The sequence below is a fragment of the Agaribacterium haliotis genome (assembly GCF_002312815.1).
Lineage (GTDB): Bacteria > Pseudomonadota > Gammaproteobacteria > Pseudomonadales > Cellvibrionaceae > Agaribacterium > Agaribacterium haliotis.
Map to the genome: position 1 here is coordinate 57,672 of NZ_NKQJ01000007.1, position 115,343 is coordinate 173,014.

91 protein-coding genes (1 of these 91 only partly in view) are annotated in these 115,343 nt (G+C 50.1%); 55 read left to right on the top strand and 36 right to left on the bottom strand.

Annotated elements, in window-relative coordinates:
• Nucleotides 1-173 precede the first annotated feature (173 nt).
• From CFK45_RS09500 to CFK45_RS09510, 3 genes are read left to right on the top strand one after another with little or no spacing between them, the layout of a single operon-like run.
• Nucleotides 174-2,741 carry a glycoside hydrolase family 88/105 protein gene (locus CFK45_RS09500; protein WP_158224661.1) on the top strand — a complete coding sequence of 856 codons (2,568 nt, stop codon included), beginning with the start codon at nt 174-176 and terminating at the stop codon, nt 2,739-2,741.
• Complete coding sequence (locus CFK45_RS09505) at nt 2,741-4,132, top strand: BNR-4 repeat-containing protein (RefSeq protein ID WP_096086218.1); 1,392 nt, start codon at nt 2,741-2,743, stop codon at nt 4,130-4,132. The genes CFK45_RS09500 and CFK45_RS09505 overlap by 1 nt, the downstream gene beginning before the upstream one ends.
• 38 nt (nt 4,133-4,170) lie before the next feature.
• Entirely contained in the window at nt 4,171-5,103 is a 933-nt protein-coding gene (locus CFK45_RS09510) for a DUF4861 family protein (protein ID WP_143247543.1), read from the top strand.
• Between the two features lie 74 nt (nt 5,104-5,177).
• Here the strand turns inward: CFK45_RS09510 and CFK45_RS09515 are convergent, their stop codons facing one another.
• The gene (locus CFK45_RS09515; RefSeq protein WP_096086220.1) at nt 5,178-5,795 is read right to left on the bottom strand and encodes a redoxin domain-containing protein; all 618 of its coding nucleotides are present in this window, start codon (nt 5,793-5,795) and stop codon (nt 5,178-5,180) included.
• A 1-nt stretch (nt 5,796) separates the two neighbouring features.
• Nucleotides 5,797-6,756, bottom strand: coding sequence for a protein-disulfide reductase DsbD domain-containing protein (locus tag CFK45_RS09520; RefSeq protein WP_158224662.1), 960 nt, complete (start codon nt 6,754-6,756; stop codon nt 5,797-5,799).
• Between the two features lie 572 nt (nt 6,757-7,328).
• Between CFK45_RS09520 and CFK45_RS09525 the strand changes: the two genes are divergently transcribed.
• Both CFK45_RS09525 and CFK45_RS09530 read left to right on the top strand, forming a co-directional pair.
• Complete coding sequence (locus CFK45_RS09525; RefSeq protein WP_096086222.1) at nt 7,329-10,859, top strand: malectin domain-containing carbohydrate-binding protein; 3,531 nt, start codon at nt 7,329-7,331, stop codon at nt 10,857-10,859.
• On the top strand, nt 10,859-12,346 hold the full coding sequence (locus CFK45_RS09530) for a DUF1552 domain-containing protein (RefSeq protein ID WP_158224663.1): 1,488 nt from the start codon (nt 10,859-10,861) through the stop codon (nt 12,344-12,346). Before CFK45_RS09525 ends, CFK45_RS09530 begins: the two co-directional genes overlap by 1 nt.
• Nucleotides 12,347-12,453: 107 nt before the next feature.
• Here CFK45_RS09530 and CFK45_RS09535 read toward each other — a convergent pair whose 3' ends face one another.
• Complete coding sequence (locus CFK45_RS09535; protein ID WP_239923628.1) at nt 12,454-13,257, bottom strand: NUDIX hydrolase; 804 nt, start codon at nt 13,255-13,257, stop codon at nt 12,454-12,456.
• 210 nt (nt 13,258-13,467) lie between these two features.
• Here CFK45_RS09535 and CFK45_RS09540 point away from each other — a divergent pair, with 210 nt between their 5' ends.
• From CFK45_RS09540 to CFK45_RS09550, 3 genes are all read left to right on the top strand, one after another.
• On the top strand, nt 13,468-14,979 hold the full coding sequence (locus CFK45_RS09540; RefSeq protein ID WP_096086224.1) for a xylulokinase: 1,512 nt from the start codon (nt 13,468-13,470) through the stop codon (nt 14,977-14,979).
• A 12-nt stretch (nt 14,980-14,991) separates the two neighbouring features.
• The gene (xylA, locus tag CFK45_RS09545; protein ID WP_096086225.1) at nt 14,992-16,323 is read left to right on the top strand and encodes a xylose isomerase; all 1,332 of its coding nucleotides are present in this window, start codon (nt 14,992-14,994) and stop codon (nt 16,321-16,323) included.
• Nucleotides 16,324-16,631: 308 nt separating this feature from the next.
• Nucleotides 16,632-18,104, top strand: coding sequence for a sugar porter family MFS transporter (locus tag CFK45_RS09550; protein ID WP_096086226.1), 1,473 nt, complete (start codon nt 16,632-16,634; stop codon nt 18,102-18,104).
• A gap of 116 nt (nt 18,105-18,220) precedes the next feature.
• On the opposite strand, the gene CFK45_RS09555 is transcribed toward CFK45_RS09550, so the two are convergent.
• Nucleotides 18,221-18,547, bottom strand: a complete 327-nt coding sequence (locus CFK45_RS09555) for a zinc ribbon domain-containing protein YjdM (protein WP_096086227.1) — start codon at nt 18,545-18,547, stop codon at nt 18,221-18,223.
• A gap of 73 nt (nt 18,548-18,620) precedes the next feature.
• Complete coding sequence (locus CFK45_RS09560) at nt 18,621-19,850, bottom strand: sugar efflux transporter (protein WP_158224664.1); 1,230 nt, start codon at nt 19,848-19,850, stop codon at nt 18,621-18,623.
• A gap of 331 nt (nt 19,851-20,181) precedes the next feature.
• Here CFK45_RS09560 and CFK45_RS09565 point away from each other — a divergent pair, with 331 nt between their 5' ends.
• The 6 genes from CFK45_RS09565 to CFK45_RS09595 all read left to right on the top strand — a co-directional run bounded on the left by CFK45_RS09565 (nt 20,182) and on the right by CFK45_RS09595 (nt 29,153).
• Entirely contained in the window at nt 20,182-20,808 is a 627-nt protein-coding gene (locus tag CFK45_RS09565; protein WP_096086229.1) for an isochorismatase family protein, read from the top strand.
• A gap of 668 nt (nt 20,809-21,476) precedes the next feature.
• Nucleotides 21,477-21,911 (top strand): hypothetical protein, encoded by a 435-nt coding sequence (locus CFK45_RS09570; RefSeq protein WP_143247544.1) that lies wholly within the window; start codon nt 21,477-21,479, stop codon nt 21,909-21,911.
• Between the two features lie 420 nt (nt 21,912-22,331).
• Nucleotides 22,332-23,672 carry a dihydroorotase gene (locus tag CFK45_RS09580; RefSeq protein ID WP_096086231.1) on the top strand — a complete coding sequence of 447 codons (1,341 nt, stop codon included), beginning with the start codon at nt 22,332-22,334 and terminating at the stop codon, nt 23,670-23,672.
• Nucleotides 23,673-23,690: 18 nt separating this feature from the next.
• Nucleotides 23,691-24,587 (top strand): GTP cyclohydrolase FolE2, encoded by an 897-nt coding sequence (folE2, locus tag CFK45_RS09585; protein WP_192870751.1) that lies wholly within the window; start codon nt 23,691-23,693, stop codon nt 24,585-24,587.
• 7 nt (nt 24,588-24,594) lie between these two features.
• Entirely contained in the window at nt 24,595-26,592 is a 1,998-nt protein-coding gene (thrS, locus tag CFK45_RS09590; protein ID WP_096086232.1) for a threonine--tRNA ligase, read from the top strand.
• Nucleotides 26,593-27,239: 647 nt separating this feature from the next.
• Nucleotides 27,240-29,153, top strand: a complete 1,914-nt coding sequence (locus CFK45_RS09595) for a PhoX family protein (RefSeq protein WP_096086360.1) — start codon at nt 27,240-27,242, stop codon at nt 29,151-29,153.
• Nucleotides 29,154-29,228: 75 nt separating this feature from the next.
• Here the strand turns inward: CFK45_RS09595 and CFK45_RS09600 are convergent, their stop codons facing one another.
• Together CFK45_RS09600 and CFK45_RS09605 are read right to left on the bottom strand one after the other, a co-directional pair.
• A complete protein-coding gene (locus CFK45_RS09600; protein WP_096086233.1) occupies nt 29,229-29,987 on the bottom strand; it encodes an isochorismatase family protein in 759 nt (252 codons plus the stop codon).
• A 117-nt stretch (nt 29,988-30,104) separates the two neighbouring features.
• Nucleotides 30,105-31,007, bottom strand: coding sequence for a LysR family transcriptional regulator (locus tag CFK45_RS09605; RefSeq protein WP_096086234.1), 903 nt, complete (start codon nt 31,005-31,007; stop codon nt 30,105-30,107).
• 136 nt (nt 31,008-31,143) lie between these two features.
• Between CFK45_RS09605 and CFK45_RS09610 the strand changes: the two genes are divergently transcribed.
• Nucleotides 31,144-32,358, top strand: coding sequence for a multidrug effflux MFS transporter (locus CFK45_RS09610; protein WP_204378444.1), 1,215 nt, complete (start codon nt 31,144-31,146; stop codon nt 32,356-32,358).
• Nucleotides 32,355-33,236, top strand: a complete 882-nt coding sequence (locus tag CFK45_RS09615) for a pirin family protein (protein ID WP_096086235.1) — start codon at nt 32,355-32,357, stop codon at nt 33,234-33,236. Before CFK45_RS09610 ends, CFK45_RS09615 begins: the two co-directional genes overlap by 4 nt.
• 39 nt (nt 33,237-33,275) lie before the next feature.
• Here the strand turns inward: CFK45_RS09615 and CFK45_RS09620 are convergent, their stop codons facing one another.
• Complete coding sequence (locus CFK45_RS09620; RefSeq protein ID WP_096086236.1) at nt 33,276-34,262, bottom strand: SDR family oxidoreductase; 987 nt, start codon at nt 34,260-34,262, stop codon at nt 33,276-33,278.
• 192 nt (nt 34,263-34,454) lie between these two features.
• Here CFK45_RS09620 and CFK45_RS09625 point away from each other — a divergent pair, with 192 nt between their 5' ends.
• Nucleotides 34,455-35,054, top strand: a complete 600-nt coding sequence (locus CFK45_RS09625; protein ID WP_204378445.1) for a LysR substrate-binding domain-containing protein — start codon at nt 34,455-34,457, stop codon at nt 35,052-35,054.
• A 96-nt stretch (nt 35,055-35,150) separates the two neighbouring features.
• Here the strand turns inward: CFK45_RS09625 and CFK45_RS09630 are convergent, their stop codons facing one another.
• The 5 genes from CFK45_RS09630 to CFK45_RS09655 form a co-directional block, all read right to left on the bottom strand.
• Nucleotides 35,151-36,413, bottom strand: coding sequence for a DUF3526 domain-containing protein (locus CFK45_RS09630; RefSeq protein ID WP_096086238.1), 1,263 nt, complete (start codon nt 36,411-36,413; stop codon nt 35,151-35,153).
• Nucleotides 36,410-37,846: a DUF3526 domain-containing protein gene (locus CFK45_RS09635; RefSeq protein WP_096086239.1), complete on the bottom strand. Its 1,437-nt coding sequence runs from the start codon at nt 37,844-37,846 to the stop codon at nt 36,410-36,412. Before CFK45_RS09635 ends, CFK45_RS09630 begins: the two co-directional genes overlap by 4 nt.
• Nucleotides 37,843-38,586, bottom strand: coding sequence for an ABC transporter ATP-binding protein (locus CFK45_RS09640; RefSeq protein ID WP_096086240.1), 744 nt, complete (start codon nt 38,584-38,586; stop codon nt 37,843-37,845). The genes CFK45_RS09635 and CFK45_RS09640 overlap by 4 nt, the downstream gene beginning before the upstream one ends.
• Nucleotides 38,587-38,590: 4 nt before the next feature.
• A complete protein-coding gene (locus tag CFK45_RS09645) occupies nt 38,591-40,711 on the bottom strand; it encodes a TonB-dependent siderophore receptor (RefSeq protein WP_096086241.1) in 2,121 nt (706 codons plus the stop codon).
• A gap of 357 nt (nt 40,712-41,068) precedes the next feature.
• Nucleotides 41,069-42,040 (bottom strand): endonuclease/exonuclease/phosphatase family protein, encoded by a 972-nt coding sequence (locus tag CFK45_RS09655; protein WP_096086243.1) that lies wholly within the window; start codon nt 42,038-42,040, stop codon nt 41,069-41,071.
• A gap of 322 nt (nt 42,041-42,362) precedes the next feature.
• On the opposite strand from CFK45_RS09655, the gene CFK45_RS09660 reads away from it, so the two are divergent.
• Nucleotides 42,363-44,057 (top strand): amidohydrolase family protein, encoded by a 1,695-nt coding sequence (locus CFK45_RS09660; protein ID WP_096086244.1) that lies wholly within the window; start codon nt 42,363-42,365, stop codon nt 44,055-44,057.
• Nucleotides 44,058-44,149: 92 nt separating this feature from the next.
• Here the strand turns inward: CFK45_RS09660 and CFK45_RS09665 are convergent, their stop codons facing one another.
• The 4 genes from CFK45_RS09665 to CFK45_RS09680 form a co-directional block, all read right to left on the bottom strand.
• Entirely contained in the window at nt 44,150-44,839 is a 690-nt protein-coding gene (locus tag CFK45_RS09665) for a cupin domain-containing protein (protein ID WP_096086245.1), read from the bottom strand.
• A gap of 509 nt (nt 44,840-45,348) precedes the next feature.
• Nucleotides 45,349-46,761 (bottom strand): hypothetical protein, encoded by a 1,413-nt coding sequence (locus CFK45_RS09670; protein ID WP_096086246.1) that lies wholly within the window; start codon nt 46,759-46,761, stop codon nt 45,349-45,351.
• Between the two features lie 232 nt (nt 46,762-46,993).
• Nucleotides 46,994-49,177: a TonB-dependent receptor plug domain-containing protein gene (locus tag CFK45_RS09675; RefSeq protein WP_096086247.1), complete on the bottom strand. Its 2,184-nt coding sequence runs from the start codon at nt 49,175-49,177 to the stop codon at nt 46,994-46,996.
• A 748-nt stretch (nt 49,178-49,925) separates the two neighbouring features.
• The gene (locus CFK45_RS09680; protein ID WP_143247545.1) at nt 49,926-50,291 is read right to left on the bottom strand and encodes a peptidase inhibitor family I36 protein; all 366 of its coding nucleotides are present in this window, start codon (nt 50,289-50,291) and stop codon (nt 49,926-49,928) included.
• A gap of 208 nt (nt 50,292-50,499) precedes the next feature.
• Between CFK45_RS09680 and CFK45_RS09685 the strand changes: the two genes are divergently transcribed.
• The 3 genes from CFK45_RS09685 to CFK45_RS09695 are packed head-to-tail and all read left to right on the top strand — an operon-like array spanning nt 50,500 to nt 53,774.
• Entirely contained in the window at nt 50,500-51,411 is a 912-nt protein-coding gene (locus tag CFK45_RS09685) for a hypothetical protein (protein ID WP_096086249.1), read from the top strand.
• A gap of 60 nt (nt 51,412-51,471) precedes the next feature.
• Nucleotides 51,472-53,076 (top strand): sensor histidine kinase, encoded by a 1,605-nt coding sequence (locus tag CFK45_RS09690; RefSeq protein ID WP_096086250.1) that lies wholly within the window; start codon nt 51,472-51,474, stop codon nt 53,074-53,076.
• Nucleotides 53,073-53,774, top strand: a complete 702-nt coding sequence (locus CFK45_RS09695) for a response regulator (protein WP_204378446.1) — start codon at nt 53,073-53,075, stop codon at nt 53,772-53,774. The genes CFK45_RS09690 and CFK45_RS09695 overlap by 4 nt, the downstream gene beginning before the upstream one ends.
• Nucleotides 53,775-53,855: 81 nt before the next feature.
• Here CFK45_RS09695 and CFK45_RS09700 read toward each other — a convergent pair whose 3' ends face one another.
• Complete coding sequence (locus CFK45_RS09700; RefSeq protein ID WP_158224666.1) at nt 53,856-54,554, bottom strand: substrate-binding periplasmic protein; 699 nt, start codon at nt 54,552-54,554, stop codon at nt 53,856-53,858.
• A 436-nt stretch (nt 54,555-54,990) separates the two neighbouring features.
• Here CFK45_RS09700 and CFK45_RS09705 point away from each other — a divergent pair, with 436 nt between their 5' ends.
• Nucleotides 54,991-55,530, top strand: a complete 540-nt coding sequence (locus CFK45_RS09705; RefSeq protein ID WP_158224667.1) for a DUF4124 domain-containing protein — start codon at nt 54,991-54,993, stop codon at nt 55,528-55,530.
• A gap of 45 nt (nt 55,531-55,575) precedes the next feature.
• Here CFK45_RS09705 and CFK45_RS09710 read toward each other — a convergent pair whose 3' ends face one another.
• On the bottom strand, nt 55,576-57,093 hold the full coding sequence (locus CFK45_RS09710; RefSeq protein WP_096086253.1) for a phospholipase D family protein: 1,518 nt from the start codon (nt 57,091-57,093) through the stop codon (nt 55,576-55,578).
• A 169-nt stretch (nt 57,094-57,262) separates the two neighbouring features.
• On the opposite strand from CFK45_RS09710, the gene CFK45_RS09715 reads away from it, so the two are divergent.
• Both CFK45_RS09715 and CFK45_RS09720 read left to right on the top strand, forming a co-directional pair.
• The gene (locus tag CFK45_RS09715; protein WP_096086254.1) at nt 57,263-58,984 is read left to right on the top strand and encodes an amidohydrolase; all 1,722 of its coding nucleotides are present in this window, start codon (nt 57,263-57,265) and stop codon (nt 58,982-58,984) included.
• A 56-nt stretch (nt 58,985-59,040) separates the two neighbouring features.
• On the top strand, nt 59,041-59,679 hold the full coding sequence (locus tag CFK45_RS09720; RefSeq protein WP_204378447.1) for a hypothetical protein: 639 nt from the start codon (nt 59,041-59,043) through the stop codon (nt 59,677-59,679).
• 6 nt (nt 59,680-59,685) lie between these two features.
• Here CFK45_RS09720 and CFK45_RS09725 read toward each other — a convergent pair whose 3' ends face one another.
• Nucleotides 59,686-60,603 (bottom strand): cation efflux transmembrane domain-containing protein, encoded by a 918-nt coding sequence (locus CFK45_RS09725; protein ID WP_096086256.1) that lies wholly within the window; start codon nt 60,601-60,603, stop codon nt 59,686-59,688.
• A gap of 227 nt (nt 60,604-60,830) precedes the next feature.
• Between CFK45_RS09725 and CFK45_RS09730 the strand changes: the two genes are divergently transcribed.
• Nucleotides 60,831-62,750: an amidohydrolase gene (locus tag CFK45_RS09730; RefSeq protein ID WP_096086257.1), complete on the top strand. Its 1,920-nt coding sequence runs from the start codon at nt 60,831-60,833 to the stop codon at nt 62,748-62,750.
• A gap of 661 nt (nt 62,751-63,411) precedes the next feature.
• Here the strand turns inward: CFK45_RS09730 and CFK45_RS09735 are convergent.
• Nucleotides 63,412-64,575 (bottom strand): C45 family autoproteolytic acyltransferase/hydrolase, encoded by a 1,164-nt coding sequence (locus tag CFK45_RS09735; RefSeq protein WP_096086258.1) that lies wholly within the window; start codon nt 64,573-64,575, stop codon nt 63,412-63,414.
• A 313-nt stretch (nt 64,576-64,888) separates the two neighbouring features.
• Between CFK45_RS09735 and CFK45_RS09740 the strand changes: the two genes are divergently transcribed.
• On the top strand, nt 64,889-67,954 hold the full coding sequence (locus CFK45_RS09740) for an efflux RND transporter permease subunit (protein WP_096086259.1): 3,066 nt from the start codon (nt 64,889-64,891) through the stop codon (nt 67,952-67,954).
• 296 nt (nt 67,955-68,250) lie between these two features.
• Here the strand turns inward: CFK45_RS09740 and gcvP are convergent, their stop codons facing one another.
• On the bottom strand, nt 68,251-71,142 hold the full coding sequence (gene gcvP, locus CFK45_RS09745) for an aminomethyl-transferring glycine dehydrogenase (protein ID WP_096086260.1): 2,892 nt from the start codon (nt 71,140-71,142) through the stop codon (nt 68,251-68,253).
• Nucleotides 71,143-71,403: 261 nt separating this feature from the next.
• Between gcvP and CFK45_RS09750 the strand changes: the two genes are divergently transcribed.
• Together CFK45_RS09750 and CFK45_RS09755 are read left to right on the top strand one after the other, a co-directional pair.
• Complete coding sequence (locus CFK45_RS09750; protein ID WP_096086261.1) at nt 71,404-72,549, top strand: CvpA family protein; 1,146 nt, start codon at nt 71,404-71,406, stop codon at nt 72,547-72,549.
• Between the two features lie 107 nt (nt 72,550-72,656).
• Nucleotides 72,657-73,223 carry an NUDIX domain-containing protein gene (locus tag CFK45_RS09755; protein WP_096086262.1) on the top strand — a complete coding sequence of 189 codons (567 nt, stop codon included), beginning with the start codon at nt 72,657-72,659 and terminating at the stop codon, nt 73,221-73,223.
• Between the two features lie 49 nt (nt 73,224-73,272).
• Here the strand turns inward: CFK45_RS09755 and CFK45_RS09760 are convergent, their stop codons facing one another.
• From CFK45_RS09760 to CFK45_RS09770, 3 genes are all read right to left on the bottom strand, one after another.
• Nucleotides 73,273-73,833 (bottom strand): hypothetical protein, encoded by a 561-nt coding sequence (locus CFK45_RS09760; RefSeq protein WP_096086263.1) that lies wholly within the window; start codon nt 73,831-73,833, stop codon nt 73,273-73,275.
• Nucleotides 73,834-74,075: 242 nt separating this feature from the next.
• Nucleotides 74,076-74,513, bottom strand: coding sequence for a BLUF domain-containing protein (locus tag CFK45_RS09765; RefSeq protein ID WP_096086264.1), 438 nt, complete (start codon nt 74,511-74,513; stop codon nt 74,076-74,078).
• Nucleotides 74,514-74,679: 166 nt separating this feature from the next.
• Nucleotides 74,680-75,678 carry a hypothetical protein gene (locus CFK45_RS09770; RefSeq protein ID WP_096086265.1) on the bottom strand — a complete coding sequence of 333 codons (999 nt, stop codon included), beginning with the start codon at nt 75,676-75,678 and terminating at the stop codon, nt 74,680-74,682.
• A 255-nt stretch (nt 75,679-75,933) separates the two neighbouring features.
• Between CFK45_RS09770 and dbpA the strand changes: the two genes are divergently transcribed.
• The 3 genes from dbpA to CFK45_RS09790 all read left to right on the top strand — a co-directional run bounded on the left by dbpA (nt 75,934) and on the right by CFK45_RS09790 (nt 78,209).
• Nucleotides 75,934-77,349 carry an ATP-dependent RNA helicase DbpA gene (gene dbpA / locus CFK45_RS09775; protein ID WP_096086362.1) on the top strand — a complete coding sequence of 472 codons (1,416 nt, stop codon included), beginning with the start codon at nt 75,934-75,936 and terminating at the stop codon, nt 77,347-77,349.
• 6 nt (nt 77,350-77,355) lie between these two features.
• Nucleotides 77,356-77,775 (top strand): alternative ribosome rescue aminoacyl-tRNA hydrolase ArfB, encoded by a 420-nt coding sequence (gene arfB, locus CFK45_RS09780; RefSeq protein ID WP_096086266.1) that lies wholly within the window; start codon nt 77,356-77,358, stop codon nt 77,773-77,775.
• A 224-nt stretch (nt 77,776-77,999) separates the two neighbouring features.
• Nucleotides 78,000-78,209 (top strand): cold-shock protein, encoded by a 210-nt coding sequence (locus CFK45_RS09790; RefSeq protein WP_096086268.1) that lies wholly within the window; start codon nt 78,000-78,002, stop codon nt 78,207-78,209.
• A 75-nt stretch (nt 78,210-78,284) separates the two neighbouring features.
• Here the strand turns inward: CFK45_RS09790 and pfkA are convergent, their stop codons facing one another.
• Nucleotides 78,285-79,247 carry a 6-phosphofructokinase gene (gene pfkA / locus CFK45_RS09795; protein WP_096086269.1) on the bottom strand — a complete coding sequence of 321 codons (963 nt, stop codon included), beginning with the start codon at nt 79,245-79,247 and terminating at the stop codon, nt 78,285-78,287.
• Nucleotides 79,248-80,211: 964 nt separating this feature from the next.
• Between pfkA and CFK45_RS09800 the strand changes: the two genes are divergently transcribed.
• Together CFK45_RS09800 and CFK45_RS09805 are read left to right on the top strand one after the other, a co-directional pair.
• Nucleotides 80,212-80,814 (top strand): peroxiredoxin, encoded by a 603-nt coding sequence (locus CFK45_RS09800; RefSeq protein ID WP_096086363.1) that lies wholly within the window; start codon nt 80,212-80,214, stop codon nt 80,812-80,814.
• Nucleotides 80,815-80,932: 118 nt separating this feature from the next.
• Nucleotides 80,933-81,880 carry a sensor domain-containing diguanylate cyclase gene (locus tag CFK45_RS09805; RefSeq protein WP_096086270.1) on the top strand — a complete coding sequence of 316 codons (948 nt, stop codon included), beginning with the start codon at nt 80,933-80,935 and terminating at the stop codon, nt 81,878-81,880.
• Nucleotides 81,881-81,887: 7 nt separating this feature from the next.
• On the opposite strand, the gene rnt is transcribed toward CFK45_RS09805, so the two are convergent.
• Both rnt and pyrC read right to left on the bottom strand, forming a co-directional pair.
• A complete protein-coding gene (rnt, locus tag CFK45_RS09810) occupies nt 81,888-82,544 on the bottom strand; it encodes a ribonuclease T (RefSeq protein ID WP_239923633.1) in 657 nt (218 codons plus the stop codon).
• Nucleotides 82,545-82,552: 8 nt separating this feature from the next.
• Nucleotides 82,553-83,599: a dihydroorotase gene (gene pyrC / locus CFK45_RS09815; RefSeq protein WP_096086271.1), complete on the bottom strand. Its 1,047-nt coding sequence runs from the start codon at nt 83,597-83,599 to the stop codon at nt 82,553-82,555.
• A gap of 261 nt (nt 83,600-83,860) precedes the next feature.
• Here pyrC and CFK45_RS09820 point away from each other — a divergent pair, with 261 nt between their 5' ends.
• On the top strand, nt 83,861-84,775 hold the full coding sequence (locus CFK45_RS09820) for a flagellar protein MotY (protein WP_239923634.1): 915 nt from the start codon (nt 83,861-83,863) through the stop codon (nt 84,773-84,775).
• 20 nt (nt 84,776-84,795) lie between these two features.
• Here the strand turns inward: CFK45_RS09820 and CFK45_RS09825 are convergent, their stop codons facing one another.
• Both CFK45_RS09825 and CFK45_RS09830 read right to left on the bottom strand, forming a co-directional pair.
• The gene (locus CFK45_RS09825; protein WP_143247546.1) at nt 84,796-86,199 is read right to left on the bottom strand and encodes a tetratricopeptide repeat protein; all 1,404 of its coding nucleotides are present in this window, start codon (nt 86,197-86,199) and stop codon (nt 84,796-84,798) included.
• Nucleotides 86,200-86,273: 74 nt separating this feature from the next.
• Nucleotides 86,274-88,478, bottom strand: coding sequence for a transglutaminase family protein (locus CFK45_RS09830; protein ID WP_096086273.1), 2,205 nt, complete (start codon nt 88,476-88,478; stop codon nt 86,274-86,276).
• Between the two features lie 286 nt (nt 88,479-88,764).
• On the opposite strand from CFK45_RS09830, the gene CFK45_RS09835 reads away from it, so the two are divergent.
• The 12 genes from CFK45_RS09835 to CFK45_RS09890 all read left to right on the top strand — a co-directional run bounded on the left by CFK45_RS09835 (nt 88,765) and on the right by CFK45_RS09890 (nt 100,195).
• On the top strand, nt 88,765-89,994 hold the full coding sequence (locus CFK45_RS09835) for an argininosuccinate synthase (RefSeq protein ID WP_096086366.1): 1,230 nt from the start codon (nt 88,765-88,767) through the stop codon (nt 89,992-89,994).
• Nucleotides 89,995-90,246: 252 nt separating this feature from the next.
• Nucleotides 90,247-91,689 (top strand): cytochrome-c oxidase, cbb3-type subunit I, encoded by a 1,443-nt coding sequence (gene ccoN / locus CFK45_RS09840; RefSeq protein WP_096086274.1) that lies wholly within the window; start codon nt 90,247-90,249, stop codon nt 91,687-91,689.
• A 16-nt stretch (nt 91,690-91,705) separates the two neighbouring features.
• Nucleotides 91,706-92,317 (top strand): cytochrome-c oxidase, cbb3-type subunit II, encoded by a 612-nt coding sequence (gene ccoO, locus CFK45_RS09845; RefSeq protein WP_096086275.1) that lies wholly within the window; start codon nt 91,706-91,708, stop codon nt 92,315-92,317.
• A 2-nt stretch (nt 92,318-92,319) separates the two neighbouring features.
• On the top strand, nt 92,320-92,508 hold the full coding sequence (locus CFK45_RS09850; protein ID WP_096086276.1) for a cbb3-type cytochrome oxidase subunit 3: 189 nt from the start codon (nt 92,320-92,322) through the stop codon (nt 92,506-92,508).
• Between the two features lie 2 nt (nt 92,509-92,510).
• A complete protein-coding gene (gene ccoP, locus CFK45_RS09855; RefSeq protein WP_192870753.1) occupies nt 92,511-93,404 on the top strand; it encodes a cytochrome-c oxidase, cbb3-type subunit III in 894 nt (297 codons plus the stop codon).
• A gap of 164 nt (nt 93,405-93,568) precedes the next feature.
• On the top strand, nt 93,569-95,008 hold the full coding sequence (gene ccoG / locus CFK45_RS09860; protein WP_096086277.1) for a cytochrome c oxidase accessory protein CcoG: 1,440 nt from the start codon (nt 93,569-93,571) through the stop codon (nt 95,006-95,008).
• A 21-nt stretch (nt 95,009-95,029) separates the two neighbouring features.
• Complete coding sequence (locus CFK45_RS09865) at nt 95,030-95,536, top strand: FixH family protein (protein ID WP_096086278.1); 507 nt, start codon at nt 95,030-95,032, stop codon at nt 95,534-95,536.
• A gap of 8 nt (nt 95,537-95,544) precedes the next feature.
• Nucleotides 95,545-97,950 (top strand): heavy metal translocating P-type ATPase, encoded by a 2,406-nt coding sequence (locus CFK45_RS09870; RefSeq protein WP_096086279.1) that lies wholly within the window; start codon nt 95,545-95,547, stop codon nt 97,948-97,950.
• Nucleotides 97,951-98,136: 186 nt separating this feature from the next.
• Nucleotides 98,137-98,298 carry a cbb3-type cytochrome oxidase assembly protein CcoS gene (ccoS, locus tag CFK45_RS09875; protein ID WP_096086280.1) on the top strand — a complete coding sequence of 54 codons (162 nt, stop codon included), beginning with the start codon at nt 98,137-98,139 and terminating at the stop codon, nt 98,296-98,298.
• The gene (locus tag CFK45_RS09880) at nt 98,295-99,146 is read left to right on the top strand and encodes a sulfite exporter TauE/SafE family protein (protein ID WP_096086281.1); all 852 of its coding nucleotides are present in this window, start codon (nt 98,295-98,297) and stop codon (nt 99,144-99,146) included. Before ccoS ends, CFK45_RS09880 begins: the two co-directional genes overlap by 4 nt.
• Nucleotides 99,147-99,155: 9 nt before the next feature.
• Nucleotides 99,156-99,542: a lactoylglutathione lyase gene (gene gloA / locus CFK45_RS09885; RefSeq protein WP_096086282.1), complete on the top strand. Its 387-nt coding sequence runs from the start codon at nt 99,156-99,158 to the stop codon at nt 99,540-99,542.
• A 35-nt stretch (nt 99,543-99,577) separates the two neighbouring features.
• Nucleotides 99,578-100,195, top strand: a complete 618-nt coding sequence (locus tag CFK45_RS09890; protein ID WP_096086283.1) for a ParA family protein — start codon at nt 99,578-99,580, stop codon at nt 100,193-100,195.
• Nucleotides 100,196-100,312: 117 nt separating this feature from the next.
• Here CFK45_RS09890 and CFK45_RS09895 read toward each other — a convergent pair whose 3' ends face one another.
• From CFK45_RS09895 to CFK45_RS09920, 5 genes are all read right to left on the bottom strand, one after another.
• Complete coding sequence (locus tag CFK45_RS09895) at nt 100,313-100,639, bottom strand: type II toxin-antitoxin system HicB family antitoxin (protein WP_096086284.1); 327 nt, start codon at nt 100,637-100,639, stop codon at nt 100,313-100,315.
• 384 nt (nt 100,640-101,023) lie between these two features.
• Nucleotides 101,024-101,719, bottom strand: a complete 696-nt coding sequence (locus CFK45_RS09905) for an MBL fold metallo-hydrolase (RefSeq protein ID WP_096086286.1) — start codon at nt 101,717-101,719, stop codon at nt 101,024-101,026.
• A gap of 25 nt (nt 101,720-101,744) precedes the next feature.
• The gene (locus CFK45_RS09910; RefSeq protein WP_096086287.1) at nt 101,745-102,566 is read right to left on the bottom strand and encodes a sulfite exporter TauE/SafE family protein; all 822 of its coding nucleotides are present in this window, start codon (nt 102,564-102,566) and stop codon (nt 101,745-101,747) included.
• A gap of 33 nt (nt 102,567-102,599) precedes the next feature.
• Nucleotides 102,600-103,172, bottom strand: coding sequence for a rhodanese-like domain-containing protein (locus CFK45_RS09915; protein WP_096086288.1), 573 nt, complete (start codon nt 103,170-103,172; stop codon nt 102,600-102,602).
• Nucleotides 103,173-103,271: 99 nt separating this feature from the next.
• A complete protein-coding gene (locus CFK45_RS09920; protein WP_096086289.1) occupies nt 103,272-103,619 on the bottom strand; it encodes an ArsR/SmtB family transcription factor in 348 nt (115 codons plus the stop codon).
• A gap of 254 nt (nt 103,620-103,873) precedes the next feature.
• Here CFK45_RS09920 and CFK45_RS09925 point away from each other — a divergent pair, with 254 nt between their 5' ends.
• The 9 genes from CFK45_RS09925 to CFK45_RS09965 all read left to right on the top strand — a co-directional run bounded on the left by CFK45_RS09925 (nt 103,874) and on the right by CFK45_RS09965 (nt 113,517).
• Nucleotides 103,874-104,821 carry an OmpA family protein gene (locus CFK45_RS09925; protein WP_158224668.1) on the top strand — a complete coding sequence of 316 codons (948 nt, stop codon included), beginning with the start codon at nt 103,874-103,876 and terminating at the stop codon, nt 104,819-104,821.
• Nucleotides 104,822-104,837: 16 nt separating this feature from the next.
• Nucleotides 104,838-108,299 (top strand): PKD domain-containing protein, encoded by a 3,462-nt coding sequence (locus tag CFK45_RS09930; RefSeq protein ID WP_143247548.1) that lies wholly within the window; start codon nt 104,838-104,840, stop codon nt 108,297-108,299.
• 255 nt (nt 108,300-108,554) lie between these two features.
• Nucleotides 108,555-109,247, top strand: coding sequence for a hypothetical protein (locus tag CFK45_RS09935; RefSeq protein WP_096086292.1), 693 nt, complete (start codon nt 108,555-108,557; stop codon nt 109,245-109,247).
• A gap of 273 nt (nt 109,248-109,520) precedes the next feature.
• On the top strand, nt 109,521-110,108 hold the full coding sequence (locus CFK45_RS09940; RefSeq protein ID WP_096086293.1) for a hypothetical protein: 588 nt from the start codon (nt 109,521-109,523) through the stop codon (nt 110,106-110,108).
• Nucleotides 110,109-110,638: 530 nt separating this feature from the next.
• Nucleotides 110,639-111,157, top strand: coding sequence for a carboxymuconolactone decarboxylase family protein (locus CFK45_RS09945; protein ID WP_096086294.1), 519 nt, complete (start codon nt 110,639-110,641; stop codon nt 111,155-111,157).
• 78 nt (nt 111,158-111,235) lie between these two features.
• Nucleotides 111,236-112,126 carry an RNA polymerase sigma factor SigJ gene (gene sigJ, locus CFK45_RS09950; protein WP_096086295.1) on the top strand — a complete coding sequence of 297 codons (891 nt, stop codon included), beginning with the start codon at nt 111,236-111,238 and terminating at the stop codon, nt 112,124-112,126.
• A gap of 36 nt (nt 112,127-112,162) precedes the next feature.
• A complete protein-coding gene (locus tag CFK45_RS09955; RefSeq protein ID WP_096086296.1) occupies nt 112,163-112,525 on the top strand; it encodes a nuclear transport factor 2 family protein in 363 nt (120 codons plus the stop codon).
• Nucleotides 112,526-112,584: 59 nt separating this feature from the next.
• A complete protein-coding gene (locus tag CFK45_RS09960; RefSeq protein ID WP_096086297.1) occupies nt 112,585-113,091 on the top strand; it encodes a lipocalin family protein in 507 nt (168 codons plus the stop codon).
• A 180-nt stretch (nt 113,092-113,271) separates the two neighbouring features.
• Nucleotides 113,272-113,517 carry a VF530 family protein gene (locus CFK45_RS09965; protein ID WP_096086298.1) on the top strand — a complete coding sequence of 82 codons (246 nt, stop codon included), beginning with the start codon at nt 113,272-113,274 and terminating at the stop codon, nt 113,515-113,517.
• A 122-nt stretch (nt 113,518-113,639) separates the two neighbouring features.
• On the opposite strand, the gene CFK45_RS09970 is transcribed toward CFK45_RS09965, so the two are convergent.
• A protein-coding gene (locus CFK45_RS09970; protein ID WP_096086299.1) for a bifunctional protein-serine/threonine kinase/phosphatase crosses the window boundary here: on the bottom strand, nt 113,640-115,343 show its 3' portion. It continues 12 nt past the right edge of the window; 1,704 of the gene's 1,716 nt are visible here — the last part of the coding sequence; its start codon lies off the right edge, out of view; it ends in the stop codon at nt 113,640-113,642.

The window sequence follows — 115,343 nt, forward strand, 5'->3', positions numbered from 1 at the left end:
AGTATCAGGCCCGTATGAACCGTGTTTTTATTGCCCTTAAGCGGTCGCAAAAACGCTTATCGGCAAAGCCCTTATTTTATTCTTCTTGGCGCAGTTGGCACCGCATTTGTGTGTGCGTGTTGTTGGGCCTGTTTGTGCTAGCGAGCGCCTACAGCCAAGCTAGTGCCTACAGTTTGGCAGATGCTAACAGCCCGGTTGAGATTTATAGCAGCGCAACAACACAGGCCGACAACAGCTCAGATTCACCGCCGCCTATGGTGGTTGCCGCCGCCACGGATTTATCGTCACCGCCGTTACTTACGCCATTTAATCAGCTCGATGCCTGGGCTGTGCGCCAGGACAGCATTGCAATGCTGATGCGCCGTGTTGCCGAGTACCAATTGCAGGCCTATGGTGAACTGCCCGGGCCGGGCTGGACAACCGGTACTTTTTTCTCAAGTTTTATTGCCGCATATCGCGCCACAGGTGAGCGCTGGTATTTAAAAAAAATGCAGGCCTGGGCCGGGCACCTCGACTGGGCGATTAACAACCCCGTGCACGCCGATGAACTGTGCCCGGCGCAGAGTTATCTCGACCTGCATTTTATTAAAAAAGATAGGGCAGCGCTTGCCGAGCTCGATCAGCGCTTGAGCCAGGCTTATTTTGACCGGCGGGAAATTAAGCCCGGCGAGCTGCACGACTGGGATCAAAACACCTATCCGTTTGACGGCGCCCATTTGTGGTCGTGGGCCGATGCTCTGTACATGGCGCCGCCGGTGCTTGCGCGCATGGGTAAAGCAACCGGCGATGCGCGCTATTACCAGACTTTGCACAAGCTGTACTGGCCGGCAGTTGCCAAACTCTACGATGCCGATGCACAACTGCTGTTTCGCGATCAGTTGCCGAAGTCGGCGCAGCTGCGAAGCCCAAGTGGGCAAAAAATATTCTGGGGGCGCGGCATGGGCTGGGTCATGGCTGGCCTTGCCCGAACCATCGACTATCTCGACGACAAGGACCCCGAGAAAAAGCGCTATTTGGCGCTGTTTCAGCAGTTAAGTTTCAGCTTGTTGCACTATCAGCAAAATGACGGCCTGTGGCGCAGTGCGCTTACCGAGCCGGGTTGGTATACAACAAAAGAAACCAGTGCCAGCGCCTTTTTTACTTACGCGCTGGCAAAAGGGGTGAACGAAGGCTGGTTGCCGAGGCAGTATTTTTTACCGAGCCTGCTTAAAGCGTGGTCTGGTTTGGCGGCCAGCATAGAGCCGAGCGGTAAACTCGGTTACAGCCAAATTGTTGCCGGCTCACCCCATGAAGTCAGGGCGCGGGACAGTGTTGATTACGCCGCCGGCGCGCTGATACTCGCCGGTGCGCAAATGCTAAAGCTCAATGCCCACAAAAGTTTGCTGGATTTAAGTTCGGCGCCGTTTCAACCGCGCTTTGTTGCCGCCAATGCCCAGTGGCCGGCGAGCAGCTCGCAGCCAGTTATTAAACAACAAGCCGTGTTTTTTGCTTTGCACAATACACTTAAAAAACACGAGCCGGCACAGCATGAGCCAGAAAGCGAGCTGCCGCAAACACAAGCCGCAATTAGCGCATTTACCGGCGGGCAGTGGCCAAATGTCAGCGCCTATGCACGTAAACAAAAAATATTAAATCAAGCTGCGGCCATGGATTCGGCTGCACTGCTTTCGACAGAGGATCAACAATTATTGGCTTTGTACAATGTGTCTTCAGGCAGTGGGGCTTCAGGGCAACTTTTACAGCGAAAAATCAAGTTGCCGACCTGGAGCCCGATGGTGCTGCAGGCCGAACAAGTTAGTGCCCGTGAAAGCCGGCGCTGGTTGCAGCTTCACTCGCTAAAAACGCATGCCGGTGAGCCTTTAACGCTGCAGTTTTTTATCGATGAGCAGGCTTCGTTAAGATCGAGCCAATCAACCGATGCTGGTGCAAGTTGGTCGAAAGGCGCCGCGTTAATACATACGGGGGCAAGCTCGGCGGAAAACGTTCAGTTAAACAGTGTTAGTCAGGGCGATATTCTTCACCTGTTACTAAGTGTTTACGATGGGCCGAACACGGGTATTTATTATTTGCGTTTGGCTGATGCACAGTTTGCCAGCGCCGATGGCACGCCGCTGGCAAATTTAAAGCTGCCAGCAGTAATAAATGAGCTAGCGCCGGCGGCCGTGCCGTATTTGGGCCAAAATAGCGTATCTTCTTTTAAGCTTGAGGATATGGAGCTTTATAATGGCAGGCCGCTTATTGCATTGGCACTAAGCTCTGCGAGCAGCCATCAATGGCAACTGCTTAGCTTAAACGAAACAGGCGCCTGGCAAACGGAAAAATTATTGGAGTTTGATGCAAAGCGGTTGGCAGAGAAAATTAATGCCAAAAACTTAGATGTAAAAGCCTTAGACCAAAACAGCTCAGACGGAAAAAAGGCAGCTGCTGAACAAACAGCGATGTTAATTAACGGTTTGAGTTTAGTGCCCGATTCTAACTCTACGCTGCTTGTATCGAGCCGCGTGCAGCTTGATTCACGCTCGCCCACCTATGGGCAAGCGCTTGCGCAAGATTTATATCAATTGTTTAAAGGCCAATTTAAGCAGGGGCGCTGGCACTGGCAGCAGCTGAGCTTTGACCCGCTTGCACATCAAGTCAAACCTCACATTGTTCGCGGGGATCAGCATGCTTTGTTTTGGCAGTGCAACCGTGTGCACAACAAAAAAATAATTCCGTCTTTACGCATGAGTGACCAGTTTTAATGAATATACATCTACCTTCTTGTTTGGCTGGCGCGTTTAGCGGCTGTTTATTGTTTTTGACGGCCTGCAGCTCTCGGCAAGCGCTGCACGACGTACCCGCCAATACAGGCCCTTATCCGCAAATGGATTTGATGCAAACAAGCTTTGTTGAGGATCTTGGCTGGTGTTGGTACCAAGACCCAAGAGTCATCATTCACAACGGCAAGTTAATTATCGGGGGCATCAGTGGTCAAAGCGGCGATATCCGTGTGGGTGTCTTTGATCTTGCCGGTGGCAAACTCGATGGTGTCGCCGTGCTTGATGCGGCGTTTGAAATAGACGATCACAACGGCCCGGTTTTTCACGTGCGCGATGACGGCAGTTTAGTTGCCGTGTGGGCCGAACACGGCAAAGAAGACAAGCACTATTACGCTATCTCGTCAAAAGATAATTACCTGAGCTGGTCAGAGCGCAAAGTTATGCAGCACGACTTTGTTAAAGACCCGGATAATTACTGGGGCGGGGTGACTTATATGAATTTATACAGCATAAAAAAGCAACACAGGTTGTATAACTTCTTTCGTATGGGCTCAGATTTAAATCCGTATTTTGTTTATTCTGAAGACGACGGCGCTACATGGGGGCATCGCAGTCACTTTGTTGCCGATGAGTTTGATGTACACCAGCGCCCTTATATGCGCTACAACCAGGTAAATGACAATCTTATTGGTTTGTTTTTTTCCGATGCTCACCCGCGCCAGTACGGCAACAGTGTTTATTACGCAGGTTTTGATGGAGAGGCGTTTTACAAAGCCGATGGCAGCTTGATCAACTACTTTAGTGACGGCCCTTTAGTTGCATCTGATACCGACAAAATCTATCAAGGCAGCGAGACAACAGTAAAACCCGAAGGTTTTGGCAGTGTGCCCAATGCTGCTTGGTCGACGGATGTGGAGTCGGACAAAAATGAACACCCGCACGTCGCATATAGCTTGTATTTGTCTAACAGTGATCAGCGCTTTCGCATGGCGCGCTGGACAGGCAGCGCGTGGCACGACAGAGAAGTAGCCTATGCCGGCCCGTCGCTGTATGAGATGGAGGCAAGTTATACCGGTTTAATTGCTCTTGACCCCGAGGACCCTGAAAATGTGGTGATTTCAACCAATGTTCATCCGAATACGGGTGATTTTTTATCTGAGCAGTACGAAATTTATATCGCTAAGGTCAAAGAGGCCGATGATGTGAGCAGTATTGACTGGCAGAGCCTTACCCAAAATTCTAGCGAGAAAAATTTCAGGCCAATCATTGTTAGCGCGGAAGGTTGGAAAGTTGTTTTGTGGATGCAAGGCGAGTTCCCGCACTTTGAAGATTTTAATACCCGCATCGTTGGCCATATTCTTGAGCGCCCTTAAACGGCTGTTTTAACGTGTTAAATAAATTAGGTAAGTTTATGTGGCTCTTAAGCGCGCTGCTTCTTATTGTTGTATCACTACACGCTTGTTCGTTCAAAGCCGCGAGCGTATCGGCTAGCGACAAGGCGCCGGTGCAAGAAAAAAGCGCAGGCTCAAATAAAAAGCAGCAATTAAGCTCGCCGATGTTTGCCCGTTTTGTGAGTGAGCGCGCCGATGACTTTGCGTGGGAAAATGACAAAGTGGCCTTTCGTGTCTATGGGCCGGCACTTCGCAACTCGCTGGAAAATGCCGGTGTGGATTGTTGGCTCAAGCGCGTGCCGTACCCGATTATTAATCGCTGGTACGATTTGGCCTTAAACCAGGGTCTGAGTTATCACCAAGATAGAGGTGAGGGGCTCGACAACTACAAGGTCGGGGATTCGCTCGGCTGCGGTTCGACGGCGCTGTGGATAGAGGGCCGCGCTTACGGCTTAAATACCTTTGTGAGCTGGAATGAGCCTGAGATAAGCAGCACACAGCTGCAGTTTTCACTTAGTTATGAACAGCGAATTAAAGGCGATCTCTACCGCGAAGAGAAAACCATCTCGTTAAAAAAAGGCCAGCGCTTATTTCATGTGAAATCGCGTTTTTATAAAAACGGCCAAGCCGCGGCCAACCTGCCCATCGCTGTTGGTTTAAGTGCTCACAGCCACGGTAAAATCAGCTTTTCTGACGATAAGCAACAAGCCAGCGTCTGGGAAAAATTAGACGATTCGTATTTGGGCACAGCGCTGATATTGCCTGATCGCTGGCCGGCAGAGCCCCTGATTAGTACACAGGTGAATACCAGCGCCGATAAGCACGCCTTACTTATTAGCCGGACGGATCAGTCTGCAGAAATTGAATATTGGGCCGGTTACGCTTGGCAAAAGGCCGGGGAAATTACTAGCCAGTCGCAGTGGTTGGCTTATCTTCAGGCCTTTAATCACTAGTATTAACAGGCCCTAGTCTAGATACGGCGATAAATATAATCGGGGCCTAGCGCTTCAGGCCCCGCAGTTGTTGTTTATTTATATTTTACCGAACAGCCATAGGGGCGGGTGATTGCAGGTTTCGGTAATTGCCCTTTGTCGAGTGCAGCCATGGCGCTGTCAACATAGTTCTGCGCTTTGGCGATATCGGCCGGGTTGGCAGACGGAATGCTGTCGATTGCGCCGTTATAACGCAAGATACCTTGTTTATCGATAATTGCGATCTGAGGCGTGGTTTTAGCGCCATAGAGTTTGCCAACCTCGCCGCTTGGGTCAAACAACACATGGCTGGGCTCGGCATCGCGTGAGGCTGTTAATTCGTTGGCCGTTTTGTTGTCAACATAACCTTGTTTGCCCGGCGCTGAAGAAATAATCGACAACCATACAACACCTTGTTGGCGGTAGTGTTTTTGCAGTTTTTGCATATTGCCGCTGTCGTAGTGTTTTTTTACAAAGGGGCATTCGTTATTGGTCCATTCAAGAATAACGGTAGAGCCCTTAAATTGGCTTAAGTTTACGGTATTGCTGTTGCTGTCTGTTAATTCAAATTCTGGCGCAGCTTCATTGATTTTCGCAGCGGCCAAACTGTTCGCACCCAAGGCTAATAATAAAAGTGCGGTGAACAAACGATAAGCGTGTTGATGTATCTTCATATTAGTTGTTGAACTCCGTTTTAAGGTTGATGGCAAATTCGAAGGCCTGCTGCTGGTCTAGTACCAGCACTGCGTGAATACGGTCCGGGGCGCTTTGATAATAATCGTTTAAAGTTGTGCTCCAGCGCAAAACATTGTGCTCTGCGTGTACGTCGGCGGAGGCACTGTAGTTCACCAGATCGAGCTCTTTGATAAATAACTCAATATCGCTTTTTGTGTGTGCGTTTCTGGCTGCGTTGGAGAACAGCGCCTGCTTAAAATAAACGTCAATATAGAGCTTGTCTGAGTCTGTCCAGTAGTGAGCCTGCATAGTTGCTAAGGCTTTGGGCAATTTAGCTTGTGCTTTTGCAAAATATTTACCGGCCTGCGCTGAGCTCGCCTGATCGAGCTGGTTTAAATCAAGGCTTAACGAGGCCTGGCCTGGCACGCAGCTTTCTTTGCAGACTAACCAGCTTAGCTCGGCCTGCACGATGCCGGGGCTGTTATTGTTGTGCTTGCTGTTATTGTCGCCTGTGCCTGCACTGCGGCTGAGTTCACTCCACAGCAGGCTAGTGCCGTGATAACCATAGTTGACCAAGTGGGCAACGGGGATGTGCTCAGGCATCGGCCACTTGAGTGGGCCAAATTTTAAACCCTCACTGCCACGCCAGCTAATATTGGGGGCCAGCCCGGTGTCGCCGGGGTTGAGCCAGTAAATATGCCAGCCCGGCTCGGGCTCAAATAAGATGCCGACACGGCTTTTGTGGGCGCTGATGTTCTCGGCAATAAGCTGCACTTGAATATGTGGCTGCTGGGCCTTGCTTTTATTATCAGTGGCAGCTTGTGCGGCGGCCTGATTTATCAATAGTGGGCTTGCAAATAGTAGCGCTAACAAAATGATATGCCACAGTAAAACGTCGCCAGCAGTGCTTAGCTTAAAGGCCGAAGTTATTTGCTGATCAGCATTTGTCGCGTTGGGCATAGGGTATTCCGGCTTTATTTGGCTGTACTGGTTTTGTTGTCGCTTAGCAGTGTGGACAATTATCTGCGCTGTTTGTTGCAAAACGCCTGCCTTTACCATCTTTCACTTTTGCCGCGTTGCTGCCGGCTTTAATAATAAAATTTTTCTGCAAAGTATCAATCTTATTGTCTCTGTATTTTTTTGCTCTAAGCGTGTTTTTTTGTTGCGACTTTGGGGTGGTTTTTTTTCTGCATCTCGATGTATTTCCTGCTTCTAAAGTATGGCTTTTTTTGGTGTGTGAACCGCCTGTCGTGTAAACGATTTCATCTGTTGCTTGCTTTGGCGCTAAGCCGCGTGGTTATTGCGCTGTGCTGAGTTCGCAAAGTTCCATTTTTGGCACACAAATAATGAAGAGTGCATCACAAATACTGAGCTTAATGTATTGCTTAAATTAGGCTGAAAGTTACTCTCGCCCTGCACCAGATTTAGAACATTTTGGCTCGCTATAGGACATAGTGGGCTGAAGCTGTTTTGCTGTTCTTGGCAAACATGTTCGATTTGAAAACTTAAAACTCTTACTCATAAGTGATTTTATGTTCTATTTAACAAAACGCTTCTTAATAGCTGTATCCGTTTCATTTGCGCTGGCCTCGTGTGGCGGAGCCGCTGTGGATGGTGGCGCTACCGGTGAGGCGAGTCCGTCGCCGGCCACAAGCCCGGTGGTAAGCCCATCGCCAACAACATCGCCAACAACACCTTGGCCTAGCCCGCAGCCGAGCGCCGATACTGGCCTGCCTTCGCCGCAGCCAAGCCAGAGCCCCGGTACGGTATTTCCTTCACCGCTGCCGTCAGCCGAGCCCAGCCCGCTACCTTCGGCTTTGCCATCAAGCGAGCCGTCTCAAAGCCCGGTTGAGCCTTCGCCGCAGCCGAGTTTGCCTCCGGTCGAGCCCGAGGGCGATATTGAAGCCGGTAAGCTTGCCTATAGCCAGCAGTGTTCGTTCTGCCACGGCGACGATGGTCAGAGCACAGGCTTTTCTGACCCGATTGATGCTGCCGAAGATTTCTGGGAGCACAGCTCCGAGCCCGGCATGCTCTACGATCAGGTTGAGTACATCGAAAAATGGATGCCTCACAACCAGGGGCAAAACTGTGTTGCCGACTGTGCGATCAATATTGCCGCTTACATCAAAAGTTGGGCGCCAGTGGTGCAGCCCTCGCCTGAACCGTCGAGCGAACCTAGCCCGGATATGGCCGTGGTTTATGCGATTAACGTTGGTTCCGAACAGGGCCTAAACTACGGCGATGTTCTTTATATCGCCGACGCCTATTTTACCGGCGGAACACCGTCAAGCGGCGACGATGCTATTGCCGGCACCACCATGCAGGCCCTCTATCAAACTAACCGCTGGGGCAGTTTTAGTTATGCTTTGCCTGTCGACAACGGCGAGTATGAAATTAGCCTGAAGTTTGCTGAAATATTTTGGCAAGAGAGCGGCAAGCGTGTTTTTGATGTGGATGTTGAAGGTCAGCGCCTTGTCAGTGGCCTCGACTTGGTTGCTGAGGCCGGCGCCAAACACGCGCTCGACAAAACATTAAGCTCTGTCTCTGTTCGTGATGGGCAGCTCGACTTGCAGTTCTCAGCTTCTGTTCACAATGCCAAACTCTCTGGCCTAGTTGTGCGCAAGATCGGCTCGGGTTCAACTCAGCCGTCACCCAAACCTTCGGTGATGCCTTCTACTGCGCCTTCGCCTGTACCGTCGATACAGCCTTCGGCGCAGCCGAGCATCGCGCCCGAGCCTTCACCTTTACCATCCGTGCAGCCGTCAACGCTGCCGAGCCCGATGCCGTCCGAACAGCCGACGATGCCGCCGTCAAATGATAGCGACAACGACGGTGTTTTAAATGCATCCGACAGCTGCCCGAACACTGAAGCGAGTGTGATGGTTGATAACGATGGCTGTTCATCTGTGCAGCGCGGTGAGGCCTTGTATGTATCGAAGTCTTGCGCGGCCTGTCACGGAGCTGAAGGCCAGGGTGGTGCGTACACCAAGATCAACAACTACGAATGTGAAAAAGTTGATGGCAACTGCGCCGAAGTTGGCCCGCTGGCCGCTTACCTCGATGAATTTATGCCGCTTGGCAGCGCCTCATCAAGCTGTGTCGACAGTGGTGGTTCAAGCTGTGCCAGTGATATCGCGCAGTTTATGGTCAAAGCCTTTGCGCCAGCCGGTAACGGCGGCAAGTGCGACGACCCGGCCAACGCCAACGATGCTGAGTGTCTCGACGCCGACGGCGACGGGGTAAATCTGCCGGACGATGTCTGCCCGAACACACCGGCCGATCAAGTTGGCTCGGTTGTGAACAGCGGCAATACCATGGGCTGTTCCGCCGAAGAGCGCGCGGTTGATAACGACGGCGATAAGGTGCCCGACGTGATCGACGCCTGCTTCTCTGAGCCGGGTGAAAGCGTTGGTATAACCGGTTGTTCCGGCGTTAAGGAGCTGGCGAACTCTGCAATTTTGTCACCGCAGTTCCGCCTGACCAACGTAGAGTATATGAACACCATTTACGATGCCTTTGATCTTGCCAATGCCTCGAGCGGTGCCCCGGTCGTGCCGGCCGATCAGTGTAACCTGACCTCTCAGTGTCGGGCGATTTGGCCGCAGGCAAACGACTGTAAAAACAGTGGTGCCAGCAACAGTATCTGTATGTGTGGTTCTGAGCGCTGTGATGTGGCCTTCCCGGTCGCTGGCGATGGCGTGAGCTTGCCGGAAGTTACCCTGTTGGCGGATACCACCGGTCCTTTTGCTGCTTATACCAACAACGCTGCTGAAAATACCTCTGACTTTTCCAACGCGGTGATTGCCGCTCAGTCGATCGCCAAAGAGCTGGTTAAGTTGTACAACAATCAATGTACTTGGGAGACCACGGCCCAGGGCTGTGTTGAGCAGTACTTAAAGCCGAGCATTGAAAAACTGTTCCGCGTACAGAGTTTGCCAAGCCAGGACGTTAGCGCCTTGGCGGCCATTATCGACAAAGCCTTTGACGACGGCGCCGAGGAAAGTGAAGCGGTGGCTGCCGCCATTGCCCGCGCGCTGATTGATTCGCGCTTCCTCTATAACATTGAAGTCGGTGAGGGCGATGTCACCAACAGCAACCTGAAACCCGAAGAGCTGGCGGTGCGCCTGTCGTACTTCTTGATCGACAGTATTCCCGACGAAGAGCTGTTTATGAGCATGTCGTCGACGAGCTCTGCAAGTGTTGCTGCCCACGCTGATCGTTTAATGGCAAGCGAAGCCTATAAAGAAGTTGTCTGGCGCTTTATTGCCGAGTGGTTGCATATCCCCGGCCAGGTTAGCGATTCGGAAGATCAACTGAAAAAAGATGCGGTGGAAGAGACCAAGCGTTTTGTCTACTACATTCTTGATCAGGGCCTGCCGATGGCTGAGCTGTTTGATGCTAACTACAGCTTTATTAATGCCAACCTAGCCGCACACTACGGTGTTGAGGCGCCGAGCAGCGACTGGGAGCTCTACACCTTTGAAGACGGCTCGTTGCGCCAGGGCATTTTGACGCACGCAAGTTTCCTTATCGGCAACGGTGAGCACGGCCGCGACGTCAACACCATCTTCCGTGGCAAGGTTGTATTTGAGCGCCTGTTCTGTAACGCCATGCCGCCTCCGCCGGATAACGCCGCCGACCAGAACGAAGGCACTGCTGACCGCGCCACGGCGCCGGGCTGTAAAGGCTGCCACGCAGTGGTTGATCCGCTCGGTCGCATGTTTGATATCTACGATGACACCGGCAAGTTGTTTAGCTCAGCCGAGCTCAGCGGTGGTGTGAAGATGGATTCGGACATCGACGGTGATTACAGCGAAGTGCCTGTCTTCTCGACGGCCGCCGCCTCGAGTGTCGCCGTACAGCACTGTTTTGCGCGTCAGCTCTATCGTTTTGCTTTGGGCCGCGACCCTAAAGCCTCCGAAGCGGCCAGCTTTAGCCAGGTTGAAGCCATGGCCAAAGCTGGAGCGCCAATCAACGACATCTTTAAAACACTGGTAACGAGCGAATCCTTTAGCAAGATTCACGCGACGGCCGAACTCGACTCATGCCCGGTGGAGAACTAATGATGAACATAATTAATTCAGAATTAAAACGACGTAACTTCATTAAAGCCGCCGTTGGCGGCGGCGCTTCGCTGGCGATGATGTCTCCATTTGCCCAGCGCGCGCTGGCCGAAGAAGCCGGGTTTAAGCGCCTGATTATTTGGTATGTCCCGGAAGGCTGTGCGCAGCAGGCCTTCTGGCCGGCTCAGACTGGGCAGTTGCAGATTAATGGCAATGCGTCGATCAGTGGCCGCAATCCGAAGAGTAATAACAATTCGATTCGCAACTATGTCGACAATAATATGGCCGGCTACTGCTTGCAGCCTCTGGCCCGTCACGTCAGCGATATCAGCCTTTACAGCGGTTTCCAGAATCGCGGTTCGGGCTCAGATAGCAGTGATGCGCACGCGATGGTTATCGATCACGCGTTAACTGGCGGCACACCTAAGAACGGCAGTATCGATCAGGTGCTCGGGCCGCTTTTAAAAGGCAGCTCGGCGATCTCATCAATTTATACGCCGGTTTACGGGCACCACGTTCACAACCGCGGTGCGGCCGACGGTTATATGTCGCCGGTGAGAACCGTCGGCGGCGGCAATATTGGCAGCCCAAACTGGAACCCAATGGACGTTTACAATCAGATTTTTCCAAACGGTATTGATTCATCCGGCGTGGTAAGCGGGCCTAAATTTACCGATCAGAAAGCACGTTTGGCGATTTTGAACTCGGCCGCGGCCGAGCTTGAAACAGTGCGTTGTATGGGCGGTGATGAAGCGCGCCAGAAGATGGAAAAAATCCTCGCGTCATTTGAAAAGCTTGAACAAGATACGCAGGCCATTGTTGACGCCGATGAGAAAGACAACAGCGGCGGCCAGCAAGTGGATGTCTCGTTTGACATTCCCAATGGCTGGACTAATACCGCGGGCTCGCGCAACGATTCAAGCAAGTACTGGAATCGTTCTGAAAACTTTGGCAAGTTGGTTGATATTGCGATTGATACCACGATCGCCGCGTTTGCACTGGACCGCACGCGTGTATCGATGCTGCAGTTCAGCGCCTCTGGCACAGACAAAGGCCCAGCGCAAAACGATCACTATAAAAAAGTTGGTATCAGCGATCTTGAGGGCGGCGATGTCAACGATCACAACCTCGGCCACAAACCCGATGCCAACCTTCGCCGCAATCAGGCACGTATTTTCCGCTGGTATTATGGGCGTATGGCGTACTTGATTGATCGTTTAAAAGAAATCCCGGACGGTAATGGTTCGCTGTTTGACAGCACCTTAATTGTTACGGCTTCGGAATTCAGTATGTATAACCACCGCAATGTGGATATGCCTTATCTGATTGCCGGTGGTCTTGGCGGTGTTCACCAGACAGGTCGTTATCTTGATGTTCGCCAAAATGGCAACTTCAGGCATTCGGCCGATTATTTCTTAGGTATTGCGCGTATGCTCGGCACTAACCTGAACCGCTTTGGTGAATCGACAACGCCTTATAGTTTTTAATGACTATTAATAGCTTTTAAGGCTGGCGAATTCGCAACTTCGCGATCAGCACAAAAAAAGGGCTTCATTATGAAGCCCTTTTTTTGTGTTTTAAAAACTGCTTTTGTTTAAACTTCAAATACAAAACCGTCTTTGGTTAGCCGCTGATAAACCTCTGCGTCAAAACGGTAAAGCTGGGCGGCGCGGTGGGGCACACCGGTTTGTTTTTCATTGCAGTCAACCAGCAAGTTCATTTTCATCATTTTTCTGCGGAAATTAGGTTTGTCGAGCTTGATGCCCAATATGCCTTCGTACAATTCTTGCAACTGCAGCAAGGTGAACTTTTCGCTTAATAAATTAAAGCCGATCGGTGCGCGTTTAATTTTGGCTTTTAAATAGTCCACGCCAAAATCGACAATGGCATCGTGGTCGTAAATTAAGCTGCCGCGCTCGGCCACTGCTTGCCACTTCACATCCGAGGCGGTAAAACCCGCAACAACGGGGTAATCTTCGGCGCGAATTAAAGCGCAGTAGGCAACCGTTACCACTCTTTCTCCGGGAAAACGCTTTACATCACCAAAGGCGCGCAGCTGTTCTAAATAAACATTTTCCAGGCCACTTAAATCTTTTAGCAGGCGGTAGGCGGCATCGTCGATGCTTTCATCCCGATAGATCCAGCCTCCGGGCAAACCCCAGTTGCCTTTGCTGATACCCTCGGCGTGTTTGACCAACAATACCTCTAGCTGCCCCTTGTTGAGGCTGAAAATAACGCAGTCGATACTGATGGCATCGAGCATTGGGCGGGAAGGGGAACTGGATTCTTGTTTCATCGCAATACGGTAGTTGTCGGTGGGCTTGGCACTTGGCACTTGGCGAGTGTGCAGGTGTTTGCGCCGGTATTTGTGATATTTAAAGCCCGCAGTATAGCGCAATGCTGTTCACTTAAGATGTAACGTTCCAGGAAGCTTGCACTTAAGTAAACAAGCGGCGCTTGTTAAGCGCTGAGCAACAAACCAGGCCGGTGCCAAATAAAAAACAATGGATGATAAGTTATGTTCTGGTCATAATAACTATATGTGCGCTGCCTGCTTACTGACAGCTGGCAGCGCTAAGCTTGGGGCAGCAGTAAAAGCAGGGGCTTTATGTACACATTGGGCATAGATCTTGGCACATCTTCAGTAAAACTGTCACTGTTTGATGCACAGGCGGGTGCGCAGATCGATGCACTGACAAGCCCCGAAACGGAGTTTGAGATTATTTCTTCTCAGCCCGGCTGGGCCGAGCAAGAGCCCGAGCTGTGGTGGCAGGCCGTTGAGCAGGGCATAACAAACTTGTTAGCGCGCAACCCCGGCGCGGGTGTTAAGGTGCGCGCCATCGGCATCGCCTATCAAATGCACGGTTTGGTGGCTGTAGATAAACAGCGCCGGGCTGTGTGCCCGTCGATTATCTGGTGTGACAGCCGCGCAGTTGATGTCGGTGCAACGCTTGGCAAAACGCTCGGCGAGCGCTGGTGTAAACAGAGGCTGTTAAATACGCCCGGCAATTTTACCTTAAGTAAATTGTTGTGGCTTAAACAGCACAAGGCCGAGACGTTTAAGCGCATCGACAAAATTATGCTGCCCGGCGACTATATCGCCATGCGCCTTAGTGGTCGCTGCACAACCAGTGCAAGTGGCCTTTCGGAAGCGACCTTGTGGGATTTTGTGCAAAGCGCTGCTGCGAGCGATACGCTGCAAAAAGCCGGCTTAAGTAGCGAGCTGCTGCCCGAGCTTAAAAGCAACCTCGGTATTGCGGCGACACTTAAAGCGGAGCTTGCCAAAGAGCTTGGGCTCGGTTCGGGTGCCGGCGATGATGTTGTTTTGAGTTATCGCGCTGGCGATCAGGTCAATAACGCCTTGAGCCTCGGCGCATTTAAGCACGGCGATATTGCCGCATCGGCGGGAACCTCAGGTGTTATTTACGGCGTTAGCAATACCTTGATTTGCGACGAGACTCAGCGTATTAACAGTTTTTTACATATTGCTGAACCCGGCGCCGAGCAGCCGCTTGGTTTGCTGGCCTGCATCAATGGTGCCGGGCGCATGTACAGCTGGCTAAAGCAGCTGCTAGATGAAGCCGGCTCGACGCTTAGTTATCAGCAGCTCTCCGAACTTTCGGCGACGGCGCCGGTGGCCTCTGAAGGGTTGATGGTGCTGCCCTTTGGCAATGGCGCCGAGCGCCTGCTCGGAAATCATGCCGCCCAGCGGGCACAGATTGAAGGTTTGGATTTAAATCGCCACGGCTTGGCACATATGGCGCGCGCGGTTCAAGAGGGCGTGGCATTTGCGATGGCCATGGGCATGAAGCAGCTCGAAAGCTTAGGCTTTGGCGCAACAAAGATAGTTGCCGCCCACGACAGTTTATTTCTCAGTGAAGTTTTCAGGCAGAGCCTCAGTGATTGCACCGGCCTACCTATACAGCTATTTAGTACCAGCGGCGCCGAGGGTGCTGCCCGGGCTGCGGCCTGGGGCTGCGCTTTTTACCAAAATGCAGAGCAGGCTTTTGTTTCGCTGGAGCCGGTCGGCAAGGAAATTCAGCCCTCAAAACACCGCACAGAACTCAAGCAGCAGCAACTGCGTTGGCTGCAGTTGTTAAAGACAAAACAGCCCGAATAAGGAGCATAGTTTATGGCAGCATTGATAGGCTCGACGGAATATTTCCCCGGCATTGATGAAATTAAGTTTGAAGGCACAGGCAGTAACAAGGCTTTAGCTTACCGCTACTACGATGAAAACCGTGTTGTTGCCGGAAAAACAATGAAAGAGCACTTTAAGTTTGCCGTGTGCTGGTGGCACAGCTTTTGTGGCACCGGGGCCGACCCTTTTGGCCCGGGTACCTTTGTTTATCCGTGGGCAAATATTAGTGACCCGATCGCGCGGGCCAAAGCTAAATTTGATGCGGCGTTTGAGTTTATTGGCAAGCTTGGTCTGCCGTATTACTGTTTTCACGATATGGATTTAGTTGATGAAGCGCCGAGTCGGGCCGAGACAAAAAAACGCCTGTGGGCGCTTGCCGATTACGCCCAGGAAAAACAGCAGGCCTCGGGTATTAAATTGTTGTGGGGCACCAGCAATTTATTTTCTCATCCGCGCTATATGAACGGCGCCGCCACCAACCCCAATTTTGACGTGCTCGCGCGTGCGGGCGCGCAGGTTAAAGACGCGCTCGATATTACCATTGCCTTAGGTGGTGAAAACTATGTGTTTTGGGGTGGGCGCGAGGGTTATATGAGCCTGCTTAACACCGATGTTAAACGTGAAAAAGAACACCTGGCGCGATTTTTAACAATGGCCAGAGATTATGGCCGCAAACAGGGCTTTTGCGGTAATTTTCTAATCGAACCCAAACCGATGGAACCGTCAAAACACCAGTACGATTTTGACAGCGAAACCGTAATCGGCTTTTTACACAAGTACGATTTGCAGCACGACTTTAAATTAAATATTGAAACGAATCACGCAACCCTGGCCGGCCACACAATGGAGCATGAAATGACCGTTGCCGCCGATGCCGGCATGCTCGGCAGCATAGACGCCAATCGCGGCGACTACCAAAACGCCTGGGATACGGATCAGTTCCCCTACAACCTAAATGAGTGTGTTGAAATGATGCTGGTACTGCTGCGCAGCGGTGGCCTGCAAGGCGGGGGTGTGAATTTTGACGCCAAGCGCCGGCGCAATTCGACTGATTTACACGATGCTTTTTATGGCCATATTGGTGGCATCGATGTTTTTGCCCGGGCTTTATTAATTGCCGAGCAGCTGCTGGAAAAATCCGAACTTGAACTTATGCGCAAACAGCGTTACCAGAGCTTTGATAGCGGTAAGGGCTTGGCTTTTGCCAACGGGCAGCTGGATCTTCAAGAGCTCGCTGCAATTGGCGATAAGTTAGAAGAGCCTTTGCCTATCAGTGGCCAACAAGAACGATATGAGAATATTATAAATCGCTTTATTTACTAAAGCTGTCGATGCTCTGGTGTGCAGGTGACGGGAGTTTTAGTGGAAAAGCCTGTGGGGCTTAGGTCGGGCGCTTGGCGCAAACGAAAGCTTTGTTTTACTAAAGCGTTAATATTTGCCAGAATCCGTCATCGTTTTTGTTAACCTGCTTGTTTTGTCCAGCAGAAATACAAAGATAGGTGAAAAGGAAATATAGCTGACAAATTGTTGGAATATAAAAGCGCTATAAAAATAACATCGCTCTAAGTGCGCTGTGTTTAAGGCGCCGATAACAACATTCTCAACACAACCTCTTTGGATTTAGGTACTGTATGTCTGATTTAGCTGGTGCAAGCTCTCAAGGTTCAGGTTCTCAAGCTTCAAAAGACGCAGGTTTTACTGCGTCAGCAGGGCCTGAGCAAGAACACAGTTTGACGGTCATTTTGATCAGTTGTATCGCAACGATCGGCGGTTTTTTATTTGGTTTTGATAGTGGTGTTATTAATGGCACCGTTGAAGGGCTGCGTGTGGCCTTTAATGCCGATGATATCGGCACGGGTTTTAATGTCGCTTCGATGTTGCTCGGTTGTGCGCTTGGCGCCTTTTGTGCCGGTTGGCTGGCCGATATCTTTGGCCGCCGCGTTATGCTTATTGTTGCCTCGGTGCTTTTTATTATATCGGCCTGGGGCTCAGGTGCGGCGGGCAGTTCAGCGGCATTTATTATATTTCGCATTATCGGTGGTCTGGCCGTTGGCGCCGCCAGTGTCATGGCGCCTGCCTATATCAGTGAAGTTGCGCCGGCGCGCTATCGCGGCCGCCTGGCTTCGATTCAACAGGTGGCCATTATCCTGGGTTTGACGGTGGCCTTTTTAAGTAATTTTTTGTTGGCTAAGTTATCCGGTTCGGCGCTTAACCCGTTGTGGTTTGGCAAAGAGACCTGGCGCTGGATGTTCTGGGTGGAACTTATTCCGGCAGTTATCTTTTTTGTAGCGCTGTTATTTATTCCTGAAAGCCCACGCTACCTTGTTGCCAGAGCTAAAAAAAGCAAAGCCGTAGCGGTATTAACAAAGCTCTATGGCGCGACGGCTGAAAAAAAATACCAGGATATTCAAGCGTCACTTGCCCAGGATCACCGCCCGAGCTTTCGCGACCTGATTGATTCAAACACAAAACGTCTGCGCCCGATCGTATGGCTGGGCATCGGTTTGGCTAGCTTCCAGCAGTTGGTCGGCATCAATGTGATTTTTTATTACGGTGCGGTGCTGTGGCAGGCCGTTGGTTTTTCTGAAAATGACGCGCTGCTGATCAATGTAGCCTCTGGCAGTTTGAGCATAGCGGCGGTGACTGTCGCACTGCTGTTAATTGACAAAGTCGGCCGCAAACCACTGTTGCTTATTGGCTCTAGCGGTATGGCTGTTGCCCTTACACTTGCCGCGTTTGCGTTTTCAACTGCAAATCTAGGTGCGGATGGCGCGGTCAGTTTAAGTGATAACATGGGTTTGTTAGCTTTAGTGGCGGCCAATGTCTACGTGGTTTTCTTTAACTTTTCGTGGGGGCCGGTGATGTGGGTGATGCTCGGTGAAATGTTCCCAAATCAAATACGCGGCTCTGGCCTTGCGGTTGCCGGCTTGTTTCAGTGGGGCTCAAATTTTGCGATCACCATGACCTTCCCAATTTTTGTGGCGGCGCTGGGCCTAGCCTTGACCTACAGCTTGTACGCGTTTTTTGCGGCACTTTCTATTTTGTTTGTATTTAAATTTGTGCGCGAAACCAAAGGTGTTGAGTTGGAACAAATGCAAGGTTAAAGCGTTTGTATGAGTGTTTTAATAAACATTAAAACACTCATTATTTGTACAATAAGCAAAAATAAGTATCGAGCTGTTGCAGTTTTAACGCCAATATCGGGCGCCGGCGCTTCCTGCTAAGCCTTTTTAACGTATTTAGCGGTAATCATCATTTCGCCGGCGCCGACAATTTTACAGTCGAGCTGGTGGTCTTTGCCGTCGACAATACGCTTAATGATGGCTTTGCTGCCAACTTTAATAACCTGAGAGCTGCCTTTTACTTTTAAGTCTTTAATGCAGGTGACCTTATCGCCTTGCTGCAGCGGCGCGCCGTTGGCATCTTTGACTGCAAAGCTGTCTTGATCGTCCGGATTCCACTCGTGTGCACATTCTGGGCAAACTAAGTAGTTTTGATCTTGGTAAACAAATTCAGAGTGGCACTGGGGGCAAGGAGGGTAGGACATAGACGGTAGTTGATAGTTGGTGGTTGCTAGATGATCGTTGTAAGTGGCTATCCGGGGTAAATAATGAATATGTTTAGCTCTTAAAACACAGCCCACTGTTGTTTGCCGGCAGTGCCTTGCTTTCTTGTTTCTTAAAGTGCTGGTGCAAGAACAGGCAAACGGCAGCGAAGGCAATGCAAACAATAGCGCCGAGGTTGGCGTGGCGAAAGCTGGCAAACTGGGCAATAAGGCCCATGGCGCTCGAGCCAAACATGGTGCCCATTTTAATCGCGTTTGAACACAGCGTCGACGTAAACGCGATGCGTGTGGGCAGCTGCTCTTGTAGGAAGGTCAGTGCCAGGCCGGCAAAAAGGCCGTAATAAATCGCGTTAACAGCCTGCAGTACAAAAAACTGCCAGACACTCTGCGCGTGGTAAATGCCAATGTAAAACAAGATCGCAAAGACAAAAGCAAAATAAAAAATGGCGGCTTTGCTCCACTGTTTGGCCAGCCGCGCAGAGATAAGCATCACCGGGATTTCCAGTAGCGCATCGCTCGCCATTAGCAAGCCCGGCAGCGCTGCAGAGAAACCGAGTTCTTGAATGGTGTACAGCGGCATCGCCGAAGCGTAGAGCACATTGGCCGATGCGCCGAGGGTGACAACCGCAACCAACAACCAAAATGAGCGTGGCGCCGCGTGTTTATCGCCGTGTTTAGCGCTGCTTGTAGCCTGATTGACTGCCGGCAACAGGCGCCTTGCGTAGCTAACGCAAGCGAGGCCGCAGAGCCCAGCGAGCAAAAATGCAAGGCTAAAACTTAACTGTGCGGCAACAAAAAAAGCGATGGCCGGGCCGGCGATCCAGGCGATGGATATGGCGGCGCGCATACGCGTATTAAACTGGGTGATATCGATGTTTTGCTGCTCGCTGCTCCAGGCTCTTGCCAGGGTCAGCATTTGCGGAATGGCGGCATTGCCCAGGGCCACGGCAAACACGCCTGTGGCCAATATATACAAAAACGATGGCGAATTGAGCCCGGCCAAAAACGCAAACACGACAAAACCTGCGCTCATACCGAGCACGGATAAGCTGTAGATATTTAAGTTACTGCCGCCGCGATCACTTTTGTTGGCCAGCCATTGACTGCTGGCAAGGCCGGCTAAGGTAACGGCGATGGTGTAAAAAGCAAACAGCGCGGGAGCCATATTCAGCTTATCGACGATAAATAAGCTCATAAGTGGGTGTGCAAGTGCACCGACCAAGCCGGTCAGGCTGCTAAGTATGTAAAAGAGTGCAACAGGTTGCTGCTGAAGGCGGCTGAACAAACGAATACCCGGATCTGTTTTTTACTGCAGTGCTTTTATCTCAGCGCTTTTAGCTCCTTGCTTTTATCTGCGTGCATTTATCCCAGTACCGTTCTATCAGTACCTTTTCTCAGTACATCCATGGGGTGATGGCGCCTAAAACCACTAAATTTGGGGCGCGCAGTCTAACACCTGTAGCGATCTCGAAAAACAGCCCAACGGCGCTATAGCCATAATATTAAGATTGTTGTTGATATTGAAACTATGATATTTATTTTTGTGTATTTATTGGTCTAATACCTGCGCTTACTATGCGCTTATCGAATCAGTGAAGACATTTAATGGAGCCCCTATGAGCAAGTTTCACGAATTTTTAAGTGCCGATAACGCAATCTTAGCGATGATCGATCATCAGACCGGCCTGCTGGTCAGTTGCCGCGATCAGGACCCCCACCTGATGACGGCAAATATCAAAGGCCTGTGTTCGATGGCTAAAACCGTTGGCATGCCCTCGGTACTGACCGCTAGCATGCCCGAGGGGCCAAATGGCCCGCTGATGCCGGAAATTACCGATATTCTCGGCTCTGAGGTTATCAATCGCGCCGGTGAAATTAACGCCTGGAAAAGCCCGGAATTTAAACGCGCTATTGAAGCGAGCGGCCGCAAAAAAATCATCATGGCCGGCATTGTTACCGATGTGTGTTTAATGTTCCCTGCGATATCTGCCGTGCAGGAGGGTTATGATGTTTATGCGGTTGTCGATGCTTCCGGTACCTGGAACAAAGACGTTGCCGAGGCCGCGATTGCGCGCATGACTCAGGCGGGGGTAAAAGTTGCCACCTGGGCTTCGGTATTGGCTGAGGTGATGGACGATTGGCGCAGCGAAAAGGGCCTTGAGCTCGGCGGCGTGCTCGGCGAGCACACCAGCTACCGCTGGGTTTATAACAGCTTTTTGCAAGCGGCAAATGCTAAAGCCTAGGGCCTGTTAACACTAATTAAATACGCTCTGCTGGAGCCTGAGTATTCGCCCAGAAAGGCACTTTGAGCGCAGTTTAGCAAGCTAAATAAGCGATAAGTAACGCATCTGGACGGATATTCAAGCCCAGCCCTTCGGGTTGTGCCCCTCATCCCGCTCTCTGTGTTGTTTGTCGCTTATTTGGAGCAACCAAACTGCGCTTCAAACGCCTTGAGAGCAGAATGAGGGGCGCAACAGAGTGCATTTAATTAGTGTTAACAGGCCCTAATATCATCTCAGCTCCCGGCCCGTATAAAGGGCTGGGTGGCGAATGGGTGCTTAATTGGCGGGTTGTTGGCGGTTAATGGGTGACTAGTTGAAGGCTAGGCCCTGGAAAATGGCAGTTAACAGGCCCTAGCTAAGGCATTCCAAAAAAGCTTAAGCTTTGAGCAAAATATGCTGACGTTTGCACGTTTTACTCAGGCATATGCTCAGCCTTGCGCCTTTTTAAAAATATTGTTGGCAATAGGCGCCTACCGTGTACGGGCCTCGCTTGCCATTCGCTGCTAATTCCTCTAATTTCGAGCCTAGTTTTTAATGTTGTGCTGTAAATAAACTGTGTTCGATCCATGTTAACGACGTACTTAAAACCGAGCTCAAAACCGCGCTGCAAGCCGCTTACAGGCGGGCTTTTGTTGCTTATGGCTCTGGCACTGCCTGGCTACGCCTGTGACAATCACGGCGCAGGCTACGGTATGCGTTATGGGCACCAGTCGTTTTCACCTTTGCGAGCGTCGGCAGCAACGCTAGGTGCCCGGGCTGCCTATATAAAACTCAGCGCCCCACTGACGGTGCGCACAAGTGCGAACCAAAACACAGAAATTGCATTTCAATACAGTGTGGTCGGCGCGCAAGCTGATGCGCCGGTAGAACTTAGTTTGAACTTTGATCCGGCCGAGGTCTTAAGTAGTGCAGAGCCGGTTGTTGTCAATCAAGCAAGCGGCAGCCACACTTTTGTGGTGCTTGCCAAGCAAGCGGGTACTTACCGACTTGAATTAAGTGCCCGCAGTTTGCAAGCTTCAGAAGAGCTAGTACGGCGCAAAACTGTGTATATTGCGGTGCAGTAGTGCCGCGAAGTGCCTGTTAAGTTTTTTGCGCTAGGACAAACACCACGTCTTAAACATCAATTAGTTGCTCTCTATTTCAACCGGCCCGTGATCGTCGCAGTGATCGCCGTGTACGTGATGTAAGCGCCCATCTAGCAAATAGTCAATATGATTGCCGTGAGGCCCAGCTTCGTGGCCCTAGACCAATCAGTAGTCAATGCACTGTCACGAATGCAAGAGTAGAGCATTAGCAAATCAGTAGATAAATGATACGTTGTATCATATCATTGCGGCCGCCTTGTTTATGTCGCTGTATTCGTATTGCTCCCTTCTATTGCTTTAGCGTTTAGCAAATTGCTGTGTGCCTTTGATATCTGCAGCCCTTTGTTGTAGCAGGCGTTTACAGCCGTAGATAAAAGCAGTGCGTTACTGGAGTTTAAAATGAAAAAAAGCACCTTGATAAAAAATGCCTCTATTGTGAACGAGGGCAAAGTGCAGGAAGGGGATCTTAGAATCGTCGATCAGCGCATTAGTCAAATAGATAAAAGTATTGCAGCAAAAACCTGTGATCAGATTGTTGATGCTGACGGTTTGTTTTTATTGCCGGGAATGATTGATGATCAAGTCCATTTTCGCGAGCCGGGGCTTACTCACAAAGGCACTATTGCCAGTGAATCAAAAGCGGCCGTTGCCGGTGGTATTACCAGTTATATGGAAATGCCCAATGTCAGCCCGGCGACAACAAGCATCGATGCACTTGAACGTAAATTTGAGTTGGCTGCAAATAGCTCCTTGGCAAATTATTCATTTTATTTGGGTGCCACTGAAGACAACCTGGAACAAATAAAGCGCTTGCAGCCTGAGCAACACTGCGGGGTAAAAGTGTTTATGGGGGCCTCGACAGGGGATTTGTTGGTCGAGCATCCGCAGGCGCTCGATAATATTTTTCGCGAAAGCCCAGGTTTAATTGTCACGCACTGTGAAAGTAGCCCCGTTATTGCATATAACCTGGAGGCCTACCGAAGTCGTGCTCAGTCGCCAACGATAGAAGACCACCCCAAAATACGCAGTGTTGAGGCCTGTTATGCATCGTCGTCGTATGCGGTGGAACTGGCCAAGAAGTACGGCAGCCAGTTGCATGTTCTACATATTACCACGCAGAAAGAGCTCGCCTTATTTGAGGCCGGCCCGATACAAAACAAAAGCATTACCGCCGAGGCCTGTGTGCACCATTTGTGGTTTTGTGATGACGACTACGCTCGCCTTGGCAATTTAATTAAATGTAACCCTGCGATAAAAAGCCAAAGTGATCGCGAGGCATTAATTAAAGCCTTAAACAGCAATAAGATCGATATTATCGCTACCGATCATGCACCGCATACCTGGCAGGAAAAACAAGGTGCTTATAGCCAGGCACCTGCCGGTCTGCCGCTGGTTCAACATGCACTTATAAGTTTATTTGAACATGTAAAAAATCAGCGCTTTAGTATTGAGTTATTGGTTGAAAAAACAGCGCACAACCCTGCGATTCGTTACGGAGTCAACGACAGGGGTTTTGTTCGCGAAGGTTATTATGCCGACTTGGTTCTGGTTAATACGAATAAGCCGACGTACGCAAGCCACGACAATAGCTATTACCACTGTGCCTGGACACCCTTTGATGGTAATGAATTTTCTTCAAGCATTGAAAAAACATGGGTCAATGGCCATCAGGTTTTTGATGGCCGTGTTGTCAGCGAGCAGGTGCCCGCGTCAATGCGACTTAGTTTTAACCGAAAATAGAGGAACAGTTTGTTGTTAATGCGCGCTTTACCCGATATTACTTCTGACCTGAGTGCCGAAACACCGATGTCTTTACAGTGGGTTGGTATGGAAGACATCGCTGTACCCATTTGCTTAACGTTTCAAGGAGTCCGGCAACAACATATTGCTGCAAAATCGAAGCTGTATGTCAGTTTGGAAAAAACCGATGCCAAAGGCATACATATGTCTCGTTTGCATCATGCTCTTAATCAGCTGGCCGATTGTGAACTAGATAAACAGGCAATGAAGAATTTGCTCGCTGAGATGATCGTGTCGCAAGCTGGCATTGGCCATAGCGCGAGAGCTGAGCTGAGTTTTGATGTGTTATTAAAGAAACCCTCATTGCTAAGTGGTGAAGCCGGTTTTCAAAGCTACCCGGTTTGTATTAAGGCAGAGCAGACACCGCGAGGCTTCTCCACTGAGCTTGAGTTAAGCATACCTTATTCCAGCACCTGCCCGTGCTCTGCGTCTCTGGCTCGCCAGCTGTATGCGGATGCGATTGATCAGCAGTTTTCCGCTAACCATATTGATAAAGCTGCGCTGTTGCAGTGGTTACAGTCTCCGGGGGCGAGCATTGCAACGCCTCATAGCCAGCGTTCCTACGCTTATATTCGTTTGAGCTTAGGGGACGAAGCCTGGCCCGACATCGCGGCGCTAATATTTCAGTTCGAGTCGGTCATTGCAACGCCGGTACAGACAGCGGTAAAGCGCGTAGACGAGCAGGCCTTTGCCAAACTTAACGCAGAGAATTTAATGTTCTGTGAAGATGCGGCCCGGCGCATCAAAGCGAAACTTGGGAGCTTGGTTTATGTAAAAGATTACTGGTTTAAAGTCGAGCACCAGGAAAGCTTGCACGCTCACAACGCTGTTGTAGTCGATAGAAAAACACCATAGATAAACAATGAATAAGCAAACAGCCACTATTGTAATTAGTTTGCCTGATGGCAGTAAAAAAACATTTCCAGCCGGCGTTTCAGCCTTAGATATTGCTGCGAGCATAGGCCCGGGGCTTGCGAAAAGCACCGTCGCGGCAGAGCTTAATGGCGAGTTGGTCGACGCCTGCGATGCGATCAATGCCGATGCCACGATACGTATTATCACCACTCGTGATAACGAAGCGCTGGCGATTATCCGCCACAGCTGCGCCCACCTTGTTGGCCATGCAGTTAAGCAGCTCTACCCCGAAGCCCAGATGGTGATTGGGCCTGTGATTGAGCATGGTTTTTATTACGACATTGCTTATCAGCGGCCGTTCACCGAAGAGGACTTGGCGGCCATCGAAGCGCGTATGAAACACCTGATCGCAAGCCATTACGATGTGATAAAAAAAATGACAGCGCGCGATAAAGTGATTCAGTGTTTTGACGAGCGCAAAGAACACTATAAATTGCAGTTAATCGATGATATGCCCAACGAGCAACAAATGGGGCTTTATTATCATCAGGAATACGTTGACATGTGCCGCGGTCCGCACGTGCCCAATACACGTTTTCTAGAGCATGTGAAACTAACCAAGATTTCAGGTGCGTATTGGCGCGGTGATGCCAAAAATGAACAGCTTCAGCGCATTTATGGCACGGCGTGGGCGACAAAAAAAGATCTGCGCAGCCATCTGACAATGCTTGCCGAGGCACAAAAGCGCGACCACCGCCGCCTTGGCAAAGAGCTGGGTTATTTCCATTTCCACGAGGCCGCTAGCGGAGCGGTTTTTTGGCAAAACAAGGGCTGGATTCTGTTTAGTCAGTTGATTGCATATATGCGTCGTCAGCAGCAGCGTTCGGCTTATATTGAAGTGAATACGCCCGATATGATGGATAGAGCCCTGTGGGAAAAATCCGGCCACTGGCAAAACTATCAGGATCATATGTATAGCACCCAAACGCCTGATGAAAAAAATCTGGCACTCAAGCCGATGAGCTGCCCGGGCAGTGTATTGATGTATCAGCACGGATTAAAAAGCTATCGCGATTTGCCTATTCGCATGGCGGAGTTTGGCAAGGTTCACCGCTACGAACCCTCTGGCTCTTTGCATGGCTTGATGCGTGTGCGCCACTTTACTCAGGACGATGCACATATCTACTGCAGCGAACAGCAAATGTTGCATGAGTGCATAAAAATTATTCGCCTGGTTTTAGATATTTATCAGCAGCTTGGTTTTGCAGATGTCAGCATTAAATTGTCGACACGCCCGGATAAGAAAATGGGCGATGACAAGCTGTGGGATCTACTCGAACAGGCGCTGATTGATGCCTTAGCCAGCCTGGGTTTGTCTTATCAGTTAAATCCGGGGGAGGGTGCGTTTTATGGCCCCAAGCTTGAATTTGTTTTGCGCGATGCAATAGGTCGCGATTGGCAATGTGGCACCTTGCAGGTGGATATGAATTTACCGTCGCGCTTTAGCCTGGAGTATGTCGATGAAAATGGCGAGCGCAAGGTGCCGGTGCTGCTGCACCGGGCGCTGTTTGGATCACTGGAGCGATTTATTGGCATTTTGATTGAGCACTACAGTGGCAAGCTTCCGGCTTGGTTAAGCCCTGTGCAGTTATCTATCTTAACTATTTCAGAAGCGTTTAATGAATATGCTGCGCTGCTTGAAGATCTGTTTTGCGCAGCTGGGCTTAGAGTGATTGTCGACAACAGCAAAGAAAAAGTAGGTTACAAGATTCGCCAGCAAACGATGCAAAAATGCCCGTTTATGATTATTGTTGGTGCCAATGAAGTTCAGAGTAAACAACTTAATTTGCGCCTTTTAAATGGTGAGCAACTTAGTTTTGATCGCCCGGAGGTGGCCGTGGCCTACCTGCAAGAAGCGTGTTGTGCACCGGATTTACTTGATCAACCTCAGGCGCTGTCCAGATCCATAGACGCCGTATTATCTTATTCACAAAACGATGGATAAAACTATGCAAAGCTCAATTATCCCTGAAACTTATGAACAGTGGCGGCACTGCATTATTGTTGAATGTGGTTTGCAGCTAGATGCTAGGGCCTGTTAACACTAATTAAATGCACTCTGTTGCGCCCCTCATTCTGCTATCAAGGCGTTTGGAGCGCAGTTTGGTTGTTCCAAATAAGCGACAAACAACACAGAGAGCGGGATGAGGGGCACAACCCGAAGGGCTGGGCCTGAATATCCGCCCAGATGCGTTACTTATCGCTTATTTAGCTTGCTAAACTGCGCTCAAAGCGCCTTTCTGGTCGAATACTCAGGCTCCAGCAGAGTGTATTTAATTAGTGTTAACAGACCCTGGCTATATTTCAGAGCGTTTGGCAGCGCTTCAGGACAACAAAGACTACTACACTCAACAGTTTGTAAAGCTCTATGGTGAGCAGTATCTACGCCAGGTGTTAGCTTGGTTTCAAAAGGCGCAACAAGCCTTGTAACGCGCATGGTGTTTTATGCTGTATAGCCAATAACTGTCATACTTGTGTCATGCTTTTGACGACAAGGGCTCGTATAATTCGAGCTAAACTACTTACAGCGCTTAAACTTTGTTTTTTTATATTGAAGCTACAGGTTTAGCGCAAGAGACAGCGGAAACAAGTATGGCCGATAGCAGCAATAAGTCACCGTGTTTTGAAAAAGTACTTGAGTCTTACCTTAACCGGCGGGCATTTATACGTTCGGGAGCTGCGGCGGCTGTGGCCGCTGTGAGCGGGTGTGCAAAAGACGGGGCTGCACTTGAAGGTGCTTCGCTTACAAAAACTAAAGCTGAGGCAAAAAAAAGTGGCACAACACCGGGTGTTGGCAGCAGTTTAAGTTTTAACGAGCTCGCACACGGTTTGGACAAAAACTTTGCTGTTGCCGAGGGTTACGATCATCAAGTGCTGATCTCTTGGGGCGATGCTCTGTTTGCCGATGCGCCCGAATTTGATGCGCAGCGTCAAAGCGAAGCCAGCCAGCTGCAACAGTTTGGTTATAACAACGACTTTATTGCTTTTGTGCCACTGCCCTATGGCAGCAAGCGTTCCGATCGCGGTTTATTGGTGGTCAATCACGAATACACGTCACCGTCGATGATGTTCCCAGGTTCACCGTCGGCGGCCGATGTCAGCCTTGAGCAGGCGCAGATAGAAATTGCCGCGCACGGTTTGAGCATTATTGAAATTAAAAAGCAGGCCGGGCAGTGGCATGTCGATAAAACATCCAGCTATAACCGCCGCATAACACCGCAAACGCCGATGATCATAAGCGGCGCTGCCAGTGCGTCTTCGCGTTTGCAAACGCTGATTTCTAAAGACGGTATACATACGCTCGGCACTTACGGCAACTGCGCCGGGGGGCTCACGCCCTGGGGCACTATTTTAACCGCTGAAGAAAATGTCGATGCTTATTTTCACGGCGATATAAAACACCAGCCGGAAGCGGAAAATTACCAGCGTTTTGTCAGCCGTACAGGGGTAAAAGCCTGGGCGAATTATTTTCCGCGCTGGAACCTGGATAAAAACCCGAATGAGTTACTGCATGTCGGTTGGGTGGTTGAGATAGACCCCTACGACCCTGGCTCCAAACCCAAAAAGCGCACATCGCTTGGGCGTTTTAAGCACGAGGGCTGCAATGTTTATATCAACGCCGACAAACATGTGGTTGCGTACAGCGGCGATGATCAGGCCTTTGAGTACATCTATAAATTTGTTAGTAAAAATAAATACGATGAGCACAATCGCCAGGCGAATTTAGATTTGCTCGATGAGGGCAGTTTGTATGTTGCCCGTTTTGATGCATCGGGAAAGCTGCACTGGTTACCGCTGACTTATGGCCAGGGCCCGCTGACCGAAAAAAATGGCTTTTCTTCGCAGGCGGATGTGCTTATTGACGCGCGCAAAGCCGGCGATTTAGTTGGTGCTACACCGATGGACAGGCCCGAGGATGTCGACGTGAACCCGGTAAACGGCCGGGTATATGCGATGCTAACTAACAATAGCCGGCGCAAACACGATCAGCTTGATGCCGCCAACCCGCGCGCCCACAATGCTAATGGCCAGATTATTGAATTTTGGCCTGAGGGCGGTGACCACACCAAAACGGAGTTTAATTGGGATTTAATGTTACTTGCCGGTAAACCCGGAGAGGTGGCAACAAGCTACCATGCGGATATCAGCGAAAACGGCTGGCTCTCGTGCCCGGATAACTGTGCTTTTGATCAACTTGGCAATTTGTGGATAGCCACTGACGGCGCAGAAAAATCCGGTATTGCCGACGGTGTCTGGGCGACGGAGGTCAATGGCCCTAACAGGGCATTGACGAAACGCTTTTTACGCACACCCATCGGCGCCGAATTGTGCGGGCCCTTTTTTACGCCCGATGATGAAAACTTTTTTGTTTCAGTGCAGCACCCGGGTGGGGGCAGCAGCTTTGATAAACCGACAACGCGCTGGCCCGATTTTGACAGTGCTGTGCCGCCCAGGCCGTCGGTGCTTGTTATTACAAAACAGGGCGGGGGCCGCGTTGGCAGCTAGCGCTGATTTATTGTTGATGTTAATAAGTTGCAAGCCTTAACCGGCCCCAGGCTCGGGCCGGCACAGCGCTTTTATTTATTGCCAGCCTTTGTCCGGATCCATTTTAAACAGGTATTCCAGGAAAATTCGGGTAACTTGTTTTTCTTTGTCGGCGCGGGCGTGATCGCGTTGTAGCTCTGCCGGCACCACGTTCCAGGTGATGCGCTCTACGCCGGCGGCCTGCATGCGGCGCATTCCGTTGTCGTGACTTAGCTGGCTAATACTGCCGACAGTATCTTCCGGTACAAACACGTCGTAGCCGTTCAGCTCGGCTTCAATTGCCGGGTAGGCCAAACATACATCTGTCCACAGGCCGCCCATAATCAGTTTTTTCCGGCCGGTTGCCTGCACAGCTTTAACAAATTCGGGCTCTTCCCAGGCATTGACGTTAGTTCTGTCAACAAAGACAGCGTTTGGCGCAAGTTTGCTGAGCTCTTCGAGCATGGGTTTCGAACCTTTTAGGCCGACCCCAACGTGGGAAAAAATAATTGGAATATCGTAAAGCACGGCGGTTTTAATCAGCGCTGTGGTGTTATTAATCAGCTCTTGGTGATCGATATTTTTCACGCCCATCATAATGTGGGGCTGGTAGTCGATAAGAATCAGCGCCGAGTTCGACGGCGATAAGAACGGGTCTTCATCGGCTTGTCGATGAGGCGTGCCGGGGTAGCCTTCTGGGTAACTGGCGACGCCGTTAACGGTTTTGATCTCCGTTGTTGCGAGGCTTGGCAAAGTTAAGCCAAGGCTGAAAAATGCCGCGGCTGCCGTCGATATAAATTTATTAATTGTGCTCATAAGATCCTCGTTGTGTGCGATGTAACTAACGAGGCGCAGTGTACGCCTCTAGTGAGATGGAATTAATAGGGGGTATGGAAAAGTATTGTTTCCATTTGGGGTTTAATAGGCGTGGCGCTATGTGTTTACCGCTTCGAGCATAAAATCGATAAAGCAGCGCACCTTGGCCGACATATGCTTGCGGCTAGCGTAAACCAGATACACGTCGATACTTGGTTTTTTATATTCTTTAAATAACTCAATCAGCTCGCCGCTGTGCAATCTGTCGCCGAGGAAAAATTCCGGCAGGCGGGTAATACCGACGCCTTCAAGGGCAAATTCCAGTTCCATATGGGGGCTGTTGGTGTGCACAACACTTTGCAGTTGCACATTGATCACTTTCCCCTGTTTGTCTTCGTACTGCCACTGGTCGGGCATTTTTATATGGCTGTAGGTAATGGTTTTGTGTTGCTTTAACTGCTCGGGTTTTGTGGGTGTGCCGCAGGCCTTTAAATAGGCCGGCGAGGCAACAGTGGCGCCGTAAGATGACAATAACTTGCGGCAAATTAAACTTGAATCGTTCAGTTCAGTAGTGGCTCGTATGGCAACATCAATGCCCTCGGCGATGACATCAACTTGGCGGCCACTAAAATCCAGATCGAGGCTTACCTTGGGGTAGCGCTTTAGAAACTGGGTAAAGACCGGGCGCAAATGAGAGAGGCCAAAACTGCTCGGGCAGCTGATGCGAATTTTCCCCTGGGGCTCGGGTTGTAGGTGGTTGACCAGGGCTTCGGCCTGCTGCGCCTCGGCAATAATTTGTTGGCACAGCGGGTAATAGCTTTCGCCTTCGGGCGTTAGGCTAACTGAGCGGGTGCTGCGGTTTAACAAACGCACACCGAGCCTTTCTTCTAACTTGTTGATTTCTTTAGATATATATGAAGTCGAGTGGCCGGTGGCCGCGGCCGCTTTGGTAAAGCTGCCGGTTGCGGCAACTTCGCTGAATACCAGCATGCCGTCGAACAGTTTTGAGTTAAAGGCCATTTGTGCCCCGTTTTTAGCAGAGTGAGCTGCCGCGATTGGCCACCATTTGGAAATAGTGAATGTCTAATTGCTGTATTAATTCACATTTGGGGCTTAATTATACTGGCAGGCATTCACCCTAGCTAGAGTTTTTGCAATGTCCCAGACAAGCCAAAGCCGTTTTGCCTACTGGTCTTTTATTAGCTTAATGGCGCTGATCTTCTCGCTGTCGCCGTTTGCGATCGATATGTACTTGCCGGCGCTGCCGAATATGGCGGCTTATTTTCAAAGTTCCATCGACGCAATGGAGGCCTCGGTGGCTGTGTATTTGATGGCTTTTGCCGCGGGCCAGCTTGTTTTTGGAGCCATCGCCGACAGTGTGAATAAGGCCAGGCTATTGCTTGTTGGCATGGGCGTATTTGCACTGGCGAGTATCATGCTTGCTTACAGTGAACAGTTGTTATCGCTTTATAGTTGGCGCGCTGTGCAAGCATTTGCCGGCGGCAGCGCCGTGGTGGTGCTGCCACTCATTCACCAGCACTTTGATGCGCGCCAAAGCAATAAAGTGATCAGTTATGTGATGGCCTGTGTGGTGATCGCGCCGATGATTGCACCGCTGATAGGCAGCCAGATTTTACTTGTCGCAGGTTGGCAAGGCATATTTTTTGTGCTGGCAGCACTTAGTGTCGCAACGATGCTTTTGCAGCTGCGTTTGCTGCCTTCGCGCGGTTTTGATTCAGCAAACAAAGCCTTTAGTTTTAAGCGTTTATTAGAAGGCTATAAAAGCATATTTAAAAACCGCCAAGCGCTGGCGCTGGTGTTAACCGGAGGCAGTGCTTTTGCTGGCATGTTTGCATTTATTTCCGGCGCGCCGTTTGTTTATATTGAATATTTTTCTGTTAGTCCAAGTCTATTTAGTGTGCTGCTTGCAGTCGGTGCACTGGCAATGATGCTGGCCAATATTGCCAATGCGCGTTTATTAAACCGCGTATCTGCGAGGAAAAAGCTACTGCTTTTCACGCCGCTGTTTGCGTTAAGTGGTGCGTTTTTAGCTGCGGTGGCGACATTAAACTTAGCTTTGCCCTATGTTGTTGCAGGCATTGTGTTGTATATGGCTGCGCTGGGTTTGATTAGTGCCAATGCGATATCGGCCGCCATGCAGGCGGCGGATGAGCACGCGGGTGTACTCGCCGGTGTCAGCGGTGTATTGCAGTTTGGCCTTGGGGCCTTAGCCAGCGCGCTGGTTGCCGCTGGCCAAAGTCAGGATGCAACAACCATGGCTTATACGATGGCCGCGTGTGCAGTATTGGCCGTGATCTGTGTTGCAGTAACTGGCACTGACTCGGAAAACTTAGTGGGGCAAAAGGCATGAATAAAAATTGTGAGCGCGGTGAAACAGCTGTGCAGGGTGTCCATGAAAAGCAAGGCAGTGCATTGCAAAATAAGGTACAGGTAAAAAGAATTATTAAAAAAAAGGCGGGCAGCCCGGCCTATATTCGCGCAAATACCGTCGACGAACTTAAACCTTGGGTGTTATTTGATGCCGGCACGGTGGCCAAAACAGCGATGGACATTGATTGGCACCCTCATTCGGGTGTGGCGACAATTACCCTGCCGTACGACACTGCGCTGATGCATGAGGATTCCCTGGGCAATAAACAAACGGTTCACAGCCGCGGGCTACAATATATGGCCAGTGGCTCGGGTGTTTGGCACAAAGAAAGTTACCGCGCGAAGAAAACAATTGGCGTGTTGCAGCTGTGGTTATTGCTTGGCCCCGAAGAAGAAACAAACGATGCAAGCTATATGGATTTACAGCCGCAGGATATAGCCGAGTGTGACGGCGTTCGTGTTTTGCTTGGTCAATATCGCGGCCTGCAATCGCCAGTACCGGTGCAGCACCCGGTAAGCTATCTTCATATACGTTTAAAAGCGGGCGATCATTTTAACTGGCAGCCACCGCGCAAGCAGAACCGGGGTTTTATTTATGTGTTGTCCGGCGAGCTTGAATTACAGGGTACAACAATAAAATCCGAAGAGCTGGCCCAGTTGCAGGCGTGGCCAACACAGGCTGCGCCACAACTGCATATGCGCGCTGTGGGCGATAGCGAACTGGTGCTCGCGTTGGCCGAGCCCTGGCCTTATCAGATGCTTCGCCACTACGGTCAGGTGCATACCAGTGCCGAGGCCTTAAAGCGCGGCAGTCAGACCATTCAAAAACTTGCCGGCAAGCAAAGTGCGCTGCGCTAATTTATAGACAGGGGCAACAAGGCTCTAAATATCAGATGGCTACGCAGTTGCAAAATGCGCAGTAGCGTCTGCCGCCCTAAGTTGCCAGTTAATGCCGGTTTTTTCTTCTGTCAGTGTCCAAAGCCTTGCGGCTATTTCGTGATCCAAAGCAAAATTTTCGAGCTTGCATTCGCCGACAGGGCCGACCCAGTTTAACGGGCCGGTCGGGCCGTAGTAGGCCAGCTGTTTTATCTTATCCTCGGTTGCACACATAAGTTCTGGATAACAACCTTTTTCGGCCGATTGCACCATCGGTGACATCGCCATAAGTGAAAACATAAGCCTGGAAAAAAAGCTTGCCTTGTGATTAATTAGCGACGTTTTTGAGGCGCCGGGGTGACAGACATAGACCTTAACCGCTTTGCCCGCTTTTTTAATACGCCGCTGCAATTCGTAAGCAAACATCATCTGCGCTAATTTGCTGTGACAATAGGTGTTGTTTGCGTGGTAGTTGGTATCCCAGTTTATATCGTCAAACTGTATGGTTTTGATTCCCATTTTATAGCCTTCGCTGCCAACCATTACAATGCGGCCAGCGCTTTTGTTAAGCCTTTCAAATAAGCGATTACATAAAATAAAGTGGCCAAAATAATTCACCGCAAGGTGGCTTTCAAAACCGTCAACGGTTATTTCCTGCTTGGCGACTTGGGCGATGGCAGCGTTGCAAATTAGTGCGTCGATATGCGGCAGAGTTTCGAGCACTTGCTCTGCAGCCTTGTGAACGCATGCCTGTACGGAAAGATCCATTTGTATAAAGCTCACATCGGCGCCTTCACCAAATTCCTGTTTTAAATCGGCAATGGCGATATCGGATTTTTCAGCACTGCGATTAAGCATCAGCACTTTTGCCGATTTTGAAAGTAATATGCGTGCAGCTTGAAAGCCCGCACCTGTATTGGCACCGGTGATCACATAGCTTTTACCTTTGAGAGAGCCGATTTGATCCGGCGTCCATCCTTTTGCTGAAAATGCTGTGTCGCTTGTCATTGTCGCCATCCTTTGTTGTTTGGCTTTTTTTACTATGCCGCTTATTTTATTGCGCTTTATTGTGAGCCTTGGCGCTCAATGCTAGCTGCGCAGCGCTTGCAGTTGAGTCAGGCCTTGGTAGTTTAGTTTGCGATTGTACGGGGCTTATGTATAGCAAGTTTACAAGGCGATTGTGAATAGAGCGCGGCCATCTTGTCGTCAATAGCTGTTTTACCTATCGGTTGTGGTGAAAAACTGATGCCGTTTGCCGAGCGTGTTGAAGAAGAAATGATCGCCGCTTCTCGCATGGTGGTTGGGCGCGAGGCAGATGTCTCAATTCGTGTGGCCAATGAAGTCAGTGATGATGTTGCCGGGAGGCGCCTTTTACAAATGTCACAAGCGGCTTATTGCAGCCGGGCTTACGCTGAGACGGTGCAGGATAACAGCGGAGAAGGCCTGCATTTTATTGGCTGGCACGAAGCGCAAGGCGAGCGATCCGCACCGTGGCTAAAAGAGAGTTATTACCCTAAAGCGACATTAAAACACCGGGTATCTGCGCTGGTACCACTTATTAACCTTGCGGCTTCTGGTTTAGGCATGGCGTATTTGGCTTGTAATCTCGGTGACCGGCACCCGAACCTGGTCTGGGCGCCGTTTCAAAAACCGCTGGCCTATCGCAGCCTGTGGTTACTGTTACACAAAGATCTTAGAAAAACGGCGCGCATACGCTGTTTGGTCGATTTTTTGGCCGAGCGTATTCAGGCCAGGCGCAGTGAATTTTGGGTTGAGGGTACGGTTAAAGTGCGCAGTTAAACTGTGTTTGTTATTTAGGCCCGAGCTGCTTTATTCACAACAAGAGCTTAGCGAGCGACTAAAGCCTTTTGTTAGCCCTAGCAGCCCGCTAGTGTTCTACTTAGCTTGCGAACTTGGTTTAAACACTGGCCGCTTATCCAGCTGTTTTTGATCAAAAGGTTGATTTTGAAAAAACTTCGGATAATAAAACGCTCTCAGTTCGGCGTGGAATGCACGCACTCGATCCTGGTAGTGAATACTCGATGTTTGATCTGTCTTTGCTAAAGCTTGAAGTGAACGTTCGAGAAAAGCGGGCGGTGATAACACAGATGCCCAATGCGCAATCTGATCGCGGCGTATCTTTCCATCGCGGTAGGCTTTGCTCAGCGTTTTTGTGCGCTGATCACCAACTTGTTGGAAGGCGTAGTACCACGGCCATTCGAATGAACTTTCGACAGCTTTATAGTCAGACCACTTGGGGTGCTCTGCAAAAAAAGCATTCATAGTTTCTTGTTTCGGTAAATCCCAGGCGTCATTTACCGTCTCGCGTTGCAGCATTAAAATATCAGCACCAGAGGGCATATCGGTGCTTCGGTCACTGATTAGTTTTATACCCGCTGGAAAAACAACCGCAAGGCACAGCCACAAGCCGATAAGTGACATTAGAATAAACGAGCTTGGTTTTTTTAAAGAGGAAAAAACGCTGCATAGCAGTGTCCAGATGGCTGTATTAATTAGAACAAATAACAGCGCCTTGCTGAGTGTTGCAGCTTTGGTGCCGGCGATAAGCCCAGCTATTAGCAGCGGCACAGCGATACATAAATAGGCCGACGCAGAGAGAATAAAGCTGCGTGTTAACCACAGTGAGCCGTTGGCGGATGTCAGCTGTAATAGTTCAAAACGCCCGGCGCTGCGCTCGCTGGATTTAATATCGTAAAGCAAGATAATCAGTAACAACGGAAATACAAAGGCGGCAAAAAATGCGAAATCAAAGCGGCCGATGAGTGCAACAACGGGGTTATCTGCATCGCGTTCATAAATTTGACCTTCCAGCGCAAGCATGCGAATTCGGTGTTTCCACGGTTGAAGCTCGCGCTGGCCCAGCGCCGCAAAGGCAAAGTCAGATGGCGCATCGTAAGTAATGTGAAAACTGTAATACGCGGCGCTGCCCCAGTCTTTGAGCTTTTCTGAGCTGGCGTTGCGATCTTGTTGGTCTGCTTTGAGCAGGTGTTGAATATCTGTTTTTTGCTGCTGAACCTCTATTAGGCCAGAGCCCAGCGAAAGGCTGGCAAGCACAACCGTAACCAGCATGTAAAAAGTTACAGTACGATCACGGCCTATAAATTTGGCTTCACGCAATAAAGCTTGCGGGGAAATCATGGTTTTAAGCTCCTGCTGGATGCGAATAAAACGCACAAAATAACGGCCAACCAGCTCAGCATGATGCTAATTGAGTATGACGCTTGGCGAAGGCGCGCGGGGCTATCTGCCGCATCAAACCTGAAGTTGTCGAGTACTTGCCAGTTGGAGGCATCAACGCGGGCGCGCAGCCACGAGGCTTTGTCTTTGTTGCGATTAATATCGTCTTGATACGAAAGCTTTTCAACATGCGCGCTGTTTAAGCCCTGAACAAAGTTGTAGCGCAGCTCTTCGGCTTGCCTTAAAAACTGGTGGTAGTGTTGAAGGTCTGTTGCTGAGATTGCGCGAGAGGCAAAGGCCACAGCCAAGCTTGGGCTTAGCCAGGCAAACTGTTGCAGTGTTTTAGCTTGCTTAAGCTCTTGCTGCATGCGCTGCTCTGCGTAGCGAACAAGTACTTCGGTGAGTTTTTCTTCCCCCTCTTTGGCAACAAGCCCTCTGAAATTTACCGGCAGCTGTTCAACGCTATCAACTTGATATTGCTTGAGTAGTTCATCACGTAGCCTTGCAAAAGCAGGGTCGTTGGCGTTGTGCCCGTCACCCAGTTTGCGAAGTTCTGCAAGCATGCTCAAATCTGTTGCTATCTTGCCCGGTAAGGGCGATGTTTGCGATACCACGGTGACGGCCATTGATGGCAAAACCAGTGCTACAGTCAGCCAAACAACGGTTAACGTGGTTAATATGCTCGAGCGTTTAATAATTAGCACTGATAACAATATTGAAAACAAGCACCACAGTACAAGGTAAACAAAATAAACGGCAATGAGAGCAACTACGGATAAAAGCTTCTCACCCGCGTATAGCGAATATAAAGCGCTTAATACTAGTGGCAGCAACAACAGTGACGCGAAGCTTAATAGCGCTAAGCTTTTGCCATAAATAATAGTTAGGGGCTTTAAACCTTGAGCTAAAAGTGGGATTAGCAGTTTTGCTTCTCTTTCACGGGCTATGGCGCTGTGGCCCAATAAAATAATAAGTAGCGGCGCAAACAGTTGGTAGACCAGCGCTGGTGTTAACCAGGCTAGACCGCCTAGGTTTGTGCTTGCATCCGAGTGGGCAAACATCGCGGTATTTTGGCGGTGGCCTTCTAAAAAAATTGATTGGCCGGTTACTGGGTCAAGGCCTGGGTCAAACACTGCTAGGGGCATGGTTGAACGGTAAACGTAGTGGCCGTAGTGCACCATGCGATGCGGGTGCCGGTCGGGCTGGGCTAAAAATGTTTGTTCAGCAAGCTGCTGTTGTTGCTCTCGCACTTGCTGTTCTGTTTGCATGCGTACTGCAGTAACAATGCTGGTTGTCACTAACAACAAAACAAACAGTGCAAAAGCGCTGACACTCAGTTGTGAGCGCAGCCAGTATCGCCATTCGCTGGCAGCAATGCTTAACACTTGTTTCATTGTTTACGATCCGTGGGCGAGCGGCTAAGTTGCTGCTGTGGGTTTGAAAAAGCCTGGTGCACCAATTCGGTATCGATGCTTTGGCCATCTGCCGAGCTGAACTCGCCAACTAAAACACCGTCGCGAAGCAGGCCGATTTTATCGGCAACCTGGCATGCGCCGTATACATCGTGGCTTACCATCAATATGGTTTTACCCCGGTCGGCAAGGTTGCGAACGATCGTGTGAAACTCATCAATTGCACTTGGGTCGAGGCCGGATGTTGGCTCATCAAGCAGTAAAATTTCGGTATCGCGCAATATCGCTAGGGCGATAGCTACTTTTTGGCGCATGCCTTTGGAATAGTTGCGCAACGTTTGTTGGCGTGCTGATGTAGCTAAAGATACCTGGTCTAGCGCAGCGTCGATGGCGCAGGCTTGAGCTTGCTTACCGGCAAGCTCGAGAAAATAACGAATATTTTCAGTTGCGTTTAAATGCTCGTACAGGGAGGCGGATTCTGGCAGGTAGGCAATCTTTTTGCGAGCTGTTACTAAGTCTTCGCTTAATTCTTTTTGGTCGACTCGCAGGTGCCCAGAAGTGGGCTGTAAAAAACCTAAGAAGCACAGTAAGGTGCTGGATTTACCTGCGCCATTACCTCCGAGTAAGGCGTAGACTTCGCCTTTGGCTACGGAGAAAGAAATTCCGCGCAAAACCTCCTTGTTTGCGCGTTTAAGATAAAGTGAATCGGCTTGTAGTTTCATAGCATTAAAACTTAAATGAGCTTGAAATTCGGAAGTTGCGCGGTGCACCCGGTTGAACCCAGGTATCGGAAAAAGAATTTGGGTAATAGGTTTCGTCAAACAGATTGTTAACTTCCAGGCGAAGCTCGATAGCCTGGGTAAGATCATAAGCGCTAAACAGGCGTACGGTGGTGTAGCTGGGTAACTCAAAATCCTGGCCAAAATAACCATTGCGTTCGCCGACATAGACTAAGCCGCCACCCAAATCCAGTGCTTTTCCGGCAACAAACCATTGCTGTACAAGTTGCAAACTGAGCTGGTGTTCGGGAATATTTAAAAGTGGGCTACCTGCGGTAATTTCGTAGCCAAAATTGGGGTCGTAGAAATCGTTGGTGGTTTTGGCATCAACATAGGCATAAGAAGCCCACAGGCTTAGATCCGATGTTAACTGGCCGTTAAGGTCGAGTTCAAAACCTTCACTTTCGGCTTGACCAATGGCCAGCGAGTTCCAATTTTCATCGACGGTTAGAATATTATCTTGTTCAACTTTGAAAACCGTTGCAGTCCCGACAACTCTGCCTTCATTTAAGTCAAATTTAAGTCCGGCTTCGATGGACGTCGATTGGTTGGGTTCGTGGCCGTTGCCATCGGCATCACCACCGGAAAGCGGGCGGAAGTTTTCGCCGTAGCTGCTATACAGGGTAAACGATGGGTTCAGGGCATAGACCAGCCCAAGCTGCGGGCTTAAACGGCTCTCTGTCTGTTTAGTTGTTGTGCTTTGCTCGTTTTCAAAATAATTGCCGCGGTTTTTGAGTGTTTGCGAATAGTCGTCGTAGCGCGCGCCGATGCGAATATCGAGTTTGTCACTGAGACTAATTTGATCCTGCAGGTAGATACCGTTGGACTTTTGCGTTTCCACCTGGTTGGTTTGGGTTTGATTCGGTTCTGGCAGCGGGTAGGCTCCATAGACAGGATTATAAACATTGATGTATTGATCGCCGCGAATGCGCAGCAGCAGCTGATCGTTCTCAAATTCATCGGCGTCGATACCGATAATCAAGCGGTGTCTTAAGCCTGCTGTGTCGAATTCACCGCTTATTTCCCCGCGCAGCACTTGATAACTCGCATCGTAGTCGCGGTAGCGTCGAAAACGATTAAACTCTCCGTCTTTTGAGACTTCGCCAAAGCCGTTTTCTGTTGCATAACCTTCAAGAGATGTATCTCTTAAATTCATGCCGAGCAGCGCACTCCAGCTGTCATTAAAGGTGTACTGATACTCAAGTTGATGGCCAAGCACATCGGTTTCAATCGGGCCATCGCCCGGTTCACCTAAAAAACGACTTTCTGGAAGTTTGCCAAGCTTGCCGTCAATGGCCACCACGCCCCGGTCAAAAGGAATTTCCTGGTGGCTGTATTCAAGCTCGTAATTGAGCTGGCTGTTGTTATTTAAGTGCCAGACAAAAGATGGGCTGAAACCCTGCTTGTTTGTTTCAATGGTATCGCGATAGCTCTTGGCATCTTCATAAAAACCGACCAAACGAATAGCGATGGCGTCACTCAGTGTTGTGTTCCAATCGATATCGCCGCGATAGGTGTCGAAGCTACCGGCGCTCAGCCGCAATTCACCGCCGCGCGCCATTGTTGCTCGCTTGGTGATTAGATTAATGGTTCCGCCGGGTTCGCCGCGGCCAAAGAGTGCGGCTCGCGGGCCTTTTAATACTTCAACGGCTTCGACACCAGACAGGTCTCGTGGGCCGCCAAAGCCGCGGCCGGCGTTAAAGCCGTTAACCAGATAATTGCTGGGTAGGTTTTCATCTCCAACAAAACCGCGAATGGCAAAACTGTTCCACAAGCCACCAAAGTTATTTTGGCGGGCGATCGAAGCGGAAAGATCCAGCGCGTCAGTTAAATCGACGGCCCCTGCATCAACTAGGGTTTTTGTATCGATTTTTAGTTCTGCCTGAGGAATTTCCAGCGGCGCGAAGTCCCCCTGGTAAGCTTGTCGTTGACCGGTAACAACGATGTTCTCAACTTTTTTATTTTTATCGGCACTATCTGTATTTGTTTGGGCTGTGCTGAGACCGGCTCCTAGTAGAGAAAAGCTTACGGTTGAAAACAGCACCGTTTGCTTAACGGCTTTATTCACGGGGTACTCCTAAATGTACGTTTTATTACAACTGCAACGAAAGTGTCAGCCTGATGTGCTTGTGCGCTATTTGTTTAAATTGGCACTGGTATGCGGCGCGCCCTGGTGGGAGCATTGAGAAGTGAAGACATCACGACGTATGCAATACAAATCGAGCGAATGATACAATGTATCATTTGTTTTTTGCAAATATTTACTGTGATTGAGGTCGAGTTTTTAAACCCTACTCATTTAAACGCTGTGGAGGGGGCAGCTGCGCTGTATTCGCCGGGCGCATAGGCCGGCTGATGTTTTTGTGCATGAGCTGCACCGTTTTTATGCGCTTGATGAGCTCGCGTATTGTTGAGTTAAATAGCGCTAGCCCCTTTTGAATTCCACCCACAGCGGGTAGTGATCGGATAGGCGAAATGAAATCGATGTTTTATTTAGGTTTTGATCGCTGTACACGTGTGGTAAAAAATCAAAACCGCCGGCAGAGATAAATTCCATATTTAATCGGGCTCGGTTTGAGCCGGATTTGAACCAGGCGATTTGATCATAAAATTTGTCTGCCATTGGGCTGTCATGATCGCCGGTAAAAATAGAGCGTTTTACATTGTGAAGCGCATTCGGCACGTAGAGCCCGGTTGAGGTAAACGCCTGCCAGAGATCTGAGCCGTGTCGGTCGATATTAAAATCACCGAGCAATAGTAAGTTTTGATGGTAGCGGTTGGTTTTTTTGGCCCAATCGGCCATCCACCTTGCAATCGCTTTGAGTTCGGGGATGCGATCGTGTGCGCTGTGGCCGTAGTCGATATGGGCGGTCAGAAGAATAAAGGTCTCTTTGCCCGCTTTGAAACTGACAGCGTAGGGCGTTCGTACAAATTGAGTATTGATTCTCGAGCGATCGGCGATTATTTCGGGCGGGATGACAATTTCACACGCTAAGCCTGAGGGCTGCACTCTTTTAGAGTTGTAAATATAAGCAAGGCGCTCTTTGTTGCCGGCATCGCCTAGGGTAATGTCGGTCATAAGAAACGCCCAGTCGTCGCCTAAGTATTTGAGCAGGTCTCTAAGCGCTCTTAGGTTGCCCATCACCTCTTGAACCGCACAGACGTCAAAACGTTTGATGATGTCCCCAATTGCAAGCAGTGCGCGCAGGTCTCGTTTGGGGCTGTCATTGCCTGTGGCTGTCCACTTTCTGCTAAGGCTGGAAAATGAACGCAGGTTCCAGGTGCCGATGATCAGGTTGTCGTGTCGCTGCCTGGCTACTTGATTATCTAACGCGCGATTAAGTTGGTTTAGATCGTCTTGAACGGTTTGGGGGGGCACGCCATATATAGTTTGCATTGTTTAGCTCGAATGTGGGCTTATTGGTTAACAATCAAAGTGCTATGAAATGCTACTAACAAATACCCAGTGTGGGTAGCGCTTTGTGCTTTAACCTTTATGCGCCGGTGGCTGGTTTTGGTTATGTTGCCGCTGCTGCTTTCTTGCTATATTCGGCAAGTCTAATTTGTGTGGTTTTTAGTGCATGCGCTGCTACCTCTGTAATTTTATGAAGGGCTACTTGATTTGCGACTAACTACTGCAAGGCCAACCATTGCAAGGCCAACCATTGCAAGGCCAGCTTCTAAAACGTTAACAATGGATTCCATAACAAGGATGTCGTATGAAAAATTTGCCCAGCGCCGTTGCTATTTTATTTGCCGTCAGTGCCTGTACGTCATCTAACGAGCGCGTGCCCGTTACAAGCTCAAGTCAAGCCGAGGCGTTTTCCATCAAGCAATGCAGCGCCTTAGCCGCTACTAAAAGCGGTGCGACTTGCGAGCTACAGCAGCTTAATTCTTCTGCGCCGAACAGCCTAATTGTTCGCGGCGACATCTTGATGCCGAACGGTGTTCTTGAAGGCGGTAGCGTTAAAATAAAAAACGGAAAAATTACCGCTGTTGCGTGTGATGTTTCCGGTTTAGATAGCATGACCGTGCTTAGTTGCCCCGGGGCGGCGATTACGCCGGGTTTAATTAATGCGCACGATCACTTGACCTACAACCAAAATGCGCCGGGCGATTGGGGGCAAGAGCGCTACGATCGCCGCAACCAGTGGCGAAAAGGTCTCGACGGCCACACCAAGATAAATGCGCCCAAAGCACAAGATGAGCTCCAGTGGGCCTGGGCTGAGACGCGGCATGTGCTGGCCGGCACGACATCGATCGCGGGCTCCGGTGGTTATTCCGGCTTTTTACGCAATGTTGATAGAGCCGAGCTTCAGCAGGGTCTTCACGGCGGTGTTGTCGACTACGATACCTTTCCCTTGGGCGACTGGAGTGATGTGCAGGGCCACGATGATAATTGTGATTACCCTCAGCTTGTGTCGGAAGAGGTGTTAGACAACCTGGTGTTTTTACCGCATGTGGGTGAGGGTATTGATGCCTACGCCAATAACGAAATTAAATGTTTAACCGGGCGCGGCTACCCCGGCTCGCCCGGCGTGAACATTGCTGCGAGCAACGACACCTTTATTCACAGTGTTGCCGCTACGGTGCCTGATGCGCAGGTGTTTAAAAGCAGCGACATGCATTTGGTGTGGTCGCCGCGCTCGAATATTTCCCTCTATGGCAATACCGCGCCAGTAACCCTGTACGATACCATGGGCATTGCTGTTGCGCTTGCGACGGATTGGACAGCTTCTGGCTCAATAAATCTTTTTCAAGAGCTCTCTTGTGCCGCTTCGTATAACGAGCAGTATTTAGATGGTTATTTTAGCGACTACGAACTTTGGCGCATGGTCACTATTAATGCTGCTGAAGCTCTGGGTTTTGCCAACCAGATTGGTGCGATTAAAGTCGGCATGTTGGCAGATATTGCCATTGTTAAATATCAGGGTGAAAGCTCCGCTTACAGCGCTGTTATTGATGCAAATATCGATGCTGTGGCGCTGGTTATGCGAGCGGGGCAGCCGCTATACGGCGATCAATCTCTGCTCGATCAGTTAATTGCCGAGCCAGGCCAATGTGAATCTCTGCAGCAGGCGGGTTTGCCACTGTGCGGCACTGAAAAGGCGCTGTGTGTTCAACAAGAGCTCGGTATCAGTTTGCAAGAATTGCTAGCGCACAATCCCAGCTCGGCGAGTTACCCGATGTATTTTTGTGAGGCACCGGCCGATGAGCCGAGCTGCCTGCCCGCAAGGCCGGGTCAATACTCGGGCCTTGTGACACAAAACGACGCCGATGGCGATGGCATTGAGAATTCAAAAGATAATTGCGCAAGTGTGTTTAACCCGATCCGGCCAATGGACAACAACACACAAGCCGATTACGACCAAGATGGTATTGGCGATGTCTGTGATGTGAGTCCGGCGGGTTAGTGTTAACAGGCCCTGGTTAAAGCCTGCTTATTCAATAAAACGCATCGGGTCAGTAGGGCATGAGCGCGTTACGGCTATGTAAATGAAGTTTGCTATTGCTGTTTAAAATTTTCGCTTAAGTGACCAACTTTTACATAAATGAGTGCCCCGTCTTCTTTGGTATAAGGTGTGTGCTCACTCATATGAGGGTTGCGAAGCCAACTGCCCTTCGGGTAAGTGCCGTGCTCGTCGTAAAAGGTGCCTTCAAGCACCAGTATTTCTTCCCCGCCCCAGTGTTTATGTGTATTAAACCGGGTGTTGGCTTGCCATTTCACCAGCGCCACATGCTCGCCTTCGAAATCATGTAGGGGTAAAACAAAAAGGCCTTCACTTACGCCCGGAAACCACGAAGCTGTTTGGCTATTTATATTAACCTGGCTTTTGTCTGCTTCAGAAAACTGATGTAGTTTGACAAAAATAGTCGCGCCTTTAGGGCCCACTTTAGGTCTGTGTGATGTGCCAATAGGGTTGCGCACATAGCTGCCTTTTGGGTAAGTGCCGTGCTCATCGGCAAATTCGCCTTCAAGCACATAAAATTCTTCGCCGCCACTGTGAGTGTGGGCAGAAAATTCACTGTTTGGCGCATAGCGCACAATGCTGGTTGCACGGGCTACTTCACCGCCTATGCGGTCGAGCATCATTCGATCAACACCGGGAATAGGCGATGCCCGCCACTGATAGTCTTTATTGCAGATAACCACGCGCTGAGTGAAGTCTGCGTTGATTCGTACATCGTTTTTCATCTGTGTACCTGCCTTAATTGCAATCAGTCCAAATTCTGTGTGTGAAAAATAATACGCGTTTGGCGTTAAGCATGCTTTTGTCGTATATCCGCACTGTGTTCTTCAGGGTTTGGCTCTTGCCCCTATGAAAATAGGCGATCGCACGGCGTGGCACCTATACGGGTAGGGCAATAGAAGGGCTCCTGTAGGGCCTGTTAACACTAATTAAATGCACTCTGTTGCGCCCCTCATTCCGCTATCAAGGCGTTTGGAGCGCAGTTTGGTTACTCCAAATAAGCGACAAACAACACAGAGAGCGGGATGAGGGGCACAACCCGAAGGGCTGGGCCTGAATATCCGCCCCGATGCGTTACTTATCGCTTATTTAGCTTGCTAAACTGCGCTCAAAGCGCCTTTCTGGTCGAATACTCAGGCTCCAGCAGAGCGTATTTAATTAGTGTTAACAGGCCCTAGTAGAGATAAAGCTTCGGCGAAACAAGCTCAGCCAAATACTGTTTTCTACAAGAAATTTAATCGTAGTTCCAGTCGGCGAGCCCAACAGTTGTGTAAGTTTTTTGCAGCGGTGTTGTGCGGCTTGTATTGTTGAGCAGCTCATTGAGAACCTTAGGGCTCAATGCCTGATCATAGCCAGAGACAGCATCGACGTTGATCAATGTGGTCTCATAGTAACTTAGTGTTTGCTCGGCAATGCTGTATTCAGCGGGCAAGCTGATATTGGGCAGGCTGCCGGTTAACGGTGCTATATAGGTGCGCTCTGAGCTTGTATCTAAGCCTGCAGACCAGGACTCGTAGCGAATCAATAGATCTTGTTCACTCGCGCTGAAGTCATAGTGTTGAGAGGGCGTTGTATGGAGCTCGAGTACAGTATTGGCATCAAGTGTTGGTTCTTGGTAATCCACAGAGCGAGATTGCCTGCTCAAAGGCACGATCACTTCCCAAAAGCGAACGGGCACACCGTAACCTGCAGCATCGAGTGTCAGATAACTTGAGAAATAACGGGGCTCAACGCGTTCGTGTACTAATATCGACGCGCTGTTTTGTTCCGGTGCTTGAGCATAAAAGGCGTGGATTGAGTCGGAAACGTAGTGAATTCGATTGTTTCTGCTTGAGCTGGGTGGCAGTGAAAAGGTGTCGCCGGGATCGCTGACATGAATCTGAATGCGCTTGTCGTTGTCTGCGACCTGGGAAGCAGTAAGCACACTGTAGTTTAATGTGTTTGTGCTGCGATTAAAGTCGTGGGCAACCAATATGTTTTCTTTTTCATCTTGGCCCTGGCAAACAAGCGTGTCTTCGTAGCTTGCTACCTCCGATGTTACCGATGCCGAGGCGTATTCCAGGTTAATCTTGCTGAGGCTGTGGTGGCTCGGCCTTACCTCTACCTGATAGCGCTCACACAGACAGCCTTCGGCGCTGTCGCTGTACCTGTACCAGGTGCCGTAGTCGCCAGCTTTAGGCTGAACAATAACAGTCGATTGGATCAAAGCATTGTTGTTTTCAACGACAACCAAGCTGTGTAATGACGGAGAAAATACAGCGCCGGCAAAGCCTCTGTCGTCTGCACGGTCGCGCTGAACTATGGCGCCTGCCTGGTCATACTGTATGAGCTCGAAGTCAGTAACAGGCGTGCTGATACCGCAGTAATTTTTTTGTATTAGCGAAAGGCTGATATCAAAATCTGGTGACGGTGACGGTGACGGTGACGGTGACGGTGACGGTGATAAAGACGGTGCCGGTGATACTGACGGTTCCGGTGATACTGACGGTGCCGGTGATATAGACGGTGCCGGTGATATAGACGGTGTCGGTGTCGGTGATTGTGCTGGTGTCGGTGCGTCGGAACCTCCGCCGCAGCTAATAAGTCCTAAAGGAAAAAAACCTATCACAAGCATTTTTCTCAAACGAGAACAACAAAATACATCCATGATTTTTCCAAAGCGCTGTTAAATACAATCAGCTAAACACCAGTGTAGTGTTTTGGCTGATTAAGGCTCAGAAATTCTGCATGATCACGGCTTTTAAAACAAGTGGCCTGGAGCCAGCATTGGAGCGAATAAAACAATTGAGCACTTATCTCTCTTATCTTTTAGTTTGTACAAGCTAATACTGCCCGAAACTTCTGGCTTTTGTTTTGATTTGGCCGCGTTTTGCTGAGTGTTAGAATGAATAAGCAACACTTAATAAATACTGCCTGCCGTGATAAGGCAGGTCATAAACAATGCCGGAATTCGCCGAGCTAGGCGCCCTGGCAGCTTCGTTAGTTAAATTTTCTGCCGACAACGATAATTCAGTTTTTTTCGTAGACTGCCACGTTAGAGCTGCCGTTACCCAGTTATAGTCTTTAATATCCGGCCTTGGATCGCCTTTTACGCGGCTGATATCCATGACACGCTTAAAGCCAAGATCCGTATTTAGCTGCTCTAGAACCTGCCAATTAAAGCCTGCAAAAACCATGTGCTTGGGTATATAAGGTTTGCTGTCATCATTACTTAACTTAACATCGTTATAACTTGCATTGAGTTTAACGCTTAGTCTATCCATAGAGCGCCAGGTAAGGGCCAGCTCAGCACCTTTGCCGCTATTACTTTCAATATTTTCATACTGCTTAATTGAAGGTGTATCTTCCAGCGCGACCTCCATCACTAAATCCGACGCTTCGAATTTATAGATGTTGGCCTGAAGTAGTAGGTTTTTTGTTGCTTGGTATGCCAAAGCAAACTCAAGTGTATCAATTGTTTCAGGTTTTAAATCTTTGTTGCCAATTAAAGAGGGGTTGTTGCGTATCTCCAGCTCTCCTTGCTTGGGCGCACGAAACGCAGATCCGTAAAACACACTGAGATCTAACTTGCTCAAAGGTTTGAAGTGCACACTGACTCGCGGGTTGCTGGTTGCTCCAAAATCTGAATAGTCGTCGTAGCGAATACCTGCAGAGCTCGACACCCAATCATTTATTTTCCATTCATCTTGAATAGATAGCCAATAATAGTTGCGACTAATTTCAGGCGGCACGTAGAGATAGGCGCCCGATACATCGACCATGGTCTGCGATACATAGGGGCTGCCATCCCCGGGGTAGTTAATATTATCAAGAACACCCGGCCCGAAGTTTTTTTTCTCAGCAGCTTTTTGTCTTTCATTGCTATAGCCAACCTGGCTTCGTAGTTTATGAGGGCCCAGATCAACTAAGTGAGTTAATTCAGCGATGTATTCATTTTCTTTATACGAAGGTGTGCCCCTGACTCCGTCGGGGAAAAACACCAAACCACCACCGGCTGTAAATAAGTTACCGTCATCGCCAACGGGGAATAAACTGTTCTGAGGGAAGACATCCCAGCGATTTTTTAAATAACCATAAGTGTGAATTAAAGTCAGCTCGGTGGAGCCGGGAAGGCTGATGTACTTGTCGAAATTAAAACGCAGGCGCGTATGCTGATTGGTATTTTCCAGCCAACCTCGCTCATCCATGGCGTTGGCCGCGCCGGTACCGGCCGTGCCTTCTGCGTGAACATAAAAAAAGTCTAATTTAAGTGCATGCCACTGGTAGCGAGCAGTGATATCGTATTTTTGATGTTCCTCATCTAAGCGCGTTGGCGCCAGAGAGGCCTGAGTCATAAAGATAGAATCAAACACCGTTTGTAAATCTTGCTCGACGATATTGCCGCTTTTTTCACTGGCTTCGCTGTATTCAAAACCCAAAAACCACTTGTGCTGATTAAAAGAACCACCGAAAGCTGCAATCAGGTCTTGATGGCCTTCGCTGCCAGCGCGCGCATTTATTTGGTTAACACTGCTATCGCCCGCTTCAGGCAGCACGACATTAATTATTCCGGCAAATGCATCGGCGCCGTAGACCACCGAACCAGGCCCTTTTACCACTTCTATGCGTTTGGCATTGCCTATGCCCGCACTTAAATGCCCCGAGCGCCCGCCGAGCTGAGCGTCCTCTATTGGCAAACCATCGAGCAGCATTTTAACGTTGCGGCTGGTAAAGCCACCTATACCTCGTATGCTGACAAGCGGGTTGCCCTGGGTTGCGTTATTTTTGCCTACGTGTACACCGGCAACAGGTTCAATGGCGTCTTCCAGTGTTGTTGCCCCCGACTGGCGCCACTGCTCTCGCGCAACAATCGTGACACTTGCCGGAGCATCACTTAGCTTCTGCTCATAACCTGAAGCCGCCGTCACCACCTGCACGTTTAAGAGCTCGGCAAGGCTCATATCGAGTAAATCAAAGAGCTCACCGTCAGCGGCCATGCTGTTAGCCGAAGCCAGAAGGCCGAAACTAAGCAAACTCAAACGAAACGAAGGCGGGCAAAACAAGCTGGGGCGGTGAGTAAACATAGGGCCTGCAATAAGATAGTATTGAGCTATACAGACGCACAAAACAAAAGAAAGGCCTGTGCCGGGAGTCAACGATTATTTAAGTATAGGCAGGCTTGGGCTAGGTGCCAGAAGGGCGGGAATAAAGCCCAGGCTTAAATGCCTGGGTACGTCATTTAAAGGTAGCTATAGAGCTAAGCAAAGTGGGGGCTAGGCTAGCGAGTACGGCCCCTTAGCTAAATTTGAGCAAGGTGGAGCTTAACTCCGAAGCTCTCTAGCTGCTCTATGGTCATGGTGTTGGGTGAATTTCAAGCGCTATGCACACCTATGGTTCGGGGCGGCGTGAAATGAGAGGGCTTTCATTTTGCATCGCAACTGCACCTTGCATCGCAACTGCACCTGCACCTGCAACTGCGATCGAAGGGCTAGGGCACTGAAAGTACAGCTGCGCTAAAAAGTGTAGAGCAGATTTTTAATGATCTGGGTGCATGCAATATTAAATAATTATTTTTATAAAATATTTTGTGCAATTTATAAAACGATTTGAAAAAACCTAAGTTGCCGGCCTTGGATATGCTCGAACTTGGCGATGCCATTAAAAATCACGGAAAGCGGTTTTGATAGAGCATGGAGCGACAAACTGTTTAAATACCCTTGAAATTGAAATACTTCAGCCTTGGTTATTTCGGTTGAAGTTAGATGGGAGTTAGATGGGCGTTAGATGGGCGTTAGGGAGGAGCCCGGTAACTCCGGGCTCCAGCAGGCTGAATTATTTCTTCTTGCAACGTATGGATGACGCCTGATCATTCCAGTAGGTCCAGCCCCAAAAGCTATGAATCATACCTACATTGGTCAAATTGAATGTTCCTTCACCGAAGGTACGATATTTACCACCGTAATTATCATGCTGAAATATAGCCAGGAGATAGCCTTCAGCAATTTTAACCGATGACGCCTCATCGTTAAAATTCAACGAGCTCAAGCTAGAAACATTTTCTCCACCCTCAAAGCTGTGTACTGTGCCACCGCCATTAGTGTGCTGGTAAATCCAGCATCCATCCTCAGCCAATGCTGCGTTAGCCATAAACAATGTGCCAGCTGTAGTAATTACCGCCAAAATTTTCTTCATGTTCATAAGTCTAGATCCCTGATAATTTGGTTTATAGGTAAATGCGTTCACACATTCAACAAGGCGTAGATTAACAATGAAATGTGGATGAATTGTGGTGAGCGAGCAGGCGGCATGAAAACTTGTCCATGCCCAGATCACAAGGGTATAGTCCGATCAATTTTTTCATATAGCCAATATTAAAATCGACCTGTTCGGGCCATGGAGTTACACAATGTTCATACGAAAGCGGCTTTGGCCTCTGATCATAATTGCAGTAATTTCTGTTGGGCTTGCTGCCTGGGCAGTGCTCTTAGGTGACAGCCAAAAGCTTGAGCTCACCGCCGATCCTGTGCTTAAAGAGCCGTCGCCTCGAGTTCCCGCAAGTATGCAAAATCGTGTCAGTTCAACTTCAGTACCCAGTAGGGGCAACGCCGCCGGCGAAAATCCAGGAGCGAACGCCGAGTTACACGCTCTTACAGAAGAAAGCTATGAACATTTTGTCGATGAGCTGCTGGCGCTCGAGCAGAAGTTTTTCGATTCTCTCAGCAAAGAACAGCTTGATGAACTGTTCAACTGGGGAGGCCCTGCCGCGCTTGCTGGTTCACACCGGCACATTGTTTACCGGAACTACGATAATGAAACGCTGACCCTCCTGTCTGACAGCAATGACTATATCGCCAGCCATCTGTTGGTCGATCGCTACCTGCAATCGCTGGCTCCCGAGCACCTGGACAACGCAGAAAGTCTGGCAATTCGCATGGCCGTAAACAGTGATATTTCGTCACTGAAAAAACTCGCCGATATCAATAGAAAGAAGTACAACAACCTCCAATCTTTCGGCGAACACGACAAGGCAAAGCGCTTTAGAGTTGAAAGTTTGGCTTGGGAGCTGGTGTTTCTAACGAGATCTGGCGAAGAATTGGGGCCGGAGTTTGAGTTACTTATGCAAAACGAAGGTGATTACACCCAAATCAGCGAGCGAGCTGACCAACTCTACCAAGTTCTCGAAGGCGAACGACAAACAGCTGGCCTTGGCGCTTTTAACAACCTGCGTCCCGATTATATTGATCTTTATATGGATCAATTAGAAAGACTGGAAAATAACATCGTTGTTTCTGAATTCATTGATATTGGCACTGACTAAGCCGCTCCTGTAAATCGGCTCAATAGCATCGAGTAAAACTTAATACCAGGCACCTCAGTTATGAGCAGCAAACCAAGTCATACAGATTCCCAGCTGATGCCCTCGAATGGGCGCCTGCCCCCGCTAGGCGCAACGCCCACACCGAGTAGTTCGATTGGCTCCGAACTATTTCGCAAGGTGTTTTCCCTATATGTAGTGATCGCTTTGTTAACAACCACTCTTCACATGTGGATTGAATTTAAAAATACCAAAAACGATGTGCAGCACGAGTTAAAAATCATTAGTGAGTCAATCGCACCGGGTATTGCTAAGGCGCTCTGGGATTTTCACGATGAGCAGATTTTGTCCATCGTTCAGGGGACCCTCAGCCATCCGTCGATTATTGCTACCAGGGTTCAAAATGAATATGGTGACGACGTGTATTTTCGTGCCAGCGACGAGGCCGATCTCTATCAGATACAAAACATGCAACGCACAGGTATCTGGGGAAACAGGATATACGAATACAGCTTAAATCTTGAATACAATAACTTTGGTCGTACTGAAAGCACAGGCAGGCTTACAGTGTATTCAGGGCGGGAAGTGGTCTGGTCCCGCATACAGCTTGGTTTCACTCTTATCTTGATTAACTCCCTGTTTAAGAGCCTTGTGCTTTGGGCTTTGTTTATCTTTATTGCCAGAAAAACATTAACCAAGCCAATGAATTCGCTTACCAGCTTAATTCATCGGGTGAGGGATGAAGGGCTTTTTGCAAGTGTCTCGGAAAGTATCAAGGCGCGACCAGGAAATGAGCTCGACCTGCTTGAAGCAGCATTTATTGCCATGAAAGAAGAGCTCAAACAGCAGCAAAAGAAGCTGAGAATCCACAATGATCAGCTAGAGGCAACTGTCGCCAAGCGCACTCAGTCCCTACGTGAGGCCTATAAAACTCTGGAAGAAACAAGAAAAAGTGAAGCCTCTGTACTCGAGAGAAAGAGGCGCTTTATGTCCGACATCTCACACGAACTTCGCACGCCACTGGCCGTACTCCGGCTTCAGGTTGAGGTGATGGAAAGCGGCATTGGCGATATCCCGGATCACTGCTCCAAACTACAGAGAAAAGTCAGTCAGATGGAGCGAATAATCGGCGATCTGTCCACTCTCGCACAAGCCGATTGCAATGAACTTCAATTTAGTTTTGAAAAAAACTGCCTGCATAGTTTGCTCGTCGAGATCTATCAAAGCTATCAAGCGCTTGCCGTAAAATCCAGCATCGCGCTCAATGCAGATTTTTCAGCCATGCAGGGCTTACAAATTAACTCAGACATTGAGCGATTGCGCCAGGTATTTAACAACCTGCTAAATAACGCCGTAAAATACACTGACTCACCAGGCGAGATTCTGCTAGGCGCCAAACTAAGCTCTGGAAATGCGGTTATTACGATAGATAATTCCGGGCCTGGCGTATCTGATTCAGCGCTGCCAAGGTTATTCGAGCGCATGTATAGAGAAGACGGTTCTCGAAGCAGGGATACCGGCGGAGCAGGGCTTGGATTAAGCATATGCAAAAGTTTGGTTGAAGCCCATCGGGGTGAAATTTCAGCTACACACAGTAAGTTGGGTGGTTTGAAAGTGGTGGTTACGCTACCTGTTATGAACAGGATTGAGTTAGGAGAAGGTCTGTGATTCAGGTATTAATTGTTGAAGATGAGGTCGAGCTCGGCCAGCTTCTTAAGCAACTTATTGAATGTTCAGGCATGCAGGCTCACGTGTTGCACAGGGGGGATACAGCCCTGCGCTGGATCAAAGACAATGAGCCTGACATTATAATTCTGGATCTTATGCTGCCGGGCCTCGGCGGCGCCGATATATGCCGTGCGGTTCGTCAATTTTCAGATGTGCCTATTATAATGGCCACCGCCAAGGTTGAAGAGTTCGATCGGCTCTCAGGCTTTGAGTTAGGCGCCAATGACTATGTTTGCAAGCCATATAGTTCAAAGGAGGTAATCGCCCGAATCCAGAATCTGGTGCGGCTTTGTTATCCCGAAACACGGGAGCCTTGCAGCGGCCTCAGTCTTGATAAACACAAACTGGAGGTATCAACGTCAACCGGAACGCTCTCACTTACAGCAGTTGAATTTCGCTTGCTTTCTCTTCTAAAGAAACACCCAAAGCGCGTATATTCACGAGAACAAATACTTTGCTTGATTTACGATGACGATAAAGATGTTTCTGATCGTGCCGTTGACAGCCTAATAAAAAACATTCGTAAAAAGCTGAAAAAGCTAAACCAAAACCACAATTACATTCGATCTGTTTATGGCGCAGGGTACCAGTTTGAACTCCCATCTGAGAACGGTGTATCAATGACCCAGGTACAGTAACCCAGGCACAGTAACAGCTGCACTAAGGGCTCGTTGTATTTAAAGTGCGCCCGGGTAAAACCTTTTAAACAGCGAAAGCAATCAATTGTTTGCGTGATTCAGCTCTCTGGTGAGCTCCTGGTACCGTCCGCTTCGCTTAAGCTCTTTCAGCCCTTCGTTAAACCACAGCACAATGTTATTTGCATTTTTACTTTTTTTTGACACCAGTAGCACCAAAGGCCCTTCAAATAGCGGCTTATTATGGAAAACGATTTGTGCTCGCTGCTGCTTGGTAAAATTCTTTTCTAACGCTTCCAGCCCTGCCTCAATGGTAATTGGAAACAGGTCAATACGGCCGTGAAGCAGTTTTTTCATATTTAGCAGGTCTTTTGGTACCCGGGCAATACGGTAATTGCCAGAGCGTTCAGCGCGCTCGAGCTCCGGGCCGTAATAGAGATCGCCTGTCACACCAATGCGAAAACGATGCAAATCTGAAAATTCAGCCCAGCTGAACTTAAGCTGCTTGCGGTGAAAAAATACTATGGTTTCATGAAATATTGGGTCGGAAAATAGGAAGTCGGATTTACGCTCATCCGTCGGCGTCCAGCCACCACTGATATCCCACTCGCCAGCCTTTACTAGCTCAAGGCTTCGTGAGGTAGGGAAAAAACCAAATTCCACCTCTACCCCCTGGGTGGCAAATGCCTCTTGAATTAAGTGGTTCATTAACCCAAGGTTTGGTAATTCTGTTGAGCTAAATGGCGCCCACTGCTCGCCCGCCACTTTGATTATCTGAGCCACTGCGACCCTGGGTACAGTGAGAACCAAGAGCAATAAAAAAAGAACATTTAAACTCAGTTTCGCCTGGCGCATGCATTGCCTCGCAAGCTTATATTCTATTTGTTACGAGCGCAGTATTATACCGCCGACCTAAAAGTTCCTATAGCAATTTTCTTGGCGTCGATTCCCAAGTCATTAATAGCTTGGTTATTTTTATTTCGGCTTTCAATTTCCCCAGAAAAGCCCTAGTCATCGGCGCCTAGTGTTCAGGAAATTAACCTTTAAGCAAGGTAGTGTTGAGACCGGTTATGGCAATAACTGGAACGCTTATCTGATTGTCAGCGCGTATTTCTAAGCCTACAGTCCTATTATTTTTTTGTCTTTTTAGCGGCACTTATGGTGCCGCTCGCGGTCAGAGTACATACAGTTAGCTCGAAAAAAGTTTAGGTGGATGCTTATGTCTAAGCGCGTTTTAGTCTCCGTTATTGCTGCTTTGTTATTCGCTCAGGCGAGCAATGCCCATATCTATAAAATTACTGATGAACAAGGCAATACTCGCTTTAGCGATGTCGCCCCAGCCAATGCAGAAAGTGTCGAGCTGAAGCAGACCAATGTTGTCGACCCTGTAGCTATCCCCGAGCCTAAGCCTAGCCCCTCACCTGTTGCTGCAGCGCCTGCCCCGCAGCTAAACATTAAATCGCCGGTGGATGGTGCGCATTTTAGCCCCCAGATCTCGAGCATCGTGTTTGAGTGGAGTAGCAATGTAGGCCCTGAGCAAGTAGCTTGGGTGCAGTTGTGGATGGGAGATAAGATTGTCGGCGAATACGCCTATGGTGAGGCAGTAGAGCTCGGTTTAACTGCCCAGCACCGCGGTAGAAGGCAGTTCCATATTCACCTGCTCGATGCCAAGCGCAGGGATATCGTATTTAGCGAGGCGGTAACTTTACAGATTGTCAGACCACAAACCGGTAAAGCGCTGCGTCCGATACCTCATTAAGCTTTAGAAAGCCGAAGCCCAGCAATGGGTTTCGGTGATTCCCCTTTAGAGCTGCCCTTCCGGTAGCAGCCTGAAAAACCTGAGTTTCATTCGAGTCCAGCGTGTCGTGCCGGGCTCTTTGTTGTAACTGAGCTCTTTGCCAGCCTCTATGCTGTGCCACTCGATCTTATCTTTTTCGTTGAGTTTGAGTTCGTATACCAGCTGCAAGAGCGCTTCATCGTCGGCTATTAACAACTCTTCCGCCAAGCCTTTGGATTCGATGCTCACGCCCAGCTCGGTATTGATATTAATCGAGCGCGGGTCGAAGTTGAGTGAACCGGCGAAGACCAGTTTTTTATCGATGATGACAAGTTTGGTGTGTAGGGTAGTTGTGTGTGAGGACGGATCTGCCAGGCCGGGCTGTAAGGTCGTTGCGGCATCGGGCCGAGCTTCGTAGAGCTCAACACCGAGTTCTAATAAATCTTTGCGATAGGAGCTGTAGGCCGCATGCACTGGCATATGGTTATTTGAACGCAGCGAGTTGGTCAGCACCCGAACTTTCAGCCCCTTGTTTATCAGACTCTGGATAAACTCCATGCCTTCATCACCCGGAATAAAATAGGGGGTGATAACAATGATTTCTTGCTCTGCCTGGGCCATCAGCTCGGTCAGGCCCATAATCATATGTTTTTCGCGCTCAGTGCTCGGCCGGTCGAGTTTTTCCGGGCTCTCTGTCATTTGTTGAATAAGTGCGCGGTAGCTCTTTTGTTCTATTAGTTCATCGAGTTTTAGTAATGCAGCCTCCTGACTCATATTGCCGCTATCTAGTTCGGCGATTTTTTGTTCTGCAAGTTTGAGTGCTTTTTCGCTAGGGCTGGTACCAAGCTTGTCTATCGGCAGTGCCTTGTGGAAATTCCAGTAATGGTCGAAGCTCTGGGCGAGCTCAGTGCTAATAGCACCGTGCATTAACAGGTCGACATCAAAAAACTCACCGCTGCTTTTTAAGCTGTAGTATTCTGCGGCGATATTACGCCCGCCGATAATGCTGAAACTGCCGTCAACAATGAAGGACTTGTTGTGCATGCGCCTGTTTGCATGCTCAAAGTCGGAGAGAAAGTTCAGGCTGTGTACGCCTTGCCGGGGCAGTGGGTTAAACAATCGGATCTCAATATTCGGGTGCTGGTTTAGGTACCACAGGTCGGCATCATTGGCGCTGGTGAAAATATCATCGAGCAAAAAGCGAATGCGTACTCCTCGGTCGGCCGCTTGAATCAGTTTTTTTGATACAAGTGCGCCCACCTCATCATCTTTCATTAAGAAATACTGCATGTCGATGCTGTGCTCCGCGGCATCAATCAGGGCAATGCGAATGGCGAGGGCGGGGTGGCCTTCGTCGATCAAGTGAACTTCTGAATAGCCCGGGTTCTCCTGGGCCCAGTTTTTGCTGTATTCGGCGAGCGGGCTGCCGGCCTGTGGCGGCAGGCTATAACTCTGTGTTTTCTCAACATCAAAGTTGACACTGGCGCAGGCGTACAAGAGGCTGAGGCAAAGGCTGCTCAATACAGCTTGGAATAGGGGCTTCATAAATGTGGAGGCTGGTTTAAGGTTTTCTGTACATACTCTATCTTTAATGCCGGTCAGATGATAGCGTTATACGATGGTTTGAATTGGCTGAACGCCGCATAGATTGGTGCCTTTGTCAGCCACCGTGATTGCTAATTATTTAACCTAAGCTGGTACATAGGATAAAACAATGAGACTGATATTTACTGCATTGGCGCTACTACTCGCCGCATGCGCACCAAAAGATGTGCCGGTGGCGGTTGAGGAAGTTCAAGCTGTAAACGCAGCCGACAGCATTTACCTGAACGGAAAAATCTACACGGTCGACACTGCCCAGCCCTGGGTCGAAGCGCTCGCGATTAAAGACGGTAAGTTTGTCGAGCTCGGCTCGAGTGAGGCGGTGCTTAAGCTCAAAGGCGAGAGCACTGAAGTTGTCGACCTGAACGGTGCTTTTGTTATGCCCGGTATTATCGATGAGCACATCCATCCTGATATGGGGGCCGATAACTACCTGAACTTGTTTGTTTCTGCGACGGACAGCTGGGACGAGATCACTCAGAAAATTCGCAGTTTCCGCGAGGCCAACCCAGACAAGAAGTGGCTTTATGGCGGCACTCTAAACTGGTTGGCCGATAATAACGGTCTGATTTCGGGATCAGATAAGCCTTCGAATAAAAGTGTGCTCGACGAAATCGTGGCCGACCGACCAATAGCGCTCTGGGATCAAGGTGCTCATGCCATGCTTCTGAACAGTATGGCTTTAAAAGAGCTTGGTATTGTTAAGGGGGCTGTTCCTCCTCCTGGCGGAATCTTTGTTACCGATGAAAGCGGTGAGCCGACGGGTGTAATTCGTGAAACCGCGGCAACCATGGTGCTAAATGCCCTGGATAATTACCCAGATGAGTTATGGACTGAAAAGGGCATGAAGGCCTTTTTAAATGAGATGCTGTCTTACGGTGTAACCGGTATGAACGATGCCTACGGCACCAAGAAAAACCTTGAGGCCTATACCCTGATCGAGAAGCAGGGCCAGTTAAATCAGTGGATGCATGTGAGCATGGCAACTCCTCTTGAATTTGCCGATGCTGAGCAACGAGCTGCGGCGGACGAGCTGATTCGCAGTGTCGGTAAATATCGCAGCCATTACATTCGCCCGAATGGTATTAAATATATTATGGATGGTTCAGCCGCGGGCCAAACTGCGGCGATGCTTGACCCTTTCCACGGTACCAGCCATCGCGGTGATCTGCGCTACAAGTTTGATGATGTGAAAGCCGATATGGCCAAGTACGCGCCGCTTGGTTTTGGTATGAAGGTTCATGGCATCGGTGACCGGGCTATTCGCGGTACCCTCGATATATACAGTCAGATCCCCAAAGGTTCGTTTGGTACCCCACACTCGGTAGCTCACGGTACCTTTATCGCCCCGGAAGATGTTAAACGTTTCGCTGAATATGGCGCAGTTTACGAAGCCTCTCCGGCCCTGTGGTTCCCGAATGATGGTGTGGATGTGATTCGCAAAGATATTGGCGATCGCACCGAAAACTCATGGCCGATCCAGCCATTAGTTGACGCCAATGCTTTGGTTTCTTATGGCTCTGACTGGACCGTTTCACTCACGCCGAGCCCGTGGCCCGGACTTGAATCGATGATTACCCGTGAAGTTGCCGGGGGTGGTGAGGAGAAGTTTATTCCTGCCTTTGCAGTTAGTCTCGAAACTGCCATTCAGATTTTTACTCTCAATGGTGCTAAAGCGATGGGCATTGCTGAGCAGACCGGTTCAATCAAAGTCGGAAAACAAGCCGACATGATCGTACTGAACCAGAACCTGTTTGAAGTGGATGTTTACGATTTGCACAAAACTGAAGTTGTCAGCACTGTCTTTAACGGTAAAGAAGTCTTTAAACGTTAATCGTGCGCAAGTCGGCCTGCTCCTGCGGCCTGACTTAACACCCCGGAGATTCAATCGTGAAATTATCTAAAGACGCCCAGCAGGAACTTGGCAGTCTACTGGTGAACCAAAGTGACTTGCTAGTTGTCCTGAGTTTTTTACCGGGTGGTGCGCTGGACGAATATCCGAGCCTGCAAAAAGAGTTACACCTCTCTCACCCGAAAATTAAGGCCTATCGTTCGGCGTTAAAAAACGGGGACTTCACCCAAGATGAATATGTTGATCGCATACTCGCTCGCCTTGATATATTTGCGTACGAAATAGCGAAGTCATTAAAGCTGGATTTCTTGGTTGAGCGTGTAGCCCAGCTTGTTGGTGATGAGCTCGAGGCTATTGATGAATTAAGCATTGCAGATATCGGAATTGAAAGTCTGCAGCGTATTTTAAGTGGCATTAGCAGCGAGTTGCCTAAGCGTGTTGCCCCGAAGGGCGATCACCCGTTTTTGGCCGAGCGCGGGCGTATTGATCACCGTTTTTGGCGCAAGGCCGATGCGGCTTACGATGCTTATAACGATGGTTATTCAAAACAGGCGGCACTGGATGCCTGGTGCCAGTTAAACCTAGGCACGCGCTGCCCTCAAAGCTTTATTCGCTGGTTAAAAGTTTGGGGTGACCCGAGGGAATTGATCGAGTGGGTCGACTATAAAACGGCCTAGTGGCTTTTAAGCTTGTTGTCCCGACAGTGCCATCTCGAAGGTCGAGTGTTCGTACTTGTCCTTCAATTGTGTCGCAATGAGTTCTTTAAGTTCAAAAGTCTTTTCTATGCCTGCTTCTTCTAAATAAATTCGCCCGACAAAAGCAATCACTAAAAACGAGCTACCGGTTTTTGAAATAAATAGCTCATCGAGGCTTTCGAGATCAATGTGTTTGTTAATGATGTCGCGAATACTGTTTTTGGTTTCTTCGTCTTGCAGAACGCCACCCGACATTTCAATAAATGAAGATCGAATCAGTTTAATTGGCTGGTAGATAACCAGTAAACAAAGTGCGATAACAACAATGGAGTCGCCAATTTGAGTCAGGAAACCCCACTGACTTGCAGTTGGGATCAAGGACATGCCGACCAACGAAAGCCCAGCGCCGGCGGACATCGCACCATCAATAAATGACTGAACGGTATAGGCCGATAGCATGGTGCTGCTATTGCCGATCTTTTTATTGCAGTACAGGAACAGCCAGGTTAAACCAAAACACAGCAGCATCATGGCAATGGTATAGATGCCGATAATACTGGTGTTGATCGCCTCAAAGCGCTCGCCCTCGATATAGGAAAAAATTTTCAGGCCGTTTTCTATCGATGCGGAAATTATCAGGCCGAGGGTTAATAAACCGATAAGTAAGGAATAGAGCGATTCAAATACATATTGGCCAAAAGGGAAGGTCGTGGTTTTATTCGCTTTGATCTTGGCGATTTTTAAACCTACTAATGTTGCAATCGCTCCGATAAGAGAGAAATTGCCATCGAGCAATAGCGCCTGGGATCCTGAGTAGTAGTAGGCTGTCCAGCCTGCGACGGCCATCAGCATGCTGACCAAGGCTCCGGTCAATATCGCTCTTTGTTCTATGGTGTTGCTGTTCATCAGAAAGTTGCCTTAGTGTTCTTTGCCCTGTGCTCTATCTCGTATCGCGGATTCTGACAGATTTTTTACTACCAAGCCTTACCAATACGGCTAGTGATGTTTGGTAATACAGCCTTTCTTATCATGCGCTCAAGGTCTCAGGGTTACCGACGCGAGCCGTAAAGCTTCCGAGCTTCTGTCGACACCCTGCAGGTCTCCTTAATACACCTAAGTAAAAAGGTAGAGCCATGAAACGAAAAATGTTTTATATCACTGATAACGACAATGTTCTGGATAGCCCGTCCCGTCGTTCCTTCTTTAAATCCGCCGGTGGCGCTGCGGCCTTGTCATTGAGCATAAGCCCCCTTGCTCAAGCTGTTAACTACGCTGCTGCAGACCTCGATGATGTATCTGATCGCCTGGTGCTTTATGTCAATGGCAAGGTTTACCAGGGCGATAAGTTTAAGCAGCACTGGGCGCAGGCCTTTGCCGTAAAGGCTGGAAAGTTTGTACAGGTTGGTACAAACAAAGAGATTCTGAACTTGTCCGAAAGGGGGGGGCGAATTGTCGACTTGCGCGGCCATACTGTGGTTCCCGGTCTTGTCGACGACCACATGCACCCAGAGATGGCCGTTGAGCAACACAACAACATCATTATTGATGAGCTTGAGACAACGTATGAAGAGTTTAAGGCCTTGGTGGAAACTGAATTGCGTGAGCACCCTGAGAAAGAGTGGGTCTTTGGTGGCAACCTAGATTATTTGTGGGATGACGGCAGTGATATTCAGATGTTTGGTCAGCCCTCACATAAAAAAATTCTCGACGAGCTGATTCCAGATAAGCCGGCGTTTTTCTGGGAGACCTCCGGTCATGCGGCATTGGTGAATTCAAAAGCGCTCGAAGTCTGCGGTATTTACGATGACAGCCCGGACCCTGTTGGTGGTCATTATGTAAAAGATAGTCATGGGAAATTAACCGGCGTCCTGCGTGAACTTGCGGCCCACGTCGTATGGGAAAAATTCTTGCTAACCTTGCCTTCACCGGAAGACATTGCCGAGCAGCAGCTAAAACCGATATTCAGTTATTTGAATAGTTACGGCCTGACTTCAATCACTGAACCCTGGTCGAGGGAGATGTATGGCCGAGCCTACAAACACCTCGACAGCAGAAATGACTTGAGCATTCGCCTTACAACTTATGCAACAGACATGGTCGATTTTGCTACGTCTGAAATGCAGCAAATCGCTAGAAACTATATCTACAACCATACACACTATAGTGGCAACATGGTGCAGCTCGTGGGTGTTAAATACATTCTTGATGGCGCAGCTGCAGGGCAAACGGCGATTGTCGTAGAGCCATATGAAGGCACTGACTACCACGGCCCTTGGCGCAATACACCGGAAGATTATCGCGAGGGTTTGCATCGTTACGATGAGATGGGCTTAGTTGTACATGCTCACTGCGCGGGTGACGGAGCGGCGCGTATGGTTCTGGATGCGGTGGAGGAGCTACGCAAGAAACCCGGTAATAACGCCGATAAACTGCAACACCGTATCGCTCACACATCGATGATTCATCCAGATGATGTGCATCGTATTGCCGAGCTAAATGTTTGGGCTGAGTTTTCACCGGTCTTCTGGTACGACATGCCGGCCATTCGAGTTGTTGAAAAAGACATTGGTAAACACAGGGTCAATAAATACATGTTCCCGATTAAACCCATTGTTGATTCTGGCGCGAGTGTGTCCATCGGCACCGACTGGGCGGTTACTCCCGTCAACCCCTGGGTTGCCCTTGAAACCGTGGTTACCCGACGAGGCCCCGGTATTACTGAAGGCCCTTCACTGAATGCCGAGGAGCACGCTATCCCGCTGGAGACGGCCTTGTGGATGTACACTCAGGGTGGTGCTGACAGCCAGAAGCAGGGCGATAAAATCGGTTCAATTAGCGCCGGTAAATTTGCCGACTTTGTGGTACTCAACCAAAATATTTTTGAGGTACCGATTCACGAAGTGCATAAAACCAAAGCGCTCAGTACCGTTGTCGGTGGTCGCGATGTGTATTTAAGTTCGCAGGTAGGCGACTTAGTAGACTTTACTAAGATAGAAGGAAAGTACGCAAATGAGACGATAAGTTATTCAAGCAATGGTCGCCAGTTCTGTTGACCGCTGTGTTAATTGCAAATCCCAGCAAGGCGCCTGACAATTTGTAAGGCGCCTTTTTTATGCGCTAGTTGGAGCTGAAATACTTAGACTGGGCAAAGAATAAACCGGTGTGGGTGCTATCGACATATTCAACCCGCCACCACCAAGCGCTTGGCCAATTGGGTCAACTACATAAAAGCCACCACCCTTGGTATAAATCTTTTGCCATAGGTATTACTCCACAATAGTGTGGAACTGGTGCTTGTCGACGGCCTCGATGAAACATTACTAACGACGGTCACATAGTGAAAGTGTTTTCCGTGAGCACTGCGCTTTTTCAACCACGGTAAGCTTTCATACAGATGGAGTTAGCTCTAAACCTTTGGGGGCTGACAAAGAAATAGATACGTACATATGACGAAAGACTTCGGGGTAGGGATCTTCATACGTCTTTGATGTACAGAATAATTACCTCCATATCAAGTAGCTGTCTCAGTGTGCTATTGGCAAAGGCTCTATCTTTAAATTCAGGCAAAATAGTTTGTAGATAGGGTAAGAGTTTTTAATTGATATAAATGCAGAAGCTTGTGCTAGCGGGGAGTGTCATGAAGAGATTTGTTAGTGAAGAGTCTAAAAAAAGAGCACCGGGTTTAATCGGTGCTCTGTAGGTTTATGCACTTTTTTAGTGGTTACGAATATGCACTTCCGGGTGCTCGTCATCAGTCTTGATATACATATCCACTAATTTTCCATTCACTCTGAAGTGAGTTGAGGTTACAGTTCCAACGTATTTCCCACGACCTTTCCACAGCGGTTTACTTTCAGCAAAAGCCTGAACCTTCTCCTTACTGGTATCGACGTCTGCGGTTTTCATATATTCCTCAGAGGCGTTTTGTCGATCAATGCTGCACTGTGAAGTAAAAGGTTTTACACACTCTTCCGGTTGATAGGTTGAGTGATTGGCGTGAGCCTGTCTGTCGCGCGAACTCAATATAGTCTGGCCGTTGTAGTGGTTTTCTATATTGAGTACGCGCTCATTCGCGTCGACCAGGGTGTAAGAGAAAAACGCTGAGTACTCGGGGAACTCCGCCATCATCTCAACCAACTCATCGGCCGATTCGGTGTTATAGGCTTCCCAGCTTAAGTAATACGATGGGGTCGAAGTCGCAGAGATAATTTCTCCGTCGAGAACCTCTCGCACCTTGCCTTCGTCGGCCATGGTATTCATTAAAATAGGCTGCCCGCCTTTGTTAACGCCGCCGTAGGGAATCAAGCCTGCCCAGGTCTGAATAATGCGGTGTTTGCCGTCATCGTCGATATGGTTCAGCACAATCAAACCTTCGTAATTAATGCCCATGTAATCGAAGTTGGCTTGTGCCCAGGCTCTACCCTGACCGTCGCTAATACCCATGACGGTACAGCGTTCGCTCGCGGGTTTATCCTGTAAAAAGCCCATGCCACCGTTTCTTTGCGATTCAAGTACAGCCTCATCGGACATGCCAACGGCGAGCAGTAGATGGGGATCGCGATTCAAACTATCGGCAAGGCCTTTAATATAGTTCGCGGCATCGGGGGAGACTGTTTTTAATCTGAGGAAGAGATTTTGCCCCTGCATGCCTTTGGCAAGGCTAATAACATTTAGGCCAGGTAGCATTTCACCGAGCATGTCGTTGTAGCGGTCTATGCCGTCGAGGATCTGCTCTTTGGCAACGGTGCCGACGTGAAGGCCGAGCTCATAACTACTGCCCTCAAACTTCACTTCGGCAATTTGGTCGGTGTGTTGGATCAGCTCCGCGTTCGCAGAAGCGCTGATGATAAGTGCGATGCATGCGTTTAATGCTTTCATAGGTAGTACCTCTTTTAGTTCGCCTAGCTGGCTGAAAGGCCGCAATCTGGCTTTGATCTTGTCTGCTGCGGTATGCGCTTACAGTAGCGAGAGTGGCTTTACCAAACATCACTAGCCGCACTGGTGAGCTTTAGTAGTGACAATTAAGAGGGGCGGGCATAATTCGGGTGAAACTTGCACGGGGAGTACATAGATTGAGCGCGATAGTGACAAATTGACTACTAAGCTCTGGCAATACACTTAGTAATGCTTAGTATGCGAGCGGGCTTTAGTATGAGCCTATGTTGTAGATAAATTCAGGTGGTGCGCCGCTATGTTAAAAATCTTTCTCAATCGTCCCAAATTTGCCGTGGTTCTCAGTATCTTTATGATGCTCGCCGGTGCCATCGCTGCAATTAACTCGCCGGTTGCCCGCTACCCCGATGTCGCTCCGGTAACTGTGCAGGTCTACACCTGGATGGATGGCGCCAGTGCCGAGGTGGTCGCTAAAGTTGTTGCGCCCAATATCGAAAAGCAAGTAAACGGCGTTGAAGGCATGGAGTTTATGAAATCGACTTCCGGCTCCGACGGAACCTACTCGCTCGAAGTGGTCTTTGCTGCAGGCACTGATGCAGACAGGGCTGTGAGTCTTGTGCAAAACCGGGTTAATTTGGCATTGCCTGAATTACCCGTCGACGTGGCCCGCAATGGAATCACCGTTGAAAAGTACACCAGCGGTATGGTGTTAGCGTTGGCAGTTAGCGACCCGGATGGAAAGGCAAGCGAACTTGAAATCAATGCGTTCTCTGGCGGAGCCTTAAAAGAAGCTATTCAGCGCTTGCGCGGTGTATCGAAGGTACAGATCGTCGGTGAAAAAAAGTACGCAATGCGTGTTTGGCTCGACCCGGTAAAAATGGCTCAGTTTAAGGTCAATATTGATGAGATTTCCTACGCCATTGCTCAACAAAACAAAATTGCCGGGGCAGGCCGCATTGTCGGTGATGAGCTTGAGTATTCACTTTCCGTTGATGGTGGTTTGGTCGAAGCCGATCAGTTTGGCAATATCGTAATACGCAATAAAGCGCTATCTAAAAAAGTGTTACTCCGCGATGTTGCCGAAGTTAGCCTGGGGTCGGAATCCTATGTTGCCAATGCCTACAGCGACGGTGGCATAGGCTCTTTGATTTTTATTTATCGAACTCCCGATGCCAATGCGATGGATGTGGGGGCTTCAGTTAAAGAGCTGATAAATAGTATGGATAGCTCCTACCGCATTGAAGCCGTCTACGATACAACCGAATTTGTTGCCGGGGCTATTTATTCCGTTATTGAAACACTGATCCTGGCCGTGGTCATTGTCTCGTTGGTAACTTTGTTCTTTATGCAGTCACTGCGTTTGACCTTGATTACCTGCACGGCGATTCCAGTATCGCTGATTGGCACTTTTGCGGTGATGTCGGCAGCAAATATCAGTATCAATATTATTTCGATGTTTGGTTTAGTGATGGCGATTGGCATCGTTGTTGATGCGGCCATTATTGTTATTGAGAAAGCTGAGTCGATTCTGCACGAGAAGAAAGACCTGAGTGTCAAAGGCGCTATCTCTGAAGCGATGGACGTTGTTGTTAGCCCAATTGTCGCAAGTGCGTTGGTTTTACTGGCTGTGTTTGCACCGACAGTATTTATGTCCGGTATGACCGGGATCATCTACGGTCAGTTCGGTATCGTCTTGTGTGCTGCAGTGCTTGTTAGCACGGTAGTCGCTTTAACGCTTACACCCGCGCTCTGCGTTTTATTTATGAAACGAGAAAACAAAGGCAGTGTTGCGCGCGTACTGGAGAAATTGATCGGCGCTAAAGTAAGGGGCTTCACTTGCTTAACTAAAGCTGCTGTTAAGTTGCCTCTTGTATCTATTATGGTGTTGCTTGCCATGTTGTATGCGACTTTTGAAGCAGCAAAAGGCATCCCCAGCGGTATGCTGCCAAACGAAGATACCTCTGCCGTATTTGTTGTCGGTTCATTTCCTCAGGGAAGCTCACTGGCCAAAACCGATGCGCTTACGACTGAATTGAGCAAGGACATTCTTCAGCTTGAAGGCGTTGCGAATGTGATGTCGGCCAGTGGTTTTAATCTGCTTACCCAAGCTGCTGAAATGAATTCATTTATGATCGTTGCAACCATGCCGCCACTTACTGAAAGGCAAGTATCGGATGATTGGTTGGTAGAACAACTCAATGCTCTGCTGGCGAGCAAAGAAGGCTTTTTAGGTTTCGCCTTTAAACCGCCCGTTATTCCTGAGCTCGGCATGGTTAATGGTGTCAATGTGGTATTTAACGATGCCAAAGGCCGAAGCCCTGCTGAGATGGGTGAGTTAATTGCTCAAATAGTGGCGGAATTAAATGCGAGTGAGGCTATTAGCTATGCCTCTACGCAATACAGTGTTGATAAACCTTCTTTACGTTTGAACTTAGATAGGCAAGCGCTCGATAACTACGGTGTGGTTTATGCCGATGTGGTTGCGAGTATCCAGGCTTATATGGGTGGCATGTATGTAAATACCTTTAATAAAGAGGGGCGCAATTACAAGGTGCTGATTCAGAATGATCCTTCGTATAGAAAAAATGCTGAGGCGCTTGAATTGCTTCAATTCGCACACCCGAACGGCAACACAATTCCGGCGACTCAGGTCATGACGGTTGAAGAAGTTACCGTCCCGGCTTTTATTAGTCGCTTTAATGTATTTCAGTCTGTGGCGGTGGACCTTATGCCTTCGGGATCGAGCGGTGCCGCGATTCAAGCAGTGCAAGCACTTGAACTGCCCGATGGTGTTAGTTATGAATTTACCGGAACGGCACTTGAAGAGGTCAAAGCGGGCAATCAGGTTTTGATTGTATTTGGCTTGGCTTTGTTGATTACTTTTTTGGTGTTGGTTGCTCAATATGAATCTTGGGTGATTCCACTAATTATTATGCTCACGGTTCCAACGGCTGTGATTGGTATTACTGGCGGAGTTTTGGCCCTTGGCTCAGAAATCAATATGCTGACCCAGCTAAGCGCGGTGTTATTGATTGGTATGACGGTACGCAACGCAATACTTATAATCGAGTTTGCTAAAACTTTACGTGAAGAACAGGGGCTTGGACTGAAAGAAGCTGCGATAGAAGCGATGAGGGCCCGCGCGAGAGCAGTATTTATGACGGCCTTTAGTTTTGGCGTTGGTCTGGTGCCATTAATGATGGCCAGTGGCGTGGGTAATGGTGGCCAAAAGGCCCTGGGTTATGCATCCTTTGGCGGTATTGTTAGCGCTACTTTTGTCGGCTGTATTTTTGCTTGCGTGTTTTTTGTTGTGATACAGAGCTTGCGAGAAGCAGTAAAAGCTAGGCTAAGCCCAAAACAATAGTTTGCTGTAGGTAGGAGAGTGCATGATCTATACCTAGTCTCCCCCGACAGTCCGCTATTGGCCGTTTTCGCCGAATGCACTACGTGTCCCAAAGCAGATGTTAGTAGCCTAGAGTCTAACTGAGAATGGTTTAGCTTCTGGGGGAGGGGCTGCAGGGGTACCGAAAGATTATATGAGAAAGCCCTGTACTCCAGGCATTACCTGATCTACAGGGCTTTCATTGGCGTTAACCCACTTTATTAAGTTAACCCACTCTCTGAAATCGTTAACCCACTTTATTCCATGACCTCAACAACTCAAACCTCATCCGCATAATTATCAATGCTCGGGCAGGAACAAAGCAAATTCCTATCCCCATAAACATTGTCAATGCGATTCACATACGGCCAGTATTTGTGATCGTGCAAATACGGCAGCGGGCGGGCGGCTTCTTCGCGGCTGTAGGGGCGGTCCCACTCTTCGAGCATGTCATCTAAGCTGTGCGGGGCGCGTACCAGGGGGTTGTTGTCTTGCGGCAACTTTCCGCTTTCAACGTCGGCGATTTCTTCGCGAATTTTTATCATCGCGTCGCAGAATCTATCTAGTTCAGCAAGGCTTTCACTTTCGGTTGGCTCGATCATCAAGGTGCCGGCAACCGGGAAACTCATCGTCGGGGCGTGGAAACCAAAGTCCATTAAACGCTTGGCAATATCTTCTTCGGTAATACCGCTAGAAGCTTTTAAGGGCCTCAAGTCGAGTAAACATTCGTGAGCGATGCGGCCCTGCTTGCCGGTGTACAGAATAGGGAAGTGCTCTTTGAGCTTTTCGGCCACGTAGTTTGCGTTAAGGATTGCGTAGCGGGTGGCGTCGGTCAGGCCTTCTTTGCCCATCATGCGAATGTACATCCACGAGATGGGCAGAATGCTGGCAGAACCCCAGGGCGCAGCGCTAATCACACCGTTCTCTAATTTAGTGCCTTTAACTTCTTGCAGTGGGTGGCTGGGCAAGAAGGGCGCGAGATGGTTTTTAACACCAATAGGGCCCATGCCGGGGCCGCCGCCGCCGTGAGGAATACAGAAGGTTTTGTGTAGGTTTAAGTGGCTGACGTCGCCGCCAAATTCACCGAGTGCGGCGAGGCCAACCATGGCATTTAAGTTGGCGCCATCGACATACACCTGGGCGCCGATACTGTGCATCAGGGCGCAGATATCGCGGATGTCTTCTTCAAATACACCGTGGGTAGAAGGGTAGGTGACCATGATCGCGGCGATGCGTTTGCCGTACTGCTCAACCTTGGCTTTTAAGTCTTCGATGTCGACGTTGCCGTCAATGGTGCAGGGGCTAACCACAACCTTCATGCCGGCCATGTGGGCGGTGGCCGGATTAGTGCCGTGGGCCGAGCTTGGGATAATGCAGATATCGCGCTCGCTTTCGCCGTTGGCCTTAAAGTAGTTGGCAATTGCAACCAGGCCTGCGTATTCACCCTGGGAGCCGGCGTTCGGCTGCAGGCTGATGGCATCGTAACCGGTACAGGTGGCGAGCATGGCTTCGAGCTGCTCGAAGAGCTCCAGATAACCCTGGGCCTGATCCAGCGGTGCAAAAGGGTGCATCTTGCCGAACTCGGGCCAGGTCACAGGGACCATTTCTGCGGTGGCGTTGAGTTTCATTGTGCACGAGCCGAGCGGGATCATGCTCAGGTTCAGCGCCACATCGCGGCTCTCCAAGCGCTTCATGTAGCGCAGCATGTCGGTTTCGCTGTGGTAGAGCTCAAATACCTGGTGTTGCAGGGCGTTCTCTTTTCGTAGCAGCGCTGGCGGAATGGCTTCGATGCTTGCGGCTAAGTCTTCCAGTTTCTCGAAAACGTCGCTAAAACCTGAACCTGCAAAAATGCTGAGCAGATCTTTGATGTCGTCTTCGCTGGTACATTCGTTCAGGCTCACCGCGACGGCGTTTTTGCCGACTGCGCGCAGGTTAATACCGCTGTCTACTGCGCGCTGCATTAAGGCCTGTTGGCGATCATCCACTTCCACACACAGGGTATCGAAGTAGCTGCTGTTGCGAATCTTGTAACCCTGTTTTTCAAGGCCGGCGGCGAGCACTTTGGTAGCAAAGTGCACACGATTGGCTATGCGCTTTACGCCTTCGGCGCCGTGGTACATCGCGTAGAAAGCGCTCATGATGGCGAGCAGTACCTGCGAGGTACAAATATTGGAGTTAGCCTTTTCACGGCGAATGTGTTGCTCGCGAGTTTGCATGGCCATGCGCAGGGCCTGCTTGCCGCGCGAGTCGATGCTGACGCCGATAATGCGGCCGGGGGTGGTGCGTTTGTGCGCTTCGCGGAAAGCAAAGAAACCGGCGTGTGGGCCACCAAAACCCATCGGAATGCCAAAGCGCTGGTTGGAGCCAACAACGATGTCAGCGCCCTGGGCGCCCGGGCTTTCAAGCAGCACGAGGCTTAAGATGTCGGCGCCGACAATCAGCTGCGCGTCTTTGCTGTGCAGGGCATCGGCAAGGCTCTTTAATTCGGGCACTTCACCATCGGTACCGGGGTATTGCACGTAGGCGGCAAAACAGTCGGTCTTGGCTATGTCAGAAATTGGGCCGATATGCAGCTCAAAACCAAAAAATCCTGCGCGCGTGCGCACGACTTCGATGGTTTGTGGGTGGCTCTGCTCGTCGACAAAAAAGACCGTGCTCTTGTTCACACGATTGGAGCGTTTGGCCATCGCCATCGCTTCGGCTGCGCCAGTGGCTTCATCGAGCAGGGAGGCGTTGGCCATGTCCATGCCGGTTAGCTCGATAATCATTTGCTGGAAGTTCAGCAGTGCCTCTAAGCGGCCCTGGCTAATTTCCGGCTGATAAGGCGTGTAGGCTGTGTACCAGCCAGGGTTTTCAAGCACATTGCGCTGAATAACCAGAGGCGTGTGGCAATCGTGGTAACCCTGGCCAATATAGTTCTTGTAGACCTTGTTGCGGCTGGCGATTTCTTTCAATTCAGCCAGCGCATCACTTTCACTGACCGCGCCACCGAGTTTCATTGCCTCGTTTAGGCGGATGCTTTCGGGCACGGCTTGTTCAACCAGTTGCTCGAGGCTGTCGAGGCCGAGCTGTTTGAGCATAAGCTCGGTATCGGCGGCATCGGGGCCGATGTGGCGGCCGATAAATTCATTTTGGTTACTCAGTTCTTGCAGCGAGGTCGCTTTGCTCATGTATGCTTCCGCTTAGGCGTTGAAAGGGCTTGAGTTGAGACGTACGTGTTTGTACTGTCTTCATGTTTTTTTGTGCGCAGGCGCAAAATTGGGGCTGGATACTTGCTCTTGCGTGAGTTTTTGCTCTCTAAAATAAAAGCTTTGGCTTAACAAGCTAAGGGCCCCGAGCTTATTTTTGCCCCGTTCTTCGGGCGCGCGATTTTAACAGATCGCGCATTGATGAGATAGTAAGCAATAACAGTGGTATAAGGTAAAAAAGACGTGGAAGATTGGCTGATTTACGCCGCGCTGGCTTGGGTGGGCTTTCAAGCCGTGCTCGGCTGGCGCCGCGGTTTGTGGAACGCGCTGCTTGGGCTTGTGGCCCTCGGTCTTGCTTATTTGGCTTCTATTTTGTGGGGTGCGAGCTTCGCAAAGTGGCTGCAGAGTTTGCCGCTATTTAGTGCTGAGTTGGCTGCCTATACCAGCTTTATTGCCTACCCGCTGATATTTATTGTTATTACCAGCGTATTTCCGATGCTGGCAAGGGCGCTGTTGCCGTTTCTTAAAAGTAAGAGCCACTTACTTCGTGCAGCTGGCGCTGTAGTCGGTGCCGGCATTGGTTCGGTAATGGTGCTGATCTTTATCTGGTTTATCGACTTTGCTGCCGAAGCGCTGAATAAAGATGCGAGCGTTGCCGTAGCTGGTGAAAACAGCGCTTTGAATCAAGTGGCAAAGCAGTTTGTCGGTGAACTCACCGAAGCCGGCTTGAAGCTTGCCGGCAATGATCCGGCGCAAGCTGAGGCTATTGCCGCGGTAATGAGTGAGCCGGGCACGGTGATTAGTTCCGTCAAGGCGCTTGGGCAGAGCGACAATATGCGCAAAGTTGTGCACAGTCAGCGTTTGCAGCGCATGATGGCTAGCAACGATGTTTCAAGTTTGAGTTCCAGTCGCGAGTTTCAAATGTTGGTTGCTGATCCGGCGGCCGAGCCACTGTTAAAGCAGCTGGAGCGCGGCGGCCGCACTCAGGCGCAGGCCGAAGACTTCCTTGCTGAGCAAATGACTTTTGTCTGGCGGCGCATGCTTGCGGTGAAACACGATGCCAGAGTGGCGCCCCTGCTTGAAGATCAGGCCTGGCGCCGGTCGCTCGCGGATAAAAACCCTGCACAGCTGATGGCCGATCAAAATTTTCAAAAATTAGTTAGCGTGATTATGGAAAGCCGGCCCGAGCTCGACACCGCTGATTTAAGCGCGTTATTAGACAAAGAATCCCGTGGCCGGCACTCAGATAGCTTGCCGTCTTCCGAAGCGAAGCCCTATATGCGAAGTACGGTTTACAAATGGGTCGATGACGGCGGCCAGGTCCAGTACAGCGACTGGCAAGATATACCCGAGCACAAACGCGCCAGTGCAGAGCGTTTTTTAAACTAATCGGTACGAGTTTTATTTATTTTTAATCGGCCGGTTTTTCTGCGTTTTATATAAAGCGATTAATCTGGCCGTTATAAGTGTTAGCGTAGCTAAAAGGGAGCAGGTAGATGATTGATCGCAAGGTGGTTGAAAAAGTTGGCGGCTGGAAGCGCCTGAGTAAAGAAGTAGTCTACGAAAACCCCTGGATAGAAGTCAGTCACGAGCAAGTGCTGCGCCCTAACGGTACTGAGGGCATCTACGGTTTAGTAAGTTTTAAAGGCTGTGCGGTTGCGGTGGTGCCGATTAGTGAAAACGGCGATACCTGGCTGGTAAAACAAAGCCGCTATGCAATGGACGAGATAACCATTGAAGTGCCCGAGGGCGGTGCCTCGCGCGATGAAGACCCAGCCCTTGCCGCGTTAAGAGAGCTAGAAGAAGAGGTGGGGCTTAAAGCGGAAAAAATTGAAAAAATCCTCGAGCTGCAAATTTCTAATTCGATTACCAACGAGCGCGCCCACGTGTTTGTGGCAACAGGTTTAAGTGAGGGCATGCAGGCACTTGAAGATACTGAAGATATTGAAGTGATCAAGCTGCCATTAAGCGAGGCGATTAGCATGGCGCAAGATGGCCGCATCACCGACGTGATGTCGGTAGCGGCACTGTTAAAAATTGCGCTTGATGGGCGGTATTTATAGATTATTTGTAGAGAAGTAAGTGCGCCTAGTTTACGGCGCACTTATGCTGCTAGTAGCAGGAAACTTCTGATAATACCGGTGGTCCGTATTGAGTTGGCGCATAGTATTGCCAGCTGCCGGTGGCACTGCTTTTGTAGGCCCAGCCAGTGTATTGAGTTTCATAAGGCGCTGAAACGCTTTTGTAGCTTGAATAGCGAGCCGGGTAACCTTCTGATGCGCAGAAGTAAGCTGCTTGTTCTGGTAAACCCATGATCAGTACAGCACCATTTGCTCTTGGATAAGAATAAGTTTTTGGCGCGGGTCCAGCGGGCTCTTTACAGGTCAGTTTATTTACTTTGACCTCGACCTGAGTTGGAAACGAGAGGGCCCAGGTATTGGATATACGAATAGCGACAGATTGATCCACCGCGGTTGATTTGCTGTTAATTGTATATTCAGTGTATGCGGAGTTTTTCTCTTTACAGAACTGCGCGGCAGTTTCTTCTGCGATTGGAAAGCCATTTTTTAGCGGCGGAGTATAAGTTTTGCTCGCCGCCATCAGTGAGGTGCTTGCACTTAAGCACAATAAGGCTAGCACTGGTCTGAAGCTTTTGGTTAATTTAACACTCATTATTATTTCCTTAAATTTCCATGTGTTATTGAGCAAGTACTGCCTGTTTCTTGCTTTTTTCGTGGCTGTCATTTTTCCACGAGCGGCAATCTAAGCACTGTTTAAATGAGTCTTCAATACTTTGGCGCGATTTACCGAAAATGACGGTTTTAAGTGGCTGTTCCGAAAAGATTTTGGTCAACTATTTTTCAAGTTTAAGCAATATTTTGCTTTGTTTGTTGTGGCCATTCCAAGTGATAAATCTAACGCTTCCAGTTTGGAAGTTTTTTATGTACGTGAATATCGTGCACCATTGCAAGTACCATCCACTCTTCGAGTGGGAAACTTACCTGGTTATTTTCGCTGCCGTATTTGGTTTTTAATGCGTCGGCGGTTTCGGTGTTAAAGTCAAAGACACCGATGCCTTTCATGCCCCATCCTTCAAAAAGGCGCGCATCAATGCAGCCAAAGCTGATGAGTTTGATATCCGAGTGACGCGGGTCGTGAATAATGCGCATAAATGTGCTGTTCACGTCTTCGTATTTGCCTTCAATAATCTGCAAAAAGTGGCTGGCGCTGGCGAGTAATACCCCGGAGATTTGTTGCTGTTGATTGTGCTCTTCGCTGCTGTGCATGATGTCGCGCATGCAGTCCCAGTCGACACTGGCGGCACTTTTGCTTCGGTAGATCAGTCGGTACATAACAGCCTCCTTTATTTCCTTTAGAGGATAGCTGAATTACGGCAAGTTAAGCCGAGAGGCACTGTGAGCTGTTGTTGCTGTATCTGCTGGGGAGGCCTTAGGCCGCCCTATAAAGTGGGCTGCTAGCGCTTAGCGGGAAGGGCGGCGGGCCCGAATGGGCCCGTTGTTAAAAGTCGGCTTGCAGCTGAACAATGGCGTTGGTATCGCTGTAGGCCAGCTCCAGTGGCTGAGTGATCTGCACATTTAGCTGAGTAAACTCGTTAAGGCTGATGCTGGTGCGGCTTGCCAGTTGCGCTTTGGGTGCGTCAGCCCAGTCAAACGCTGCGTAGTGAGCGCCGCGTTCAAACAGCCATTCACTTTGCACACCTTTGGAAGGCTTTACGCTAAAGCCTGCGCGGTAGGCGATGTAGTCGTTGCTGTGGCCGTCATCGATGTGCTTTTGGCTAACCGGGGCCATGCTTGATACAAACGCGAGTTCTTTTAAAAGCTCGTAGCGTGCGCTCAGCTCAAGTGCGCTGAACTCGCGCTCGCCTTCGGAGTTGCTGTCGTAGTTTTCGCTGAGCTGCTTGAGGCTGGCCGAAAATGCGTGGTACTGAACCTGAACACCGTAGTGCTTGCTGCGGTTGCGAATTTGCTCGAGCTCTTCGTCTTCTTCCATGCCCTGCAGTGGCGCACCCCAGGCCAGAGAGCCGGGCGCCTGGCTTTGGCGGTTGAGGGCGTAGACCGTCAGTGCAAAAGCACCGAGCTTTTCGTTGTAGCTCAGCTTGGTTTCGTTTGAGTTTTGCACCTGCTGCTCTTCGTTAGCGGCGTAGGCGATACGCGTTTGGTAGCTAAGCTTGCTAAAACTGCCCGAGCCGTTAAAGGCGGCAGCGTAAGTGCGGCGTGTGGCGAGTTCTTCGCTGCCGAGACCGCTGACCTTTTCAAGTTGATTTTCAGCGCGAAACTCAGCGTTTAGGTTTTTATCGCTGGCCAGCGCAAAGCGGCTGACACGAAGTTCGGTGTGTTGCTGCAAGGCCGCGTCGTCGCGTTGGACAAGCTGGCTATCAGATTGAGCTGATGTCGCACCACTGTCGCTGTTGTCGCTGGCAATAACCTGGCTCGCAATGGCCAGGCCAAGCAAGACAAGCATGACTTCGACGGTAAATTGCATAAAGGCGCGGTTCAACTCGGTGATCTCCAGGGTGTTTGTATTTGATGGCGCGCATTATGTGTAGTTGGGTAACACTTGTGAAATGATGTTTTGCTATTTCTTGGCGCATAAATCACCAAAAATGGAATTAGTGGTGGCTTTTTGATCTAGATTTGCTCTTATTGATAGCTGAATATGTTACTTGAGGTAGCATCTGGCTGTTGTGAGCTTATTGTTCAAGCCGTTTGCAGCTGATCGCGGTTGAAAAAGGGCGCGCGCAGCTATGTTACTATGCGCCGCCATTGCGCAGTTGGAGCCGACATCGTGCCTAGTTTTGAATCTTTTCCGTTGCGAGCTGAATTGCTGGCCAATCTAAAAAGCCTGGCCTATGACGAGGCTACGGCGATTCAGGCCGCGACACTGCCCGAAGCCTTAAACGGCCGGGACATACTGGCACAGGCGCAGACCGGCGCCGGCAAAACGGCGGCCTTTGCGCTGCCGCTGCTCAATGCTTTGCAGGTGAAGCGCTTTCGCATTCAGGCGCTGGTGCTTTGCCCGACGCGAGAGTTGGCGGCCCAGGTCGCCGCCGAACTGCGCAAGTTGGCGCGGCAGATTCACAATATTAAGATTCTGAGCCTTTGCGGTGGCCAGCCCATTGGGCCTCAGATTGCGTCTCTTGAACACGGGGCCCATATAATTGTCGGTACGCCCGGTCGCATCGAAGACCATTTGCGCAAGGGTCGCCTGCACCTGGCAGAGCTTCGCACCCTGGTGCTCGACGAGGCAGATCGCATGCTCGATATGGGCTTTCGAGACAGCATTGATACGATTGTTGAGGCCTGTCCTGCGAAGCGTCAAAATTTGCTGTTCAGTGCGACCTATTCGGATGCGGTGCGCAGTGTTGCTGCTTCTTATTTATATAAACCTGCGCAAATATCGGTCGAGGCCCAACATCAGCATAAAAATATCGAACAGCGCTTTTATCGCATACAAGATGGCGATCAGCGTTTTGAGGCCGTGTTGTTATTGCTGATGGCTGAGCATGCTGAAAGTGCGATCGTTTTTTGTCACACCAAAAAAGAAGTACAGGAATGCGCCGCGTATTTGCAGCAGCATGGGCTGGTTGCGCTTGCGCTGCAGGGCGATATGGATCAGCGCGATAGAGATAGAACCCTGGTGCGTTTTGCCAACGGCAGCGCGACGGTGTTGGTGGCTACCGATGTTGCCGCGAGAGGTTTGGATATCGACGATGTTCAGCTGGTGCTTAATTGCCAGTTAAGTCGCGATGTCGAAGTTCATACCCACCGGGTCGGGCGCACAGGGCGCGCCGGAGGGCAGGGCCTGGCGTGCAGTTTGTTTACCGACAAAGAGCGATATAAGCTCGAGGCTTTGAGCGAGGCGCGCGGGCTTGAAGCGGAGCTCTACGATTTGCCTGAGCGCGGGCTGTTACAGCAAGATGCGCCGCAGCCTCGCATGCATACGCTGCAGCTGGATCTGGGCAAAAAACAAAAGCTGCGAGCGGGGGATATAGTCGGTGCGCTGTGCAAGGACAATACCTTGAGCTTTGACGAGCTTGGCAAGATTGATGTTTTGCCTATGACATCGTTTGTAGCGGTGCAGCGCAACAAAGCTTCAAAAGCGCTGGAGCGCTTAAAGTCGGGCAAAATAAAGGGGCGCCAAATTAAAGTGCGCCTGCTTCGGCGTTAGTTAAATATGCAAGCGCTTGAGCTGTCTGCGCGGGTTTGCTTACCCCTTGCTGAAATTGAATTAAATGCGATTCGTGCGCAAGGCGCTGGTGGGCAAAATGTGAATAAGCTGAGCTCGGCCATTCATTTGCGCTTTGATATTCGTGCATCGTCTCTGCCCGATTTTTACAAAGAGCGCTTGTTAGCACTTAGTGATCAGCGTGTTAGCAGTGACGGCATCATTGTTATTAAAGCGCAGCAGTATCGCACTCAGGAGCAAAATCGCAGCGATGCACTCGAGCGCCTTAAAAAGCTTATTTGCGCCGCAGTAAAACAGCAAAAGAGCCGTAAGGCGACAAAACCGAGCCGCAGTTCTCAGCGCAAACGTGTCGATACGAAAGTCGCGCGAGGCAAAACAAAGGCCTTACGCCGAAAACCGCCTATTTAGGCGCTTTTTCTCGCCTTTTGGCCGCAAAAGGCGTTGACTGCCCCAGTGGTCGGGGGTTTATACTCGGCCCTGCTAGAAAGTTTGGCTTGTTCTTCCTTAGTAAGATCTGTTCGTACATCTGCTAGTTTTAGCCTTTGCCGCAATGGAGTTGCTAGGTCAGAAACCACTTCTTGCATTTTGTCCAGGAATGGGCGGGTTTTACGATTGTTTTATAGGAAACGCATATGTCCGAAAAAGTTACCGGCACCGTTAAGTGGTTTAACGACAGCAAAGGTTTTGGTTTTATTGAGCAAGAAGGTGGCCCCGATGTTTTTGCGCATTTTAGTGCAATTCAAGGCGACGGCTTTCGCTCTTTAGCCGAAGGTCAACAAGTGCAGTTTAAAATCACTGAAGGCCAAAAAGGTCTGCAGGCAGAAGAGATCGTTGCTATTTAGTTGTTTAAACTAGCCGCGAGTTTCGATATAAAAACGCCCGCAATTGCGGGCGTTTTTTTGTCTGTTTTTGGCGTTTTAGCTGAGCTTGTGGCAAAGCTCAAGCAGGTGGGGGTTGTAAGGTCGGGTCATATTTTCGAGTGCGTCGATAATATCGTGGTGCACAAGTTTATTTGCCTGAATGCCTATGCATCGGCCACCGTGTCCCTGCATCAAAAGTTTGACGGCATAGGCGCCCATGCGGCTGGCGAGCATGCGGTCAAAGGCTGTTGGCGCCCCGCCGCGCTGAATGTGGCCGAGAATGGTGGCGCGCGTTTCAAGCTCAGTAACTTTTTCTACTTTTTGAGCAAGGTCGTTAACGTCGCAGATTTTTTCAGTGACGCAGATGATGGCGTGTTTTTTTCCGTGCTCGACATGATCGCGCAGGTCCTGCAGGAACTTTTCTTCGTTGTACTCAACTTCCGGAACAATCGCAAATTCAGCGCCCGAGCAAATCGCCGCAGCAATGGTTAAATCGCCGCAGTAGCGCCCCATAATTTCAACGACAGAAATACGTTTGTGTGAGCTCGAGGTATCGCGCAGCCTGTCGATGGCATCGAGTACGGTATTTAAAGCCGTGTAAAAACCGATGGTGTAATCGGTGCCGGCTACGTCGTTATCGATGGTGCCGGGAATACCGATGCAGGGGAAACCCATCTCGGTAAGTTTTTTTGCGCCCATATAAGAGCCGTCGCCGCCAATGACAACCAGGGCTTCAATATCGTGTTTTTCGAGGTTTTTTATCGCCTCTTTGCGCACATTTTCTTCTTTGAATTCAGGGAAACGGGCCGAGCCTAAAAAGGTGCCGCCGCGGTTTACGGTTTCGGCAACGCTGCGGCGGTCTAGTGTTTCAATTTCGTCGTTGTACAGGCCGTAATAGCCGTTGTAGATACCGGCGACTTCAAGGCCGTGATAGATGGCGGTGCGAACAACTGCGCGCACTGCTGCGTTCATCCCCGGCGCGTCGCCGCCACTGGTGAGTACAGCGATTTTTTTGATCATCGTTTGGCTATCCCGTTAGCAGATGGAAGATGCGTAGTTCCGGCTCGTAGCAGCGCTCGTTAGGTGTGGGTACGAGCTGCCGCCAGAAAGCTAATAATAACTTCGCAAATTTTAACAGAATTTTACGCGTGGTCGTGTTTAAGTTTGTGATATGAAACAAACGAATAGAAGGGGGGAATTCCGCGCCCGTTCCTCTCTCAGCTGAGAGAGGGGGCGCTTCCCTTGACCGTCACTGGCCGGGCGAGTCGTCCGTGAGTACTTCCGTGTCATCATCCGTAAAAAAATTCGAGGCTTCCAAGCACTTCGATGCTTCCCAGCGGGTCTATCCTGACCTGTCCTTGCCATCCTTAGCAGTCCATGGATAGTAGTATGGACTGAATAAAATAAAAGTTCCCCCGAGCTTTGCTCGAACTTTTGTGCGATAAGGTGGCGGCTTTTTGTGAGGCATGTCTCACAATATTAGTGTTTGTTTATGTTTGCTTGTTGTCGGTTGTTAATGCCCTGGGACTAAAGGCTTAAGTGCTGCGTACTGCGCTGTGTGTCGCAATGTATGTTGTTGTGTAAATGTAGCTGGCAAGGGACTTTACTCTTGCCGAAAAAGCTCAGCGAACTCGCAATGTTGTTCTCTTAAGTACAAGCTTCGCTCCTACCATCTCGTTACATCATTAAGTGAGCAGTGTTGCACTTAGCTCGGGGTGTTTACGTAAGCGCATACGTTTGTGCTTCGGTAAATAACACTGGCCGTGTGTTTTGTAGACTATCGTGTCAGGCTATGGAGATTATTTAGATTTTTAATGAGCGCAGCTAGATAGAGGGTGTATGATTAGGCCGCTCTATCAGAGGCATGTTTTTCATTGTTAAGTTTGTATGAAAACTGTGCGCTCTGATGTTTTAGTTTTTTGTTTCTCTGAGTCTGTGCACAAGCTGATTCGGGGCGAATTATCACTCTCAAATGGAGACCACCATGGCGGTATTAGTTGGAAAACCAGCACCTGACTTCACTGCACCTGCAGTTTTGGCCAGCGGCGAAATCGTAGATGCATTTAACCTGGCCGAAACCATCAAAGGTAAAAAAGCCGTTATTTTCTTCTACCCTCTGGACTTCACCTTTGTTTGTCCTTCAGAGCTTTTGGCTTTTGATCATCGCGTAGCTGAGTTCGAAAAGCGTGGTGTTCAGGTTATCGGTGTAAGCATCGATTCCCACTTCACTCACAACGCCTGGCGTAACACTGCCATCGAAGACGGTGGTATCGGCGCGGTTAAGTACCCTCTGGTTGCCGACATGACTCATGCAATTTGTCAGGCTTACGATGTTGAGTCTGAAGGCGGTGTTGCTTTCCGCGGCTCTTTCTTGATCGACGAAGACGGTCTGGTTCGCCACCAGGTTGTTAACGATCTGCCTCTGGGCCGTAACGTTGACGAAATGCTGCGCATGGTTGACGCTCTGGCGTTCCACCAGGAGCACGGTGAAGTTTGCCCTGCCGGTTGGCAAGAAGGTGATAAAGGTATGGATGCAAGCCCAGAAGGTGTTGCTTCTTACCTGAAGGACAACGCAGACAAGCTGTAAGTTTGCGCCTGTTCAGATTTTAAAAAACGCCGGCTTTTGCCGGCGTTTTTTTGTTTGCTTCGGCTATTTGTATTTTGTTGCCATACTGTAAGAGTTAGCTTCACAGTAAGAGGGCAGCATGCCCCGGTTTAAGCAAGATCCCGATACAGCCTTGGTTCAGAACCTACTCAACGCCACACCTGTCGCTGCGCTACTGGTCAACGAAGAGCTGCGCATCAGTTTTTGTAATAAGCGCGCCGCAAGTTCGCTGGCCTGGACCCAAGACGAGCTCGAAGGCCAGAGTATTCTTAATATTATCCCCGAGCGTTTCCACGAGCGCCACGCTGAGCACACACTTGCCTATATGGCAAACCCAAGGCCTTTGGGTATGAAGTTTGATCGCAATGTGCTGGCAAAAAATAAAAGCGGTACTGAGTTACCAGTAGAAGTGAGTGTGCACCCTATCGCCTTAAAAAGCGGCAACTACCTGCTGGTAAGCATGCTTGATGTCAGCGACAAGCTGCGGGCGGAGGCCGTCGAAGCGCTCAACGAGCGGCTCTATGAAAGTGCTTCTATTGATTCCTTGACGGGCCTGCCCAATCGCAGTGCCATTCTTTCTGTGCTCGCCAAAGCGATCTCCGAGCAGCGGCGTAAAAATGACGGTCTCACTGTGGCTTTTCTGGATCTTGATGGCTTTAAAGCGGTCAATGATGAGCTCGGTCACGCGGCCGGTGATGAGGTGTTAAAGCGAGTCGCCCAAGTCTTGCAGCAACACGGCCGGCGCAGCGATGCGGTTGGCAGGCTTGGCGGCGATGAGTTTTTGTTGATTTTTCAAGGGCTGGGGGATGAAGCGGGCGTGCGCAAAGTTGGCGAGAGTTTACTGCGCAGTATTGAGACGATTAATCAGTGCCGGGGCGAGCGCATACATATAGGTGCCAGCATTGGTGCGCTCAGCCTTGATGTCGATGCCAAGCTCAGCCCCGAGCAAGCGGTACAAATTGCCGATGAGCTAATGTACGACGCCAAGCGCCACGGCAAAGCAAGGCTTGAGTACCTGCACTACAGCGGCGATTGTCAGCCCTGTTAAAATAGGCCTAAGCTTGCGGCGGCCAGCCGCCAAGTTGCTGCCACTTATTGATAATTAAACAAAATAAATCCGCAGTTTTTTCGGCGTCGTAGGCAGCGCTGTGCGCACTTTTATTGGAAAACTCTATTCCGGCGCTTTCACAGGCTTTGGCGAGCACGGTCTGGCCAAACGCAAGGCCGGAGAGTGTCGCGGTATCAAAACACGAAAACGGGTGAAATGGGTTGCGCTTGATTTTGTTGCGCTCTGAGGCCGCGTGTAAAAAACCTAAGTCAAAGTGGGCGTTGTGGCCCACCAGCACAGCGCGATTGCAGCCCTGGTGTTTGACTTCATCGCGCACCGCGCGGAATATTTCTTTGAGCGCGATATCTTCTTCAACCGCATCGCGCGCTTCGCAGTCGAGATCTATACCGGTGAAATCGAGTGCGCTTTGTTCGATATTGGCGCCTTCGAACGGGTCGATATGAAAAGCGACGGTATCGCCGCGCACAAGCAGGCCGCGATTGTCCATATGCACAAGTACGGCAGCAACTTCGAGCAGGGCGTCGGTGTTTTTATTAAAGCCGCCAGTTTCGACATCAATAATGACGGGTAAAAACTTTCGAAAGCGACTGGCCATATCCCTGTCGTCGCCGTCGCTGGGAAGGAAGCTGAATTCTTCTTCCATGTTGTGCATTAAGCCTGTTCCAGTTTCCAATTTAACTGCTCGCCGGCACAAAGGGGGCGAATTTTTTCGTCGAGGTAGTCAAACTCCTCGGGCATGGTCCAACTCTGGCGCACAAGTGTGACTTTATGGCTATTGCGCGGCAATTCGTAAAAGTCCGGGCCGTAGAGCGAGGCAAAGGCTTCGAGTTTGTCGAGCGCGCCGGCTTGCTCAAACGCTGTTGCATAGAGCTCGAGCGCGCTGTACGCGGTGTAGGAACCGGCGCAGCCGCATACATTCTCTTTTTTCGAGCGCGCGTGCGGGGCTGAATCTGTGCCGAGGAAGAACTTGCTTGAGCCACTGGTGGCTGCGTCGATCAGGGCCTGTTGGTGTTTGCCCGCTTTTAAGATCGGCAAGCAGTAGTAGTGCGGGCGTATGCCGCCGGCCAACATATGATTGCGGTTGTAGAGCAGGTGGTGAGCGGTGATCGTCGCCGCGACATTGGCGCCGGCTCGCTTGACAAAGTCGGCGGCGTCGGCGGTGGTGATGTGTTCAAACACGGTTTTTAACGCGCTGAAACGCTCAGTCAGTGGCGCAAGTTTTTTCTCGATAAACTCGGCTTCTCTATCGAAAATGTCGATATGGCTGTCGGTGACTTCACCGTGCACAAGCAGTTTCATGCCGACCTTTTGCATGGCCTCAAGTGCTGGGTAGATATTTTCGATTGCCGTCACGCCGCTGTCGCTGTTGGTGGTTGCACCGGCCGGGTAGAGTTTGCAGGCCACCACGCCAGCTGCCGCGGCGGCTTCAATATCGGCGGCGCTGGTGTTGTCGGTCAGGTACAGCACCATCAGTGGTTCAAATGTTGCGCCTGCCGGCAAAGCCGCAAGGATGCGCTGTTTGTAGGCCTGGGCTTGCTCAGCATTGCAGACAGGTGGCACCAGGTTGGGCATGACAATGGCTCGGGCGAAGCTGCGCGCGGCGTGCGGCACTGTTAAATTCAGCGCTTGATCGTCGCGCAGATGAATGTGCCAATCGTCGGGAGCGATAATGCTCAAGCTATCTACACTTGTATTCATGGGCCTTAGGTCACCGTGGCTTGTCTATTGCATTGCGGCGCATGCTAACGAATTTTGCTGCACTTTGCACTGAGTAGCGATACCGAGCTCAAGTTCTGTGCCGCCCGGTCGACAAATAAGTCACGGCTGTTGCGATTTATTTGCAGGTTTAATGCTTATTTGGCCGGCGCGTGATGCAGCTTATTGCTGTGAATACGTGCTGGCTCAAGCATCTTTCTGTCGACGTGGTTCTGGCTTGTTACGGAGTGATTCGGTTTGTCTGTGTGTCGAAGTACGCTTTTTGTTTTGCTGCTTAGCTTTGTTCTGCCTGAGGCGTTTGCGGCGGCTTTAAGTTATAGCAATGCCATCAATGACAGCAGTTGGCGCCTGCACAGCTCCGTGCACAGTTGCCGGCTCGAGCACAATATCCCTTTTTATGGTCAGGCCGTTTTTCGCACCCGCGCAGGTGAAGCCTCTGGTTTTTATTTGCGTTCGTCGACGGCGCGCATGCAGGACGGGCAGGCTGATTTATTTGCGGTTGCACCGCTTTGGAAAGCTGAGCAACTAGAACAGAAGTTAGCGAGCGTGCCGGTTAAGCAGGGGCGCCGGCCGCTGTGGTTAAATTCCGAGCTTACCGAGCGCCTGCTGGCCAAGCTTTACAGTGGCGAGAATATCGAATTGCGCGCAGCCACCTGGTTTGACAGTCAGGCAAGTCAGGCTCGGTTGGCGTTGAGCACCATCGGTTTTCAGCAGAGTTATCGCGACTATTTGCGCTGCGTAAGTGGCCTACTGCCGCGCAACTTTGATCAGTTGCGACGCACGGCTTTGTTGTTTCCGGGCGGGGATGTCGAAGAGCTGCCGCTGCGTTTGACCGCTCAGCTGGACCAGATGCTTAAATTGGTGAAGCACGATAATAAAATTCGTTATTTTTATATTGACGGCCACTCAGACAGTGTTGGCGATCGGGCCGACAACCTCGAGCTGTCAAAAAAACGAGCAATGTTAGTGGCGCAGTATCTCGAGCGTCGCGGTATACCCAAAGACTGGATTACCTTGCGCTGGCACGGTGAGCGCTATCCGGTTGCCTCCAACGGCAGTGTTGCCGGGCGCGCCAAAAACCGCCGCGTCACCGTGCGCATGGAGCGAGTCGAAGAGATTGAGGTATTGCCGCTTGCCGATCAGGCCGCCGGCCAGTGATCGCGCCGCTTTCTCGCGTTTTAACCTTCATAGCGCTGAATGCTGTTTTGTGCGCCCGAACTCGGCGCTTCGCTAAGCAGCTGGGCCCACCAGCGCCGCATGCTGAGATGGTTGATTTTTTCCTTACTTAGTTTGCGCATCTTGGCTTTAGCAGCTTCGATATCACCATTGTTGGCCAGCTGCAGAGCCTGATAATAACTCAGTTCATTTTTGCTGCAGGCTTCGCCGCTAATACTTTTGAGTTCGGCTGTCGGTGTTCGATAGAGCTCGCTAAGTTCAGAAAAGCGCTGGCGCTCAGTTGTGCTCAGCTGCTGCTGTGAATACTGAAAAATCTCCCGGTAGTCTCGCTCCGATAGCGCCAGTAAATAAAACGCGCTCAGATTAAAAACACTGCCGCGACTTTGTAGGTCGGCCACAAGAAAATTGTCGAGAAACTGCTCGGCCCGCTCCTGGCTTAAATCTTTTTGCCCCCGCAGTTCATACCAGAGTTTTAAGCTGCGATTGGCCGGGGTGTCGATGGCAGATTTTGGGTATTGATCAATTAATAAAAAAGCCTCGTCAAATTGAGACGAGAAAAACAAGGCGCTGTAGAGCGCGCGGACATTGTTGTTGTCCGGTTTTAGTTTATAGCTGCGCTGAGCTTCCATTAACGCCAGTGCGGGCATGCCGAGGGCGATGTAACTCTGGCTCGCCGCTAAACTGTAGCGGCTGTTTTGCGGCTGCTCGCGTGCGGCCAGGCTGAAATGATTGGCCGCTTGCTGCAGAAGTTGTTTTTCTGCGCCAGAGCAGCGCTTGGCAAAGGCCTGGCCGATATATATGCGGCCTTTTTCATAGGTGTATTGCGTGACCTTAGGGTTGAGATCTATGGCAATATCGATGCTGTGCAGGGCGTTGTTATACAGCTCTTGGCGTTTAAAGAGCTCGGCGCTGAATAGCCAGTTTTGACTGTTGGCCGGGTTTTGCTCGGTTGCTCTAAGCGCGTGCTCAAGTTGCGTGTCCAGGTTTTGCTGATTCCTCTGGGCTCGTCGGTAACTAACATAGGCCGGGCTTGCGACCTCAGCTCGTGCCGCCGGGTGTAAACGGCGATATTGTTCCAACAGCGCAGCTTCGCTGATGCTGCTGTCATTGAGCGCAAGATCCAGCAGAGCTTGATAGTATTCGAGTCGATAACGGGCGTTGTGGGGCTGTGCACTTGTGGCGTATTCAAACTCTTTTACCGCGAGTTTGAGCTCGTCGATCGAACCGCTTTGCCCGAGCCAGCGCTGGTAGTGTTTGGCTGCGGATTCGGCGTAGGCGCCCGCGCTTTTTGGCTGTTTCTGTGGCTGAAGCTGACAGCCGCCAAGCATTGTCAGTGCTGTCAGCACAAACAGGCACAGGGCTTTTGGCCTCAGCTGGATAAGCTCTCTACGCTGTATGAGTTGCATGAGTTGTACCGGTTGCATAGCTTGCATGAACTGCGTAACAGCTGTGATCGGGCGGACGTTGCGATACAAAACGTTCACGGCTGGTAACCCAGGTCCTCAGCCTTGGCAAATGACGTAGCGCTATTTTCGATCTGCGAGTTAAAGCCTTGGGTGAGGCCGAGTACATACCAGGCTTCGCCATTTTGCTGCTGCGTCGCAACGGCTTGTTCGGCGCTGTTAAGGGCTTCACTAAAGCGGCCGGCTTCAAGCAGAGCTCGCGCTTGGGCAATTAAGCCCGGCGCTGTTCTGACCGCACTCGGCAGGGGTTCTGCTGCTTCCGCAAAGCTATTGCTGCTGTCTTCGAGCATTTTTACCAGCCATACAGGGCGCTGATCCAAAGCTTGCACGGCCTGGTAGTAGTCGCGATAGTCGGCCGCAGATAAGTCGAGCTCGTTTTTGCGAAAATCAAGTTCAAGCTTTAGTTGTTGGCCCTGTTGTTCACTGTGGTGATCTAGCGTAAACCACGGTGTGGCTAATGTGTCGGCGCTTTGCACCAGCGCCGGCAAGTAGTTTTTATCGGCTTCAAAGTTCAGATGCATGCCGAGGCTGTAACCGTGCGGCTCATAAAACGGCCATCTGCGCGATTCGGGCAGCGGCAGGCTGCTATAGCTGGAGAATAAGCGCAGCATCTGCGCCATGCTTGCCGCGTATTCGTCGAACTCAGTATCCCTTGTAAAACTGTAAGTAGCTTTGATAAGTACCGGTTTAAATAGCTCGTCGCTGTAAAGCAGCTGCGTTTCCATGCTGTCGTAGTTTGAAAACAAGCTGCCCATATATTGGTTCAGCGCGTTTTTTTTGTCGGAGTTGTGCGTCCACCAGCTGCGTGTATTCTGTTCGAGACTGCCGCTGAGTTTGATTTCCACATCGACTACTTGTTTAAGTTGATCGCGGCGGTAGTGAGCGCTCAGCTCGGCGCGATTTTCGCCAAGTTCCGGCATGTTTATTAGCTTGCCACCTTCGCCGTTGACGATCAGCACGTTCTGGCCTTTAAGGTAATTGCTGACCCCCGGAAAGAGCGCGCGGTCGCCGGTGCTGTCCATCCAGCGCAGCGTCGCGCGTGCATCGCTAATGTGCACAATCATGTGATCAAAAATCAGTGCGACAAGTTCGGTGTCGGATTGGCCGGCGTTGGGTGTTTCAATCAGGGCAGGGTAGGCTTCGACACCGAGCTGTTTTAACAGCGCCAGCGCCAGTACGGTTTGATCTTTGCAGTCTCCGTAGCTCGCGTCGATTACCTTATCCGGGAAGTGAGGTTCGTAGCCGCCGCGCCCGAGGTGGGCAAATACGTAGCGCACATTGTTTTGCAAGTAGGCGTAGACGGCTCGTATTTTATCGTCGACGCTGGCGTTTTCGGCAATTCCCAACTGCGCGGCTGTCGCGCGCAATTTATCGCTGGGCGCAAGCTTGTCGGCGACCTTGTGCCAGGTCCAGGCATCGACCAGTGACCAATCTTTTTGGTTGCTCAGCGTCAACGCGGGAATGATGCGTTTGGACGGCGGCATCCAGTCTTCGGCTTTGATTGCCGCGACGTCGCTGAGTTGCCAGCGGTAGTGCGTAACAGCGCCGCGGCTGCGTTTTGTGTTTTTGCCATCAAAGCCCGCTTGAGTTTGCCAGTACAGTGGCTGATTTTTGGGCGCGCTGATATCGAAGTCGTAGTGGTGAACAAAGTCGGCGCGCCAGCTGTCGTTGCCGGCGGTGCTCTGAAACCAGTGCGGTGTTGCGCTGGTGGCATAGAGGCCCGGCAGAGCGATGATTTTGCTTTTGCGCGAATACTGGAACTCCAACACGCTGCCCGGTTTAATGTCGGGCAGGCTAAAAACCAGCTCACTGCGATCGGAATAAAAATCCTGGCCGCCGCCGGTCACACGCCGCTGAATAGCGTCTTTGGCGACGGCGCTGATAACGCCTTCGCTGTTGATGCTGTTGGCAAAGTCGAGCTCGAGTTCGCTGTAGTAGTGGTTGTAGGCAATAACGAGGCGGCCGTAGTCGCGCGCGGCATCTAAATCGTTGACACGCACACTGACATAACTGCGGCTGTGCCAGTGGCCGTCTTGCCCTAGCTCTACTTTATTAATGGCGTAAAGCACTTCCGCGCCGAGGCCTTTTTGCGCAATGTTTTGTTGTTGGGGCAGCGGCGGGGCCAGGCGCTCGTCTGCAACGAGCTGTGTTTGAGTGGCGGCAATACAGTTAGTCAAACCCAGCCAAAATATGAAGAGGCTTGAGACCAGTATGCGAATCATAGGACTTCTCGTGGTTAGCGTGTTGCAGATGTCGATGCCGCCGTCGTTGCGCTAGATGCTGGCTAAGTTGCTGTGGCTTACTAAGTTTTTGGGCTTATAAGTTCTTGGGCTTAAATGCTAACGCTGCCGGCTTGTTTAGTTTTTAGACCGGCGCAGACAATACCAGAAAGCATTGGCGTGACAAACTGTTGGCCTCGAGTCTTTCGACAGTGGTCTCAGAGGGGCTTTATCGCTATAATCCGCGCCGCATAAGACTTTGTACAATATTTGAACTTGTGGGGTGGCGATGTCCTCTTCAGTAAAAAAAGTCGTGCTCGCTTATAGTGGCGGCCTCGACACGTCGGTCATTGTTAAATGGCTTCAAGAAACCTACAACTGCGAAGTTGTAACCTTCACTGCCGATATCGGCCAGGGTGAAGAGGTTGAACCGGCGCGCGCCAAAGCCGAAGCGCTCGGCGTTAAAGAAATTTATATCGACGATTTGCGTGAAGAGTTTGTTCGCGACTACGTATTCCCGATGTTTCGCTCCAATGCCATTTATGAAGGCGAATATTTGCTGGGTACCTCCATTGCCCGGCCACTTATTGCCAAGCGCCTGATCGAAATCGCCAATGAGACCGGCGCCGATGCAATCAGTCACGGCGCAACCGGTAAAGGCAATGACCAGGTTCGTTTTGAACTTGGCGCCTATGCCTTAAAACCCGGTATTCAAGTGATTGCGCCGTGGCGCGAATGGGATTTGAGCTCGCGCGAAACGCTGATGGCCTATTGTGAAGAGCACAATATTCCGGTCGACTTTGCCAACGCAAAGAAAAAGTCGCCGTATTCTATGGATGCCAACTTGCTGCATATCAGCTACGAAGGCGATTTGTTAGAAGATCCGTGGAACGAAGCCGAAGAGGATATGTGGCGTTGGTCGGTGGCCCCTGAAGCGGCGCCGGACAAAGCTGAATACCTTGAGATCTCTTTCCGTAACGGCGATCCGGTTGCCATCGACGGTGTTGAAATGAGCCCGGCAACTTTGCTTGAGGCCTTAAATAAGCGCGGCGGTGCCAACGGTGTCGGCCGTTTGGACATCGTTGAAAACCGCTATGTCGGTATGAAAAGCCGCGGCTGTTATGAAACCCCTGGCGGTACGATTTTGCTCAAGGCGCGCCGCGCCATTGAGAGCCTGTGCTTAGATCGCGAAGCTGCACACTTAAAAGACAGCATCATGCCGAAGTATGCCGAGCTGGTTTACAACGGTTACTGGTGGAGCCCAGAGCGCAAAATGTTGCAGGCCTTGATCGACGAGAGCCAAAACGTTGTCAATGGCGATGTGCGCGTCAAACTCTATAAAGGTGCGGTCAGTGTGGTTGGTCGCCGCTCCGATGACAGTTTGTTTGACGAGAAAATAGCGACCTTTGAAGACGACGCCGGCGCCTACAATCAGAAAGACGCCGAGGGTTTTATCAAACTGAACTCGCTGCGCTTGCGTATTGCTTCGCAGAAAGGTCGCGATTTACTCGACGACTAACGGCGTAAACAGGCAGCAAGATGCACTTGATTAAGATCAAAAAAATCGAGTGCGTCTTATTTATAGTTGCTGCAAAATGGCGCCCGCTTCGTCGACCGCACTTGCTTTGCTTGGTGTGAGTTGAGAGGCTAGCCATATCCCACCGCTGCTGGCCGGGGCACGAAGCCCCGACGCTTAGGCCGCGGTTTATTTACTTTGGTGGCCGCAAGGCGCTTACAAAACAATTATTAATCTAAAACCTGGGAAGTTGATATGACGAGTGAAGCATCTGCTGCTCAATCTGAAGTCACATACAACTACGATGTGGTGCGTAAATTTACTGTTATGACAGTAATCTGGGGCATTGTCGGCATGGCCGTCGGTGTGCTGCTCGCCGCTCAGTTGGTCTGGCCTGAGCTCAATGACATTCTGCAACCTTATACGCACTTTGGCCGCTTGCGCCCTCTGCATACCAATGCAGTTATTTTTGCTTTTGGTGGCTGTGCGCTGTTCGCGACCTCGTATTATGTGGTGCAGCGAACTTGTCAGGCCAAGCTTTGGGGCGGCCCCTTAATCCCGTTTACGTTTTGGGGCTGGCAGTTAGTCATTGTTTTGGCTGCCATCACCTTGCCTATGGGTTATACCTCGGCCAAAGAATACGCCGAGCTTGAATGGCCCATCGACATTCTTATTACCCTGGTTTGGGTTGCCTACGCGGCCGTGTTTTTTGGCACCATCGTCAAGCGCAAGACTTCCCACATCTATGTTGCAAACTGGTTCTTTGGTGCCTTTATTGTCACCGTAGCCGTGCTGCACGTGGTGAACTCGATGGCGGTTCCCGTTGCCGGTATGTTGAAGTCTTATTCTATGTACGCAGGTGCTATGGATGCGATGATCCAGTGGTGGTACGGTCACAATGCGGTCGGTTTCTTCCTGACTGCGGGCTTTCTCGGCATTATGTACTACTTCGTACCTAAGCAAGCCGAGCGCCCGGTTTACTCTTACCAGCTGTCCATCGTTCACTTCTGGGCGCTGATTTCTATCTACGTTTGGGCCGGTGCTCACCACCTGCACTACAGTGCTCTGCCAGACTGGGCTCAGACCCTCGGCATGGTTATGTCGCTGATCCTCTTGGCGCCTAGCTGGGGCGGCATGATCAACGGTGTGCTGACATTAAGTGGCGCGTGGCACAAACTGCGCACCGATCCTACTTTGCGTTTCCTGGTTGTCTCGCTGTCTTTTTACGGTATGTCTACCTTCGAAGGCCCGATGATGTCGATCAAGACTGTCAACGCGCTGAGCCACAACACCGACTGGACCATCGGTCACGTACACTCCGGCGCCTTAGGCTGGGTGGCGATGATTTCTATCGGTGCTTGTTACCACCTGATTCCTCACCTGTTTAATCGCAAAGAGATGTGGTCTGTACCACTGGTTAATGTTCACTTCTGGTTGGCAACTATCGGTACTGTGCTGTACATCGCTTCTATGTGGGTAAACGGCCTGCTGCAAGGTCTGATGTGGCGCGCCTTTAACAGCGATGGCTCGCTGACTTACAGCTTTGTTGAGTCTCTGGAAGCGAGCTACCCGGGGTACTTTGTGCGCTTTGTTGGCGGTGCGTTTTTCCTCGCCGGTATGGTACTGATGGCTTACAACATGTACCGCACCATCGAAGACGACAAAAAAGAAGCAGCGCCTGCTGCGCAAGCGGCTTAAGAGGGAAGACTGATCAATGAAAAATCATGACATCGTCGAAAAGAATATCGGCCTGTTGGTATTGCTGACGGTCTTTGCGATCAGCTTTGGTGCCCTGGTTGAAATCGTGCCTCAGTTTTACCTGAAGGAAACCACTGAGCCGGTTGAGGGTTTAAAACCTTTAAGTGCGGTTGAGCTCGAAGGTCGCGATATTTACATTCGCGAAGGCTGCCACGTGTGTCACACGCAGATGGTTCGCCCACTTCGCGCTGAAGTTGAGCGCTATGGTCACTACAGTGTCGCCGGTGAAAGTGTTTATGAGCACCCGTTCTTGTGGGGCTCTAAGCGCACCGGGCCAGACCTCGCCCGTGTAGGCGGCCGTTACTCTGACACCTGGCACAAAGCGCATTTGTACAACCCGCGCAATGTTGTGCCCGAGTCAAATATGCCGGAATTCCCTTGGTTGTTTGATGCCGTGCTCGATGGTGAGCACACTGGCGCCAAGATGAAAGCCCTGCGCTCGGTCGGTGTTCCATATACCGATGACGACATTGCAGGCGCTCAAGCTGCAGTTAAAGGCACTACGGAGATCGATGCTCTGGTGGCCTATTTGCAGCAACTTGGCACCTTGCTGACTCACAAGCGTTAAGCATGGACATTAATACCGTTCGCGGCCTGTCGACCGTTTTTGTTTTTCTCGCCTTTATCGGTGTGTGCTGGTGGGCGTTTAGCCCCAAGCGCAAGAAAAAATTTGACGAGGCCGCAAATCTGCCATTTGCAGATGACGAACAATCACAACAAAGCGCTCGCAAAGAGAGCGAGCAGCATAGGGGCGAATAAACATGAGTACATTTTGGAGCCTGTGGATCATTGTCTTAACCCTGGCTTGTTTAGCCTTGGTTATCTGGGTGCTTTTTGCCAACCGCAAAGTCGCGGTGCGCGACGACCAAGATCCTGAAAACCGCACAACTGGCCACGTTTACGATGGCATTGAAGAATACGACAACCCGCTGCCGCGCTGGTGGTTCAATATGTTTATTGCCACCTTGATTTTTGGCGCGATCTGGCTGCTACTTTACCCGGGGCTCGGCTCGTGGAAGGGCCTGCTCGGCTGGACCTCGGTCGGCGAATTAAAAGCCGATCAGGAAAAAGCACTGGCCAGCTATGAGCAGAGCTACGGTGTGTTTAACCAAATGAGCGTCGAAGAGCTGATCGACAACCCCAAAGCGATGAAAATGGGCGCGCGCCTGTTCGCCAACAACTGCGCGGTTTGTCACGGTGCGGATGCCGGCGGTAACTTTGGTTTCCCCGATTTAAGTGACGGCGATTGGCTCTACGGCGGCAAGCCCGAACAAATTCGCGACAGCATTACCAATGGCCGCAACGGCGCCATGCCGCCGTGGGGTGCTATTCTCGGCGAAGCAAAAGTGGCCCAGGTTGCCGACTACGTGTTGAGCCTTAGCGGTGCCGAGCACGACGCTGCGTCAGCTGCTGACGGCGCCAGTGTTTTTGCGCAAAACTGTGCCGCTTGCCACGGTGCCGATGGCAAAGGCATGCACGCTTTGGGCGCGCCTAATTTAACCGACGATATCTGGCTCTACGACGGCAGTCGCGAAGGCATTATGCACAGCGTTCGCAACGGCCGCGCAAACCAGATGCCCGCGCAAAAAGACCTGCTGCGTGAAGATAAAATTCACGTGTTGACGGCGTATGTGTATTCGCTGTCTCAGGAATAAACAAGGTTAGAGATTGTCTGGGCCGCCTTATGCGGCCCTTTCTTGTTTAGGCTTATTCGTATCTCAATCAAGCCAAGTCTTGATTAAATAAGTCGGTCGCGTGCAGCGGCCACGCCCGCTGCGCCTGATCGCTAAAGCAACATGCAACACTCGGAGTTGTATCTGTGAGCGACACCAACGGCAAAGACAAAAAAAATACTGATAGTGAGATTCGTTACGTCAATGTTTACGAATCCGAAGCTAAGATTTATACCCGCAAAATTGGCGGTTTCTTCGCCAATATTCGCCGCTACACCGGCCTGCCATTAATTGCTGCATTTTTAATCCTGCCGTGGTTAGTTATCGACGGTCGCCCGGCGGTGTTTTTTGATCTTCCAACTCGCCAGTTTCACATCTTGTGGATGACCTTCTGGCCCCAGGATTTTATGCTGTTGGCCTGGGTTTTGATTATCGCCGCGTTTTTATTGTTCACGGTAACGGTATTGTTTGGCCGGGTGTGGTGCGGTTTTACCTGCCCGCAAACCGTGTGGACCTTGATGTACATTGCTGTTGGTCACTTTTTTGAAGGCGACAGGAACAAGCAGATCAAGCTCGACCAGCAGCCCTGGAGCTTTGAAAAAATTTGGCGCAAAGCCGGTAAACACTCAGTGTGGTTGCTGATTGCTTTTGTTACCGGCTTTACCTTTATTGGTTATTTTTATCCGGTTCGCGAATTGCTCATCGGTTTTGTGCCCATGCGCGATGCCGAAACCGGCATTATCGGTTTTTCAGCCCCGGCGCCGGCTATTTTCTGGACCTTGTTTTTCACCGGCATGACGTATTTAAACGCCGGCTGGCTGCGCGAGCAGGTCTGCAAATATATGTGTCCGTACGCGCGCTTTCAGAGTGTTATGTACGACAAAGATACGCTGGCGGTGCTTTACAATGAGAAGCGCGGTGAAAAGCGCGGGCCGCGCAAAAATAACAGTGATTATAAAAAAGAGGGGCTCGGCGATTGCATCGACTGCTCCTGGTGTGTGCAAGTGTGCCCGGTTGATATCGATATTCGCGACGGCGCCCAGTACGAGTGTATTAACTGCGGCCTGTGTGTCGATGCCTGCAATTCGGTAATGGACAAGCTCGGTTACGAAAAGAACCTGATCAGTTTTACTTCCGAAGATGCCATCGAAACCGGCCATACAAAAGTTGTGCGCCTGAGGGTGGTTGCTTACGCACTTACGGTAGTGGCGATGATCAGTGCCTTTACTTATGTTTTGGCCAATCGCAGCCCGGTTGGTGTGGATGTTATTCGCGATCGTGGTGCGCGTCTGTACCGTGTTCGCGGCCCCGAGATTCAAAACGTCTACACCATAAAAATTAATAATATGGATAACGTCGCCCACAGCTATGATGTTGAGGTCGAAGGCAAGTACCCGTTTGAAGTGCGAAAATACCGGCCAATGCAAGTTGAAGCCGGCGAAGTGTTTACCGTGCCTTTACGTGTGGTTGTGGCTAAAAACGCTTTAAAAAGTGAAAAAAGTAAAATGATGGTCACCGTTCGGTCGCGCGAAAACCCGGAAATAACTGCTCAGGAAGAGACCAACTTTATCGGCCCTGCGAAGTAGGCCCTAAGAGAACAATTGAGCATGATAAAAGACGAGATACACGAGGGCCCCTGGTACAAGCAGTTTTGGGCCTGGTTTATTTTGACTCCGCTACTGGTTGTGATCGCCGCGTCGTCGGTGATGGTAACTATTGCCTTTAAACAAAAGCAGGATGTCGTCAGCGACGATTATTATAAAATTGGCAAAATGATTAATCAGAGTTTTGACTCGCAGCAAGCTGCCAAGGCACTGGGTTTAAATGCTGAGCTGTATTTTGATAAAACGGCTATTGTTTTAAGCGCCTCGGGCAAAGAAGCGATTGCCGATGATGATTTATTGCTGTTTTTATCCCACCCCGTCGATGCCAAGCGCGACCACTATCTGACCTTGATACGCAGCGGTGAGAACACGTGGCAGGTGAATTTAAAGCAGGCATTAAGCGGGCGTTGGTATCTGCGCTTAAGTAGTCTCGATGATGCCGGTATAGAACGCTGGCGCATGCAGGGCGAAATAGATTTAGGCAATGCCGCCCGCGCCACACTGCATTAATTTTGAAGATGAGCGCTGAGCCTACGCTTGAACAATCGAGCTGTTTCCACTGTGGATTGCCCGCTGATGCACGCTATCACTGCGAGCTGGAAGGGCAGCGCCGCGAGTTCTGCTGCCACGCCTGTCTGGCGGTAAGCACGGCCATCGTCAGCGGTGGCCTCGGTGACTTTTATCGCTTTCGCGATCAGCAAAGTGAGCGTGCCGAAGATGAAAGCGAGCGCTTTGAAGCCTACGACGATGCCAATTTACAGCAGACTTTTGTCTGCGCCATCGACGAGCAGCACGCCAGGGTTGCGCTGCAGATCGGCGGTATTAGCTGCGCAGCCTGCGCCTGGCTTATTGAAAAACATCTCGAGCAGTTGCCGGGTGTGGATCAGGTTCGGGTGAATGTCAGTACTCACCGCTGTAGCCTGCGCTGGCATAAAAACGAGCAAAAACTCAGCGCTATTTTTACGGCATTAAAAAACATTGGCTACAAAGCTGCGCCGGCCAATGATGACGCCGCCGTCGCCCAGCGCAAAAAAGAGCGGCGCAATGCGCTGTTGCGCATCGGTGTGGCCGGGCTTGGCATGATGCAGGTGGGCATGGTGGGTTTTGCCCTTCACGCCGGTGATGCGCAGGGCATCGACGAGCATTTTCGTCACTTTCTGCGCTGGGTGTCTCTGATCTTTGCGATACCGGTTTTACTCTACAGCGCGCAGCCGTTTTTTCTCGGTGCCTGGCGCAGTTTGCGCTTAAAACACTTGAATATGGATGTGCCGGTCTCGCTCGCGCTCGGCCTGGCTTTTCTCGCCAGTGTGTTTGCGACACTTAACAATGCCGGCGAAGTGTATTTTGATTCGGTGTCGATGTTTACGTTTTTTCTGTTAATTGGCCGCTATTTGGAAATGCAGGCGCGCCATCGCAGTGCGCGCGAGACAGAAAAACTCAGCCAGCTGTTGCCGCTGTCGGTTGAGCGCCGCGCAAAAAATGGCGATCTGGAATTGCTGCCTTTAACTGCGGTTAAAGTAGGGGACAGGCTACACGTGCGCGCCGGTGAAGTTTTACCCTGCGATGGCAAGTTGCTGTCGGATTTAGCCATGCTCGACGAAGCGCTGTTAACCGGTGAATCTGATTTACAGACAAAAAACAGTGGCGCAAGTTTGCTGGCAGGTTCCGTGCTTGGTGAGCCATCCATTGATATTCAAGTCACGGCCTGCGCCGAGCAAACCCGCTTGGCGTCGGTGCAAGCGCTGCTTGAACAAGCGCTGAGCCAAAAACCCAAACAGCAGCAACTGGCCGATAAAGTTGCCGGGTATTTTGTCGCTGCGGTACTGCTGGTTTGTCTGAGTGTTTATCTCGGCTGGCTGTTTGTCGATGCAGACCGGGCATTCTGGGTGGCGCTGGCGGTACTGGTGGTGACTTGCCCCTGTGCCTTATCGCTGGCAACACCGGCGGCGCTCGCCGCCGGCTTAAATAAACTGCGCTCACTCGGTTTATTATTGATGACACCGGGGGCGCTAGAAACACTGCCGCAAATTAAGCATGTTGTACTCGATAAAACCGGAACCTTAACTCTGGGCCAGCCGAGCATTAGTGAGCTTCGGCTGTTGGATGCGCAGCAATACAGCGCGCAGCAGCTACTTGATATTGTTGCGGCGATGGAAAAACACAGCCGCCACCCCTTGGCCCAGGCGTTTAAACATATCGTCAGCCGCTGCGATGCTCGCGCGGTTAAGGCGTTTCCCGGGCAGGGCCTTGAAGCTGAGATCGATAACAAGCGCTTTCGTTTTGGGCGCGCAGATTTTGCCTGTTCAGCCGCGCCAACTGAGCCGGATCAGCGTCAGTGGCAACTGCTCAGTTGTGAAGGCCGGGCCCTGGCTTGGTTTGCGTTTGAAGACCCGGTGCGCCCCGGCTTAGGCGAGTTTGTTGCCTATGTTGAAAAACAGGGTTTGAAGCTCAGCGTATTAAGTGGTGACAGGCAGCGCCATGTTGATGCTTTTATCGATAAATACTTATCTGCGCATCGTTTTGAATGCCAGCTTGGCGATTTAAAGCCCGAGCAAAAACTGGCGCAGCTGCAACAATTGCGCCGCAAGGGCGAACCTGTGCTTATGCTCGGCGACGGTATTAACGACGTGCCGGTTCTCGGTGCGGCCGACCTGAGTGTGGCAATGCCGTCGGCGTCACAGCTTGCCAAAGTGAATGCCGATAGTGTCTTGCTTAACCCTCAGTTGACAACCTTGCTTGAAGCGATGCAATTTTCCGCGCGGGTAAAACGGGTAATTCGCCAAAACTTAAGTTGGGCGCTCGGTTATAATGCGCTGGCACTGCCTGCTGCGGCGCTGGGCTATATCCCGCCTTGGTTGGCGGCTATCGGCATGAGTTTAAGCTCGCTGGTGGTGGTGCTTAATTCACTGCGCCTGAGTCGCTAATATTCAAAGGCTCTATTTGTTACACCCGGTTTGTTACAGCCTGGGTGTTACAACCGTTTTAGAACACCCGGTTTATTGCGGCGGACATTGCAGCCAATTTATTGCGCCCAATAGCAACAAAAGCGGTGCGCCACAAAAGCCGGCGCTGAGCCTGTTGCATGCGTTACTGGATTCGAGATTAGGATAATGCAAAGTTTATTTATTCTTATTCCCCTGGCGATTGTCATCGTTGCAATTGCCGTTGGGGTATTTTTTTGGGCGGTAAAAAGTGGTCAATTTGATGATCTCGACACCGAAGGCAAACGCATTTTGTTTGACGACGAGAAAAAAGATAAGGAACAAAAATGAGTGTTGAGTTTTTGCTTTCAGCGCTGGTGCTCGGCCTGCTTGGCTCTGGGCACTGCATCGGCATGTGCGGGGGCATAGGTGCGGCGCTCGGTGTTGCCATCAAGGAAAAAAGTAAAGCAAAACACCTGCGACTGCTGCTGGCCTATAATTTTGGGCGCTTGAGTTCTTACGCACTGATCGGTGCTTTGATCGCGAGCTTGGGCATGTTTGCCGCGCCTCAGTACCTGCGTATTTTTGCCGCTGTTTTGCTGTTTTTAATGGCCCTGTATTTGGCCGGTGCAACCCAGGCTTTAAGCTGGCTGGAAAAAGCCGGCTCCGTGCTTTGGCGCCGCATTCAGCCGCTGAGCAAGGGCCTGTTGCCGGTGCACAACGACGCCCAGGCGCTGGCTTTGGGCATGCTCTGGGGCTGGTTGCCCTGCGGTTTAGTCTATTCGGCAGTGGCGATGGCTCTGGCTCAGGGCTCAGCACTTTCCGGCGCTTTGTATATGTTCTTTTTTGGTTTGGGCACCTTGCCGGCGGTTGTCGGTGGGGCGCTGGCGGCAACCGGACTCAACGCTTTTTTGCAAAAGCGCAAGCTGCGTTTATTTATGGCGTTGATGATGTTTATTTTTGCTCTGTGGACACTCTGGGGTAGCTTGGGCCACGGCGATCACAGCGCTCATGCTGGCCACGGCAGTCACGGTGCAAGCGATGCGCATCACGGCCATATGATGCACGAGGGGCACGAGACCATGATCGATAAACAACACTTTGAGCAGCTGGACAGCGAAGCGCAAGCGACGCACACTGAAGACCACGATATGGACCACGATATGGACCACGATATGGATCATCACAACCACCACTGAGGGTTTATTATGCGTTTATTACATACGATGTTGCGTGTTCGCGACCTCGAGGCTTCACTGAGTTTTTATACCGATGTGCTCGGCATGCGCCTGCTCAGAAAAAAAGACTATCCCGGCGGTAAGTTTACCCTCGCGTTTGTTGGTTATCAGGATGAAAAAGACGGCGCTGCGATTGAGCTTACTCACAACTGGGATGTCGATGACTATGAGCTCGGCAATGCCTATGGTCATATAGCCATTGCTGTTGACGATGTTTGTGCCGCCTGTGAGCGAATAAAAGCCGCCGGCGGTAAGGTGACTCGTGAAGCCGGCCCGATGAAAGAGAGCACGACGGTGCTCGCTTTTGTAGAGGACCCGGACGGCTACAAAATTGAGCTCTTGACCGAAAAAGAATAAAAAATAATAAAAAAAGAATAAAACAGGCGCTCACCATGGATCAGGTGTTTGTTGTAAACCCAAAGGGCGGTTGCGGTAAAACCACCATCGCCACCCACTTAGCTGCGTATTATGCCAATGCGGGCAGGGCGGTATTGCTGGCTGATCACGATGCGCAAAAAAGCAGCAGTGATTGGCTGGCATCGCGCCCTTCAAGTTGTGCGCCGATTCTTTGTGAAGTACTTGAAGCCGAGCAAGTGCCTCAAGTAAATCAAGCAAGTCTAATTATTCACGATATGCCTGCTGCCTATGGGCTTAAGGATTTTTCTTATATTGCCAAAGCCGGCGATCGAATTTTGATTCCGGTATTATCGTCGCCAACCGATATTAAAGCCTGCCTGCGTTTTATTATGGCGCTTAACCGCGAAGGTTTAATGGATGTCGGCATGCAGGTGGGTTTTATTGCCAACAAGGTTCGCCGTCACACCGCTTATTTTTCCGTTCTCGATGAATTTTTGCAGCGCGTAGACTTGCCCCTGGTTGGCGAAATATACGATAGCCAACACTATATTCGCCTGATGGATAAAGGGCTTAGTTTATTTGATTTAAAAACAGCTAAGCTGCGAGCGGAGCAAGAGCGTTGGGGCCAGATATTTAGTTGGCTTTCTTTGTAACTCGTTAGTTTTTTGTTCTTTGCGCTTTACTCACCGAAAGTGGGCACCGCGGGAGTTTGTACATCTATCCTTGGAAACTTCGCCGCAGTGCATGTCCGGTAGATTTTATTGTCACATTTAACTCAGCTTGCTGGAGACAAGGCGGTTTAAGCTTACACCTGACTCCGCAGCTTTTATTGCGAGCATGCGGTGAGTCTCGGGAGGAACACGAACCATGAACTTACCACTGTAGTGTTTAATTGAGATTGGCTCTGGAACGGCCTCATCGTTTGAGAGCATGTCAGATAAACAATCTTGAACTAAGTTTCTAATACCGGCCAGTGCAGCCTCAGGAGTTTCCTCAAGCCAGCTAAGACTTGGAAACTCCGCGCATAAACCAACATGTTCTTGGTCTTCTTCAGACCAAGTAACACGGTATGTGTAGCGATCGATTTCTTTAGCCATTTTCTACCTCTAAACGCTCGATGGCGGCCAAAACTTGTTTCACTTGGTAGGGCTTTGCCTTACCTTTTGAGTTTTGGATATTTACTCGCGGGTCGCCTTGCCATGGGGTCTTATAGACCCTATGGGTTGAACCCGATTGGCGAGCTTCGCTGAAGTAAGAGTCGCAGACCTTACATAAGTCATTGAATCTTATAGATTTTGGGTTGTTCCTCATCTGAATGAGGATGTCTTTGATGCTCGCCATGTTTGTATAGTATCACTAATGATATCAAGGGCAAGTTGTGCAAGAGGGCGCGAACGAAATGTTGCGCCCACGAATGGGGTCTCAGCGCCCCGTGATGCCCATGCCTGTAGTTTGAGGCGAAAATAAGGCAGCTAACTAATTTACACCTTGCCACATGCCTGATTCGCTGGAACCGCCACATCCATCAGCTTAGGGTTGGGTAAATTCAAATTGTTCATCAGTTCGATATAAGCTGCTTTATTTTTCACCTGCAGGCGCGGATTATTGGCTTTTTCTTTGCCGACGGTACTTTGCCTATTGCCGCTATAATCGTGGCCGGGGTAGACGATGGTGTCGTCCGGGTAGCTCAAAAGTTTGTTAAAGATGCTCTCGTATTGCGTGCCCGCATCACCTTGTTGAAAATCCGTGCGGCCACTGCCGTTGATTAACAGCGTGTCGCCGGTGAATAAACAGTTTTGCCCATTGTTTTTCACGTGGAAGCTGTAACTATCATCCGTGTGGCCGGGCGTGTGTAATGCGGTAATTGTTAATGAGCCGACTTTAATTTCAGTGCCATCGACAAATTTATGGTCAATACAGCTGCTTTTACTCTCTTTGCCGAGCCAGGTTTGGGCACCGATTTGATCGCGTAGCTGGCCGTTGGCGCTGATGTGATCGGCGTGGGTATGCGTATCGAGTATGTATTTAATCGCAAGCTCACGCTTTTGGCTTTCATTGATGTAAAAGTCACTTTCGCTTAAGACAGGATCAATCAATGCCGCGTCACCGCTTAGTTCATCGGCAATTAAATAGGTGTAGGTACTGCTTTCTAAGTCAAACCACTGTTCAAGTATCATACGAAACTCCTTCCTGATTCCAAACCTAGGAAAAAACAAACTGTTTGGCGGCTAACACCAGGCTCACCAAAATTAATAAGCAAGCGAATCCTTTCTGCAGGGCGGGGCCTGCGATAAAGCGAGCGAATCCTACGCTGGCTAACATGCCTGCGATGGCGGCGGCAATAATCGGCAGCGCCAACACTAAGCCTTTAGAGCCTTCAAAATACACATGGCTTATAAAACCCGCGCTGCTAATTAATACAATGCTTGCAAGTGAGGTGGCGACTGCGCGTTGCATCGGGATCGCACTTAAAAACAAAAACAGCGGTACGATTAAAAAACCTCCGCCAACGCCGAACAGGCCGCTTGCTAAACCTATGCTTAAACCGCCGATAAGCAAACCACTTATGCAGCGCGGTTTTAATTGAAACTGGCCGCTTGGGCTCATGCGGCAGGCCATGGCCTGTTCACCGTTAGTGTCTTTATCGCTCGCCGCTCGCACATGGCTGGTGCTGGCCGGGTCTGTTTGTACTTGCCGGAGCATGCGTATCGCGATGCTAATTGCCAATAAACTAAAGCCCGCAATTAACCAGTTTTCGTCGAGTTTTCCTGCGAGGCACTTACCGAGCGGGGCACTTAGCATACCGCCTGCCGCTAAGAATAGTGCTGGCCACCAGAGTACTGAGCGGCGCTGGACGACAACGCCAATTAGCGCACTGGCGGCAACCGCGGCCAGCGCGATCGCCATCGCATCATTGGCCGGTAAGCCGAGCAATAAAATTAGCAGCGGCACTGCAAAGATGGAGCCTCCGGCTCCGGTCAGGCCGAGCAGGGCGCCAATTAATAAGCCGATTAGTATGCTCATAACCTTGCTCTTACGTTAACGTTTAAACCCAGCTTAGACTGAACAGTTTTTGGCGCCTTTGCTGGCGGGGTTTTGGGAGCGGTTCCACGGCATAGCCGCAAGTAGCATCGCCATACCACAGGTATCGGTAATACCGGCAAACATTAAACCCGCACCGACAAAAGCACTCAGTGCAAAAAAGGCCGGAGAAAGCGTTGCCCCAAGTACAACACCAAGCACAACTAAAAAGCCGGCAGCGATGCGTACCTGGCGCTCGAGGCTGATGCTTTTGCGCCCGCTGCTTTGCAGCGTTGCGCCCGCGCTTTTGCACGCAGCAAGGCCGCCGTCGATAATAACGAGCTCACAGTTATCAGCACTGCCACCCAATTTATCGATCGCCATCTGTGCGCGCCGCCCGCTTTGGCAAAGCAGATATACCGGGCCTTGTTTGTGGCCAGCTTGTTCCAGGGCCTTATCAAAGCTTTGTTTATTTAACTTTTGAACGGGCAGGGCAATGCAGCCGCCAAGCGCCTCGCTCTCTACTTCAGCGGGTGTGCGAAGGTCGATAACGGTTAGTGTTTGCTGTTGTTGTGCAGACAAAAAGTCTGCTGCGCTGATGCTGCTCATGGAATACTCCTCGTATTAAGCTTTTTTACTGCGCTCAAAGTGCCTTTCTGGTCGAATACTCAGGCTTCAGCAGAGCGTATTAATGAGTGTTAACAGGCCCTAGTCAGGGCAGTAAATGGATTTTAAGGTTTGAATAATTTTGCCGACGCTGGCATCGGCAACACGGTAATAAATGGTCTGGGCTTCGCGGCGCGTATTTAAAAAACCGGCTTCACGCATTCTGGCCAAATGCTGGCTTAAAGCACTTTGGCTAAGTGGCACCAGCGCATTGAGCTCGCCGACGCTGAGCTCACCCTCGCCCAGGCAGCAAAAAATCATCAGCCTTTTTTCATTGGCCAGCTCTTTAAGTAAGGCCGTGGCTTCGCCTGCGTGTTGGGCGAGCTTTTCCAGGCTGTTGTGCTCATCTGAGTTGAGCGCGGACGTGTCTGAGTCGGTATTTAAAGGCATGGCTGCTCCGTTTGTTTTGTATTAGTAAATACTAATATTTCATTGCTGGCAAGTTTTAATTTAGCTTTTTCTAATTTATTCTTTTTTAATGTAGAGAGTTTTAAGCTTATTGTTATTACCAAGTGTTAGGTGCGCCCTCCTAAAGGAAACTTTGTGATATAAAGCACAGTTACAAAGATAAAGACTTGTGTTTCCACTAGGGGGTGGCTGTGGCTAGCTTGTGCTTTGGCAGAAGGTTTAGGCATCGAGGTATTTTGGCTGCGCTGTTTGTGCCCGCGGCATGCTTGTGTGCGCCGGTAAACGCCGCAGATATTTATGTTGTGCCGAATGTGTCGTATCAGTGGCTGGATGACAGTGGCCACATAGACTCTGCGCCCGCCGTGGGTTTAAGTGGTGGTTTGCGTTTGGGCGAGCGCTGGGCGCTCGAGCTTGGTGCACTTTATGGTGAGAGCAAAACGGTGTTTGGCGATGACACTTCGATGCGCCAATGGGCGGTTGAGGGCCAGTACTTATTCGAGCCTGGATCGCGCTTTCAGCCTTACGGGCTTATCAGTTTGGGGCGCTTAGATTTTGCCGCCGAGCAGGATGACGAGCTGACAAGCGCTATTGGCGCGGGCAGCTATTACCAATTGAGTGAGCGCGTAAAACTTCGCGCCGATCTTCGCAGCCGCTACAGCTGGGAAAAGCAGCTGGTTGATATCGCCGCGACCGCAGGTTTCAGTTTTTCGTTTGGCTCTGGTACGGCTTCGGCTTCAAAAACATATGCTACTAAATCCAGCGCCACAGCGCCGCAGCGCCCCAGCGCCCCAGCACAGAGTGCGGCGGGGCTTAAAGCCGGCGACGACAGCTTAATTTACCACTTCGAAATTCATTTTGAGTTTAATTCGGCGGCGCTGCTGCCCCAGTACCAGGACGATGTTGCCGGCCTTGCCGAGTTTCTAAAACAGCACCCGGATGCCGACCTTCAGGTAACAGGTTTTAGCGATGACCAGGGGCCTGAGGCCTATAACCTGACGCTTTCGGAAAAGCGCGCACAGCTGGTTGTCGATATTCTGGCTGAGGATTACGGCATTGAGCGTTCGCGTATGTCGGCCGTTGGCCGCGGCGAAGCCGAGCCAATGGCTTCAAATCGCACGGCGGCGGGGCGCGCAAAAAACCGACGCGACATCGCCATCATCAAAGCCCATGTCGGGCAGCGTTAACATTCAGGAAGCAACAATGAAGACTTATCTAAATTTTGCCGGCCTTGTTGTGCTGCTGGCCGGCCTTAGTGGCTGTGACTCAGGCGGTGAGAGCCGCATAGACATTGCACTTGAGCCAAGCCACTTCACCAGCATGCAAAGCGGCGCCGATGCCGTTGGCCTGAGCTGGCAGGCCATTGATCACGCCGATCACTACAAACTCTATCGCTGTGATGCAGACCTTGCGACCAGTTTCTGCCCGAGCGAGTGCTCTGAGCACCTCGATACGCTAAGCGGTACGGAGTATCAAGACCGGGCGGTGGCGCCGGGCCAGCTCGCTTGTTACAGCGTAAGTGCGTGCAACGAATTTGGCTGTGCGCCGCCGAGCGGGCAAATCCACGGTTTTCTTGCGCCGGTTCAAAGCATGAGCGTAAGCGCAACTAGCGCTGCCAAGGTGCTTGAGACACAAACAGCCGTGTTGCACGCATCGACGATCAATAGTGAAGGTACACTTACCTACGCCTGGAGCCAGGTCTCGGGGCCGGCCGTTGTGCTTGAAAACGCCGATAGCGCCAATGCGAGTTTTGTGGCGCCGGCCGTCGACAGTGCCGAGCGCTTGAGTTTTAACGTATTAGTACGCGATGCCAACGGCCCGGTTAGCAAAACCGTTAGCCTGATAGTCAACCCCGATCACGTCAGTGTGAACGCCGGTGTTGATAGCCTGGCCTTAGTTGGCCACACAGTATCGCTTCACGGCCGCGGCGCCGGAGAGGGCAGCCTGGCCGACTACCGCTGGCAGCAGTTAAGCGGGCCGGTGGTTGTGTTAGACGATGCAACAAGTTCCAACCCAAGCTTTGTAGCACCCGATATCAGTGCTCATCAACAGGCGCTGCAATTTGAGTTGAGTTTTAATGACGGCATCGCCACCGCCAAAGACACTGTAACCGTTGCCGTTGTGCGCCCAGCCCCCGATACGCCGGTATTGGTGCCGGGCTTAGCGCCGGTCGCGGTGCCTATAGCCACGCCAATCGCTGAGCCATCTTTGGGGCCTGCGCCATCGCCTTCGCCGGGTGCCATACCGTCGCTGGCGCCGGTGCCAACACAGGTCCCTTCTCCGCTGCCAACACTGGTGCCGTCGCTAGAGCCACTGCCTTCGCCGTCGCCAGACCCAGTGCCATCGATGTTACCAAGTGCAGTGCCGTCGCCACTGCCGAGCAGTGTGCCGTCGTTGGGCCCCGCGCCTTCACCATCGGCCCAGCCGGTGCCATCTCTGGCAGCCAAACCCTTAACGCCGAGCCTGGCGCAAAATAAAGAGCCTTTACTGCTATTGGCGCCCGCGCCGCTTAGCGCTGTCGGTGGCACGGATTTAAGCTTAAGTGCCAGCGCTCGGGGTGGCGACGGCGGTTACCAGTGGCACTGGAGCCTGAAAACAAAAAGTGACTTGGCTCCGGATTGGAGCTTCCCCGGCGCCACGGATCAGTCAGTGGTGGATGTGCACTTACCCAGAACGCCTTCACCTGCGCGCTATACCTTAACGGTTGAGCTTAGCGACCGCAGCGGTACAAGCATTAGTCGCGACGTTGAGATTTATGTTGGCGCCGAGCCGGGCGAAGACCCTTTGCGCATTTACGCACCGGATATGCTGCTGCACGAAGGCCCCGCCCAGCAATATTTTGCGGTAACGGTCGAAGGCGGAACGCCGCCTTATCGCTATCAGTGGCTGCAACTAAGTGGCCCGGACTTGCGCTTCGCGCCGGGTGCCGGTGCCGATGGCCACACGGTTACTCTGCAGCTGCCCGCTGTCGACGGTGATCAACACGCGGCCTTTGAAGTGGTTGTGACGGACGATCACGGCACATCCGTCAGCGAGATTCAGCACCTGACAATCTTTGATGCGATGGCGCCGCATATTGCCAAGCAGGCTCTAGCTATTCAGCCTATGCCGGCCTTAAGTGTTGTCAGTGGGCAATCGCTGCAGCTAAGTGCATTTGCCACAGGCGGTGAGGGCAGTTACAGCTGGAGCTGGTCTCAGCTTTCCGGGCCCACAGCTAGCTTAAGTGCGGCAGATACTGTGGCGGCCGTATTTACCCCGGCCGATACAACAACAGCCGAATCTGTACTGCTGGAAGTGAGTGTCACCGATGCTGCCAGCACCCGTGTGACTCAGCAGTTGCAGATAAATGTTGAACCGCGCGCCCCTGATATACCGTTAACGGTTGCGTTAATTCCGAGTGTCTTTGTTGACGAGGGCGCCGACGACATTACCTTAACAACGGCTGTTAGCGGCGGCACAGGTAATTATTCTTACGCCTGGCGTTATGCCGGCGGCGCAAATGACCCTGCGATTAGCTTTAAGCATGGCAGCGACCAGGCCACGGCCGTATTTGATGCACCGCTGGTAAGCAATAATACCGTGCTGCCGTTTGAATACACGGTTAGCGATGGTGTGCAGCAAATTAGCCATACACTCTATGTTGTGGTGTACGACCTTGCCGACAGGCTGCGCTTAAAAGGCATGAATAATTTAATTGTTAAGCCCGGCGATAAAGTGCATTTGCAAGGCGGCAAAGCAACAGGCGGTACCGCCCCTTATATTCTCGAGTGGAACCAAGTTTCCGGTCCCCACGTGTGGCTTTCCGACAACGGCACCGGCAATGCTTATTTTACCGTTGAGCCTGCGGACTTTACTGTTGATGCCGAGCTGCACTTTGAGTTCACGGTTACCGACGCGCTCGGCAATCGTTATTCGATAGATGAGCAGGTTACTGTACAGACGGAGCTGGTAGTTGGGCTTGATGTTACCCCAGCTGTAAATTATCGAGGCTCGCTGGATTTAAATGCTCATGTCACTGGCGGCACCCCGCCTTATCAGTATTTTTATGGCGGCGGTTTTTGGGCCGGCCGCCATTTTAGCCAGCGGGAACTTGCCTCTAGCAAACCGCACTTGGGTTTTATACAAGTATCGCCAGTGCACTCGACAATAGTTGCCGATGACGTGTTTGTTAAAGTCCGCGATGCCAACGGCCGCGAGGCCATCTCGCCCCTTCAGTCGATGGTGTTTTTAGCTCAGGGTGAATCGCTAGATGCGCAGGGCCATGTACTGCCAACAAAGGCGGCTATGTGTAAAGGTTTTCCACCAGCTGCGTCTGTTGATGATCAAGGCGCTGTTGCTTGCAGCTCCTCAGAAGCTCTTTTAGGGGCCGAAGAGCAAATGTGCCCACCGGATCGCCCTTACGCATTTACTCGTTTTATTCAGACAAGTCAGGGCTCAAGTATTCACAAAGGCTGTGCCAGTGCCCAGACCTGTTTAACAGAGTGGACTAACCGAAGCCAGCAGCTTCCGGGTTGCGGCTCTGGCAACTCGGCATCTTGGACGGGCGATACAGATTGTTTTGTTTGCTGCTCGGATGCCCCAGGGCATACAGGCCCTGCATGTAATTCCAAAAATGCAGTGCCTCAAGAGACCTGGTTTAAACCCACACCGGCTCAGACGCCTTAAAGCGCCTGCGCAAACTAAGTGTTCTGAATGTAATACAGCAAGCTTGCCTGCAAATAAAATACTGTGCGCTGCGTGACAAACAGCGCGCAGCGAGGCGTAAAATTTAAATGCGGCTATAAACAACGCGTTTTCATATTTTTATGGCCTTGTATGTAAGGGGTTTATATTTTTTGGCTTGTTGTATTAGGTGGGGAGTTGCTTGGGATTATGGGAAAGTTTTCTATTAATTAACTGTTAAGTTTCCAAGGGGGGGCTGTGTACAACGATATAGAAGAGGCGATGCTTGGACTTTCAGTTTGGAAAAAACACCTTAGAGCTTCGGTAAACCCTATTTCAAAAAATATTGCATGTAAACCAGCATTTGATGCCGACTATTACCGAGAAGCTGTATTGTATCGGTTTGTTGAGCTTACTGAATCCGCCTATTCGCTCTATAAGTCAAATTTTCTTGTAGGCGCAGTAACTGTAGCTAGAGCCTCGCAAGAGACTCTAGCTGTTGCTTGGTTTATAAATTCAAAGCTGGAGCATTTGACTAAAACTAAAGATCTTTCTCACTTTAGTGAAATCATGAAAAGATTAATCGTAGGCTGGTCAAATGACGAAGAATTTCCTGAGAAAATCAATGTGTTCAAGTGTATAGACTCTGTTGATAAAGTTATGGAGGGGAAGTTTAGAAGACACTATGAGATGTTATGTGAGTATGCTCACCCAAATTACAGTGGTACTTTTGGCGCCTATGGCAAACCCAATCATGAAAGGTTAGAAGTAACCTTGGGCAATTATCCAAGATCGAAAGATACTCTTAAAAAGCATATTGAATCAACGCTGATTATTTGTGTTTCTCTATTGGATTCAATACAAGAAGAATATGAGTCAGTAATAAACTCTGCACTAGATATATGTTTTGACCTTCATAAAGAAGGCAAACTAAAGGAGCAAATGCAGTGAAACTTAACAAGCCAAGCCAGCAGGGCTCATTTTACTGTTACTTTGCTACAAAACGCAAAATGAGCCTCTGCTTGAGGCGTTCAGGTTGTAGCAAAACTAAAATCGTGGGATTGTGCTCTATTTCGGCTGAAAAGCCACCAGAAAATTCGTCTCCTACGTGAATGCTGAGGCAAGAAGATGCTCAAAGAGCACTGAAATTCACGTAGGATTGCGTTTAATGTAATTGGAAATATAAGGCTGGAGTTTTGCTACAGCCTCGTTAGGTGAAAAGGGATGACTGAAAGCTTTTTGAGGCAGCGAAGAAATTTATTTGTTGTAAGCGGAATATTCCTGTTCTGCTATTTTGCAAAAGTAGATGTTTCGCAGTTAACAATTATTGGTGTGAGTTTCGAGGGGTTTGGTAACCCTGAAGCGGTATACCTGTTTTTATGGATTGGTTTAGGGTATTTTTTCTATCGTTTTTCAATCTATTTTTATGAGGATGAATTTCAAAAATTTAAAGAATATTTTGAGCGAGAAATGGAACTATCAGTTAATCCAAGGTTGCTAAGGCTAGTATCTGAAAAGTACTGTGATCTTAACGAAAACTGTTTGCATAGCTACAAATTTATGAAAAAACAAGGCTGGCTACTAAAGTATCAGATATATGTGGGAGAGGAAGAGCGCCGTACTGTGGAAAGCGTTGAAACTAGTGTGCGGCGTACCGAAATATGGAAGTATGAGGTGGCGGGTTTGGCTAGGTTTTTACTGTTTACGCCAGCAATTACCAATTACATTCTTCCTGCTGTAGTCACTATATATGTATTTTGGTTGTGTGGGTTTTCAAATTGGAGTGGGGCGTTTCGTGCAATATTCACCTAACAAAACAATCGTAGGGACATTTATTGCTACGTTCCGTTTTGGGGTGGCTGCGCCACATTACCCCAAAACTCCACCACAATCAAAACGCAACTGACAAAGGCGTTATAAGCTCACGGCTGTACTAATTTACCTGTCATTGACGGGCTGTATCACGGGGAATCCCTGGGAGCAGTTCATGACCAATGCGGAGCAAAACTTCTCGGGGAAAGAATTTTCAGAAGTGAAAACGCGACTTGAGGACGGAGGAAGATACGAATAAATGGGGTCAGATGAGCATTTCCCAATCAATTCAGCAATAACACGCTGACTACGCCCCCCAAAAAAATTGGCTTATGTTACAAGGAGGTGACGATGCCACGACTACTGCGTATATACCCGGTGGGTGTTCCACAACATATCATTTAGCGTGGCAATAAGAGACTGTAGATTAAGTAATCACTACAAACGCCATAAGCCCACCCCTTTTTCTTGTCACATTTTGTCTCGGTACCTCGTCTTGTTAGTGAACCCATAAGAGATATGTGCCCAAGATGAATACAACAAGTAAGCACCAACAAGCCATTGATGCATTTGAATCCCACTATCAGTACGATGGCAGCTACATGAGAGAGCTTCTGGCTAGCTCGCCTACAGCTTATCAGTTATTTAGTGATTTTCTGCCTCTGGCTCATTACCGAGAGCAGCTAACGCTAGAGGATTACTGGCTAGCTAAAATCGCAGCATTACAAACCGCTGACTGTGGCGCCTGCCTGCAGCTCAATATAAAAATGGCAAGAGAACAAGGGCTGCCGAACGCTCTGATTCGTATGGTGATTAAAAGCGATGCGGCCTTACCTGAAGATCTCAAACAAGTGGCAAGCTATGCGCGCCAGCTAGTGGGGCCTGAGGGGGTAGATAAGGAATTAATGCAACACATGCGCAAACGCTACAGCCAAGGCCAGTTATTAGAATTTGGTTTATGTGTTGCCAGCGCTACGGTTTTCCCGATGATAAAACGCGCGATTGGTGCGACTCAAAGCTGTTCTGTAATCGATACCGAACTTGCGTAAATGAATAAAAGCCTTGTTAAATTAACATCGCTTTTAACATAAAGCCTAAGCGGCCTCTATAAAGCTAGCTTTAAAAGAGTGGATGCACTTAAAACCATGCAAGAAGTTCAACAGTTTGAAGCCAATAGGAATAAGCTCTTAGGCATTGCCTATCGTATTACCGGCTCAGTATCGGAAGCCGAAGACATTGTACAAGAGACCTTTATTCGCTGGAGTAATGCCGATGCAACAGAGATTAAGAATCTTGACGCCTGGCTCTGTACTATAACCACACGACTGTCCTTAGACTTATTAAAAAGCGCGCGCCATAAACGCGAAAGCTATCTTGGGCCGTGGCTGCCAGAGCCCTTAATTGAAAGCAAGCACGAGCCAGAGGCCGCTCACGAAATAGATCAGACTGTCACAATGGCGCTGATGGTACTACTTGATCAGCTTTCAGCTACAGAACGAGCAAGCTACATCTTACACGACTTGTTTAATTACAGTTTTAACGATGTCGCAGACATATTGGGGCAATCTGTAGCCTCATGCAGAAAGCAGGCAAGTCGCGGTAGAGAAAAAATTCACCTGGAACCCAAGCACTCAATTGCCTCCGTCGACAAACACCAGAAGCTTATCTCGGCTTTTTTCAAAGCCACCCGTGATGCTGATAGTGAAGCTCTGCTAAAGCTGCTCAGTGATGATATTGTTTTTCATGCCGATGGAGGTGGAAAAGCCTCTGCTGCGCAAGATATATTAACAGGCAGGGGCGAGGTTATGCCGTGGTTCAACAAGGTCTTAAGCCCAGCATTTAAGTATTTTGAACAGAAAAATGAAAAACGCAGTATAGAGTGGTTTAACGGTTTACCAGGTTTGGTCTTGTGGCAAAATGGCAAGGCCGTATCTGCATTTAGCTTTACCATTGTTGATAACAAAATTCGCAAAATACACGCCCTAAGAAACCCAGATAAACTGAAATTTTTTTGCTAAAAAGTTAATTTCAAACAACAAGCAAGGCCGCGCACTATGAAAGATAAGATCCTGGAACTTGAAGAGCGTTTGAGGCTAGCTATGCTGCATTCGGACACCTCAGTTTTAGATCAGCTCTTGTCGTCAACGCTATTATTCACCAACCACCTTGGGGCCTTGGTAAGCAAAGAGCAGGATCTTCAGCTACACAAAAGTCAAGCACTTAAATTTAGCTCTATTGAACTATCAGACTCACATATACTAGAGCAGAACGACAGCGCCGTTGTATCGGTTAAAACAGATATTAAAGCCTATTACAACAAACAATATACAAGCGAGAGTTTTCGCTTTACCCGCTTGTGGGGCAAAACTTCGGGGGAATGGCAAGTACTTGCGGCACACGCAAGCATCATAAGTTAAGCCCAAGACCCACAAGAAAGCAGCACAAGAAAATAGCATTGTAGGTGGTATAGATCAGTATGAAATACTTCATTATGTTAACAATCGTTTTTTTGTCATCTTGTACAGGTGTGCCAAAAGGAATTAAACCGATTGATAACTTCAATCTCGACCGTTATTTAGGTGATTGGTATGAAATAGCTCGTCTTGATCACTCTTTTGAGCGAGGGCTAACGAAAGTAACAGCTAATTATTCATTGAATGCTGATGGTAGTGTAAAAGTAATCAACAAAGGCTTTTCTACAGAGAAAAACCGATGGAAAGAAGCCACCGGCAAAGCATATTTTGTACAGGAAGAGAATATGGGCTACCTAAAGGTTTCATTCTTTGGCCCTTTTTATGGCTCCTACATTATTTTCAAACTCGACGAAGACTATCAATACGCTTTTGTAACAAGCCACAACAGAGATTTTCTGTGGCTCTTATCGCGAAGCCCTGCTGTAAATGATTCTGTTAAAAAAGAGTTTATCAAAACGGTAACAGACTTAGACTTCAATGTTGATGATATTATTTTTGTAGAGCAGTGAAAGCTTTGATCTGCCGCCAATTCTTAATGCCGCTTTTCCAGAGTGTTTTGAGCCTTGCCAATAAGGAATTTTTTGTTGTTTTAAGCTAGGGGTGGGCTGACATTAATAAGCTGTGTTTAAATGGCGCACGTTAAGCCGCGCTGTTCCGGGCGACATCAAATTTAGAGCATTGATTGAAACATGAATACAGAACAACCAAATAACCCACTGCACGGTATTACCCTTGAAAAAGTGCTAACGCGTTTGCACGAGCACTATGGCTGGCATGGTTTGGCCGATAGAATCGACATTAATTGCTTTAAGAGCGAGCCGTCGATTAAATCGTCGCTGAAGTTTTTGCGCAAGACTCAGTGGGCAAGAGATAAAGTTGAGAGCCTGTATATCTCAACATTTGAAAAGAAGTCTCCGTGGGCTAGCCGTAAATAATGCCCATTGGTTTTGGCATTTATAGTGTAAAACCAGGGGCCTCAAACTTGGTGAAGACCCTGGTTCTAAGCTCCTTCTCCAGCCCCTAGCTCTAAGCGGCGTTTTAGCACCGCTACGCGGCCTTATTGCCACGGAATAAGCAGCGCCAGTGCCGTGGCCCAGCCGAGGCCTGCAATAAGTTGCCATACCAAAACCGGATTTTTCTCCATTAGTGGTATATCTTCTTTGCTGGTCCAGCTGGGGTTGGGCCTTTTTAGATCTTTTAGCCATTCGCTCATGGCGCTGTAGCGGCCTTGCGGGTGCATGCTTAGCGCACGTTCCAGTGCGTAATCCATCCACGGTGGTACCAGCGGGTTGTGTTTGCGCGCCGGTATGTATTTTAGTTTTTGAAAACCTTTGTAGTTCATCTGGTTTTCGTAGGCTTCGCCAAACGGCAGTTTGCCGGTGAGCATTTCGTATAAAATCACCGCCAGAGAAAACTGATCGCTTTTTTGGCTGATGCTCAAACCGCTGCGGTATTCCGGCGCGCTGTAGCGCAGCGTGCCGAGTATGTCGTCGCGCTGAAAAGGCGCGCCGGCTTCGGCGACGCCGGCAACCCAGCACGAGCCAAAATCGATAATTTTTGCGCCGTTGGTGCCGATAATAATATTTTCAGGTTTTAGGTCTTGGTGCAGGGTATCTTTGCGATGAAAACCGCGCACGCCTTTAATCATTTGTTCCAGTAACTCAACTGCGTCGGGAATATCAAACGGTGCGCGTTCTTTAATAAGTTTGCCAAGGTCGGGGCCGCTAATATACTCGGTTAAATAATATAAAAAGCTGCGCTCCTGCGGCGCCTGGACAACGTTTACCACGTGCGGGTTTTGAATGCGTGTGCCAACCCAGCTCTCCATCACAAAACGCTCAATATAGGCTGGGTCATCGTCGTAGTTATCGGATGGCGTTTTCATTACCGCCAGGCGTTGGTCGGGCAGCTCAACAATGTAGACTTGCGAGCGCTCACTTTCGTGAATAATTTGTTTAACTAACATGCCATCGATTTTCTGCCCAACTTCAAGCAGCGGCGGGAAGGGCAGTTGGCTCAGTACGTTTACCGCATCGCTTTGTGACGGTGGGCCAATATTTTCAATGCGCACAATCTGGCAGCTGATATTGTCTTTGCTGCCGGCTGCTAAGGCTTCGCTGGCGATCTGTTCACAAAGCGCTTGTTCACTTTTATCCTGCTGTAAAAGCCGTTCTAAATCACTGCGTTTTAACACGTCGTGCACGCCGTCGGTGCTTAAAAAATACAGATCGCCTTTTTGCACCTGTTTTTTTATCACATCAATTTCCAGGCTTAAATCGGCCCCGAGCGCGCGGCTTAAATAGGTGGTTTTTCTGTCGATGCGATTGGCGTGATCGCGGGTCAGTGGTTTTAATACACCCGCGCGCAAGCGGTATAAACGGCTGTCGCCGATATGAAAAATAAACGCGCTGTCGCCTTTTAAAATCAAGGTGGTGAAGGTGGTCAGCGAGGCTTCTTCGCGCACACTGTTGCGGCTTAAGCTCCACAGGTGGTTGTTAAGTGAGCGAATAACCTGAGACGCGCTTTTTTCAGTTGCCCAGGTATCGGGTGTGGCGTAGTAGTCACTCATAAAACCGACAACCGCCGTCTGGCTGGCCATCTTTGCCGCGCTGGAACTGCTAACGCCGTCGGCAATGCTGACAGCGATGCCCTTGCTGACCAAGGCGCTGCCATCGGGCACTTTTGCACCGACGGTATCTTGGTTCTCTTCTTTTATGCCTTTATCGCTGTACTGCCCGATACTGACCGCAAGTTCACTGTG

What these genes read in the sequence shown, in the direction of transcription:
- CFK45_RS09505 (WP_096086218.1), top strand. Translation starts at nt 2,741, where the DNA reads ATGAATATACATCTACCTTCTTGTTTGGCTGGCGCGTTTAGCGGCTGT.
- CFK45_RS09510 (WP_143247543.1), top strand. Translation starts at nt 4,171, where the DNA reads ATGTGGCTCTTAAGCGCGCTGCTTCTTATTGTTGTATCACTACACGCT.
- CFK45_RS09515 (WP_096086220.1), bottom strand. Translation starts at nt 5,795, where the DNA reads ATGAAGATACATCAACACGCTTATCGTTTGTTCACCGCACTTTTATTA.
- CFK45_RS09520 (WP_158224662.1), bottom strand. Translation starts at nt 6,756, where the DNA reads ATGCCCAACGCGACAAATGCTGATCAGCAAATAACTTCGGCCTTTAAG.
- CFK45_RS09525 (WP_096086222.1), top strand. Translation starts at nt 7,329, where the DNA reads ATGTTCTATTTAACAAAACGCTTCTTAATAGCTGTATCCGTTTCATTT.
- CFK45_RS09530 (WP_158224663.1), top strand. Translation starts at nt 10,859, where the DNA reads ATGATGAACATAATTAATTCAGAATTAAAACGACGTAACTTCATTAAA.
- CFK45_RS09540 (WP_096086224.1), top strand. Translation starts at nt 13,468, where the DNA reads ATGTACACATTGGGCATAGATCTTGGCACATCTTCAGTAAAACTGTCA.
- xylA (WP_096086225.1), top strand. Translation starts at nt 14,992, where the DNA reads ATGGCAGCATTGATAGGCTCGACGGAATATTTCCCCGGCATTGATGAA.
- CFK45_RS09550 (WP_096086226.1), top strand. Translation starts at nt 16,632, where the DNA reads ATGTCTGATTTAGCTGGTGCAAGCTCTCAAGGTTCAGGTTCTCAAGCT.
- CFK45_RS09555 (WP_096086227.1), bottom strand. Translation starts at nt 18,547, where the DNA reads ATGTCCTACCCTCCTTGCCCCCAGTGCCACTCTGAATTTGTTTACCAA.
- CFK45_RS09565 (WP_096086229.1), top strand. Translation starts at nt 20,182, where the DNA reads ATGAGCAAGTTTCACGAATTTTTAAGTGCCGATAACGCAATCTTAGCG.
- CFK45_RS09580 (WP_096086231.1), top strand. Translation starts at nt 22,332, where the DNA reads ATGAAAAAAAGCACCTTGATAAAAAATGCCTCTATTGTGAACGAGGGC.
- folE2 (WP_192870751.1), top strand. Translation starts at nt 23,691, where the DNA reads ATGCGCGCTTTACCCGATATTACTTCTGACCTGAGTGCCGAAACACCG.
- thrS (WP_096086232.1), top strand. Translation starts at nt 24,595, where the DNA reads ATGAATAAGCAAACAGCCACTATTGTAATTAGTTTGCCTGATGGCAGT.
- CFK45_RS09595 (WP_096086360.1), top strand. Translation starts at nt 27,240, where the DNA reads ATGGCCGATAGCAGCAATAAGTCACCGTGTTTTGAAAAAGTACTTGAG.
- CFK45_RS09600 (WP_096086233.1), bottom strand. Translation starts at nt 29,987, where the DNA reads ATGAGCACAATTAATAAATTTATATCGACGGCAGCCGCGGCATTTTTC.
- CFK45_RS09605 (WP_096086234.1), bottom strand. Translation starts at nt 31,007, where the DNA reads ATGGCCTTTAACTCAAAACTGTTCGACGGCATGCTGGTATTCAGCGAA.
- CFK45_RS09610 (WP_204378444.1), top strand. Translation starts at nt 31,144, where the DNA reads ATGTCCCAGACAAGCCAAAGCCGTTTTGCCTACTGGTCTTTTATTAGC.
- CFK45_RS09615 (WP_096086235.1), top strand. Translation starts at nt 32,355, where the DNA reads ATGAATAAAAATTGTGAGCGCGGTGAAACAGCTGTGCAGGGTGTCCAT.
- CFK45_RS09620 (WP_096086236.1), bottom strand. Translation starts at nt 34,262, where the DNA reads ATGACAAGCGACACAGCATTTTCAGCAAAAGGATGGACGCCGGATCAA.
- CFK45_RS09630 (WP_096086238.1), bottom strand. Translation starts at nt 36,413, where the DNA reads ATGATTTCCCCGCAAGCTTTATTGCGTGAAGCCAAATTTATAGGCCGT.
- CFK45_RS09635 (WP_096086239.1), bottom strand. Translation starts at nt 37,846, where the DNA reads ATGAAACAAGTGTTAAGCATTGCTGCCAGCGAATGGCGATACTGGCTG.
- CFK45_RS09640 (WP_096086240.1), bottom strand. Translation starts at nt 38,586, where the DNA reads ATGAAACTACAAGCCGATTCACTTTATCTTAAACGCGCAAACAAGGAG.
- CFK45_RS09655 (WP_096086243.1), bottom strand. Translation starts at nt 42,040, where the DNA reads ATGCAAACTATATATGGCGTGCCCCCCCAAACCGTTCAAGACGATCTA.
- CFK45_RS09660 (WP_096086244.1), top strand. Translation starts at nt 42,363, where the DNA reads ATGAAAAATTTGCCCAGCGCCGTTGCTATTTTATTTGCCGTCAGTGCC.
- CFK45_RS09665 (WP_096086245.1), bottom strand. Translation starts at nt 44,839, where the DNA reads ATGAAAAACGATGTACGAATCAACGCAGACTTCACTCAGCGCGTGGTT.
- CFK45_RS09670 (WP_096086246.1), bottom strand. Translation starts at nt 46,761, where the DNA reads ATGGATGTATTTTGTTGTTCTCGTTTGAGAAAAATGCTTGTGATAGGT.
- CFK45_RS09675 (WP_096086247.1), bottom strand. Translation starts at nt 49,177, where the DNA reads ATGTTTACTCACCGCCCCAGCTTGTTTTGCCCGCCTTCGTTTCGTTTG.
- CFK45_RS09680 (WP_143247545.1), bottom strand. Translation starts at nt 50,291, where the DNA reads ATGAACATGAAGAAAATTTTGGCGGTAATTACTACAGCTGGCACATTG.
- CFK45_RS09685 (WP_096086249.1), top strand. Translation starts at nt 50,500, where the DNA reads ATGTTCATACGAAAGCGGCTTTGGCCTCTGATCATAATTGCAGTAATT.
- CFK45_RS09690 (WP_096086250.1), top strand. Translation starts at nt 51,472, where the DNA reads ATGAGCAGCAAACCAAGTCATACAGATTCCCAGCTGATGCCCTCGAAT.
- CFK45_RS09705 (WP_158224667.1), top strand. Translation starts at nt 54,991, where the DNA reads ATGTCTAAGCGCGTTTTAGTCTCCGTTATTGCTGCTTTGTTATTCGCT.
- CFK45_RS09710 (WP_096086253.1), bottom strand. Translation starts at nt 57,093, where the DNA reads ATGAAGCCCCTATTCCAAGCTGTATTGAGCAGCCTTTGCCTCAGCCTC.
- CFK45_RS09715 (WP_096086254.1), top strand. Translation starts at nt 57,263, where the DNA reads ATGAGACTGATATTTACTGCATTGGCGCTACTACTCGCCGCATGCGCA.
- CFK45_RS09725 (WP_096086256.1), bottom strand. Translation starts at nt 60,603, where the DNA reads ATGAACAGCAACACCATAGAACAAAGAGCGATATTGACCGGAGCCTTG.
- CFK45_RS09730 (WP_096086257.1), top strand. Translation starts at nt 60,831, where the DNA reads ATGAAACGAAAAATGTTTTATATCACTGATAACGACAATGTTCTGGAT.
- CFK45_RS09735 (WP_096086258.1), bottom strand. Translation starts at nt 64,575, where the DNA reads ATGAAAGCATTAAACGCATGCATCGCACTTATCATCAGCGCTTCTGCG.
- CFK45_RS09740 (WP_096086259.1), top strand. Translation starts at nt 64,889, where the DNA reads ATGTTAAAAATCTTTCTCAATCGTCCCAAATTTGCCGTGGTTCTCAGT.
- gcvP (WP_096086260.1), bottom strand. Translation starts at nt 71,142, where the DNA reads ATGAGCAAAGCGACCTCGCTGCAAGAACTGAGTAACCAAAATGAATTT.
- CFK45_RS09755 (WP_096086262.1), top strand. Translation starts at nt 72,657, where the DNA reads ATGATTGATCGCAAGGTGGTTGAAAAAGTTGGCGGCTGGAAGCGCCTG.
- CFK45_RS09760 (WP_096086263.1), bottom strand. Translation starts at nt 73,833, where the DNA reads ATGAGTGTTAAATTAACCAAAAGCTTCAGACCAGTGCTAGCCTTATTG.
- CFK45_RS09765 (WP_096086264.1), bottom strand. Translation starts at nt 74,513, where the DNA reads ATGTACCGACTGATCTACCGAAGCAAAAGTGCCGCCAGTGTCGACTGG.
- dbpA (WP_096086362.1), top strand. Translation starts at nt 75,934, where the DNA reads ATGCGCCGCCATTGCGCAGTTGGAGCCGACATCGTGCCTAGTTTTGAA.
- arfB (WP_096086266.1), top strand. Translation starts at nt 77,356, where the DNA reads ATGCAAGCGCTTGAGCTGTCTGCGCGGGTTTGCTTACCCCTTGCTGAA.
- CFK45_RS09790 (WP_096086268.1), top strand. Translation starts at nt 78,000, where the DNA reads ATGTCCGAAAAAGTTACCGGCACCGTTAAGTGGTTTAACGACAGCAAA.
- pfkA (WP_096086269.1), bottom strand. Translation starts at nt 79,247, where the DNA reads ATGATCAAAAAAATCGCTGTACTCACCAGTGGCGGCGACGCGCCGGGG.
- CFK45_RS09800 (WP_096086363.1), top strand. Translation starts at nt 80,212, where the DNA reads ATGGCGGTATTAGTTGGAAAACCAGCACCTGACTTCACTGCACCTGCA.
- CFK45_RS09805 (WP_096086270.1), top strand. Translation starts at nt 80,933, where the DNA reads ATGCCCCGGTTTAAGCAAGATCCCGATACAGCCTTGGTTCAGAACCTA.
- rnt (WP_239923633.1), bottom strand. Translation starts at nt 82,544, where the DNA reads ATGGAAGAAGAATTCAGCTTCCTTCCCAGCGACGGCGACGACAGGGAT.
- pyrC (WP_096086271.1), bottom strand. Translation starts at nt 83,599, where the DNA reads ATGAATACAAGTGTAGATAGCTTGAGCATTATCGCTCCCGACGATTGG.
- CFK45_RS09825 (WP_143247546.1), bottom strand. Translation starts at nt 86,199, where the DNA reads ATGCAACTCATACAGCGTAGAGAGCTTATCCAGCTGAGGCCAAAAGCC.
- CFK45_RS09830 (WP_096086273.1), bottom strand. Translation starts at nt 88,478, where the DNA reads ATGATTCGCATACTGGTCTCAAGCCTCTTCATATTTTGGCTGGGTTTG.
- CFK45_RS09835 (WP_096086366.1), top strand. Translation starts at nt 88,765, where the DNA reads ATGTCCTCTTCAGTAAAAAAAGTCGTGCTCGCTTATAGTGGCGGCCTC.
- ccoN (WP_096086274.1), top strand. Translation starts at nt 90,247, where the DNA reads ATGACGAGTGAAGCATCTGCTGCTCAATCTGAAGTCACATACAACTAC.
- ccoO (WP_096086275.1), top strand. Translation starts at nt 91,706, where the DNA reads ATGAAAAATCATGACATCGTCGAAAAGAATATCGGCCTGTTGGTATTG.
- CFK45_RS09850 (WP_096086276.1), top strand. Translation starts at nt 92,320, where the DNA reads ATGGACATTAATACCGTTCGCGGCCTGTCGACCGTTTTTGTTTTTCTC.
- ccoP (WP_192870753.1), top strand. Translation starts at nt 92,511, where the DNA reads ATGAGTACATTTTGGAGCCTGTGGATCATTGTCTTAACCCTGGCTTGT.
- CFK45_RS09865 (WP_096086278.1), top strand. Translation starts at nt 95,030, where the DNA reads ATGATAAAAGACGAGATACACGAGGGCCCCTGGTACAAGCAGTTTTGG.
- CFK45_RS09870 (WP_096086279.1), top strand. Translation starts at nt 95,545, where the DNA reads ATGAGCGCTGAGCCTACGCTTGAACAATCGAGCTGTTTCCACTGTGGA.
- ccoS (WP_096086280.1), top strand. Translation starts at nt 98,137, where the DNA reads ATGCAAAGTTTATTTATTCTTATTCCCCTGGCGATTGTCATCGTTGCA.
- CFK45_RS09880 (WP_096086281.1), top strand. Translation starts at nt 98,295, where the DNA reads ATGAGTGTTGAGTTTTTGCTTTCAGCGCTGGTGCTCGGCCTGCTTGGC.
- gloA (WP_096086282.1), top strand. Translation starts at nt 99,156, where the DNA reads ATGCGTTTATTACATACGATGTTGCGTGTTCGCGACCTCGAGGCTTCA.
- CFK45_RS09890 (WP_096086283.1), top strand. Translation starts at nt 99,578, where the DNA reads ATGGATCAGGTGTTTGTTGTAAACCCAAAGGGCGGTTGCGGTAAAACC.
- CFK45_RS09895 (WP_096086284.1), bottom strand. Translation starts at nt 100,639, where the DNA reads ATGGCTAAAGAAATCGATCGCTACACATACCGTGTTACTTGGTCTGAA.
- CFK45_RS09905 (WP_096086286.1), bottom strand. Translation starts at nt 101,719, where the DNA reads ATGATACTTGAACAGTGGTTTGACTTAGAAAGCAGTACCTACACCTAT.
- CFK45_RS09910 (WP_096086287.1), bottom strand. Translation starts at nt 102,566, where the DNA reads ATGAGCATACTAATCGGCTTATTAATTGGCGCCCTGCTCGGCCTGACC.
- CFK45_RS09915 (WP_096086288.1), bottom strand. Translation starts at nt 103,172, where the DNA reads ATGAGCAGCATCAGCGCAGCAGACTTTTTGTCTGCACAACAACAGCAA.
- CFK45_RS09920 (WP_096086289.1), bottom strand. Translation starts at nt 103,619, where the DNA reads ATGCCTTTAAATACCGACTCAGACACGTCCGCGCTCAACTCAGATGAG.
- CFK45_RS09930 (WP_143247548.1), top strand. Translation starts at nt 104,838, where the DNA reads ATGAAGACTTATCTAAATTTTGCCGGCCTTGTTGTGCTGCTGGCCGGC.
- CFK45_RS09940 (WP_096086293.1), top strand. Translation starts at nt 109,521, where the DNA reads ATGACTGAAAGCTTTTTGAGGCAGCGAAGAAATTTATTTGTTGTAAGC.
- CFK45_RS09945 (WP_096086294.1), top strand. Translation starts at nt 110,639, where the DNA reads ATGAATACAACAAGTAAGCACCAACAAGCCATTGATGCATTTGAATCC.
- CFK45_RS09955 (WP_096086296.1), top strand. Translation starts at nt 112,163, where the DNA reads ATGAAAGATAAGATCCTGGAACTTGAAGAGCGTTTGAGGCTAGCTATG.
- CFK45_RS09960 (WP_096086297.1), top strand. Translation starts at nt 112,585, where the DNA reads ATGAAATACTTCATTATGTTAACAATCGTTTTTTTGTCATCTTGTACA.
- CFK45_RS09965 (WP_096086298.1), top strand. Translation starts at nt 113,272, where the DNA reads ATGAATACAGAACAACCAAATAACCCACTGCACGGTATTACCCTTGAA.